The 115,343-nt window shown below is 47.3% G+C and carries 96 protein-coding genes and 1 riboswitch (1 of these 97 only partly in view); of the genes, 50 read left to right on the plus strand and 46 right to left on the minus strand.

Features of this window, described 5'->3' with window-relative positions; translation table 11 throughout:
* From phnX to ACKTT9_RS09410, 8 genes are all read left to right on the plus strand, one after another.
* Positions 1-218, plus strand: the final stretch of a protein-coding gene (phnX, locus tag ACKTT9_RS09375; RefSeq protein WP_407871331.1) for a phosphonoacetaldehyde hydrolase. The gene continues 592 nt to the left of window position 1, outside the view; the window shows 218 of its 810 coding nt (coding positions 593-810); its start codon lies off the left edge, out of view; its stop codon occupies positions 216-218.
* 5 nt (positions 219-223) lie between these two features.
* Positions 224-1,330, plus strand: a complete 1,107-nt coding sequence (gene phnW / locus ACKTT9_RS09380; RefSeq protein ID WP_407872998.1) for a 2-aminoethylphosphonate--pyruvate transaminase — start codon at positions 224-226, stop codon at positions 1,328-1,330.
* Positions 1,331-1,463: 133 nt separating this feature from the next.
* The gene (locus ACKTT9_RS09385; RefSeq protein ID WP_407871332.1) at positions 1,464-2,567 is read left to right on the plus strand and encodes a putative 2-aminoethylphosphonate ABC transporter substrate-binding protein; all 1,104 of its coding nucleotides are present in this window, start codon (positions 1,464-1,466) and stop codon (positions 2,565-2,567) included.
* Positions 2,568-2,698: 131 nt separating this feature from the next.
* A complete protein-coding gene (locus ACKTT9_RS09390) occupies positions 2,699-3,736 on the plus strand; it encodes a putative 2-aminoethylphosphonate ABC transporter ATP-binding protein (RefSeq protein ID WP_407871333.1) in 1,038 nt (345 codons plus the stop codon).
* Positions 3,737-5,458 (plus strand): putative 2-aminoethylphosphonate ABC transporter permease subunit, encoded by a 1,722-nt coding sequence (locus tag ACKTT9_RS09395; protein ID WP_407871334.1) that lies wholly within the window; start codon positions 3,737-3,739, stop codon positions 5,456-5,458.
* A 47-nt stretch (positions 5,459-5,505) separates the two neighbouring features.
* Positions 5,506-6,294, plus strand: coding sequence for a DeoR/GlpR family DNA-binding transcription regulator (locus tag ACKTT9_RS09400; protein ID WP_407871335.1), 789 nt, complete (start codon positions 5,506-5,508; stop codon positions 6,292-6,294).
* A 50-nt stretch (positions 6,295-6,344) separates the two neighbouring features.
* Positions 6,345-7,364, plus strand: a complete 1,020-nt coding sequence (locus ACKTT9_RS09405) for a hypothetical protein (protein ID WP_407871336.1) — start codon at positions 6,345-6,347, stop codon at positions 7,362-7,364.
* The gene (locus ACKTT9_RS09410; RefSeq protein WP_407871337.1) at positions 7,361-8,185 is read left to right on the plus strand and encodes a hypothetical protein; all 825 of its coding nucleotides are present in this window, start codon (positions 7,361-7,363) and stop codon (positions 8,183-8,185) included. The genes ACKTT9_RS09405 and ACKTT9_RS09410 overlap by 4 nt, the downstream gene beginning before the upstream one ends.
* A 540-nt stretch (positions 8,186-8,725) precedes the next feature.
* Here ACKTT9_RS09410 and ACKTT9_RS09415 read toward each other — a convergent pair.
* A complete protein-coding gene (locus ACKTT9_RS09415) occupies positions 8,726-9,271 on the minus strand; it encodes a hypothetical protein (RefSeq protein WP_407871338.1) in 546 nt (181 codons plus the stop codon).
* Between the two features lie 227 nt (positions 9,272-9,498).
* Positions 9,499-11,187, minus strand: coding sequence for a DUF2339 domain-containing protein (locus ACKTT9_RS09420; protein ID WP_407871339.1), 1,689 nt, complete (start codon positions 11,185-11,187; stop codon positions 9,499-9,501).
* Positions 11,188-11,347: 160 nt separating this feature from the next.
* On the opposite strand from ACKTT9_RS09420, the gene ACKTT9_RS09425 reads away from it, so the two are divergent.
* Together ACKTT9_RS09425 and ACKTT9_RS09430 are read left to right on the plus strand one after the other, a co-directional pair.
* A complete protein-coding gene (locus ACKTT9_RS09425) occupies positions 11,348-11,626 on the plus strand; it encodes a hypothetical protein (protein ID WP_157322909.1) in 279 nt (92 codons plus the stop codon).
* A 454-nt stretch (positions 11,627-12,080) separates the two neighbouring features.
* A complete protein-coding gene (locus ACKTT9_RS09430) occupies positions 12,081-13,838 on the plus strand; it encodes a glycoside hydrolase family 2 protein (RefSeq protein ID WP_407871340.1) in 1,758 nt (585 codons plus the stop codon).
* A gap of 35 nt (positions 13,839-13,873) precedes the next feature.
* Here ACKTT9_RS09430 and ACKTT9_RS09435 read toward each other — a convergent pair whose 3' ends face one another.
* From ACKTT9_RS09435 to ACKTT9_RS09470, 8 genes are all read right to left on the minus strand, one after another.
* Positions 13,874-15,556 (minus strand): hypothetical protein, encoded by a 1,683-nt coding sequence (locus ACKTT9_RS09435; protein WP_407871341.1) that lies wholly within the window; start codon positions 15,554-15,556, stop codon positions 13,874-13,876.
* Positions 15,553-22,263 (minus strand): hypothetical protein, encoded by a 6,711-nt coding sequence (locus ACKTT9_RS09440; RefSeq protein WP_407872999.1) that lies wholly within the window; start codon positions 22,261-22,263, stop codon positions 15,553-15,555. The genes ACKTT9_RS09435 and ACKTT9_RS09440 overlap by 4 nt, the downstream gene beginning before the upstream one ends.
* Before the next feature lie 148 nt (positions 22,264-22,411).
* Positions 22,412-23,167: a hypothetical protein gene (locus tag ACKTT9_RS09445; RefSeq protein WP_407871342.1), complete on the minus strand. Its 756-nt coding sequence runs from the start codon at positions 23,165-23,167 to the stop codon at positions 22,412-22,414.
* 159 nt (positions 23,168-23,326) lie between these two features.
* Positions 23,327-24,202, minus strand: a complete 876-nt coding sequence (locus ACKTT9_RS09450) for a carbohydrate ABC transporter permease (protein ID WP_181646707.1) — start codon at positions 24,200-24,202, stop codon at positions 23,327-23,329.
* 16 nt (positions 24,203-24,218) lie between these two features.
* Complete coding sequence (locus tag ACKTT9_RS09455; protein ID WP_127457453.1) at positions 24,219-25,148, minus strand: sugar ABC transporter permease; 930 nt, start codon at positions 25,146-25,148, stop codon at positions 24,219-24,221.
* 70 nt (positions 25,149-25,218) lie between these two features.
* Positions 25,219-26,871 (minus strand): ABC transporter substrate-binding protein, encoded by a 1,653-nt coding sequence (locus ACKTT9_RS09460; protein ID WP_407871343.1) that lies wholly within the window; start codon positions 26,869-26,871, stop codon positions 25,219-25,221.
* Between the two features lie 260 nt (positions 26,872-27,131).
* Positions 27,132-29,501 carry an AraC family transcriptional regulator gene (locus ACKTT9_RS09465; RefSeq protein WP_407871344.1) on the minus strand — a complete coding sequence of 790 codons (2,370 nt, stop codon included), beginning with the start codon at positions 29,499-29,501 and terminating at the stop codon, positions 27,132-27,134.
* Between the two features lie 160 nt (positions 29,502-29,661).
* On the minus strand, positions 29,662-30,927 hold the full coding sequence (locus tag ACKTT9_RS09470) for an MFS transporter (protein ID WP_407871345.1): 1,266 nt from the start codon (positions 30,925-30,927) through the stop codon (positions 29,662-29,664).
* 155 nt (positions 30,928-31,082) lie between these two features.
* Here ACKTT9_RS09470 and ACKTT9_RS09475 point away from each other — a divergent pair, with 155 nt between their 5' ends.
* The 7 genes from ACKTT9_RS09475 to ACKTT9_RS09505 all read left to right on the plus strand — a co-directional run bounded on the left by ACKTT9_RS09475 (position 31,083) and on the right by ACKTT9_RS09505 (position 36,405).
* The gene (locus ACKTT9_RS09475) at positions 31,083-31,316 is read left to right on the plus strand and encodes a cold-inducible protein YdjO-related protein (protein WP_127457457.1); all 234 of its coding nucleotides are present in this window, start codon (positions 31,083-31,085) and stop codon (positions 31,314-31,316) included.
* Positions 31,317-31,437: 121 nt separating this feature from the next.
* On the plus strand, positions 31,438-31,881 hold the full coding sequence (locus tag ACKTT9_RS09480; protein ID WP_407871346.1) for a DUF2663 family protein: 444 nt from the start codon (positions 31,438-31,440) through the stop codon (positions 31,879-31,881).
* Between the two features lie 1,004 nt (positions 31,882-32,885).
* Complete coding sequence (locus ACKTT9_RS09485) at positions 32,886-33,215, plus strand: PadR family transcriptional regulator (protein ID WP_407871347.1); 330 nt, start codon at positions 32,886-32,888, stop codon at positions 33,213-33,215.
* Between the two features lie 13 nt (positions 33,216-33,228).
* Positions 33,229-34,095: a pentapeptide repeat-containing protein gene (locus tag ACKTT9_RS09490; protein ID WP_407871348.1), complete on the plus strand. Its 867-nt coding sequence runs from the start codon at positions 33,229-33,231 to the stop codon at positions 34,093-34,095.
* Positions 34,096-34,113: 18 nt separating this feature from the next.
* Positions 34,114-34,884, plus strand: a complete 771-nt coding sequence (locus ACKTT9_RS09495) for an ABC transporter ATP-binding protein (RefSeq protein ID WP_407871349.1) — start codon at positions 34,114-34,116, stop codon at positions 34,882-34,884.
* Position 34,885: 1 nt separating this feature from the next.
* Positions 34,886-35,653 (plus strand): ABC transporter permease, encoded by a 768-nt coding sequence (locus ACKTT9_RS09500; protein WP_407871350.1) that lies wholly within the window; start codon positions 34,886-34,888, stop codon positions 35,651-35,653.
* Between the two features lie 131 nt (positions 35,654-35,784).
* A complete protein-coding gene (locus tag ACKTT9_RS09505; protein ID WP_407871351.1) occupies positions 35,785-36,405 on the plus strand; it encodes a carbohydrate-binding family 9-like protein in 621 nt (206 codons plus the stop codon).
* 200 nt (positions 36,406-36,605) lie between these two features.
* Here the strand turns inward: ACKTT9_RS09505 and ACKTT9_RS09510 are convergent, their stop codons facing one another.
* Positions 36,606-37,805 carry an ornithine--oxo-acid transaminase gene (locus ACKTT9_RS09510; protein ID WP_407871352.1) on the minus strand — a complete coding sequence of 400 codons (1,200 nt, stop codon included), beginning with the start codon at positions 37,803-37,805 and terminating at the stop codon, positions 36,606-36,608.
* Positions 37,806-38,247: 442 nt separating this feature from the next.
* On the opposite strand from ACKTT9_RS09510, the gene aspA reads away from it, so the two are divergent.
* Positions 38,248-39,666 carry an aspartate ammonia-lyase gene (gene aspA, locus ACKTT9_RS09515; protein WP_379171522.1) on the plus strand — a complete coding sequence of 473 codons (1,419 nt, stop codon included), beginning with the start codon at positions 38,248-38,250 and terminating at the stop codon, positions 39,664-39,666.
* Between the two features lie 62 nt (positions 39,667-39,728).
* Here the strand turns inward: aspA and ACKTT9_RS09520 are convergent, their stop codons facing one another.
* From ACKTT9_RS09520 to ACKTT9_RS09535, 4 genes are all read right to left on the minus strand, one after another.
* The gene (locus ACKTT9_RS09520; protein ID WP_407871353.1) at positions 39,729-40,418 is read right to left on the minus strand and encodes a DUF1361 domain-containing protein; all 690 of its coding nucleotides are present in this window, start codon (positions 40,416-40,418) and stop codon (positions 39,729-39,731) included.
* A 121-nt stretch (positions 40,419-40,539) separates the two neighbouring features.
* On the minus strand, positions 40,540-41,457 hold the full coding sequence (rocF, locus tag ACKTT9_RS09525; RefSeq protein WP_407871354.1) for an arginase: 918 nt from the start codon (positions 41,455-41,457) through the stop codon (positions 40,540-40,542).
* Between the two features lie 157 nt (positions 41,458-41,614).
* Positions 41,615-42,847 carry an aminopeptidase gene (locus ACKTT9_RS09530; protein ID WP_407871355.1) on the minus strand — a complete coding sequence of 411 codons (1,233 nt, stop codon included), beginning with the start codon at positions 42,845-42,847 and terminating at the stop codon, positions 41,615-41,617.
* 68 nt (positions 42,848-42,915) lie between these two features.
* Entirely contained in the window at positions 42,916-43,689 is a 774-nt protein-coding gene (locus ACKTT9_RS09535; RefSeq protein WP_407871356.1) for a helix-turn-helix domain-containing protein, read from the minus strand.
* 163 nt (positions 43,690-43,852) lie between these two features.
* On the opposite strand from ACKTT9_RS09535, the gene ACKTT9_RS09540 reads away from it, so the two are divergent.
* From ACKTT9_RS09540 to uxaC, 3 genes are all read left to right on the plus strand, one after another.
* Entirely contained in the window at positions 43,853-44,662 is an 810-nt protein-coding gene (locus tag ACKTT9_RS09540) for a phytanoyl-CoA dioxygenase family protein (RefSeq protein ID WP_407871357.1), read from the plus strand.
* A gap of 160 nt (positions 44,663-44,822) precedes the next feature.
* Positions 44,823-45,755: a VanW family protein gene (locus ACKTT9_RS09545; protein WP_407871358.1), complete on the plus strand. Its 933-nt coding sequence runs from the start codon at positions 44,823-44,825 to the stop codon at positions 45,753-45,755.
* Between the two features lie 123 nt (positions 45,756-45,878).
* A complete protein-coding gene (uxaC, locus tag ACKTT9_RS09550) occupies positions 45,879-47,279 on the plus strand; it encodes a glucuronate isomerase (RefSeq protein ID WP_157322870.1) in 1,401 nt (466 codons plus the stop codon).
* Between the two features lie 128 nt (positions 47,280-47,407).
* Here the strand turns inward: uxaC and ACKTT9_RS09555 are convergent, their stop codons facing one another.
* Together ACKTT9_RS09555 and ACKTT9_RS09560 are read right to left on the minus strand one after the other, a co-directional pair.
* Entirely contained in the window at positions 47,408-47,650 is a 243-nt protein-coding gene (locus tag ACKTT9_RS09555) for a hypothetical protein (protein WP_407871359.1), read from the minus strand.
* Between the two features lie 250 nt (positions 47,651-47,900).
* Positions 47,901-48,722 (minus strand): AraC family transcriptional regulator, encoded by an 822-nt coding sequence (locus ACKTT9_RS09560; RefSeq protein ID WP_157322868.1) that lies wholly within the window; start codon positions 48,720-48,722, stop codon positions 47,901-47,903.
* Positions 48,723-48,880: 158 nt separating this feature from the next.
* Here ACKTT9_RS09560 and ACKTT9_RS09565 point away from each other — a divergent pair, with 158 nt between their 5' ends.
* Genes ACKTT9_RS09565 through ACKTT9_RS09575 form a run of 3 tightly spaced genes read left to right on the plus strand, consistent with a single transcriptional unit; the run spans position 48,881 to position 51,923 of the window.
* Complete coding sequence (locus ACKTT9_RS09565; RefSeq protein ID WP_157322866.1) at positions 48,881-50,164, plus strand: Gfo/Idh/MocA family protein; 1,284 nt, start codon at positions 48,881-48,883, stop codon at positions 50,162-50,164.
* A gap of 22 nt (positions 50,165-50,186) precedes the next feature.
* Entirely contained in the window at positions 50,187-51,227 is a 1,041-nt protein-coding gene (locus ACKTT9_RS09570; protein ID WP_407871360.1) for a dienelactone hydrolase family protein, read from the plus strand.
* A gap of 36 nt (positions 51,228-51,263) precedes the next feature.
* Positions 51,264-51,923 carry a DUF1273 domain-containing protein gene (locus tag ACKTT9_RS09575; RefSeq protein WP_407871361.1) on the plus strand — a complete coding sequence of 220 codons (660 nt, stop codon included), beginning with the start codon at positions 51,264-51,266 and terminating at the stop codon, positions 51,921-51,923.
* Between the two features lie 5 nt (positions 51,924-51,928).
* Here the strand turns inward: ACKTT9_RS09575 and ACKTT9_RS09580 are convergent, their stop codons facing one another.
* The gene (locus ACKTT9_RS09580) at positions 51,929-52,792 is read right to left on the minus strand and encodes a LysR family transcriptional regulator (RefSeq protein ID WP_407871362.1); all 864 of its coding nucleotides are present in this window, start codon (positions 52,790-52,792) and stop codon (positions 51,929-51,931) included.
* 137 nt (positions 52,793-52,929) lie between these two features.
* On the opposite strand from ACKTT9_RS09580, the gene ACKTT9_RS09585 reads away from it, so the two are divergent.
* The 8 genes from ACKTT9_RS09585 to ACKTT9_RS09620 all read left to right on the plus strand — a co-directional run bounded on the left by ACKTT9_RS09585 (position 52,930) and on the right by ACKTT9_RS09620 (position 63,473).
* Positions 52,930-53,811 carry a DMT family transporter gene (locus ACKTT9_RS09585; RefSeq protein WP_407871363.1) on the plus strand — a complete coding sequence of 294 codons (882 nt, stop codon included), beginning with the start codon at positions 52,930-52,932 and terminating at the stop codon, positions 53,809-53,811.
* Positions 53,812-54,777: 966 nt separating this feature from the next.
* On the plus strand, positions 54,778-56,847 hold the full coding sequence (locus ACKTT9_RS09590) for a bifunctional aldolase/short-chain dehydrogenase (RefSeq protein ID WP_407871364.1): 2,070 nt from the start codon (positions 54,778-54,780) through the stop codon (positions 56,845-56,847).
* Between the two features lie 33 nt (positions 56,848-56,880).
* Positions 56,881-58,101 carry an L-rhamnose isomerase gene (rhaI, locus tag ACKTT9_RS09595; protein ID WP_407871365.1) on the plus strand — a complete coding sequence of 407 codons (1,221 nt, stop codon included), beginning with the start codon at positions 56,881-56,883 and terminating at the stop codon, positions 58,099-58,101.
* Positions 58,095-59,597, plus strand: a complete 1,503-nt coding sequence (gene rhaB, locus ACKTT9_RS09600; protein WP_407873000.1) for a rhamnulokinase — start codon at positions 58,095-58,097, stop codon at positions 59,595-59,597. The genes rhaI and rhaB overlap by 7 nt, the downstream gene beginning before the upstream one ends.
* Positions 59,598-59,606: 9 nt before the next feature.
* Positions 59,607-60,374, plus strand: coding sequence for a DeoR/GlpR family DNA-binding transcription regulator (locus tag ACKTT9_RS09605; protein WP_127457829.1), 768 nt, complete (start codon positions 59,607-59,609; stop codon positions 60,372-60,374).
* 112 nt (positions 60,375-60,486) lie between these two features.
* Positions 60,487-61,230 (plus strand): (Fe-S)-binding protein, encoded by a 744-nt coding sequence (locus ACKTT9_RS09610; protein ID WP_407871366.1) that lies wholly within the window; start codon positions 60,487-60,489, stop codon positions 61,228-61,230.
* A complete protein-coding gene (locus tag ACKTT9_RS09615; protein ID WP_407871367.1) occupies positions 61,217-62,734 on the plus strand; it encodes a LutB/LldF family L-lactate oxidation iron-sulfur protein in 1,518 nt (505 codons plus the stop codon). The genes ACKTT9_RS09610 and ACKTT9_RS09615 overlap by 14 nt, the downstream gene beginning before the upstream one ends.
* Positions 62,727-63,473 (plus strand): lactate utilization protein C, encoded by a 747-nt coding sequence (locus ACKTT9_RS09620; protein WP_407871368.1) that lies wholly within the window; start codon positions 62,727-62,729, stop codon positions 63,471-63,473. The genes ACKTT9_RS09615 and ACKTT9_RS09620 overlap by 8 nt, the downstream gene beginning before the upstream one ends.
* A 191-nt stretch (positions 63,474-63,664) precedes the next feature.
* On the opposite strand, the gene ACKTT9_RS09625 is transcribed toward ACKTT9_RS09620, so the two are convergent.
* Positions 63,665-64,534, minus strand: coding sequence for an aldo/keto reductase (locus ACKTT9_RS09625; protein WP_407871369.1), 870 nt, complete (start codon positions 64,532-64,534; stop codon positions 63,665-63,667).
* A gap of 331 nt (positions 64,535-64,865) precedes the next feature.
* Here ACKTT9_RS09625 and motA point away from each other — a divergent pair, with 331 nt between their 5' ends.
* A complete protein-coding gene (gene motA / locus ACKTT9_RS09630; protein WP_127457824.1) occupies positions 64,866-65,660 on the plus strand; it encodes a flagellar motor stator protein MotA in 795 nt (264 codons plus the stop codon).
* Positions 65,657-66,463, plus strand: coding sequence for a flagellar motor protein MotB (motB, locus tag ACKTT9_RS09635; protein ID WP_407871370.1), 807 nt, complete (start codon positions 65,657-65,659; stop codon positions 66,461-66,463). Before motA ends, motB begins: the two co-directional genes overlap by 4 nt.
* 58 nt (positions 66,464-66,521) lie before the next feature.
* Here motB and ACKTT9_RS09640 read toward each other — a convergent pair whose 3' ends face one another.
* Complete coding sequence (locus ACKTT9_RS09640) at positions 66,522-67,283, minus strand: DUF1836 domain-containing protein (protein ID WP_407871371.1); 762 nt, start codon at positions 67,281-67,283, stop codon at positions 66,522-66,524.
* A 241-nt stretch (positions 67,284-67,524) separates the two neighbouring features.
* On the opposite strand from ACKTT9_RS09640, the gene ACKTT9_RS09645 reads away from it, so the two are divergent.
* Both ACKTT9_RS09645 and ACKTT9_RS09650 read left to right on the plus strand, forming a co-directional pair.
* On the plus strand, positions 67,525-68,820 hold the full coding sequence (locus ACKTT9_RS09645; protein ID WP_407871372.1) for a hemolysin family protein: 1,296 nt from the start codon (positions 67,525-67,527) through the stop codon (positions 68,818-68,820).
* A 118-nt stretch (positions 68,821-68,938) separates the two neighbouring features.
* Positions 68,939-69,778, plus strand: a complete 840-nt coding sequence (locus tag ACKTT9_RS09650) for an MBL fold metallo-hydrolase (protein ID WP_407871373.1) — start codon at positions 68,939-68,941, stop codon at positions 69,776-69,778.
* Between the two features lie 61 nt (positions 69,779-69,839).
* On the opposite strand, the gene ACKTT9_RS09655 is transcribed toward ACKTT9_RS09650, so the two are convergent.
* Positions 69,840-71,837, minus strand: a complete 1,998-nt coding sequence (locus tag ACKTT9_RS09655) for a methyl-accepting chemotaxis protein (protein WP_407871374.1) — start codon at positions 71,835-71,837, stop codon at positions 69,840-69,842.
* 288 nt (positions 71,838-72,125) lie between these two features.
* Here ACKTT9_RS09655 and ACKTT9_RS09660 point away from each other — a divergent pair, with 288 nt between their 5' ends.
* From ACKTT9_RS09660 to phoU, 5 genes are all read left to right on the plus strand, one after another.
* Entirely contained in the window at positions 72,126-73,052 is a 927-nt protein-coding gene (locus tag ACKTT9_RS09660) for a phosphate ABC transporter substrate-binding protein (RefSeq protein ID WP_407871375.1), read from the plus strand.
* Between the two features lie 180 nt (positions 73,053-73,232).
* The gene (gene pstC, locus ACKTT9_RS09665; RefSeq protein ID WP_407871376.1) at positions 73,233-74,171 is read left to right on the plus strand and encodes a phosphate ABC transporter permease subunit PstC; all 939 of its coding nucleotides are present in this window, start codon (positions 73,233-73,235) and stop codon (positions 74,169-74,171) included.
* On the plus strand, positions 74,168-75,025 hold the full coding sequence (gene pstA, locus ACKTT9_RS09670) for a phosphate ABC transporter permease PstA (RefSeq protein ID WP_127457816.1): 858 nt from the start codon (positions 74,168-74,170) through the stop codon (positions 75,023-75,025). The genes pstC and pstA overlap by 4 nt, the downstream gene beginning before the upstream one ends.
* Before the next feature lie 3 nt (positions 75,026-75,028).
* The gene (gene pstB, locus ACKTT9_RS09675; protein WP_157322830.1) at positions 75,029-75,802 is read left to right on the plus strand and encodes a phosphate ABC transporter ATP-binding protein PstB; all 774 of its coding nucleotides are present in this window, start codon (positions 75,029-75,031) and stop codon (positions 75,800-75,802) included.
* 24 nt (positions 75,803-75,826) lie between these two features.
* Entirely contained in the window at positions 75,827-76,486 is a 660-nt protein-coding gene (gene phoU, locus ACKTT9_RS09680; protein ID WP_127457814.1) for a phosphate signaling complex protein PhoU, read from the plus strand.
* A gap of 225 nt (positions 76,487-76,711) precedes the next feature.
* Here the strand turns inward: phoU and ACKTT9_RS09685 are convergent, their stop codons facing one another.
* The 3 genes from ACKTT9_RS09685 to ACKTT9_RS09695 form a co-directional block, all read right to left on the minus strand.
* The gene (locus ACKTT9_RS09685; RefSeq protein ID WP_407871377.1) at positions 76,712-77,263 is read right to left on the minus strand and encodes a hypothetical protein; all 552 of its coding nucleotides are present in this window, start codon (positions 77,261-77,263) and stop codon (positions 76,712-76,714) included.
* A 112-nt stretch (positions 77,264-77,375) separates the two neighbouring features.
* Positions 77,376-77,783, minus strand: coding sequence for a hypothetical protein (locus ACKTT9_RS09690; protein WP_407871378.1), 408 nt, complete (start codon positions 77,781-77,783; stop codon positions 77,376-77,378).
* Positions 77,784-78,131: 348 nt separating this feature from the next.
* The gene (locus ACKTT9_RS09695) at positions 78,132-79,718 is read right to left on the minus strand and encodes a response regulator (protein WP_407871379.1); all 1,587 of its coding nucleotides are present in this window, start codon (positions 79,716-79,718) and stop codon (positions 78,132-78,134) included.
* Positions 79,719-79,910: 192 nt separating this feature from the next.
* On the opposite strand from ACKTT9_RS09695, the gene ACKTT9_RS09700 reads away from it, so the two are divergent.
* Positions 79,911-81,653: a GGDEF domain-containing protein gene (locus tag ACKTT9_RS09700; protein ID WP_407871380.1), complete on the plus strand. Its 1,743-nt coding sequence runs from the start codon at positions 79,911-79,913 to the stop codon at positions 81,651-81,653.
* 4 nt (positions 81,654-81,657) lie between these two features.
* Here the strand turns inward: ACKTT9_RS09700 and ACKTT9_RS09705 are convergent, their stop codons facing one another.
* On the minus strand, positions 81,658-82,407 hold the full coding sequence (locus tag ACKTT9_RS09705) for an HAD family hydrolase (protein ID WP_407871381.1): 750 nt from the start codon (positions 82,405-82,407) through the stop codon (positions 81,658-81,660).
* A gap of 133 nt (positions 82,408-82,540) precedes the next feature.
* On the opposite strand from ACKTT9_RS09705, the gene polA reads away from it, so the two are divergent.
* From polA to ACKTT9_RS09730, 5 genes are all read left to right on the plus strand, one after another.
* Complete coding sequence (gene polA / locus ACKTT9_RS09710) at positions 82,541-85,204, plus strand: DNA polymerase I (RefSeq protein WP_407871382.1); 2,664 nt, start codon at positions 82,541-82,543, stop codon at positions 85,202-85,204.
* 34 nt (positions 85,205-85,238) lie between these two features.
* A complete protein-coding gene (gene mutM / locus ACKTT9_RS09715) occupies positions 85,239-86,099 on the plus strand; it encodes a DNA-formamidopyrimidine glycosylase (RefSeq protein WP_181646699.1) in 861 nt (286 codons plus the stop codon).
* 105 nt (positions 86,100-86,204) lie between these two features.
* Positions 86,205-86,924 (plus strand): MntP/YtaF family protein, encoded by a 720-nt coding sequence (locus ACKTT9_RS09720; protein WP_127458078.1) that lies wholly within the window; start codon positions 86,205-86,207, stop codon positions 86,922-86,924.
* 31 nt (positions 86,925-86,955) lie between these two features.
* Complete coding sequence (coaE, locus tag ACKTT9_RS09725; protein WP_407871383.1) at positions 86,956-87,552, plus strand: dephospho-CoA kinase; 597 nt, start codon at positions 86,956-86,958, stop codon at positions 87,550-87,552.
* Positions 87,549-88,127 carry a lytic transglycosylase domain-containing protein gene (locus tag ACKTT9_RS09730; protein WP_407871384.1) on the plus strand — a complete coding sequence of 193 codons (579 nt, stop codon included), beginning with the start codon at positions 87,549-87,551 and terminating at the stop codon, positions 88,125-88,127. The genes coaE and ACKTT9_RS09730 overlap by 4 nt, the downstream gene beginning before the upstream one ends.
* 99 nt (positions 88,128-88,226) lie before the next feature.
* On the opposite strand, the gene ACKTT9_RS09735 is transcribed toward ACKTT9_RS09730, so the two are convergent.
* Positions 88,227-88,442, minus strand: coding sequence for an alpha/beta-type small acid-soluble spore protein (locus ACKTT9_RS09735; RefSeq protein WP_127458075.1), 216 nt, complete (start codon positions 88,440-88,442; stop codon positions 88,227-88,229).
* A 110-nt stretch (positions 88,443-88,552) separates the two neighbouring features.
* Between ACKTT9_RS09735 and nrdR the strand changes: the two genes are divergently transcribed.
* The gene (gene nrdR, locus ACKTT9_RS09740) at positions 88,553-89,032 is read left to right on the plus strand and encodes a transcriptional regulator NrdR (protein ID WP_127458074.1); all 480 of its coding nucleotides are present in this window, start codon (positions 88,553-88,555) and stop codon (positions 89,030-89,032) included.
* A 54-nt stretch (positions 89,033-89,086) separates the two neighbouring features.
* Here nrdR and ACKTT9_RS09745 read toward each other — a convergent pair whose 3' ends face one another.
* Both ACKTT9_RS09745 and ACKTT9_RS09750 read right to left on the minus strand, forming a co-directional pair.
* Positions 89,087-89,509, minus strand: coding sequence for a DUF4183 domain-containing protein (locus tag ACKTT9_RS09745; RefSeq protein WP_407871385.1), 423 nt, complete (start codon positions 89,507-89,509; stop codon positions 89,087-89,089).
* A gap of 315 nt (positions 89,510-89,824) precedes the next feature.
* Entirely contained in the window at positions 89,825-90,013 is a 189-nt protein-coding gene (locus tag ACKTT9_RS09750; protein ID WP_127458072.1) for a hypothetical protein, read from the minus strand.
* Positions 90,014-90,062: 49 nt separating this feature from the next.
* A riboswitch (cyclic di-GMP riboswitch) is annotated at positions 90,063-90,159 on the minus strand.
* A 74-nt stretch (positions 90,160-90,233) separates the two neighbouring features.
* Here ACKTT9_RS09750 and ACKTT9_RS09755 point away from each other — a divergent pair.
* A complete protein-coding gene (locus tag ACKTT9_RS09755) occupies positions 90,234-90,416 on the plus strand; it encodes a hypothetical protein (RefSeq protein ID WP_407871386.1) in 183 nt (60 codons plus the stop codon).
* A gap of 49 nt (positions 90,417-90,465) precedes the next feature.
* Here ACKTT9_RS09755 and htpG read toward each other — a convergent pair whose 3' ends face one another.
* From htpG to ACKTT9_RS09780, 5 genes are all read right to left on the minus strand, one after another.
* Positions 90,466-92,343, minus strand: a complete 1,878-nt coding sequence (gene htpG, locus ACKTT9_RS09760; protein ID WP_407871387.1) for a molecular chaperone HtpG — start codon at positions 92,341-92,343, stop codon at positions 90,466-90,468.
* 190 nt (positions 92,344-92,533) lie between these two features.
* Positions 92,534-93,739, minus strand: coding sequence for an MFS transporter (locus tag ACKTT9_RS09765; protein ID WP_407871388.1), 1,206 nt, complete (start codon positions 93,737-93,739; stop codon positions 92,534-92,536).
* On the minus strand, positions 93,736-94,185 hold the full coding sequence (locus tag ACKTT9_RS09770; protein ID WP_407871389.1) for a MarR family winged helix-turn-helix transcriptional regulator: 450 nt from the start codon (positions 94,183-94,185) through the stop codon (positions 93,736-93,738). The genes ACKTT9_RS09765 and ACKTT9_RS09770 overlap by 4 nt, the downstream gene beginning before the upstream one ends.
* A 365-nt stretch (positions 94,186-94,550) precedes the next feature.
* Positions 94,551-95,198, minus strand: coding sequence for an NAD-dependent epimerase/dehydratase family protein (locus ACKTT9_RS09775; protein WP_407871390.1), 648 nt, complete (start codon positions 95,196-95,198; stop codon positions 94,551-94,553).
* Positions 95,199-95,246: 48 nt separating this feature from the next.
* Positions 95,247-96,050: a helix-turn-helix domain-containing protein gene (locus tag ACKTT9_RS09780; RefSeq protein ID WP_407871391.1), complete on the minus strand. Its 804-nt coding sequence runs from the start codon at positions 96,048-96,050 to the stop codon at positions 95,247-95,249.
* 175 nt (positions 96,051-96,225) lie between these two features.
* Between ACKTT9_RS09780 and ACKTT9_RS09785 the strand changes: the two genes are divergently transcribed.
* The gene (locus ACKTT9_RS09785; RefSeq protein ID WP_407871392.1) at positions 96,226-98,478 is read left to right on the plus strand and encodes an FAD-dependent oxidoreductase; all 2,253 of its coding nucleotides are present in this window, start codon (positions 96,226-96,228) and stop codon (positions 98,476-98,478) included.
* Between the two features lie 187 nt (positions 98,479-98,665).
* Here the strand turns inward: ACKTT9_RS09785 and ACKTT9_RS09790 are convergent, their stop codons facing one another.
* From ACKTT9_RS09790 to ACKTT9_RS09850, 13 genes are all read right to left on the minus strand, one after another.
* Positions 98,666-98,824: a hypothetical protein gene (locus ACKTT9_RS09790; protein ID WP_407871393.1), complete on the minus strand. Its 159-nt coding sequence runs from the start codon at positions 98,822-98,824 to the stop codon at positions 98,666-98,668.
* A 77-nt stretch (positions 98,825-98,901) separates the two neighbouring features.
* Positions 98,902-99,789, minus strand: coding sequence for a carbohydrate ABC transporter permease (locus tag ACKTT9_RS09795; RefSeq protein ID WP_407871394.1), 888 nt, complete (start codon positions 99,787-99,789; stop codon positions 98,902-98,904).
* A gap of 18 nt (positions 99,790-99,807) precedes the next feature.
* The gene (locus ACKTT9_RS09800; protein WP_407871395.1) at positions 99,808-100,710 is read right to left on the minus strand and encodes a carbohydrate ABC transporter permease; all 903 of its coding nucleotides are present in this window, start codon (positions 100,708-100,710) and stop codon (positions 99,808-99,810) included.
* A 102-nt stretch (positions 100,711-100,812) separates the two neighbouring features.
* Positions 100,813-102,186 (minus strand): ABC transporter substrate-binding protein, encoded by a 1,374-nt coding sequence (locus ACKTT9_RS09805; RefSeq protein ID WP_407871396.1) that lies wholly within the window; start codon positions 102,184-102,186, stop codon positions 100,813-100,815.
* Between the two features lie 89 nt (positions 102,187-102,275).
* The gene (locus ACKTT9_RS09810) at positions 102,276-103,877 is read right to left on the minus strand and encodes a response regulator (RefSeq protein WP_407871397.1); all 1,602 of its coding nucleotides are present in this window, start codon (positions 103,875-103,877) and stop codon (positions 102,276-102,278) included.
* Positions 103,852-105,645 (minus strand): sensor histidine kinase, encoded by a 1,794-nt coding sequence (locus tag ACKTT9_RS09815; protein WP_407871398.1) that lies wholly within the window; start codon positions 105,643-105,645, stop codon positions 103,852-103,854. Before ACKTT9_RS09815 ends, ACKTT9_RS09810 begins: the two co-directional genes overlap by 26 nt.
* Positions 105,646-105,890: 245 nt before the next feature.
* Positions 105,891-106,115 carry a hypothetical protein gene (locus ACKTT9_RS09820; RefSeq protein WP_407871399.1) on the minus strand — a complete coding sequence of 75 codons (225 nt, stop codon included), beginning with the start codon at positions 106,113-106,115 and terminating at the stop codon, positions 105,891-105,893.
* A 100-nt stretch (positions 106,116-106,215) separates the two neighbouring features.
* Positions 106,216-107,190 (minus strand): NAD(P)-dependent alcohol dehydrogenase, encoded by a 975-nt coding sequence (locus tag ACKTT9_RS09825; RefSeq protein ID WP_407871400.1) that lies wholly within the window; start codon positions 107,188-107,190, stop codon positions 106,216-106,218.
* A gap of 122 nt (positions 107,191-107,312) precedes the next feature.
* On the minus strand, positions 107,313-109,976 hold the full coding sequence (locus ACKTT9_RS09830) for a LuxR C-terminal-related transcriptional regulator (protein ID WP_407871401.1): 2,664 nt from the start codon (positions 109,974-109,976) through the stop codon (positions 107,313-107,315).
* Between the two features lie 200 nt (positions 109,977-110,176).
* Positions 110,177-112,012 (minus strand): UbiD family decarboxylase, encoded by a 1,836-nt coding sequence (locus tag ACKTT9_RS09835; protein ID WP_407873001.1) that lies wholly within the window; start codon positions 112,010-112,012, stop codon positions 110,177-110,179.
* 114 nt (positions 112,013-112,126) lie between these two features.
* Positions 112,127-112,648 carry a cupin domain-containing protein gene (locus ACKTT9_RS09840; protein ID WP_407871402.1) on the minus strand — a complete coding sequence of 174 codons (522 nt, stop codon included), beginning with the start codon at positions 112,646-112,648 and terminating at the stop codon, positions 112,127-112,129.
* Between the two features lie 292 nt (positions 112,649-112,940).
* Positions 112,941-114,044, minus strand: coding sequence for an IS4 family transposase (locus ACKTT9_RS09845; RefSeq protein ID WP_407869802.1), 1,104 nt, complete (start codon positions 114,042-114,044; stop codon positions 112,941-112,943).
* Between the two features lie 330 nt (positions 114,045-114,374).
* Positions 114,375-115,028, minus strand: coding sequence for a DUF1796 family putative cysteine peptidase (locus ACKTT9_RS09850; protein WP_407871403.1), 654 nt, complete (start codon positions 115,026-115,028; stop codon positions 114,375-114,377).
* Between the last annotated feature and the right edge of the window lie 315 nt (positions 115,029-115,343).

Raw genomic sequence — 115,343 nt, forward strand, 5'->3', positions numbered from 1 at the left:
TTGGTGTGGTACTAGGAAGCAGTGAACTGGGCATGAGTGAAGCGGAAGTGGAAGCTTGTGATCCTGAAGTTCTAAAGGCGCGCATGGAAGCAGTCACGGCTAAGTTCCAAGAAGAAGGCGCTCATTATGTCATTCAAACCATTGGCGAGCTGGATCAGCTTATTCCGGTTATTAATCAAAAACTTCAAAGAGGTGAACGTCCATGTCAACAACGATGAATCAATTGCCGGACAATCCTTATTTATTGCTTACACCAGGTCCTCTATCGACGAGTAAAAAAGTAAAAGCAGCGATGCTGCGCGATTGGTGCACATGGGACCAAGATTATAATCAACTCGTCCAGTCGATTCGCAGCCGATTAGTGACAATGGCTTCGAGCAAACCGGATGATTACACAACCGTGCTGATGCAGGGAAGCGGAACGTTCAGTGTTGAATCGGTCATTGGATCAGTGATTCCCAAAGACGGTAAGCTGCTTGTTTTGGCTAACGGAGCTTATGGCAAACGAATTGCCCAAATAGCGGATGTCCTCGGCATCTACTCGATCGTTCTGGATGCGGGGGAAACGAAGCCGGTGAATGTTAAGCAGCTAGAGGAAGTGCTGAAGGTGGATTCGCCGATCACGCACGTGGCGGTTGTTCATGTGGAAACAACGACGGGCATGATGAATCCGATCGCTGATGTTGCTCGCATTGCCAAGCAATACGGCAAAACGCTGATTCTCGATGCGATGAGTTCTTTTGGCGGTATCCCGATTGATATCGCGGAACTGGACATCGATTACTTAATTAGCAGTGCCAATAAATGCATCCAAGGCGTGCCAGGTTTTGGTTTTATCATTGCGCGTAAAGAATCACTGCTCAAATGCAAAGGAGTAGCACGTTCCTTATCATTAGATCTCTACGATCAGTGGGAGACTATGGAGCAAGGTAACGGCAAATGGCGTTATACCTCGCCAACGCATACCGTTAGAGCATTTGATCAAGCGCTCCAAGAGTTGGAGGAAGAAGGCGGCGTTGCGCGCAGATTCGAAAGATTCAACCTTAACCAACAAACGTTGGTTGCCGGCATGCAGCGGATGGGGCTGCAACCCTTGCTTCCGATTGAGCTGCAGTCGCCGATCATTACTTCCTTCTTGTATCCGGATTCGCCTGTGTTTTCCTTTGATGAGTTCTATGCACGCATTAAACAAGAGGGCTTTGTTATCTACCCAGGTAAAATAACAGCCGCGGCTACGTTCCGAATCGGCAACATTGGTGATATTCATGGGCCCGACATTGAACGTCTGCTGCAAGGGATCGAAAGACAGTTATTTTGGAAAACAACTTAAAAACAACAAATAAAATATAAATACAAATATTTTACGTGTATTTAATACTGATTTTACAATTCTAAATTATACTAATATTTATCAGGTGATAGATAGTCAAACCGATAATTCGAATGAAGGTGGGAGTAAGAAGATGAAGAAATCATTGGGAAGTGCAGTAGCGTTGTTGACAGTTGCTTTAATGTTAGGGGCTTGCGGCGGGAAAGCGGTTGGTACAGACGGAGCGAAGACAAGTGCTGCTCCAGCAGCAAGCGCAAGCGCAGATGTAACAGTGGATACAAAAAGCAAGGATCTAACGGTTTACACGGCTTTGGAAGATGATCAAATCAAAACTTATCTCACGACTTTCAAAGCGAAATATCCAGATGTAAAAGTCAACATTGTTCGTGATTCCACGGGAATTGTGACAGCGAAATTACTTGCTGAGAAAGACAATACACAAGCAGACGTTGTATGGGGCTTAGCGGCAACAAGCTTGCTTGTTCTTGACCAGAACAGCATGTTAGAGCCTTACGCGCCAAAAGGCGTAGAGCGTATTCTTCCTGATTTTAAAGACAAAAATGCAGTAACGCACTGGGTGGGTATCGATGCTTGGGAAACAGCGTTTATCGTGAACAAAGTTGAGATGGAGAAACGCAAGCTGGCCATTCCTCAGTCTTATGAGGATCTGGTGAAGCCGGAATATAAAGGGCTGATCACTATGCCGAATCCTTCGTCTTCAGGGACTGGTTTCTTAACGGTTTCCGGATTGGTTCAATTGAAAGGCAATGACGCTGCATGGGATTATATGAACAAATTGCATAACAACATTGCGATGTATGTTCACTCCGGTTCCAAACCTGCTAAATTAGCCGGTACTGGCGAATATCCAATTGGTATTTCCTTTGGTTACCGCGGCATTCAAGAGAAAAAAGCCGGTTCACCGGTTGAAGTTGTCTTCCCGAAAGAAGGTTCCGGTTGGGACGTTGAAGCTAATGCTTTAATGAAGAAAAAGGTCGTGAAACAAGTAGCGAAAGACTTCTTGGATTGGGCGATTACGGATGATGTGATGAAAGAATACAACAAAAACTACGCCATCCTTGCGGTTAAAACAGATTCTGCCAAAATCCCTGATGGTTACAGCGTAGATCCGGTCAAACAGCTTATCAAAAACGATCTGAATGACGCTGCGAAAAAACGTGACAGTGTTCTAGCTGAGTGGGACAAGCGCTTCAACGCGAAAAGCGAACCAAAATAATAAACGGCAAACCGAGAAAGAGGCTGACTGCGAACCATGCTTGCAGCAGCCTTTTTTCTATCACCTTTTTACAAAGCGATAACATATCACACTTATACTAGAGCTAATAAGACTAAGGAGGCTGCTTGATCATGACACAAGCTTACTTGTCCATTCAAGGGGTAAATAAAACATTTGGATCTTTCAGCGCTTTGAACAATATTCATATTGATATTCAGAAAAATGAGTTCATTTGTTTATTAGGCCCAAGCGGTTGCGGTAAAACAACATTGCTTCGCATTATTGCAGGATTAGAAAAACCGACACAAGGACGGATTACGGTTGACGGGAAGGACATTACCCAACTGCCGCCAGCGAAAAGAAATTTCGGCATGGTGTTTCAGTCGTATGCGCTTTTTCCGAATCTTACGGCTTATCAGAATATAGCTTATGGCTTGCAAGGAAAGAAATGGAAGAAAAAAGAGATTGATGAGAAGGTAAGGGAAGTTTTGAACTTAGTGGATCTGCTGCACCTCCACGATCGCTACCCGGCACAAATGTCCGGCGGACAGCAGCAGCGTGTGGCATTGGCTCGCGCTATTGTACTGTCTCCAGATTTTTTGCTGCTGGATGAACCTCTTTCCGCGTTAGATGCCAAAGTTCGGGTGAAACTCCGCGAGCAAATTTGCGAGCTGCAGGACAAGCTTGGCATTACAACCGTGATGGTCACGCACGATCAAGAGGAAGCGCTCACGATGGCCGATCGCATTGTGGTGATGAAAAACTCCGAAGTTGTGCAAATGGGAACGCCGGAACAAGTCTATGAAACACCGAATTCAGCATTTGTCGCTGATTTTATCGGATCGATTAATTTCTTGGAAAACGGGGAGCAAGAAAGTCTTGCGCAGCGTAGAAGTCTTGCCATTCGTCCCGAACATATTCGCCTTTCAGCCTCTGGATCAAGCAAAGGAGTGAAGGCGGTTGTCAAGCATGTCGAGTTCCGCGGAGCTTTCTACCGAGTGACGCTTCAGTTAGCAGCAGGTAGCAGCTACCAGAATGTACTGCTTGCCGTAGATGTATCTTCGCAAGCTGCGCATCAACTGAGAATTACCAAACATTCCGAGGTATTCGTAGAATTCCCGCAGGAAAAGATGATCACATTCCCAGCTGATTCTATGGTAGGTGCCTAAATGAACAAGGGAATCGTCAGCATGAATCCGCCGATCCGCCGTCACCTAGGAGCATTTTTTACATTACAAAATGTGTTGATTGTCGTGCTCGTGCTCACTTTAACAACTAGCACTCTGATTCCGTTAATCCTCTTATTTAGCAAATCTTTGCTAAATAAGAATGAGGAGTTTATTGGATTGGCTAACTTCGTCCAATATTTCTCTACGCCTTCCTTGCTTCAATCGTTAACAAACACGATCTGGATTTCAGTTCTATCTACCGTACTTGCCGTTGTTCTCGCATTCGCGTATGCCTATGGCATTAGCCGTACGGCTATTCGGGGCAAAAGTTATTTCCGCTATATTGCGTTATTGCCGCTTTTTCAACCGACGATGATGCATGGGATTGCGCTTACTTATTTGTTTGGGAATCAAGGCATGGTTACGCACGGTTTTTTCGGACTTTTGCCTGGTATAAGGATACCGATCTACGGTCCCATTGGGATCGTCATCTCTGAAGTCATTTACTTATTTCCTCAAGCTTTTCTGATTTTTATCACAGCTTTGTCAATGACCGATCAGCGACTGTATGAGGCCGCGGAATCGCTGGGCGCGAATAAATGGAAGACCTTTTTTACGGTGACTTTACCCTCCGTTAAGTACGGCCTCATCAGCGCCATTTTCGTCTGTTTCACAGCCAGCTTTACGGATTTCGGAGCTCCTCAGGCAATCGGCGGAAAGTTTAACGTGCTTGCCACGGATATTTACAAACAGGTTATCGGCCAGCAAAATTTGTCCATGGGTGCGACAGTGGGGATCCTGCTCACGATTCCAGCTATCATTGCTTTTGCTGTGGACCGATTCGTAGAGCGCAAACAACGTTCGCTGCTCTCTTCCAAGTCAACGCCCTATCGGGTACCGGAAGGACGAGCTCGGGACAGATTTTATCGTACATTTTGTATCATCGTCTCGATTGCTATTTTGGTGCCTTTATTCACGATTGTTTTCGCTTCCTTAGTGAAGGTGTGGCCTTACAATATCAGTTTAAGCTTCAAACATTATGATTTTTCCAGTGTGGCAGGATCAGGTCTGGAACCGTTTTGGAATTCACTGCAAGTCTCACTCATCACAGCAGTGGTGGGGACGATCATGACTTTTGTTTTTGCTTATTTGATTGAAAAAACCAGATCGTTGAAAGGATTGCGTCAAGTGGGTTACTTCTTGTCGATTTTACCGCTTGCGCTTCCAGGTATGGTCATCGGTCTTGCCTACATTTTCTTCTTTAATGATTCCAGCAATCCGCTGAATTGGATTTATGGCACTATGGCGATTATCGTGCTTGCGAACATCACGCATTTCTATGCAGTTCCCTTCATTACCGCTACGACTGCGCTGAAAAAGCTGGACAAGGAATTCGAACTCGTTTCGGAGTCTATGCGTGTTCCTTTCTACCGAACATTTTTACGGGTCACAGTGCCCATGTCCCTTCCGGCTATTATCGAAATCGCCATGTACTTTTTCGTTAATTCCATGGTTACGGTGTCTGCGGTGGTGTTCCTCCGGGCTGCTGATATGAATCTTGCGGCTGTTGCTTTAGTGAATATGGAAGATGCAGGCGACGTAGCTGCCGCAGCGGCAATGTCTACCCTGATCGTTGGAACGAATATTATCGTTCGTTTGTCTTATGAGTTCATTTTAAAAAAGGTAAAAAAGCGCACGGCTGCTTGGCAAATGCCGAAGTAAAGCCCTATCATGCAAAATGTGATGCATAAATTGGAGGGTCTAACCTTATGTCTTTGATTGGTGAAGAGCGAAAGAATTATATTCTCAATCAGTTGAATTTGGATGGCAAAGTGAAGACGAATGAGCTGGTTGAAGCTCTGGATGTTTCATCTGAGACGATACGTCGTTATTTGGAAGAGTTGGAAGATGAAAATAAGCTGAAACGGGTATATGGCGGTGCGGTCAAAATTAATTTGTCCCGAGACGAGCCGTCACATTTGAAGAGAGAGGTGCTGTACGCGGATGAGAAGCGGAAAATCGGACGTGCAGCAGCCACTCTCGTGGAGGATAATGATGTCATTTTCATCGATGACGGCACTACGACCTTGCATATCATCGATTATTTGCTAAACAAGAAAAACCTGACAGTTCTAACGATCTCCATACCTGCCCTGTACCTGTTAATTGACTACAAAAACAAAGGATTGTTCAACGGGGACATCTTTTTAATTGGCGGTAAGGTGAATGCCCTGCACTCCAGAGTCACAGGCTTGCTGGCTGAGAAGATGGTGGAAAATTTCAATGCGGATAAAGCGTTTTTATCTGTGGACGGCATGATGCTGGACAAAGGGATTACAGGTTTCGAAGAAAGTAAAGGCCAACTGACACAGAAAATGATGAAATATGCCAAGCAAAATATCGTGCTCTGCGATCACTCCAAGTTCGGGCTCGTGCAATTCTACAAAATTGCCGATTTAAGAGAGATCGATCTCATTGTCAGCGATGTGGCTGCCCCAAAAGAATGGTTATACGAATTGCAGAAAAAAGGAGTTGTATGGGTCTCATCGGGCGATTAACTGTGTTATGATTGAACGGTAATCATGACAAATGTTGGGAGCTGATTCGTTTGTCGGTACAACTGAAAGTGGCGCGATCCGCGGGTACGGTTGGTATTTTCAAACATGCCGTCACGATGGTGATGGGGATGTGGCTGATTGTCGGCTTGTTTATCGATGGCTTTGCCCATAATCATGGGGCGGTTGAGACTTTTTTTACGCCATGGCATGCTATTTTGTACTCCGGTTATTTGGCCTGTGCGATTTGGATTCTTATTATTACTTATCAAAACAAAATAAAAGCCCATCATGCTACTTGGGCAGCGTCTATTCCTACGGGCTATAAGCTCGGTGTCGCCGGTGTCATCATCTTTTTTATCGGCGGTATCGGCGATATGTTATGGCATACGATATTTGGCATTGAGAAAAATATCGAAGCGCTCTTAAGCCCGACCCATCTGATTTTATTGACCGGGGCGCTGATGATTCTGACCAGCCCGTACCGCGCGATGAGTTATGCGGAGAAGGACATTTCTCCGAGCTTTCGCCGGCTGCTGCCTGCCTTGACTTCCGTGGCGCTGACCTTTGCCGTGATGGCTTTTTTTCTTATGTATGCCTGGTCGTTTCGTCAGAATTTATGGATGGCCAGGGAAGAAGACGCAGTGGCTAAAGCAGTTGTGGATTTCCTGATTACAACGATGCTGCTCGTTTTGCCTATTATGCTAGTGATGAGAAGGTGGAAGCTGCCTTTCGGAACGGTGACCTATTTCTTTGTGTTTGAGGCGGTATTGATGGCGGTGCTGGATGGGTTCTCGCACTATGGTTCTATCGTGATTCTGCTCATTAGCGGGATAATCGGTGATTTGCTTTTGAAATCGATCAAAGAAAAAGAAGCTGGAGCGTGGCAGTATCGCGGCGTTTTCTTCCTGCTGCCGGTTCTTATTTGGAGCCTGTATTTTGCCGATTTGCGCTTGTTTCACACGTTAGATTGGTCTCCTGAGCTGTGGGGTGGCACGATCTTTATTTGCGGCCTCTGTTCGATGGGATTAAGCATGCTGACGGCACCGCTCACGACTGGAAGAAAACAATGAAGCAGCTTGTCATCCTTCTCATGGGTTTGGCTGTTCTCTTAACCGCTTGTGGGAATCAAAGTACGACTATGGATATGTCAGGGATGCAGATGTCTGGGAATATGGAGGCCATGCCGACACATACCCACAGCGATGACGCCATTGCGCATTTCTCGGTTGCCATGGATCGTTACATGCCGGGTGAAGAGGCGACGATCACGATTCTTATCCAGGATAAATGGAATAAACCGATTGATCGTTTTGACCTCATGCATGAGAAGCTGATGCATCTGATCGTGGTGAGCAAGGACCTGTCCTACTTTGATCATCTTCATCCGGAGCATGTCGGTCAAGGCCAATTCACCGTCAAGACGAAATTCCCTGCCAGCGGCTATTATCAGCTGATTGCTGATTTTACTCCGCAAGGAAGCGGAGAGACGGTGCAAACGCACTGGGTCACGATGAAGGGGAAAGAGCCGAAGATGACGGTTCTTCAACCGGATACCTCGTTGACGAAAGAGGTGGGCGGCAAGGAAGTAACGCTTGCTTTCGACCATCTCATGGCGGGGATGGGGCTGGATATGATCTTCACGATCAAGGATGCCCGGACGAAACAGCCGATCACCGATCTGCAGCCCTATCTGGGCAGCTTGGGGCATGTGGTTGCCATCAGCGCCGATGCGAAGGAGTATGTCCATGTCCACCCGAATGAGCAGAAGGGTTCAGGACCTACGGCAGCTTTCACGATTATTTTCCCAAAGAGCGGAGTTTATAAAATCTGGGGCCAATTTCAGCATCAGAATGAAGTATTTATCGTACCTTTTACCATAAAAGTGCCATAAAGGCGTTACGTTTACAATTTGAACTTAATTTTGTAATCAAAAAGAAATATGTTATTCATCTGGCTTTAATGAAGCGGGCTTATAATAGAACTCGACCCCCTTTAAAATATATATATCTTAAGACCCGCAGCCCGTTGCTGTGGGTCTCTTTTTGTAGATGAGGGGTAGCGTGTTGCGCTAAGTAATCATAGCTCGGCGGTTGGCCACCTTGCGCCAAGTAATTCCATTTACTCAGCATGACCGCCTTTTTCTAGGGGTCCTCGCTCACATGTCTATGTATGTTGTACTTTGTACAACATACAACAGCTTTAAACCCCGCTACCTGGCTCTTCATTGCACAAAGTACAATGAATTCAATCAATATAACGTGAAAATCACTCTATTCTGTCTTTTACGTTGCACTTTGTACAGCGTAGAAGGTGGTTTCGGCCATCTTGATGCCGCTAAATTGCAAAAAGTGCAATTTAGGAGAAGGTATCGGCCATTATTGAAGAAAAAGACAGGTCGAATCTCAGATTCGCCTGTCTTATGTCGATATGCTTATTTTTTCGCTACGTCGGAGATAACGAATTTGTCATTTACTTTTTTCGTTGTATAAGTGGCGCCGTCTTTCGTCGTGAATTTGACTTGATCCGCCGTATTTGCCGTGTCAAATGTAACGTCTGCTTTGGTTGTATCTAGCAGGTTCGTCGGGAAAAAGGAAGTCGGGTTCGTTACAATCGCTCCGTCCGCTTGCTGTTCCGTCAAATAGTGGGCTGCCAATTTATCAGCCATTGCGGCATCGAAGTAGCTGGAAAGGAATTTTACAGCTTTCTCTTTGCTATCAGCGGCGATAGGGTTAAGGATCAGCTTGCCATCTTTGGATTTAGCTTCTCCGAAGAGGAAGCCGACCTTCTCTTGAGAAATTCTAGCGCCGATGTAGCCTTTCATGTTAATCGTATCCTGTGTTTCCGCTGTTGCTTGCGGGGAAGCTGCTGCGCTTGGAGACGGGCTAGTCGCTGTATTTTTTGGTGCGGAGGAGCAAGCTGCTCCAGTCACCATCATTGTAAGCAGGATCACGCCTGCGGCTGTTTGTTTCAATGTCATGAACGATACACCTCTTCATCTGTATGAATGTATTTATTTGTAAATAAATACATATTATATTCAATTTAAATAACCACAAGTGTAGAATATACGCTATTTTGAGACGTAATGCAATGAATTCAAGGAAAGTTCACATTCTATTTTGTCCCTGAAAAAGTGAAAAAAACCCTCATTTCCACAAGATAAGTGGAGATGAAGGCGTCTCGATTGCGTCTATGATAGCTTGTTTATTTACGCTTATAAAACAACCTGGAAATCCCAACGCCAATGGCTCCAAGTCCGATAAACAGGATCGCACGAATGGCGGTAGACACATCTGGCAGATCAATGAAAATAATTTTGAGCAGGGTTACAAACAAGAACAGGATGCCGATTAGATTTGCTTTTGCTTTTCGAACAAATAGTCCTGCGACAATCAAGAGCACTGCATAAATCGCCCAAACACCGGAGAGAACGAGATGTTGGTAATCACTATTGAGCGCTTTCGTTAAGGCATTCGTTACTTGTGACACGAAGATGAGGAGCAGTATGAATGCCATCCATAGCAAAAGAAGTGAGATGCGTGACGGCGCAAGGCCTTTCTGGGCAGAAGAGCGATAGAACGCATAAAGGCCGCCGATGGTAGCCACAAGTACAAGCCAAGCAAAAGTTTCATGTGAACCGATATCATGGATCGGATGGGTGAGAACGAATAGCATCCCGATGAAATAGGTAAGAGATCCGCTGATTTGCTGCAGCCTGCTTTGGAAGCGGACACCCAGGTAAAGCGCGATGCCGCCTTCGACTAGCAGCGCTGATCCGGCTTGATCGGCATGGAGGACGAAAATCAGCCATAAAAAGATGCTGAATGTTGCGATGGATACATGGACGGAGAAGGCCCTCTTTTGCAAGTAAAGCCAAGAGGAAGTTCCGATGTATAAAAGCGACCATAGAGCCAGCATCCATTCATAGACGTGCCTATCGCTGGCAGCCGTGCCGTAGAAACCGTATGTCCAGGCTGCGACGAGGCCAAAGCTTAAGAATAACGTAATGCGCTGTCCAATTCGGCTGTCTTCCGAACGCAGGAGTGTTATGCCGAAAAGGAGCAGGTGCTGCAAGATGATAACGGTTAGCACGGCAGGTTTGTCACTCGCTGCATGGCTGAGCAGGTTCGAAATGAGCAAAGGCAGATGGAGTACGCCAAAGGCGGTGAAATAAGCACCTCGGAAGGCGTAGCGCAGCGATAACACCATCATAGCCATGGAGAAGAGACCTTCATAGCCAGCGAAAACCCACATATTCGGATGCGCAGAATCGACCATGAACGGAACAAGATAACCCGCAAGCAAGGTAATAATCATGAGGGCTTGTGAACGATGGCGAATCGCTATGAACACACTAGCTGTAATAGAAGCAATGTAAAGCACAAAAGCAAGCCAGGACGGGATCAGCTCAAACAGCATGTGGGCAGCGAAAAGGGATAAGATCAGAACCCCGCTTGCTCCGCCGAGCAGCACTTGCCCCAATGCTGCGCGTTTACGGCGTATTTGCGTTTCCCCTTGCCAATACATGAGGCCTGCTGCGACAACTCCGAGTATGCAGCGGACAGGCTCAGTAATGAAGCCGGCGCTTACGGCTGCTGTAAATCCCCAGAGCACGCCAAGCAGGAAGACGATGATAAAAATGCGCGGCAGCCAGACGCGGGCAATCAAGTGCTCCCAATCTCTTGGGGGAGCAGGCTCTTTGGCGGGAACGGCGGGAACGGTTTCCTGCTGGAGGAGCGGGCGCGGAGCGTGCTGGGAATGCTCGCTAGCAGGAGCTGATGCCTCTGTGCGTTCAGATCCTGATGCACTTGGTCGGTTAAGTGCATGGTCCAGCAGCAGTTCGAGCTCTTTTACTCTTTTTTCCAATGCGGCTACTCGTAATTCTAGATCCATGATAGCCCCCTTTGTTATGCGTATTTTAGGTATGTTTTTCCATCTCATTCTATGTTAACATGGGCCTGGCAAGACGTGTAGGCTGACGGAAAAAATAAAAGCGGGACAACTATGCTACAATAGTCATAAACACGAATAGGACATTAGGAGATGAACCGTCATGAGTAAGGAATTAAACGAACAAGAGCTTATCCAATTTATCGTAGAAAAATCAAAAGCAGATGCCAAACAAATTCAGCTCGTGCTGAAATATGAGAAAGCGTATATTCTGAAGGCTGAACAAAGTTCCAAAGGGGAAGTGGACATCGACAGCGACGATTTGATCGATCATATTCTGAGCAGACCGGATGTGAAGTTGACGGAGCTCGCGGTGGACACTATTTTGGAAGCGGAAATGGCCTACTTAATGAAACATGGATTAGCCGGTTACATGGATTAAGGAAAGAGGACGATGCAGGGGATTTCCCGGTGTCGTCCTTTTTTCATGCGCTATGATGGCGTGTTAGTAGGGAATTATTGTGGAACCAGGGGCGCTATTTCACCAACTTCACGCAAAAACATCACATGACGGCTGAATAAGGTCCTGTAGTTCCCACACAGTGAGGAAACAGCGTGTTTCTCTTCAAATAGAGGCCTCCAGTTCCCTTGAGCGTACCCTTAGCAGAATCCCCTTGGAAATGCTAGGCTTGCCCACGGTAATCTCGCCGCCCGAATCATATATCACGCGTATGACAAAGGAGGTCGTGGGCACGCCACGCATGCACTTATAATAACTTACAAGTTAATTGAATAACATGTATTGACAGAAAATGAGCTTGGGATGATAATAGTCTTAGTTGCAATGGACTTATTTAATTAACTTATTAATTAACTTTATGGAGGTAGCGTTACCCATGACGAATCAACCCCGAGCAGATTACCCAAGGCCACAATTTGTACGAGACAGCTGGATGAACCTGAATGGCGAATGGGAATTTGAATTTGATGATGACCGCGTAGGCAGCAAAGAGAAGTGGCATTTAGGGAACAAAGCGTTATCCAAAAGGATCCAAGTGCCGTTCGCTTTTCAAAGTAAATTAAGCGGTATTGGCAGCAATGAATTTCATGATGTTGTCTGGTATCGCAGAGATTTGGCGATTCCGGATTCCTTTGCAAATAAGCGGATTTTGCTCCACTTTGGAGCTGTTGATTATGAGGCGTCCGTTTGGGTGAACGGTACTTTGGTTGCTACGCATGAAGGTGGGCATACGCCGTTTCACGCGGACATTACCGATGCTCTTCAGTCAGGTACAAATAAGTTGGTTGTTAAGGCTGTTGATTACAGCACAGACGTGACGCTGCCTAGAGGCAAGCAGTACTGGCTCTCCGATTCAGCGAGCATTTTCTATACGAGAACAACGGGTATTTGGCAAACCGTATGGATGGAAGCGGTAAGCGCCGATGCTTATTTAGATAAAGTGAGAATTACGCCGGACATTGATAATAAGCAGGTGGAATTGCAATTTTTCATTGAAGCCGCCAAAGCGCATGAGAAGCAGCAGGTGAAGGTTGAAATTTCTTTTAAAGGCAAACTTGTTTCTGAGGACACATATTTGTTGAAAGACAGCGTGGGGACAAGAGCGGTTCGTCTGAATGATTTTAATGATCACGGACTTGGCGGTTGGTGGACGCCGGAGCGTCCGAATTTGTACGATGTGACGTTCACACTGTTGGTCGATGAACAACCTGTTGACCAGGTGACGAGCTATTTCGGGATGCGTAAAGTGTCGATCGAGAATGGCAAGCTTTGCCTTAACAACCGTCCTTATTTCCTGAAAATGGTGCTGGACCAAGGTTATTTCCCAGATGGCAACTTGACGCCGCCGAGTGATGAGGCGATCAAACAGGACGTAGAACTGACGAAAGCGATGGGCTTTAACGGAGCGCGTAAGCATCAGAAGCTGGAAGATCCTAGATATCTGTACTGGTGCGATCAGCTCGGACTTGTTGTCTGGAGCGAAGCGGCTAACGCTTATGAGTACACGGAAAAGTATGTAGAACGGTTTACGAAAGAGTGGCAAGCCTCTGTCGATCGCGATTACAACCATCCATCAATTATTGCATGGGTGCCTTTAAATGAGAGCTGGGGAGTTCCTAATATCCAGATTGATAAAAGGCAGCAGCAGCACGCGCTGACGATGTATCATTTGACCAAATCGATTGATTCGATGCGTCCTGTTATTTCGAATGACGGTTGGGAACTGGTGAAAACGGATTTGTTCGCGATTCACGATTATGAGTGGCGGGAAGAGGTCTTGACAGAGCGTTACAGCACCAAAGAGAAAGCCGTTCATGCGATGCCGGCTAATCGCCGCCTGTTTGTCGAAGGTTTCCCTTATGAGAATCAGCCGATTCTGGTTACTGAGTTTGGCGGGATCGCTTATAAGAAAAGCGAGTGGGAAGGCTGGGGTTACTCAGGTGCAGAAAACGATGAAGATTACGAGCAAAAGCTGCGCGCCGTCATTCGTCCGCTTCTGAACTCCGGTGTTGTTCAAGGTTATTGCTATACGCAATTAACGGATGTGGAACAAGAAATTAACGGTTTGCTTACGTATGATCGGAAGCCGAAAATTCCGGTTGAACTGATTAAAGCGATCAATGACCGTAAATAAAAAAAGTCGGGGCACAGTTAGTTGCCCCGGCTTTTTTATTCTTCCGCCTCCTCGATTCGAATAACAACTTCATTGGACAACGCTGTTCCCGTATGAACCGGTTCATTTACTTGATACACATATTTGGCGGATGCTCTTAGCGGAATGCGTTTGGCATTCGGTCTAAGAACAACTGTCGCTGAATATGTGATTTCGGTTGTGGCTTGAGGCGTGATCACTCCAAGCGATAAAGGCTGAGATGAACTCAAGATTTGGTTCATCGGAGTGCCGTTGATTCGCAGGGTACCGGCGTTCAACGTAGTCAAGGGAGAAATCCAATCGTGAAGAAACACGCTGCTGGCAGCAAGATTGCCTGAATTGGTTACTTGGATCCTGTAATGGACCGTGGATTCAGGCTCGGCAATTAAAGGATTTGCAAAGATTACGATGGTTACAATCGGCCGCAGCAATTCGACGCTTACCGTATTGGACAGCACATGATCGGAAACAACACGATCATCCGGCAGGCGGAAATTAAATAACACGTCAGTATGGCTGGTTAGCTCACTCTGTTCCGCGGAAATGGCAACGGCGTTGACCGTAACTTGGAACGTGACGGCCATTTGGTTTTTTGCCGGCAATTGCCCGACATAAACAGAGCTGGATAACAGGGAATTGCCATACGGAGCTCCATTCACCGTCAAGCTTCCCAGTACGTAGGAGCTGCCCTCAGGGATGAAGTCGGACAGCCAAATTTCGGCCGCAATGTTGCCTTTGTTTGTAACGATTAAGGAATAGGTCAAGGTATCGCCCAGAGTAGCCTTTGGCTGCAGGACGGACTCGACAACCGAAATCGCAGGATCGTAAACCTCCAATGAAATTGAGTTGGAGGTCATTTTTTGCTTGTGGTCTCTGAGATGTAAGACAAGCTCCGCGTCATTCACGATGCGTCCGGATGAGGGGGCATGGGTAACGGTGACTTGGAACTGTAGAGATAGGGTCTCATGCGCGGGCAGTTCCTTAAGTGAAATGCCGTCCGCGGGATTTGCTGACGGGTAGGAAGTATGCCCGATTTTTACGCTGCCCGCAACGAAACGAACGCCGGTTGGCAGTCGATCTATAAAAAGCATTTTGTTAATCGGGTAGCTTCCTTCATTTTTGATGGTGAATACAAAGGTGACCGTATCGCCGACAAAAGTATAGGGTTTATCCGCGTGTTTCTTAAAGCTGATTTTCGTTTCCTCGAAAGGAATGATGACGGTATTCGATTTTGAGCTCCCTGTTGCTGATCTACCTCCTGCTGTATGGAAGGTATAGGTTGCCGTAGCTTGATTTTTGAGCTGTGAAGAGGGATGAAGCACGACGACTTGGAAGTTCACTTCGATGTGCTGGCCGATATGAATGGTCCCCACATAGATGCCTTTGTCGGGTTTGGCCATAGGCATGGGGACGCCATCCACGATGACGCTGTTAGGAACTAACGAAGTCCCGTCCGGCATGGTGTCAAAAAGGGTAACTTGTGCATCCAAGTTACCCTTATTGGCTATAGTCAAGGTGTAAGTTACGACTTGACCGAGCACGGCTTCAGAAGTATTCGCCTTTTTTCGAATCGTAATGACGGGACCAACCACTGGGGTATCTACGGTGTTGGAATAGGCGTGGCTGGTCAAATTACCTGAACTGAAACGGACGACAGATTGATTAATTAAATGTTTGGGAGGTTGGGATTCGGCCGTCATACGACCGTCACCTCGAATGTAACGGTAACAGATGCTCCTGCAGCAATGGTGTTGAGCGGAACGCCTGTACTTGGATTCTGGCCAGGTCTAGCGCTGCCATTCACCGTTACACTGTCTGTGACAAATACAGTTCCAGTTGGGATTGGATCCGTTAGAACAACACTGTTGACTGCTTCTATGCCGTTATTGGTGACAATTACTGTGTACGTAATCGTATCGCCAACGATTGCGTCAATCACATCGGAGCTTTTCACTACTGAAACGTTTGGTGAGGATACTGGAATCACGAGCGTGTTGGAAGCAACGGAACCTGACAGTACCCGACCATCTGGCGGCGAGTAGGTGTAGTTGGCGGTTGCTGTGTTCACTAATTGCTGTGGAGACGGCAAGGATTCTACGGTAACAGCCAACGATATTTTGACAGTAATCGTATCGCCCGGAGGGATTGTTCCAGCATTGATACCGGTAGCTGGATTAGCGCCAGGTTGAAGTTGACCGTCTACAATGACGCTATTAGGGACAAATTCGGCTCCTGCCGGAATGGTGTCGAAGACAGTTGCAACCGCAGGCAAATTGCCGGAATTATGAAGCGTAAGCGTGTAAACGACCGTATCGCCGACGGTGGCATTGGTTGTATTGGCGCTTTTGATGAGAGCGATAATCGGTTGATAGACCGGCACGATGACTGTGTTGGAGAAAGCGGATGCGGCAAAGGCGCCGCTCGTAAAGCTGACAGACGATTGATTCGTAAGCAGTCCGGATGTCGGCAAGGTGTTAACGGTGACTTTGAAAGAAACTGCAACGGATATGCCCGGTTGAATGGTGCCAAGCGATATTCCTTTGGTTGGATCAGCGGTGGGTACCGGAGTGCCGTCGATCGTAACGCTGCCTGGAACGAAGCTTGTGGAACCAGGAAGCTGATCAAAGAATTGAACACTATTGATGGCCGCAATGCCGTTATTGCTCACATTAGCGAAATAAGTGATCGTATCGCCGACTACGGCATCGGTAGCCGTTGTCAATTTTCCAACCGTAACATTCGGAGCGGATACCGGGATGGTTACGGTATTGGAATTTGTTGAGCCTGTAATCACCCGGCCATCTGGCGGACTAAAGCTGAAGTTCGCCGTAGCTGTATTCGTTAATACTTGCGGACTTGGCAGCGAAGTAATAACAACTGCAAAGGTTACTGTGTTAGTAACACCGGGTTGTGCAGTGAATGGAATGCCTGTAGTAGGATCTGCACCCGGTTGCGTGATACCGTTTAGAACGACGGAGTTTGCTTGGAAAGTAGCTCCATTAGGAATTGGATCGACTAAGTTGACGCTAGCTGCATAGTTTCCAGTATTACTGACATTTACCGTATAAATAATGAGATCGCCAATTGTGGCATTGGTGGAGTTTGCCGTTTTGGCTGCAGCAAGAATTGGTTGATAAACCGGCGTTGTAATGGTGTTGGAGAATGCAACCGCCGAAAGGGCGCCGGAGGTAAAGCTGACGATACCTTGGTTGCTTAACTGTGCTGGATCAGGCAGGGCAACGACTCTGACATTGAACGTGATGGTAACCGTTCCGCCAGCCGCGATGGTACCAAGCGAAATCCCGGATATTGGATTTGGCGGCACAGGTGGTGTTGGCGCTCCGACAATAACGACGCTGCCTGGAATAAACGCTAAACCGGGTGGGATCGGATCCGAGAAAACAACATTGTTAACAGGTTCAATGCCATTATTCGTAATGACAATCGTATAAGGGAGAATATCACCTACGACGGCATCCGTCACGGTTGTGCTCTTCACAACGCTGACGTTAGGCGAAGACACGGAAATCGTTACGGTATTCGACGTAGCGGAACGGTTGAATGGCCGGCCGTCCGGTAGTGTGAAGGAGTAAGCAGCCGTTCCGGTGTTGGATAGCACTTGCGGATTCGGCAGGGTGTTGATCACGACAGAGAATGAGACAGGAATTGTGGCACCTGGCTGTACAGAACCAATATCAATCCCTGTTGAAGGGTCAGCACCCGGAGCGGGCGTCGTTCCAACGAATACGCTGTTTGGCTGGAAGGAAGTGCCGGCTGGAATGGTATCCGTTAGGATGGCAGAAGCCGCGTAGTTCCCTGTGTTAGAAACATTCAACGTGTATACGATAGTATCCCCGACCGTTGCATTCGAAGTGCTTCCGGCTTTTAGAACACTAATGACAGGTTGATAAACGGGTGTTGTTATCGGATTCGAGAAAGTTGTGCTTGAGAGCGCGCCAGATGTGAAAGTTACGGCAGATTGGTTCGTTAATTGTGCTGGATTCGGCACAGAGGTAATGACTACATTGAAAAGCACGGTGACCGTTGCTCCAACCGCTATCGTGCCTAACTGAACGCCTGTGGCCGGGTTCGGAGGAACAACCGGCGGTGGAGCGCCGATGATGACGACACTGCCAGGAACAAACGTGCCCCCTGCAGGAATTTGATCCGTGAATATGACATTGTTGACGGGGGCTATCCCGCTGTTCATGATGGACGTGCTGTACGTAATGGTATCGCCTACGGTTAAAGCCGTAGAAGTCGTACTTTTCGATACGGTTACGTTTGGCGAAGAAACCGGGAACGTAACGGTATTCGATGTAACCGAACGAGTGATGATACGGCCATCCGGCGGGGTGAACGTGTATGTAGCCGTAGCGATGTTGCTGATCGTTTGCGGGCTGGGCAAGGTTTCAATCAACACGGAAAAGGTGACTGTCTTAAAAGTACCGGGCGCGATGGAACCGGCATTAATCCCTGTTACGGGATCTGAGCCAGGCTGAGGCATCCCGTCGACTTGCGCACTATTCGCTACATAAGTGGTTCCTGCAGGAATCGTGTCTGTGACAATGACATTCCCTGCAAGGTTGCCTGTGTTCGACACAACGATGCTGTATAGAACCGTGTCGCCGACAGTTGCGCTGGTCGTGTTGGCTGTCTTAACGGCCGTGATATTCGGTTGGGTAACGGGAGTTATGACATCATTGGAGGATGATGAGCCTGAGAAGGTTCCCGATGTGAAGCTGACCGAAGATTGGTTAATGATTTGTGGCGTTGGCATTGTGATTTTCACCTCAAAAGTCACGGTAGCCGGGTTGTTAGGAGCCAGGGTACCGATTGGAATACCGGTCGACGGATTGGTATTCGGCAACGAAATGCCGTTTACAATGACGCTTCCGGGAATAAATGAAGTGCTCGGATCGGCAATGCTCGTAAGTATTACATTGTTGACGTTCTCGATGCCTTGATTGGTAACGACGATGGTATAGGTGACGGTATCTCCTTGTACGGCAGAGCTGACATTGCTGGTGGTCATCACTTTCACGTCAGGAGCTGAAACAGGTATGGTTACTGTGTTTGAAAGACCGGAACCAGAGAGCGTTCGGCCATCTGAGAGTGTAAAGGTGTAGGAGGCGCTCGCCTGATCGACCAATTGCTGTGGAGTCGGCAGGGAAGTTACCGTCGCTTCAAATGTAACGGTTTTTTTTGTACCCACATCAAGCGTGCCGAGCGGAATACCGCTCACAGGATCAACGCCTGGCAGAGGGGCGTCATTGATGATAACGCTATTCACGATAAACGTCGTGCCTGCGGGAATGTTATCCGTTAACGTCACATTGGCAGGAGAACTGCCGCTATTGCCCACCTCCAATTTGTAAACGACAATATCACCGAGAACGGCCAACGTTAGGTTTGAGCTCTTGACAATGGATAAGATGGGCTGCTGAATTTGCGTGATGACGCTGTTCGAGAAAGCCGCTCCGGAGAAAACACCGGAGTTAAAGCTTACACTGGCATGATTCTCAGCCTGCGCTGGCGTGGGAACCGAAGTGACAATTGCCCGGAAAATAACCTGTGTGGTGGCGCCGGCCGCAATGTTACCCACCGAGAAGCCGGTATTCGGGTCCGCTGAAGATCTTGGCACACCGTCTATCGTCACGCTTCCGGCTTGGAACGTAACCCCGGCCGGCAGAGAATCCTGCAGGGTGACGCTGCTTACTTGAACAACGCTGCTGTTCGTAATGTTGAGCGTGTAAATCAGTGTTTCACCGAGTGCTGCATACGCTAGATTAACGGATTTGGTTACGGCGACATTGGGGGCGGATACGGGAATATCCGTCGTATTTGACACGGCACTGCCATTTAGCGTGCGTCCGTCCGGCGGTTGGTACGTGTAATTTGCCGTTGCTTGATTTTGAAGTCTTGGCGGAGACGGCAGGTTCTGCACGACGACTTGAAACTTGATTTCACTTGTGCCGGAAGGCGGAATAGATCCTACCGGAATGCCAAGCGCAGGATTACCGCTTGGACTGGAAACGCCATTTATTGTAACACTGCCTATCACAAACGTCGTGGATGGCGAGATGGTATCCACGACCGTTGGTTGAACAGCGATATTACCTTGATTGCGAACCAGAAGCGTGTAGGTCAGCGTTGCCCCAACGGTGACATTTGTGCTATTCACACTCTTGGTCACAGAGACAACAGCTTGAAACACGGGTGTCGTAATCGTGTTCGTTAAGGTTGTTCCGGTAAAAGTGCCGGAGCTGTAAGAGATAGATGCCTGGTTGCTCAATTGACCGGAAGCAGGTAAAGAAACAACATTGACCTGGAAGGTGACGGTTACCGAGTTGCCAGCGGTTATGGTACCTACGGCGATGCCGCCGCCAGGGACTGCGCTTGGCCTCGAACTCCCCCCAACGACGACGGTGCCGGGTACAAAAGTCGCACCTTGAGGGATTGTATCCGTCAGAATGACATTCGTCACACTTTCTACGCCTGAATTCGTGATCACCGTGCTGTATGTAAAGGTATCTCCGACAACCGCATCGACAACATTAACGCTTTTGACAGCCCCGACGCTTGGCAAACGGACGGGTATGGTCACGGTATTGGAGCCGGCGGTTCCCGAGATCGTGCGACCGTCAGGCGGTTGAAACGTGTATGTACTATTCGCTGTATTCACGAGCTGCGGCGGAGACGGGAGGGAATTAATCAGTACATCAAAGGTGACCGTTGATGTGCCGCCGGCTGCTACAGTGCCAATGTTTACACCTGTGACCGGATTGGCGCCAGGAACCGTGACACCGTTAACTTTGAAGCTGTTCGTAACGAAAGATGTTCCTGCAGGGATGTTATCGGTTACGGTCATTAAGGCATCCCTATTCCCCGTGTTAGCAATTTGCAGCGTATAGGTTACCGTGCTCCCGACAGAACCGTTCGCTGTGCTTGCGGATTTCACAATCGCAATCTTTGGCGAATAAACCGTCGTCGTCACCGTATTCGAGGGAATGACACCTGAAATAATGGAACCACCTGCAACGCTTTGAAATGTGAAGGCGGCATTTGCCGTATTCGCCAGCGATTGCGGATTCGGAAGACTTGTGACCGTAGCTTTATAAGAAACAGTGATAGATGAGCCAAAGGCAAGGGAGCCAAGAGGCGCACCTGTTGTAATATCGTAGGTCGGCCGTGATACGCCTGCTACGATGACACTGCCAGCTACGAAGGTTGAACCGGCAGGCAAGGGATCGGACAACACGATGCTGGCGGCGCTGGCCGTCCCTGAGTTGGTGGTCGTTACCGTATAAGTGACGGTATCGCCCACGACCGCTCCGGTGACATTGGCGCTTTTGGTCACAGTAATTTTTGGAGCGTTAATATCAACTTGAATGGCATTGGCATTGACAGCATAAGCATCACCGGAAGTGGTCAATTGCAGGATGGCAGAGGATTGATTGTTCGTTAATCGTGCGGAGACATCAATGTTCGTAATGTCCCAGCCTTGACGGCCTCCGCTAATGTTCGATCCGGGAGCTCCGTTGGTTTGGTTGAGTGAGCCGAACGTCCCTGTGGTGTTAAGCTGCCCTGCATCGTTATTGATCTGGGAAGCAAAAAAGTTAGCGGCAAAGTTATTGGGGCCGGATAATGCGACAAGCGAGGCAGTTGTAGGCCCAAATAGCGCCTGATCGCCCGTACGGTTAGCATCACCTTCCTGGGCGCTGAAAAGCGCTCTACCGCCTAGTGTGCCTGTTACCGGCGTAGCGAATCCAGTAATGGTCGTGTTCACAGGAGGAGAGGTAGACTGGACGAGTACGGCACCGACGCGCAATGACATGTTCCGGAAAGGCAGGCTCGTGTTCTGGTAAATAACGGCCAGCGTCCAACCGCAATGGTTGGCTGTCGGATCACCCGCAACGACAATCGTACCAGGCACGTTTCCTACGGTGTAAGTACCGGCCATCCCTTGCTGCACCTGAGTCGTAACATTGGCTGTGCGTACATAGCCGGACGCACCATTGCCCAAGTTAAACTCATTTTTCGTTGCATCATCAGGCGTGACGCTGAACGTTGCTGCTGGTGTCGTAAACGAAACCGGATTGTTGATTACAGCGCTCAAGTCAACAGTGCCGTTGATATAAGATCCGCCCCAGATCAGCTCTGCATAAAGCACGGTACTTCCTGCAGGGAATGTGAGTATGGCGGCTGAGCTGTTGGAGGTGTAGAGACTGGTGGTTCCTGCGGGATACGTCCCGAATTTCAGTGCAGTATTCACGGTTGTGAAAGCACCGATGCTGTCTTGTGTTCCCGGTTGGCCTACCGTATCGGAGCGACTTAAGCCAAGTGTATTTCCGGTGAACGTGATCGCGCCAGTCGCGTTGAGTGTGGACCTGACGACGAGAGCTATGATCGTCACCCCCTAGATTTTGAGCGTTCGTTAGATAACTGAAGGAAGTTCGCTGTGATGGCTGGTGAATTTAGGCCGATGGTTACATGGTATGATGCGAAATAGAAAACATGATCAGAAAATATAAAGTTTTATTATGATGTCAAATTTAGAGGGGCTTCTTTTTGGGGCTGCGGGGGATTGTTTTGGTTGATTTAACAGGCTTATGGTTATAAAAGTCCATAGCTGGAGGGGGAAACGGCATAGGTGTATCCGGTACGGCGGATTCCACAACTATGGTCGGGGCAGGCTGTCTTAACGCTTCGGCCCACTGAGGTTCACGGTATTGTTGATTGCACATCCATAACCATTCGTCGGCAGAGAGCTCTTTTTTGACAACAACGAATTGATACATAATCTCACTCACGACATTCGGCTGAAGCTGGAGCAACAAGTCCAATTCATCCTGATCATACAGCGGGGGGCTAAAGGGAGATTCATAGAAAAACTCCATCTTCAGCAGCCGGAAATCAAATGGCACAGAGCTGCCTGTATAGCTGGGGACATTGGGGCTGAGGGGACTGCCTGGGGGCTGTTGGAATTGATTGGTGAAATAACGGGGCGTATATTCATCAAATTTTTGCTTAAGATGGGGATTGGACATATGGCGAAAATGATGGGCGTACGGAGATAAGATACAGACGATCGCTTTGTGGACACAAATCCGGTACAGCTCGGACATGACAGCCAGGAGATCGTTTACATAAGGCAGACTGCGGCTGGCCATGACAAATTCAACGGAATGATCGGGCAGCGGAATGCCGTCATTGATATCGCAAACCATGTCCACTTCCGGGCCGCCAACACGATCAATTCCAAAAAAATGCCTATGTTTATGCTCGCCGCATCCCAGATCAACTTTCATGTAGGCCTCTCCTCTCAAATGAGCAATGCATGCTGTCCTATAGTGTATGGCCAAGTTTCACACAAGAAACTGCTGTTGCCTAAAGCATTCAAAAGTAGACGAAAAAAACAAAAACGCCGCACCTAGGAAGTAGGTGAACGGCGTTTTAATGCTGTGATTTTACCCTTTGACAGCGCCGATCATGACGCCTTTGACGAAATACTTTTGCACGAATGGATACAGTATAAGAATGGGCACGGAAGCTACCATGATCGTTGCATATTTGATCGTTTCCCCAATTTGAAATTGATCGGCTGCATTGGCACCGGTTGACATGGAGTCGGTGTTATTCGAAATGAGAATTTCCCTTAACGTGAGCTGAAGCGGATACAGGTCTCGATCCTTCAGGAAGATGGAGGCATAGAACCAGCCATTCCATTTCTCAACGGCATAATAGAGAATCATAACAGCAATAACCGGCATGGAGAGCGGGATAATAATGCGGAATAAAATGACGAAGTGATTGGCCCCGTCCATTTTCGCAGATTCCTCAAGGCTTTCAGGTACGGCCATGAAGGCTGTACGCATGATAATTAAATTGAAAGTGTTAACGGCAAAAGGTAGAATCGTAGCCCATAAGGAGTCGATTAAGCCCACGCCTTTCACCACTAAGTAGAGCGGAATAAGACCGCCACTGAAAAACATCGTAACGACAACGATGAAGATAAACACATTGTTCCACATCACATTTTTACGCGAAAGCACATACGCCCCTAAGGATGTAACGATGAGGTTGGTAATGACCCCGAATACGAGGATAAAAAGTGTGTTTTGGTAACCTTTGAGAATAGCAGGGTTTTTAAATACGCTTTTGTAAGCTTCAATGCTGAAACCTAAAGGCTTGAACAAAAACCCTTTGTGGGTAATCAACTGCCCTGCATCACTGATGGAAGCGAAGGTGACGTAGAGAAGTGGATACAACGTAATGACAACGAGTAAAAGCAATACAATGTGGTTGACCGTAGTAAATACTTTGTCTGAGTAGCTGGTTTTCACTTCAGTCCCTCCTTCCTCACCATAAGCTGCTTTGACTTACTTTTTTACTGATTTTATTTGCTGCAATGAGTAAGGCCAGATTGATGACGGAATTGAACAAACCGACCGCGGAGCTGTAGCTCCAGCCGAATTCAATTAATCCTTTTCGATAAACGAAGGAGGAAATGACATCAGCCGTATCGTACGTGCTGGGGTTATACAGCAAAATAATTTTCTCGAAACCAACGTTTAGTAGATTCCCCATGCGCAGAATGAACATGATCGCGATGGTCGGTAGAATACCCGGGAGGGTAATATGCCAAATCTGCTTGATTTTGTTGGCCCCGTCCATTTTCGCCGCTTCATATTGCTCCTGATCAATTCCCATGAGAGCCGCTAAATAAATGATAGACTCCCATCCGATTTTCTGCCAAATTTCCGATAAAATATAGATCGTCCGAAACATCTCAGGCTTCTGCAGCATCGCCGTATCACTGGCGCCAAAGTGCGTCAGAAAGTTATTAATTAAGCCGCCATTATTCGTAAAATCTTTGATCATCCCGGCGATTACGATGAGGGAGATGAAATAAGGCATGTACGTTACGGTTTGTACGAAACGCTGAAACCTTTTATTCGTCAACTCATTGATCAGAATCGCCAAAATAATAGGTGCAGGAAACTCAAAACATAAAGAGTAAAGCGAGATAATAACCGTGTTTTTGAGAATTCGCCAGAAATAATAGGAACTGAAGAAATCATTGAAGTGCTGGAAGCCGACCCATGAGCTGCCCAAAATACCTTTAATCGGGGTGTACTCTTTAAAAGCGATCAGAGCTCCATACATCGGCGCATAATGGAAGACAATGTAGTAGGCCAGCACGGGAACCATCATCAGGTACAAATATTTGTTGAGCAAAAAATCACGCTTGAAACGTACTTGGAACGTTGCTTGTCCTGCTTTGCGCATGAAATCTCTCCTTTCGCCGCGAAGTTCTAGTAAAGCAGGGAGGGCGATTGCCCTCCCCCTGGCCTGTTATCTATCTTTTGTTGAAACGATCCAAGGATGCTTTCTTGATTTCAAGCGCACGGCTCAGTTTAACAGACTTGAATTTCTCTTGGTATTTGTCAAAGGAATCGACAGGCTCAGTGCCCAAAATGATTTTAAGCGTCATTTCATCAACTAACGTGTTGACGTCAGTCATGATTTTGGCCAACTCTGTACTTTCTTCCGGTGTAGCCGTGACTGGCGGCAGTTTGTGTTTATCTACGTCTGTTTTTTGCCAAGTTGTAACGGCATCACGTTGCGTTTGCAATGCCAAATATTGCTCGATGTAACGTTTATCTTGAACGAATGGACCATTGTAGTTACCGCGTACATACAAGGACAGAGCCTGTGCCGGTGCTAATTTATCCGGATTTTTCATGAGCAGATCCGTATATTTCGGGTATCCGTTTTCCATTTTGTAGGAAACGCCTTCGGTGCCGAAGTTGAAGTAATTATGACCTTCTTCGGAGTAACCATAGTCAAGAAGCTTAGCAGCTGTCTCAATATTTTTGGAAGAAGCTGTGATCGCAACCATGCCGCCTGGCGAGAAGGATGGATCTTTCTGGCCGTACATCGCGATATCGCCTTTTTTGAGTACCGGATATGGCGCTGCAACGAGCACGCCTTTCGGATCTTTCGCCGTAATCAGCGGCTGCCATTTACCGATACCGCCGCCTGCATTATTGACGGTAACGCCTGTTGCGCCGGAAGCCATATTCGCATCCAAAGCTTTGCCGTCCGCTGTTGCGAAGTTCTTATCGATCAAACCTTCTTCATACCATTTGTGCATGGTTGCCAGGAAGTCTTTGTAGCCTTTTTCAGCCGGACCAAATTTAATCGTGCCATTGTCGATATAGAAATCACGCGTCACGCCATAAGCACCTGCGAAAGCACCGTTTCCTAATTCATTGAACGGTCTAGGCACACTGACAACGGAGAAGGCGGCTGTAGCGCCTTTTTTCTCTTTGAAGGCTTTCAATGTCGTATACCAATCGTCAATCGTCTCTGGAATCGGCAGACCTAGCTCATCGAGCCAGTCTTTGCGGATAATTGGACCTTGATAGACACGCAAGTAATCGTCGCCGCGAATGAACGGGAAGGAATAGTAGCTGCCGTTATCGGTTTTTACTTGTTTGTCGATCTCAGGATGTTCTTTAAGATATTTCTTCAAGTTAGGTGCAAATTTATCAATCGTATCATTCAATTTCAAAATGTAGCCGTCTTTAATCGCTTTTTCAGGACCGCCAGGGAACGCCCCTTGCCAGTCAAACTCGATCATATCTGGAAGATCGCCTGATGCTAACAAAACGTTCAAGGCTTGCGAAGCTTGGTTGGTAGGAGGTGCAAGGAACTTCAATGGGACACCGGTCTTTTTCTGCCATTCTTGGAAGAAAGGAATGTCGGCGTGAGCCGCTTTAACCCCTGTCACGTTGCCGGGCAGTTCGCCCCAATACGTTAGGCTCTTATCTGTTTTGAGCGGGTACGAAGCAGGGGCGGCAGCCGCTGGAGCGGTTGTTCCTCCGGCAGTCGCTTTCGGACTAGCGTCTGTACTCGGCGTGTTCGATGAGGAACAAGCGACAGTCAAGCTTCCCATTAACGTTGTTGCAACAAGCACGGTGAACATTTTTTTTCTGTTTTTTTGCATAGATTGACCTCCTAAGAGTAACTAAGTTTTTCGCCAGACAACCTGGCTTCGCAGATGCTACTTCATTTTGTGCAAATGTACGAGGTGCTCTCTGTCACACCTTTACTATATGATAACGCTTACAATACAGCCATCTGCAAATTGTCCAATTGCTTCTCGAATTGTTGTAGCATGCTCTACAAAATATCCAATCGGGTCTTCAAAATAGCCAAAATAGGCCTATAAAAAGGAGCGGACAGCCCATTGGCTGCCCAAAGTATCTATTTTTCAATCAGTTCTTTGTATTTTCCCGGCGTGATGCCCTCGACTTTTTTGAATACACGGATAAAGGCATTAATATCGTTGAACCCCACCCCGTTCGCGGCATCGCCGACCGATTGCTCCTGGCTCTTCAGAAGCTGCTTGGATTTGTCGATCCTGACTTTATTGATGCGATCCAGGAGACCTTCTCCCACATAATCTTTGAAGAGCTTCGACAAGTAAGTGGCTTTGCGGTCAAAATGGCTGCCGATCATGGTCACATTCAAGTTGGCATCGGAGTAATTATTTTCAATATAAACAGAAATCTCTTCAACCAGCTCCTGCAAGGCTTTTTGCCGCGTTTGCGAGATGGCTACCTGCCGTTTGGCCGCTGTGTATGTGCAGATTTGCTCTAACATTTCGTTCAAATACAGATTCATTTCCGGTACGGTTATACTGTTTAAAAGCCGGTCGACCAGCTTGGGATTACGGATGAAGAAGCTTTCCTGAATGTCTCCGGTTTCACTAATGCTCTTCATCATGGTCGTAATCAAGCCTAACATTAAGCATTTGGTTAAGGAGACGGAAATCCCGCGGATTTCAAAATTTTTGTTCATAATCTCGGCAAGAATGCTCTTCGCTTCTTCCAATTCACCCGATTTCACGGCGTACAGGAACTGTTGTTCAATTTGCGGTGGGTAATAGTAGCCGGAAACCGGCTCACAGGCACGGTTAGCTTGCAAATCATCATAAGCGAGAATTTCATGTCCGCCCATGACCAGCTTGTAGGCCATAGAATCTAGCGCTTCTAAGAAAGCTTGAGGCACATTTGAAATTTTCTCATGTATGCTGCTGATCGATATCGTCAAATGAATGTTATAGGTCGTTGAGAGAAAAAGTTGGGTTTCTTTGGCGATGCGCAGCAGCTCCTCCTTGCCGATCGCATCTGCTTCCGACGTTAAATTGACCAAACAAGCGATCGAATCGTCAATCTCCGTTGCATAGCCGCGGTGCCGCTTCGATGTCAGCTCTTCCACAACATTCATAATGATGAAATGCAGCAACTTCCACTTATCCTCATCGGACGTATGGGTAATCCGTTCGAAGAACGGCGCGCTTTGATCAACAACAAACAGCATAACGGCGAAGTCTTTGCGATCTAGCTTCATATCAAAAGTCGTCAAGGCTTCGGCAATCGGCATGTGCCGGTCCAGCTTTCCTTTCAATAACTTTTCGAGGAAATGGGAGCGGACCATGTGCCGCTGCTGTTCCATTTTGCTTTTGAAATCAGCCATCTCAAGCAAGGTGCTGTCGACCGCTTCCTGGATGAAGTGAAACTCGTTGTAGCGCTGGCCTGAGGCAAGAGTCATTTTCTTGGAAAATGCATGGACAAGACGCCTGACGGGATTATAATTGCGCCGTAAAAAGAAGAAAGTTAGAATGCCGCCGCCAAGCAGCGAAATCACCATGCTCATATACGTCAAATTGCGGATGTGAGCAGCCTTTTGCCAATAAATCGTACTCGGCATGATGGACACATATTTGAGTTTGGAAATAGGCGACTGAATGTTAAAAACCTCATATTTCTCATGATCAGAGCCGGAGAAATAGAAGTTTGGCGTGTTTATTAATTTGTCGTACGGGAAATCGCTAGGAAGCGCATGGGCCGAATTGGAAGCCAGAATCTGATTCTCATTATTCAATATAAAGACGTGGCCTTTATTGAAAATCTCCATATTTTGAATAGCGCCAAGAATGCGAGACTGATCGACCATGATGACGTTCGTAGCAAGAGGCTGATTGTGTTCCATCGGGTAGGTGCTGATATAGGCCACCGTTTTGCGCAGCATGTTATCGTCACCGATCCGGGTCATCGGAATAAAACCTTTGAAGTTGGGACGAGTCATAATTTCTTGCCAAGATGCAAAAGAAAACTCATCGCTCATATGCAAGGTTTGATAGGCAAAAGCGCTCGGTCTGACTGTAGTAGGGAGAATTACGGATTGATCCTTATACAAATAGATATAAAAAGAGTCAATCAGCGGATATGAGGTTTTGTACATCGATAGATTACGTGCGATTTGAGAAATATCATAGCGATATTCTTTGGGAAAGGCTTCATATTTATTCGAGTAGAGCAGCTCCTGCATGTTCACATTCCAAGTAATCTCAAAATTGAGCTGTTCCATCGCTTTGAATTGGTTATCCATGACTTCGCGAACCTGCTTCAATAGGGAATCATTGGCTTGTTGAATTTCATCCTTCAACGTTTTATTGGATTCCACATACACAAGTAAACCGATGACGACAGGTAAAAGGAGAATAACGATATAGGAGATCATCCACGTTAAGACAATACTTTGTCCATTAAAGATGATTTTATTCTTCATACTAGCAATCTCCTCACAATCAAAATCGGAATAGAAAACGAGTTCAATGCGACTCTATGAATGCGCTCTCATTTCATTGTATTTCCTTTCCATCGTCGAAGTCAACGATAGAAAAGAACCAATTTTTATCCGTGATCTAGGCGAGACTCTTCCTCTTCCATTACTGAGACTCTTCAACCGGTTTGAACCGATTTTTCCCGAAAAAGAAATAAAAGAAATAAGAGATCACCACGTAAACGACGGCTGTAATACAGAATGCATAAGCGTAGCCGTAATAGGCGCCATGGCGGAATACCAAGCCAGTACTAATCGGAGCCGCCAAGAACCAGCCTAAGTTAAAAACCGCTTCTCCGGAAGATGAGGCTAGTCCGCGCAGCGAGCGGTCGACGTAGCTCATTTTGACCGAGTTGTAAAAAGGGTTCGCCGCGTTCATCAAGGCCTGCCGGAACAAATAACCGCCGGAGGATAAGTAGAAATTAGCGGAGAAGGCCGTCAGGAGGAGAAAAGGGATGGAACAGAGCTGCAAATACACAACGGACCTGACTTCCCCGAATCGCTTCACAATCATAGGACCAATAAGAAAGGCTATTGCCGTTGCTCCTTGTCCTAATGCGACAACAATACCGATTGCAGACTTGGAAGCTTCAAATCGATCCTCGAAATACACATTCAAGTACGGAACAATCATTCCCCCGCCGATCGCTGACAGCAAGCCGAGAACGCAGAAGATGCCGATGACTTGAAGAGAAGATTTGTGTGAGTGCCACGAACGCTTCCAATTGAGCGGTTCCCTCCGCGGCTGAATTTCCTGCTCGCTTTTTTCGAACAAAGCCACAGGGATGATGCCAAGCGCAGCGAACACAACGCCAAGTAATAATGTGAAACGTAAACTTAAAATTTCCTCTAACCCGATGACGAATTGAAAAAAGTCGCATAACAGGCCACCGAGCGCGATACCCACAACATTGGCAATCATCACAAGCGCCATATTGAAACTGAACAAATGCACCCGCTGCTGTGGAGTGGAATTGTTAGCCATAAAAGGCAGAATGGTCGCCGAGACGACGGCAAGTGCCATGCCTCCGAAGAAGGATGAAACGAGCATGCCTGCTTCAACCTCGAATAAAGAGCGCACCGTCAATGCGACAATAGTGAAAACAAGACCAAACGTAATGACGCGCTTCGGTCCGAATCGGTCATTCATAATACCTGCGGGAATAAGAATGATGGCTGCTGCCAGTGAAGTCATGCCCACGATGCTGCCGACAGTCGTTTGCTCATAGCCAAGACTTTTGACATACAGGTTATAAACGAGTCCGAACATACCCAAACCTAAATTCCAAACAAAGTTGAAGCAAAAGAACAGCAAAATATTTCGGCTGTATCCCTGAAACTGAGATTTCCATTCTTGTAGTAAATTCGTCATGCGAGATTCCTGCCTTCATTGTGTGTCTAATTTGTAGCCGCTTTTCCCATTCTACCATCGGTAAATAATTTTGAACACGGGAAAGACTTGATATTAAATGGGATCTGTATAATAATAAGTAGTCTAATCTACGAAACAGGGAGAACATGCTGAAAATGTCTACATCAACGAGTACCGTTACGGAAGAACAGAAACCAGAAGTCGAACAGATTGAAATTTGGAAATGTAAAGAGGCAGATTGTAAAGCATGGGTTCGCAAAGAATTCGTTACGGAAGCTTTACCAAGCTGCCCGCTCTGCAAAAATCCGATGATCCGCAGCTATAAGCACGTGCCTGTAACTGCAAAAAAAGGAAACAAAAAATTCCTGGTAGGGAAAAAACGTTTCTAAAACACGAATATTCAAAGACCAAAGCATCTTCGACAACGCTCTTAGAGTGATGCTTTCGGTCTTTTTTTCTTGCAAGAATAACGGTGAACAAGCATACGATGGTTAGTGAGGGGGAATGCGGATGAAGCAGCCTGATCTAAATCTAAGTAATGATACCTTAGTGTTGATAGAAAAACTGAAAAAGAGAAAGAAAGAATGGGACAGACTGAAGAAGACGCAATGGATATTCCTCATTGTAACTGCCGCGTTGCTGTTATATTTCATAATATCCTTCTATCATAAGGTTTTATTAGTTTCGGGTGGTAATGCTATGGTCATCCTTGATTTGCTTGTTTCGGACAAAAGATTATCGGCTTCCCTTCTGGCTTTGATAAGCTTTTTTATGTTTACTCGGAACCTGGTGAAGCAAAAAGAGAAAGCCAAAACGAAGTACGAGAACATTCGAATGGAAACCGTAGATCGGCTTGATGCTGATTGGTTGGTTGACGTTAAGTCAGAAGCGCGTGATCAGATTTCTAGTTATCTGGATAAAGAATATGATATAAACATTGCTTATAAAAGTTGATTTGGCCTTGAAAGGGAGCAGTATTCTCGAGAAATTGAGAATGCTGCTTTTTTGGGTTATTAAAGGACTACCATGAGTGATAAGCGCTTGCCCTTATTGATGTTCGTTGGCGGAGAAGCTGGAATTTCTACGGTTAACATGGCGCGGAGGATGAGGTGATGTCGAGACGGACGGCTGTGCAGCAAAGTCAAAGACATGTGGTTGATGACCGTCATGCGACGCGACACCGCGCGCTGGGAGCTGAGTGCTACGTTGCATTAAATACAACGTAATGGTGTGGTCAGACCGCGATTGCGGCCTCTCGTTGCACATCATACAACCATTTGTTGCGAAATATGCGATGTAAGCGGTTTAAATGCAACAATCGTTGTATTAAGTGCAATATAGGAGGCGAAGTGAGGCCCTATACGGCCAAATGATTGTAGAAAATACAACATAGGTTGTCACAGCCGCAATTCGGACTCCACCCCATGAAATTTGCTGCTATCGCTTGGACCGTTCCTCCCTGGAGGAGAACTACAGGGCGCTATTTCATCGAAATAGGCTCTTCTTCGCACGGAGGGGAACTGACGTCCTCTATTTGTCCGTTTTCTTAAAGAAAACGGGATTAGGCGGTCAAATAAGGCCCGGTAGTTCCGCTTGAACGCTGAAACGGCTTAATTTGTTAGAATAGTGCCCTGTAGTTCCTCAAGGTGGCCTGCCAGCCAACTTACTTCTCGTATGAGGATGCCCCCTCCGCCAAATGTCTCAGTGGTACTCTCCACCCCCAACGTTCGCTCCTACTGGGCTCTTAACAAGCTAAACTACGGAGGGGAATTAACTCCTCCAACGATTCCTTTCTCCCGAACGAGGAACTACAAGGCCTATTTCATCGAAATAGGCCTTTTTCATGAGCTGTGTTTTGCATGTTTGCATGAAATTATCCTAGGCAAAGTAATTAATTTAAAATAGTACATTGACAGTCATAGTAGTATGCTTTATTATGCAGATATGGAGGTGATGACATGAGCGAGAACAAGATCACATCCGACCTGCTTCGCGGACATACGGATACGATGATTTTACGGCTCTTGTCTGAAGCTGATCGCTACGGTTATGAGGTTGTCAAACTAATCGCCGAGCGCTCAGGGGGCGAATACGAACTTAAGGAAGCGACGATGTACTCCAGTTTTCGGCGGCTCGAGGCCGAATTGGATATCGAGTGGTATTGGGGCGATGAAACGCAAGGTGGACGTCGAAAGTACTTCAGGATTACGGAAAAGGGCAAAGCAACTTATGTCCGCAACTTCAACAATTGGGAATATGCCAAACGCGTGTTAGAAAATTTATTATAAGGAGATTGATACGATGAATACGAAATTGACGAACTATTTGAACGGTGTTTTCACGCCATACGATGGGGTAAAAAGCGTTAATGAATTAAAGGCGGACCTGCACTCCGATTTGCAGGAGCGGTACAGAGAACTCAAAGCCGCGGGCAAGGATGATGAAACCGCATTAAAGATGACCATCGAAAGTATCGGAGATATCGAGGAAACGATCTTGGAAGTCGCCAATCTCTCTCGTTCGTTGGAACGGCAAGTGCTGATTAACTTCAGTGCAAGCAACTTGGCGAATAGTGATTTTGCAGGCGTTACGGCCCACAAAGGACAGTTTAAAGGCAGCGCGTTACGCGGTTCTGACTTTGCAGGGGCCGATTTGACAGGCAGCACGTTTAAAAGCAGCGACGTAAGAGAAGCCAATTTTGACCGCGCAAACCTGACGGACTGCAGCTTATCCACACTTGACCTGACAAATGCAAGCTTCCGTAACGCAATCCTTGTTCGAACCAACTTCAGCAAGTCGGGGCTTGAAGGAGCCCATTTTACAGGATCAAGATTGACCGACGTGACGTTAACGATGACCGATCTTAGAAAAACCGTTTTTGAAGGTTGTTCATTTGATGGGGTTGATTTCAAGTACACGGATCTGACTGGACAATGTTTTGATGGGCAGGCGTTTATCGGCGTTAAATTTGACAAAGCAGCCTTAAACGGTGTTTCGTTCAGAAACGCAACACTCAAAAATGTGTCTTTCTTATCGGGATTTACCTTGTCTAAGAAGTATTACAGGGCTATCCAAAGTATCATCTTTGACGGCGCTACGATGGATAAACTGACGTATGCCGCGCTTAAAGGGATGGAAGCCAATTTGTCAAAAGTGACAGTCATTTAAAGGAAGGGAGGGATTCGGATGCAAGCTGTGCATACCAAACCTATTCAAGTAAAAGGATTGACGAAATCCTACAAGGAGCATCAAGTGCTGAAGGGTGTAGATTTTGAGGTGGAAAAGGGCAGCATATTCGCCCTCCTTGGCTCCAACGGCGCCGGCAAAACAACGGTTGTCAAAATCCTCACGACACTGCTCAAGCCGGATGGCGGATCCGTCGCCGTTGGCGGACTCGATGTCGCCTCAAAACCTGATCATGTACGGCAGGTGATCAGTTTGACCGGGCAGTTTGCCGCGGTGGATGAAATTTTGACGGGCCGTGAAAATTTGATCATGATTGCGAAGCTGCGATATCTCAAGGATCCGCGACAGGTTGCGGATGACTTGCTCAGGAGCTTCGGCCTGACCGACGCGGCCGACCGCAGGGTGGCTACTTATTCCGGGGGGATGCGCCGCAGGCTCGATATCGCCTTAAGCCTTGTGGGAAAACCCCAGATCATTTTCCTGGATGAACCGACCACAGGGCTTGATCCCGAAGCGCGCATCGAAGTTTGGAAAATCGTTAAGGAGCTTGCGGATGGTGGTACGACAGTACTCCTCACCACGCAGTATTTGGAGGAGGCTGAGCAGCTGGCTGACCGAATTGCCATTCTGCATGAGGGCAAGATTATCGCCAGTGGGACACTCACGGATCTGAAGAAGCTGTTCCCATCCGCTAAGGTGGAATATGTGGAGAAGCAACCGACACTTGAGGAGATTTTCCTGGCTATCGTCGGCAAAAAGGAGGAGAAGTAAAATGGAGACGGTAAAAAATCATTTTTTCAGCGATATCAGCGTCATGCTGGGACGCTCCATGCGCCATATTTTCCGCAGCATGGACACGATCATCACGGTGACCATTATGCCGATCGCGATGATGCTGCTGTTTGTCTATGTGTTAGGCGGTGCCATTCAAACTGGAACAGATAACTATGTGAATTACCTTTTGCCCGGTATATTATTAATTGCAATTGCCAGTGGAGTGTCCTACACGGCTTACCGATTATTTATCGATGTGCAGCGGGGCATCTTCGAACGGTTTCACACCATGCCGATTGCTCGCTCGACCTTACTGTGGGGGCATGTCATAACTTCGCTGGTATCCAACGCGATCTCCGTTGTTGTCATCCTTCTCGTCTCGCTGCTTATGGGCTTTCGTTCCTCCGCCGGCTTCCTGCCGTGGCTTGCCGTTGCCGGGATACTTGCCCTGTTTACATTGGCCTTAACTTGGGTCGCAGCAATAGCTGGCCTGTCCGCAAAAAGCGTCGATGGCGCCAGCGCCTTCTCCTATCCGATTATCTTCCTGCCGTTCATCAGCTCGGCTTTTGTACCAACCGAGTCCATGCCGACCATCGTTCGTATCTTCGCAGAAAATCAACCCGTGACCTCGATTGTAGAAGCTATCCGCGCTTTGTTGTCAGGCCAGCCTTTGAATAATGATATATGGATTGCGCTTGCGTGGTGCGTCGGAATTATGCTAGTGGCCTATATTTTTGCTATGAGGGTTTATAAAAAGAGGATATGAACAATTTTACCGCCGATAGGCGGTTTTATTTTGTTAATGGCACACTCTCACACTTTTACCTATTGGCATCGATGGAAGAAGATATTAATATTGGTTACAAAGATAAATAGCAAAGTGAGGAACAAGCCGGAATGAGATACGAATGCCAATACATAGCTGATGAAAAAATACGTATTCCTTGGGATGAAATCCCTTCGGAGAGGCTGTACGATGTTGTAACTGGAGCCGCTCCTCGTTTGGAAACGCAGTTTCGGGCATGCTGGACTGAGAATGCCTTGCATGTCCGGTTTGAGTGTGAGGACGATCATATTGTGGCAACGATGGAACACCGTGATGATCCGATCTATGAGGAGGACGTCGTGGAAGTGTTCCTTGACCCCATGGGTACAGGCAAAGTTTACTACGAATTCGAACTGAGCCCGCGGGGCGTTGAATTCGACGCGCTGATTCACAACAGCCTTGACGGGAATAAAAAAGTGGATGTAGCTTGGGACGCTAAGGGCTTATGTACGTCTGTCTCCGATGGGGCAGAGGGCAGGAAGCATTACGAGCTGCGAATTCCTTTTGCCGATTTAAGGGAGGGGCAGGAGCAAGCGCAAGTTCCGCGACATGGTGCTGAGTGGGGCTGGAACGTATACCGGATCGATGACGATACGGAAGGCAAGCGGCATTACTGGGCCTGGTCTCCGACCGGTGCAGTCAATTTCCATATTCCGCAGCGTTTTGGGACGCTGGTGTTTGTGAAAAAATAACAAAAGCTCCGACTTCCTCTTACGGGAAGCGGAGCTTTTTATTTAGCGGAACTACTGGCCGCTATGCGGGAACTGTGGTCCGTTATTCCAGCATCATGGGCTGTAAAGAGGCCAATTCGAGTCAATTAAGACCCTGTAGTTCCGCTTCACACGAAAAATTGGCTAAATTCGCTCCAATAACGCCCTGTAGTTCCCCTAGCTTAAGCGCCAGTCAGCACATCATGCACATGCTGCCAAGCCCAATCCAGCTCCTCCCGCGTAATGGTTAACGGAGGAGCAAAACGAATAATGTGCTCGTGCGTCTCCTTGCACAACAGTCCCTTTTCCTTCAGCTGTTCGCAGAAGGGGCGGGCCGGGACCTTAAGGTCAATACCAATGAACAGCCCGCGTCCGCGAATCTCCGCGATCAGCGGCGACTGAATTTCCTGAAGCCGCTTCAGGAAATAAGCCCCAAGCTCATCCGAGCGCTCTGCGAGCCGCTCGTCTTCGATCACTTCCAGCGCCGCGATCGCGACGGCGCAGCCGAGCGGGTTCCCACCGAAGGTGGAGCCGTGGGACCCAGGCTCGAACACCTCAAGGACCTCGCGATCTCCGGCTACGGCCGAGATCGGAAAGACACCGCCGCCGAGGGCTTTGCCCATGATGTACAGGTTCGGCGTGACGCCTTCCCAGTCCGTGGCGAAGCGGCGGCCCGTACGGCCGAATCCGGTTTGGATTTCGTCCGCGACGAAAAGCACCCGATTCGCTTGGCATAGCTCATAACATTCCCGCAGGTAACCGTCCTGCGGGATCACGATGCCGGCTTCGCCCTGAATCGGCTCGAACAAAAACCCGGCTGTATGCGGTCCGATGGCCGCCCGAAGGGCCTCCACATCCCCGTAAGGGATGATGCGGAAGCCCGGCGTGAAGGGCCCGAAGCCGCGCTTGTATTCCGGGGATGACGAGAAGGAAGTGACCGTCACCGTGCGCCCATGGAAATTCCCTTCACAGACGATAATTTCCGCTTGATCTTCCGGAATCCCTTTGACGTCGTAGCCCCAGCGGCGGATTGCTTTGACCGCCGTTTCGACCGCTTCGGCACCGGTGTTCATCGGCAAAACCATCGGTTTATTGGTGTAATTCGCTAATTTTTCATAGAAAGCTCCGAGTGTTTCGCTATGAAAAGCTCTTGAAGTCAAGGTGACCTTCTCAGCTTGTTCATGGAGCGCTTTCAAGATATGGGGATGACGATGCCCTTGATTCAAAGCCGAGTATGCGCTAAGCATATCCATGAAGCGGTTGCCGGCTGGATCCTCGACCCACACGCCTTCCGCTTTGGAGATGACGATAGGCAGCGGGTGGTAATTATGGGCTCCGTACTTTTCTGTTTGTTCAATAATCAAAGAACTTTTTGTGTCCATGAGTATTCCTCCTTGGAGTGCAACCTGGCCAAACGTGTTTGATACTTGTATTGTCGCACAATGCGAGCTTGTAATCTATTGTATTCTTCTGGTTATAACGTTGCTCATGTACGGGCATAAGTCGAAGATGGTTCAATATTCGGGCAGCGTATTTTACGGGAATGTCCTTGCATCGGCTGCCTGCGAGCATATATTAGTAGAGAAAGGTAATATTATTTGAAGAATACTAAAACATTTCGAATTATGAAAATGCTTTCATTTTCGCATAAATTTATTACAAGGCGTGTCAGATATTGCAGGAATATGGGCAGGAAAGCGCGAATAGTTCTGATAACCACTGTACATTACGGTGGTCAATTAAAATTCATCCCTGAAGGATGCTGTTAGAACACCTACTTCGCGACCGAGCAGTTACTTTAATGAAAAAGGAACGGTGTGTACGATGAGTATTCGCATTGAAAAAGATTTTTTAGGTGAAAAGCAAGTTCCAGCCGAGGCTTATTACGGCATTCAAACGATGCGTGCCCTTGAAAATTTTCCAATTACAGGCGTAAAAATTCATGCAGAACTTATAACGGCGTTAGCAGAAGTAAAACGAGCGGCAGCGCTGGCGAATATGGAAACGCATATGCTGCCTAAGAAGATTGCAGAGCACCTGGTAAAAGCAGCTGAAGAAGTCAGGGAAGGCAAACTTCTGGATCAGTTCATCGTAGACTCTATCCAAGGGGGAGCTGGAACTTCAATTAATATGAATATGAATGAAGTACTGGCCAATCGGACGCTGGAGCTGATGGGTGAGGAGAAAGGCAGTTACTTTCATTGTAATCCAAACAATCATGTGAATATGTCACAGTCGACGAATGACGTCATTCCTACTGCGATCAAAATCGCTGCATACCGCTTATCCCAACAGTTAATCGAGACGATGATCTCACTGCAGAGCGCTTTTGCCAAGAAAGAAAAGGAATTTGATGATGTGATAAAAATGGGGAGAACGCATCTTCAGGATGCTGTTCCGATTCGTCTTGGACAAGAATTCGGCGCCTACGCACGTGTCTTGCAGCGTGATATTAATCGGATTCGCCAAGCTTCAACGGGTCTTTTGACGGTGAACATGGGTGCAACTGCCGTAGGGACGGGGCTGAATGCGAAGACGGAGTATGTCAATCGCGTCATGTTTCATTTGAAAGATGAGTGTGGAATCCCGGTTGAGAATGCCGAGCATTTGGTTGACGGCACGCAAAACATGGATGCTTACACAGAACTCTCTGCGTCTTTGAAGGTTTGCGCCGTGAATCTGTCTAAAATATGCAACGATATTCGTCTGATGGCTTCAGGTCCGCGGGCAGGTCTAGGGGAGCTGAAATTGCCGCCAAGACAACCAGGGTCCTCGATCATGCCGGGCAAGGTGAACCCTGTTATGCCGGAGGTTGTAAACCAGGTGGCCTTCCAGGTGATCGGGAACGACCATACGATTTGCTTGGCGTGTGAAGCTGGCCAGTTCGAGCTTAACGTCATGGGCCCGGTACTTGCGTTTAACTTGCTGCAATCGCTCAAGATCTTGCGCAACGCAGCGGATGTTTTCGAGCGCTTCGCGATCGAAGGTCTGGAAGCGGACCGCGACCGGTGCCGCACCTATGTCGAGCAAAGCTTCGGCATCGTTACGGCTCTGAATCCGCATCTGGGCTATGAGGTAGCCGCGCAGCTGGTTAAAGAGGCCGTGCGCACAGGCATGACGCTGAAAGAGCTGATTCTGGAGCGCGGATTGCTGACTACGGAGGAGATTGAAGAAATCCTCAATCCGATTCAGATGACGACGCCGGGCATTGCCGGCGAAAGACTGCTGCATCCTGCCGACTAAGTCAGACTGGAACGAATAAAACACCCTCAACTCATCGATATGATGGGCTGGGGGCGTTTTCGTTATCTTTTATATACAGCAGCCTTGGAGCTGCCTATGCCATTGATAAGCAAATAGAAAGTTGTGTACATGGCAAGGATGACAAAGCCGACTAGCGCGCAGAAAATAATAGCTTCTTTGTGTATGCTCTTTTGCAGGGTGTCCACGATATCCAGACTCAACAGAGCATCCCAACTGTTCAATCGATATTCTCTGCCTAAAAGAATGCCATAGCCGCTTAACAGCGAGGTGAGGATCATGAGGAACCAAGAGAGGATGTGACCCCAATATTTCATCAAAATGAGATGGATCATATACATGGAGCTGCAGCCAAGCAATAAGCCATTCCACGCATATAAAAAAATGGTGAAAAAATCATTCCAAAAGCTCATGCTCCAGGCTTTTTTGGTTATGTATAAGTCCTTCAATAGTGTCAAATGGATGAAATCGGTGATGATATACGGGGCATTCGGCAGGAATAAAAGCCAGGCTAGTCCAAAGATGAAGGTGAATAGATGGACGACAACCGAAGGTCGCCGCGAATGTAACAAATAAGCCAACAAGGCGAAGATATTGGGGATCCAGGCAAGGAATAGATTCCAATTCAGGAATTCAAAATACGTTTGGTTTTTGAAGATCAGATAGATGCCAATCGTAGATAAGGAAAGCAGGGCGAGTAAAAGCTGCAAAACCCAATGATTTATCGTTTTCATGCAATCTCCAATCCTGTGTCCGTCTTGTAAGTCATCTATATTTTACCAATTAAACCTGTTTGCAACAAGCACAAAAACCCGCATTCCTTGTGAAGGATACGGGTTTCAGATGGGGGTTTGGCTATAAAATTTGTTTCCCCAGCAATGAACTAATGAGGCCGACCGCCAGGTGCGAAGTTTTGTTGTTATCGTCGAGCAGCGGATTGACTTCAACGAATTCCGCAGATGTGACGATGCCTGCTTCATGCAGCATCTCGACGGCGAGATGGGCTTCGCGGAATTGGAGCCCGCCTTTGACCGCTGTGCCGGTTCCCGGCGCTTCAAGCGGGTCTAAGGAATCAACATCAAAACTGACATGAACGCCATCTGTTTTACCGCTTATATAAGCAATGGCATCCTGCATCACAGCAGCCATCCCTTTGCGATCGATATCATGCATGGTATAACATTTGATGCCGAGTGAACGGATCAGCTTTTTCTCGCCTTCATCCAGGGAACGGGAACCGATAAGGACGATATTTTCCGGTTTCACCTTGGCTTGATCCCCTTGAATGCCGGTTAACAGAGGGTGCCCCATCCCAAGGCTAATCGCGAGCGACATGCCGTGAATATTGCCGGACGGACTAGTGACCGCCGTATTTAAATCCGAATGAGCATCAATCCATATGACACCTAAATTCGTATAATGCCCGGATAAACCTGCCAATGTCCCAATAGCGATGCTGTGGTCGCCGCCGATCACGAGGGGGAACTGACCTTGTTCAGCGGCTTTGGAAACTTGTTCAGCCAAGCGAGTGTTTATGTCGATGACTTCAGCTAAATATTTTAAATTTTTTTTATCCACTTCAGGCGGAAGAGGAGCTGCCGTATCGTTCGGGAGGCGTATGTCCGCCACATGTTGAATCGTCATATTCATTTGCTGCAAGCCCCGCAACAAACCTGCCTGGAAAATAGCTTTAGGTCCTTTACTAGCCCCGCGTCGGCCTGCTCCAAGATCAAATGGCACGCTAATCGCAGCAATCGTCGGTTTGGTACTCATACGATCAACTCCTCTTGTTTGGATGGGGTGCAAGAAATTCCGTCTACCTTCTGACTAACATTCCCAATTTGGTAAAAACCAATGCTCCTATACTATATGAAAAAAGAACCTTCCGTTCCACACCTATTGTGGGATTAGAAGGTCTCTTTTGTCTAAGTTAAAATGCCCAGTTGCCCTTGCGGAAAATAGGCTCCACTCGGCCGTCCGCATGCTCGCCGTCAATATCCATGTCGGCCGAACCGACCATGAAATCAACATGAATCAGGCTGACGTTAAGCCCTGCTGCCAACTGCTCATCCTTGGACATGGCAGGTCCGCCCTCCACACAGGTAGGAAAAGCTCTTCCCAAGGCCAAATGATTTGAAGCATTTTCATCAAAAAGGGTATTGAAAAAAATCAGATTCGAATTGGAAATCGGTGAATCATGAGGCACAAGTGCGATTTCACCTAAATAATGCGCGCCTTCATCCATTTCGATCATTGCTTTCAGGGACTCAAACCCTACCTCGGCTTTGTAATCGACAACACGTCCGTTATCGAAGGTGATTGTAAAGTTGTCGATCAAATTCCCTTGATAACTTAACGGCTTCGAACTGCGTACCGTACCTTGTGTCCCTAGGCGATTCGGTGAAATAAACACCTCTTCCGTCGGGATATTCGGGTTGAAATCGAAACCACCCGTTCCGTTCGTAGCCGATCCACCGCGCCAAATGTGGTTTTTCGGCAGTTCGACCGTCAGCTCTGTGCCTGGGGCACGGTAATGAATTTTATGGAACTGCTTTTCGTTGAGCTGTTCTCTTTTGCTGCGCAGCGTAGCGTTATGCTCGTGCCAAGTCTGAACAGGATTGTCTTGATCGACACGCGTCGCTTTGAAGATCGCCTCCCATAGGGCAGCCATGGCCGATTCTTCATCCAAGTTCGGGAATACCTTGGAGGCCCAGGCTGGAGTAGGGGCTGCGGCAATCGACCAGGTCATGAGATAGGAGGACATACTTTCTCTCCATTTTATCAACATAGGCCCAGCCGCTTTGGAAAATGCGGAAATGCGTGCTGGATCGACGTCCTTCAGCAGCTCGGGATCTGCGGCATCAATTAATAGATAAGCGCCGTTATTTTCCGCTAAATCGTTAAGTGCTTGGGCGCGCCAAGCGGGATACTCGTCAAAAGCTTCTTCTGGTGCATGCATATATTTAATTTGAGTGCTGATTTCATCTTGCCATTCTATATGTACGTGTTTGGCTCCTGCTTCATAAGCTTTCCGAGAAATGAGGCGTACAAGAGCCGGATGGAGAATGGGAGCATTAATCCACAGCGTTTGACCGGATTGGATGTTTACACCCACGCGGACGATCAGTTCTGCATATTTATCAAGATTACGTTCAAAGGTCATAGAAATCCTCCTTTTTTCTATAGCTTGCTAGCAGTTTATCGTGGAGTTTATGAACTGTCAAATAATTTTTACCGTCGTTCTTTCATAAAGGTGCTAGGGTTCATGCCATGCCATTTGCGGAATTGATTGGTGAAGTGATTATAGTTCTGAAAACCGACGTCATAACAAACGTCTGAAGCGCTTCGCTGTGTATGCTCAAGCAGGAGAGCGGCCTGCTGAATCCGCATGCGGTTCACGGAATCAATGATGGAATACCCTGTGCTGGCTTTAAAAAGATGGGCGAGCCGCGATGGAGAGAGTCCGACGCGCTGAGCTAATTCTTCGATGCGGACGGGTTCGCGCATTTGTTGGGACAAGAGATGGAGGACCTCTTCAATGCGAGGGTCCATTGTACGGCTTGTTTTCTGCGCCATGATGAGCAGGATTTCCCGCAAGGAGGAAAGGATCAGCTCAAACCAGTATTCCCCGCGTTCTCTGGAATCCTGCAGAATACGCGCGAAAGCTTGGTAGATGCGTTCCCGGAGCGACTCACTTTCAATGGTGAGGAAAAGCTGCTCTTCCTTAGGCAGCAGATTCGTCTCTGCGAGGATAGATGGGAAATGGGCCCAAACAAACTCCCAATGCTGATTTTTCCTCGTCCCGTAATGCTGCGGAGTTCCTGGAGCAAGCAGCGTGAGATCCCCCGCCCGGCAGCGTCTTTCATTTCCGTCAAGTTTGAAGTAACCTTCGCCGCCTAGCGTGAAGCAGAGAAGCCAATCGTTGCGCCCTTCAGGGCGGATGGTGAAGTAGGAATCCGATTCATTGAAGTGCCCTGCCAAAAATGTGTTTGCTTCCGCATTCATGAACATCGTTCCTTCCTGGGCACTGATGACTGCTATTAAACTGAGTATATCAGAAAATAGCAGGATTGTAGGATTTATTAGCAGCATTCTTACTTCTGTGGGAGCGCATTATTCGATATGCTGAAAACATGAAGAATAACAGATAACTTGGAGGGAAGACAAGATGGCGAACACATTGCTTAAGCTGACGAAAGAGCAAAAAGAGCATTTTGAACGGGAAGGGTATTTGATCGTAAAAGGCTTATTTTCTGCTGATCATTTGGCGGAAATTGATGCTACATTTGAAGAGATTTCGATGCAGGCGGTACCGGGACATTTCGAACCTGAGTTGCAGGGAGATGGATCGGACCCTCTGAAGCGTTATCCGCGGGTTATGCATCCGCACCGTTTTAACGAGACCGCTAAGAAGTATATGCTTCACCAGCCGGTGATGGAAGTGTTAGCTGATTTGTATGAAGAGGAAGCACTGGCTGCACAGAGCATGTTCTATTACAAACCGCCGGGCTCCCGCGGCCAAGCGCTGCACCAGGATAACTTCTACCTGCAAGTTGAGCCAGGTAACTGTATTGCCGCTTGGACAGCGATAGATGCTGCTGATGAGGAAAACGGCGGTCTGCTCGTCGTTCCCAAGACGAATACGCTGGATCTTTCTTGCCCGGATCTTGCCGATGCCAAAGAATCGTTTACCACGCATTATGTAAAACCGCCAAAAGACGAAAAGGCGATGCCTGTCGTCATGGAACGAGGCGACGTGCTGTTTTTTAACGGCAATCTGATCCATGGATCGTACCGGAACAAAACGAAGGATCGCTTCCGCAGGGCGTTCATCTGCCATTATGCCAACGAATCCGCTACGCACATTAGTCATTATTATTGCCCTTTGTATCGCCAAAACGGTGAAACCGTCGATCTGGAAAATAACCCAAGCGGAGGACCCTGCGGGAGTGAATTCGAAGCCGCTTATCCGCATTAAGGCGATGCTATAAGCTTACAAGGAAGGGACTGTTCCTTAGGCCAATCATTTGGTCGGGGAGGTCCTTTTTTGCATTTCTTTTTACATTCCAGTCAGGAATTGCGTTATTTGGTATGGAAAATTTTCAATTGTTTACAATAGGGGAGGGGTGATTGATTAGATGATGCAGGGATGGCTTGCAGGTCTCATGCTTTTTATGCAAATGAATGAAATGTCGGATCAGACAACCAAGGATGGAAGCTCTCAAATTCAAGCGAATGTACAGCGTGAGGCTTACCGACTTGATTATGTTGACGTGCCGTTGGTGAATAATGAGCGATTAGACCGTCTCATGACTGAAATGGAGAAGAAAGCGTACCGGAAACCCGTGAATGCGACAATTAGCGATGCGGGAGGGATAGTGAAGGAAATTCCAGGAGCACAGTTGAATCGGCGTGCTTTTGTGGAACAATTTTACAAGCAGTTTTACAGTGAGGGGCCTATGAAATTTGATGTTCCCACGCTGCCTATATATCCGAAAGTAGATAGTGAACTGCTGGCTAGCATCCGCGTACATCCAATCGGCTATTATGTGACGTATTTTAATTCGAATAATAAGCACCGCTTCACGAATATTAAGCTCGCTACTCAGGCGATTAACAACTACGTGGTTCTCCCGAATGAAACGTTCTCTTTTAACCGGGTGGTTGGCGTTCGTACGCGTGGAAGAGGTTATATGCCGGCGAAAGTCATTGTGAGGGGAGAATTTTCTGAAGGGATTGGCGGTGGCATTTGCCAAACCTCCTCAACCCTTTTTAATGCGGTGGACCGGGCTGGCCTTACAATTGTCGAAAGATACTCGCACAGTAGATCTGTGCCCTACGTACCTTCAGGAAGAGACGCGACGGTGAACTGGGGGGGACCGGATTTTAGCTTCAAAAACAACTATAATCAGCCGATTCTGATCAGAGCACAGGCTTTGCCCGGCCGGGTCTATGTCAGCATTTACTCGTCGGAATTGATTAATCATAAACCGCGGCACGTTCCAGGCGCTTCCAAGACGATACCGGAAGAAATAACGGTGGGTGCAGATGCCGAGAATTCGAATCCATAGACTTTGAGAGGTCAATATATGCATATTTCGCGAAATTAAAGCAAAAAATCACAAGACTTCGCTTCCACCTTCGGCTAAAATAAGGGCAGATCATTCAGGTCGAGAAAGGTGGAAATTTGCTTTATGAAAACGTTTTTAGATGAAAACTTCCTACTTACGAATCAAACCGCTGTTCATTTGTTCCACGAATACGCCAAAGATCTGCCGATTATTGACTATCACTGCCACTTGAGCCCTAAAGAGATTTATGAAAATAAACAATTCAATAACATTACGGAAGCGTGGCTTTACGGTGACCACTATAAGTGGAGAATGATGCGCGCTAACGGCGTTGAAGAGAATAAAGTGACTGGAGAAGCTAGCGATTATGACCGTTTCGTTGCTTGGGCAGGTACGCTGCCAATGGCGATCGGTAACCCGCTGTATCACTGGTCTCACATGGAGCTTCGCACATTTTTTGGTGTGAATGACTTGATTAACGAGCAGAACGCACCTGCTATTTGGGAAAAAGTGAACGCGAAGCTGGCAGAAGGCGGTTCACGCGCCAGAGACCTGATCACGAATTCCAAAGTAACGGTCATCTGCACGACGGACGATCCGGTTGATTCCTTGGAGTATCATATCAAAATCAAAGAAATCAAAGATTTCAACACGCAAGTACTGCCGTCTTACCGTCCTGACAAAGCGCTCGAAATTAACCGAGCTACGTTCCTTCCTTGGATCGCTCAATTGGAAAAAGCGGCAGGCATCACAATCTCGTCTTACGACGATCTGCTTGCGGGACTTGAGAGCAGAGCGGAATTCTTTAATTCCGTGGGCTGTAAAGTGTCTGACCATGCTTTGGATTACGTGCCTTTTGGGGTGGCGACCAAAGAAGAAGTTGAACAAATTTTCAAATCGGCCTTGGCTGGCAATGCAGTTAGCTTGGAAGATGAGAAAAAATATAAAGCTTTCACTTTGCTGTTCCTCGGCGGCGTTTATAAAAAGCTCGACTGGGCGATGCAGTACCATATCAACGCATCCCGTAACAATAATGGACAAGCTTTTGCCAAACTTGGGCCGGATACAGGTTTCGACTCCATTAACGATAGCCCTGTAGCGAGCGCGCTTACTGGTTTGCTGTCCTCCCTGGCTGTTGCAGATTCACTGCCAAGAACTATTCTTTACTCATTGAACGCGCGTGACAATGAAATCCTTGCTTCGCTGATGGGCAGCTTCCAGGGCGACGGAATCCCGGGCAAAATTCAGCTTGGCGCCGCTTGGTGGTTCAACGATACGAAAGACGGCATGGTTTCACAGATGAAATCGCTGGGCAATTTTGGATTGCTTGGCCGTTTCGTCGGCATGCTAACCGACTCCAGAAGCTTCTTGTCGTACACGAGACATGATTATTTCCGCAGAATCCTGTGCAACATGATTGGCGAATGGGTTGAAGACGGCGAGTTCCCGAATGACGAGCAGCTGCTCAAGCAGTTGGTTCAAGGTATTTCCTACGATAACGCGAAGCAATATTTCGGATTTTAAATGAGAAAGGCCTCCACTTGTTAATACTTGTGGGGGCCTTGTTTTTGTTTGGTCGCGCTGCGGGGTGACCGGTGGTGACCGCGGGTAATCGAAAATTAAACATTACACTCAATACTTGTCACCTGCCATCAGCCGCTATAGCCATAACCAGCAATATTACCGTCACCAGTCATCAGTAGCCATAACCAAGTAACATCACCGCGATCAGTCATCAGTAGCCATAACCAAGTAACATCACCGCGATCAGTCATCAGTAGCCATAACCAAGTAACATCACCGCGATCAGTCATCAGTAGCCATAACCAAGTAACATCACCGCGATCAGTCACCAATAACCATAACCAAGTAACATCACCGTCACCAGTAGCCAATACCTCCCCGGCTCCCTTCATTAAGAGGAAAGGGAACTATGAGCCCCTATTTTGCAGAAACGGGCTGTTTTCGGAGGCGTGTGGGAACTACAGGGTCTTATTTCTGGTCTTTGAGGTGAATTTCGGCAGAAACTATTGAAATAGAGGCTCATAGTTCCCTTTGATCTGCCAATTGGCGACTATTGGTAAATTAGAGGCTCATAGTTCCCTTAAAGTTGTCAGCTGCCTCAAACATCCGCCCCACCACCAACTACTGGCTCAACCGCATCAGCTTCCGGCACTCAAGCGGCGTCTGCGAGGTGACCTGCTTAAACACGCGGCCAAAATGGGCAACGCTATCGAAGCCCGATTGCTCCGCAATGTGAATCACCTTCAGCTTGGTTTCTCTAAGCAGCCGCTGTGCTTCTCGAATCCGCACATTGTTCAAATACTCAACGAACGAGAAACCCGTCGTTTCTTTAAAAGAGCGGCAAAAATAGCTGGGACTAATATAAAAGGTCTCCGAGATCGAAGCCAGCGTCAACCGATTCCGGTAATGCTCGTTGATATAAGCCACAATCTCAAATATTTTGGGATTGTGCGCTTGCGCGTGACTTTGAGCTGTGCTGATCCTGTCCGTCATGCGCGAGCAGAAGATCAACAGCTGCGTAAACAGCGCGCGGCTGTTTAATTGCCAACCGCCGAGCGCCTGCTGCTGCTCCCGGAGCAGTTGAAACAGCAGATTCTCAACTAGGGTACGATTCGTACCACTCAGAGAGAATACATGCTGTTTCTGCACAAAAGGCACAAGCAGATGCTCGGAAGCATCTTCCCCAATGGAGCGAATCCATCGATCATCGAAGCTGAGCAAGATACGCTCATGAGCCTCCGCATCGGCATTTCGTGTTTTGTGCAGTTGATTTTTATCAATGAGAACGAGGTCGCCCTCTTGAATGAGATACGAACGGTCTTGTATAAAGTAGTAGCGCTTGCCACTCAGCAAATAGTAGATTTCATAATGATCATGGAAATGATTCACCTGCATGGAGTAGGGCCGATCTCTGCGCAGTCTTTCGATTTCATATTGGATCACAACGGACACCTCTTCAATCAAATCAAACTAAATGTACTGTTATTATAGCAAAATATGCAAGGATTGAAAGACATTAGATAAGATTTGATTAGAAACACAGCAAATATTGTATTAATCTTGAGGTAAGAAAACTTATTCTCGAGAGGGGCTTACCGGTTATGAAAAAACGTTATGCAGTTGTTGGCACCGGAGGACGTGCTGAATTTTTCTATGGCGCTATTGTAAGGGATTTCCAAGATACATCTGAACTTGTTGCAATCTGTGATATCAATCAAACGAGAATGGACTTTACAAACGGTTTGCTGCAAAAAAAATACGAATACAAAGCTGTGCCTACTTATAAAGCTCATGAATTCGAAGAGATGATCCGCAGAGAAAAGCCGGATTATGTGATTGTAACTTCCGTTGATCGCACGCATCACACCTACATTATTAAAGCGATGGAGATGGGTTGCGATGTCATTTCGGAGAAACCGATGACGGTGGATGAAGAGAAATGTCAAGAGATTCTAGATGCTATCAAGCGGACAGGACGCCAGCTTCGCGTAACTTTCAACTACCGTTATGCCCCGCACAATACGAAAATCCGCGAGCTGATCATGGATGGAACAATTGGCGATGTGCATTCCGTGCATTTCGAGTGGCTGCTTAACACCCAGCATGGAGCGGACTATTTCCGCAGATGGCACCGGGATAAACGCAATGGCGGCGGTTTGCTTGTGCACAAATCGACGCATCATTTCGATCTCGTGAATTTCTGGTTGGGGACACGTCCTGAAACTGTATATGCAATGGGCGGATTGATGTTCTATGGTAGAGAAAATGCTGAGAAACGCGGCGAAACCAAGTTCTACCAACGCGCGACAGGCAACGAAAATGCGAAAGACGATCCTTTTGCACTGCATTTGGACAAAAACGAGCACCTCAAAGGCTTATATTTGAATGCGGAGCATGAAGACGGCTATCAGCGCGATCAAAGCGTTTTCGGCGACGGTATCAGCATCGAAGACACAATGGGCGTTATGGTCCGCTACAAAAATAAAGCGATTCTGACATACTCTTTGAACGCTTATATGCCATGGGAAGGCTTCAATGTGCATATTAACGGCAGCAAAGGCCGTATTGAAATGAGAGTTGTTGAGCAATCCTACGTGAATTCCGGCGGCAAAAAGGAAGACGAAGGTGCTTTGAAGGAGAAAACAATCAAAGTATTCCCTATGTTCGCGGCGCCTTACCAGGTTCAAATCGAAGAAGGCGTTGGCGGTCACGGCGGCGGAGACCCTGTGTTGCTGCGGGATATTTTCGAAAAAGCATCTGACGATCGCTTCCAAAGAGCTGCTTCGCATGTAGATGGCGCAATGTCCATCCTTACTGGTATCGCAGGTAACATTTCCCTACGCACAGGACAACCTGTGGCTGTAGATAAACTGGTCACTTTTTAACAAATGAGGGTGAGGTGACTGTATGTGGAATCCAGATGCTATCATGGAGAATCTCTATCTCTCCTACGAGCAGAAACGTCTGGCGCAGATGAGGGAAGAGAGTGCTGAACAGACCCGGGAAAGGCTTAAGCAAGGGCTGGCCAGTTCTTTGGACATAGGGCTGATGACGAAGGATGAGCTTCGCCCTGTTCTTCTCGAGCGTATCGAACGGGATCATCATATTCAGGAACGAATCGAATTTGGAACGGTGGCGGGATTCCGTGTCCCTGCTTACGTGCTAATTCCCAAGGGTAAAAAAGAGCGTTCAACCGCCGTCATTGCCCTGCATGGGCATGGCTACGGCAGCAGGCAGATTTCCGGTATGAACGCAGATGGCAGCGAAAATACCGGGGAACCGGATTCTCACGGCAATTATGCCCTTGAATTAGTGAAACTCGGCTTTATCGTGATGGTGCCGGAAATTATCGGTTTCGGCGATCGCCGCTTGGCCGAGGAGCTGAAGGACGGCAAAGTCGGCAACTCCTCTTGTCAAGCGCTCGCTTCTCATCTGCTGCTGTACGGCATATCGCTGGCGGGGCTGCGTGTGCATGAAGCGCAGCGGGCCATCGACTATCTGCTGACACGCGAAGATGTTGAAGGTGACAGCGTAGGCTGCTTTGGCTTCTCGGGTGGCGCCTTAGTTGCTTCTTACCTGGCTGCGCTGGATGAACGCGTCAAGGCTACGGTGTTATGCGCTTTTGGGAATACGTTTAAGGGTAGTATTATGCATCTTCGGCACTGTATCGACAACTACTTGCCAGGTGCATTGGCTTATGCGGAGCTGCCTGACTTAATGGGGCTGATTGCGCCACGATCGTTATTCATTGCTTCTGGCCGGCAGGATCGGATTTTCCCGATAGCTACAACGGAAGTGGCGATCGAGCAATTGAAGGCCGAGTACACGAAAGCCGGTGCGGCTGAGCGGTTGGGATTCCATTTGTACGAAGGCAAGCACGAAGTGAATGGGAGCCAAGCCTATCCTTGGCTTGTTGAAGCTATGAGCAGAGAGCTGTCCGGTTGTTAACCGGCGGCTCTTTTTGCTTTCTATTGTTATCTTTCTATGCTACCCTGTAGGAAGAGTTATCAAGGTGGTGTGCTTCTTTTGAAAAGAATATTAGTGACAGGATATAAAGCATCAGAGCTAGGCATTTTTTCATTAAAACATCCAGGTATTTCGATTATTAAAAAAGCGATCCAAAAGCGGCTCACTCCGCTGATCGAAGAAGGACTTGAATGGGTTGTAGTTAGCGGCGGGTGGGGCGTTGAGCTGTGGGCAGCGGAGGCTGTTCTTGACCTTAGAGCAAGCACCTACCCAGAGCTCAAATTGGCTGTTATCACGCCTTTTTTGGAGCAAGAAGAGAAGTGGAGCGACGAGAAAAAGAATAGCTATACGAGCGTTATAACTCGGGCTAATTACGTCAATAGCATCACAAAAACGAAATATGAGGGCCCTTGGCAGTTTAAGGAGCGGGACAAGTTCTTGCTGCGCAATTCGGACGGTATTCTTCTTGTTTATGATGAGGATACGGAAGGGTCTCCGAAGTTCATGAAACAGCAAGCGGCGCAGGTGGCGGCTCATCACGATTATCCCATCATCACAATTAACGCCAGCGATCTCCAAAATGTCGCCGAAGATGAACAGGATATGGAGCATGGCGATCCGTGGGGAGATATGGACACCTTGCCTCCAAATGAGCCTGCAGATTATGAAGAAATTTGAGCGGCTTACGCCTCCACGGCTCCCGGCAGCATACCGACAAAAGCGCTTAATGAGCTGCTTATAAAAGCATCCTTGCGCATAATAAATTCCGTCTTGATAAAACGGTAATGCTGAGGAATCGCAAAAGTGCGGATTAACCCTTCCGCTTCATGCTTCTGTATGACGGCCTTTGGCATAAGCGAGATGCCTAATCCTGCGGAAATACCGCCAATAATGGCTTCCAGCATACCGAATTCCATCATGATCGGTTGGGTGATGCCAATGGACTGCAACCACTGATCCAGAACGTCACGATAGGAGCAGCCTGTGGTGAAAACAAGAACTGGCTTCGTCAAAGCTTCCTGAAGGCTGGCAACGCCCGGACCCGCTGCGACGACCAATTCTTCTTCATACGCCTGAATGGACTGCAGATCAGGGTGCGTACAGGAACAACCGATGAATGCGCCGTCCAGCTCATAGTGGAGAACTTTTTCAACCAGAAATTGCGTGTGTCCTGTTGTTAACGAGAGCTGCACATTCGAATGCTGCGCATAATAAGAGGCAAAAAGTTTGGGAAGACGGACCGCTGCAGCAGTCTGTGTGGAACCAATCAAAAGCGGACCGCTGGGCTCGCCTGATGAAGAAAGTGCCACGACCGCCTCATCGAGCAGACCGATGATTTTATCCGCATAGGTTAGCAAAGTTTTACCGCTAGAAGTTAAGGACATGCCTCGATTATGCCGGGCAAAGAGGACCGTTTGCAGCTCAGATTCCAATTGTTGAATCCGGGCCGTAATGTTGGATTGTACATAACCGAGTCGTCCTGCTGCTTTGGTAACGGAGCCTTCTCGGGCCACCATTTGGAACACTCGCAAATCTGAGCTTTCCATCGTTGTGAACCTCCTGTGTGTTTTTGAATGTTTTTGCTATCATTATTTATGATTTCAAGTATCTATAGTAATCATTATACATAATCCCGAGCCTCCTATACAATGAGATCATCTTGTTGATATGGAGGTTTTTGAGGATGAGCAAAATGAAATATATCACACTTATTATAGTCACGACTTTTGTTATGGGAGTGGCATTTCCAGTAGGCAAAGTCGGGCTGGATTATTCGACGCCTTTCTTTTTAATGGGTCTTCGCTTTGTTCTGGCGGGAGGCATACTAGCGCTCATTGTAAGGAAGAAGCCTCAGCCTACAAGTTTGAAAATGTGGGGAAAAGCGGGCTTGATCGGCTTATTGCAATCAGCAGGTGTGATGGGCTGTGCCTACTACAGCATGCACTGGATTAGCTCAGGCGAGTCTTCCATCATTACTTGTACGAACCCACTGCTGGTGATCGTGTTAGGCACTTTCCTCACGGGAGCCAAATATCGAGGGCGGCAATGGCTCGGTGTAGCCCTTGGTTTTATCGGAGTCGTCGTTACCTTCGGATTACAACTGAACTTTCAGGCAGGCATGTTAATCGGTTTCCTCGGCGCCATATTTTTTGCCGCCTCTACGCTGCTTATTAAACAGTGGGGAGCCGGGTTCGATATGACGGTGCTGGCTGCGTATCAAATGCTTGCGGGAGGCATTGCGCTTCTACTTCTGGGAGCGCTGACGGAGCATCCGCATTTTACCTTCACGCCTATGTCCGTGGTCGTGCTGCTCTGGCTTATCATCATGGGATCGATTGTCCAATTTTGCCTATGGTTTTATTTGCTTCGCAGCGGAGATCCCGCCAAAACAAGCGCGTTCCTGTTCCTGGTGCCTGTGTTTGGGCTGCTCTCCAGCTGGCTGCTGCTTGGTGAGAAGGTCGCTTGGTATGTCGGTTTGGGTGGAGCTTTTATTTGTGTGGGTATCTTTTTGGTGAATTGGGAAGGGAAGGCCCGATCGGGAGGGCGATTGGTGCGAGCACAGTGATGGAGACTGTGCGGAGCATGCAGAAGAGTGGTTTCTATTGGATGAAATCCAATCAAATGGTGTATTTGTTGGTCGAAATGGGGCTCTAGTTGGATGAATTCCAATGAGAGCATTCGTAAAGTCCAGAAAACAGTGGCGAGGTGGCAGCCTCACTGGATTTTGTCCAATGAGATTACCGATTCTGCGGTAAAAAGTGAATGCTCATTGGAGTTCGTCCAACGAAAATTCAGGTGGATTTGCACTGGGGGAACTACAGGGTGCTATTTCGCAGAAATCTTGCATTTTTCATCTCTGAGGGGAACTACTGTCCTCTATATTGCCGCTTTCTCCGAGAATAGTGACATGGAAGCTGCATAAGACCCTGTAGTTCCCGATCAGGGAGAAAAAGCTTGTTTTTCTCCAAATAAGAGACTGGAGTTCCCTTAAGATAAAGTGGCAGATAGCTGTGTGGAGATAGTGTGATGCGATGGTGGCAGGTTAGTATAGTAGCTAATACCTAAGTCTGGCGGAGGGTGACCGCCAGGCTTTTTTTGATTTGTTATTGGCAGATGAGCTAGCAGGTGGCAGTATGGAGATATCGTGATGCGAAGGTGGCAGGTTAGAAAAGTAGCTAATACCTAAGTCTGGCGGAGGGTGACCGCCAGGCTTTTTTTTGATTTGTTTTTGGCAGATAAAGTGGCAGGTGGCAGTATGGAAATAGCGTGATGCAATGGTGGCAGGTTAGAAAAGCAGCTAATACGAAAGCCTAGCGGAGCATGCCGCCAGGCTTTTTATGATGCTTTTCAAGCTAGCGCCAGCCATCCCACAAGGCTCTCGGGTGCAAAGAAAAACAAAAATAAAAATAATGATTCAAAAATAAACAAAGATGTGATACGATGAATCCATCAAAAACAAAACACATCATGGGATGTGAAGAGGAGAGACTTTGGGCGGCGCTCAGAGATCCCTATACTTAGGAGGGTACTTATGGTTGCGAATTTGTGGGAAGCAGACAAGGCGAGTAACGTTTCAAAAGGTGTGGAGGAATTGGTTTACCGCTCCAATTTACTAGGAACAGATCGTGCTGTTGCGAACTGGGGCGGGGGCAACACTTCGTACAAAACCATCGAGAAGGATTTCCGCGGCCGTGATGTTGAAGTGATGTGGGTCAAAGGAAGCGGTTCCGACCTTGCGACAATGAAAGCAAAGAATTTCACAGGTCTTCGGATGGAAGACATCCGTCCTTTGTACGAAAGAGACGAAATGTCCGACGAGGAAATGGTTGCGTACTTGGTGAACTGTATGATCGACAGCAAGCATCCGCGTGCTTCCATTGAAACGCTTTTGCATGCGTTCTTACCGTTCAAACATGTGGATCACACGCATCCGGATGCGATTATCTCGTTATGCTGCGCGCACAATGGCCGTGAGCTGGCGAAAGAAATCTACGGTGACCGCTTCGTATGGGTACCTTATGTCCGTCCTGGCTTTACATTGTCCAAAATGATCGCAGAAGGCGTAAGAAACAATCCAAAAGCTGAGTTAGTGTTGATGGAGAAGCACGGTCTGGTTACTTGGGGCGAAACTTCTGAGGAGAGTTACCTCAAAACACTTGCCATCATCAATGAAGCTGCAAGCTTTATCGAAGCGCGAGTACAAGAGGACAACTTGTACGGCGGCTCCAAATACGAGTCCTTGTCCGATTCCGAGCGCAACGACATTTTGGCGCAAGTGCTGCCAACGGTTCGCGGTGCAGTAAGCAAAGAGAAGAAAATGATCCTGACAGTTGACAGCGCGGCCGATGTCTTGAAATTCGTTAACAGCAAAGATGCAGCTGTCTTGTCTCAAGTAGGAGCAGCTTGTCCGGACCACTTGGTTCATACAAAAATGAAGCCGCTGTACATCGACTGGAATCCGAATTCCCGTGATGCCGCTTCCCTGACGGAAGCTTTGCAAGCCGGCATTGCTGCTTACAAAGAAGAGTACAAAGCGTACTTCGAACGCAACAAAAATGAAGGCGACGTTATTTTCGAAACGGCTCCTCGCGTTATTTTGATCCCAGGCATCGGGATGATTAACACAGGCAAAAGCTGGGCTATGGCGCAAGTCAGCGGCGCGCTTTACCACCGTGCAATCTCCGTAATGAGAGGCGCAACAGCACTTGGAACTTTCGTTTCCTTGAGCGAAAATGAGTCTTACAACGTGGAATACTGGCCGCTTGAATTATACAAATTGACACTTGCACCTGCTGAAGCGGAATTCTCCCGCAAAATTGCTTTCATCACTGGCGGCGCAGGCGGAATCGGGAGCGTAACGGCTCGTCAATTCCTCAAAGAAGGCGCGCATGTTGTGCTGGCTGACTTGAATTTAGAAGGCGCACAAAAATTAGCGGCCGAGCTGAACGAGCAATACGGCGAGAACAGAGCCATTGCAGTGAAAATGGATGTAACGAAAGAAGAAGAGGTAGAAGCGGCTTACCGCGATTCGATCCTTAGCTACGGCGGTATCGATGTTATCGTGAATAACGCGGGTCTTGCGACATCGAGTCCTTTTGATGAAACATCCCTCAAAGAGTGGAACTTGAACATGAACGTGCTCAGCACAGGATATTTCCTGGTAGCTAGAGAAGCTTTTAAAATTATGAAAAAACAAAATGTTGGCGGCAGCATGGTATTCGTCGGCTCCAAAAACTCGGTATTTGCAGGTAAAAATGCTTCTGCTTATTCAACGGCAAAAGCCGCTGAAATTCACTTGGCGCGTTGCATCGCAGCAGAGGGTGGCGAATACGGTATTCGCGTGAACTCGGTATTGCCGGATGCGATTCTGCAAGGTTCCGCGATCTGGAATTCCAACTGGCGCAATGAGCGCGCTGCGGCTTACGGCATCGATCCAGACCAACTGGAAGAGCACTACCGCAAAAGAACGACTTTGCTTGTTAACATTTTCCCGAAAGACGTTGCAGAAGCCATCGTGTACTTCTCATCTTCCAAAGCTGAGAAAACGACAGGCTGCATGATAACCGTTGACGGCGGCGTTCCAGCTGCTTTCACCCGCTAATCCGTTCCATACCCAAAAGGAGGCTATTATCCGATGAGTGATAAAGCATATGCACTGTTTGAAGAGCAGCAAGCAAGTAGAGGTATTGATCTGGCTACTGTAAAAGCCAAGCTGAAGGCCCTCAAAGTAGAAACTCCATCTTGGGGTTACGGGGATTCTGGAACTCGCTTCAAAGTGTACAAGCAAAATGGTGTGCCGCGTAATCCTTTTGAGAAATTTGAAGATGCTGCGCAGGTTCATAAACTGACGGGTGCTTGCCCGTCGGTGGCGATCCACATTCCTTGGGACAAAGTGGACGATTACGCGAAATTGAAGCAGCATGCCGCTGATTTGGGCGTTTCCATAGGCGCGGTGAACCCTAATCTTTTCCAAGAAGATGATTATATCTTCGGAAGCGTGACGAATTCGAACGCAGCGATTCGCCGCAAAGCGACGGATCACTTGCTGGAGTGCGTGGACATCGCCAAAACCGTCGGTTCTGATGTCCTGAGCCTCTGGTTCGCAGACGGTTCCAACTACCCTGGCCAAGTTGACATTCGCGCTCGCAAAACCTGGATGTATGAATCGCTCAAAGAGATGTACAACGCAATGACGCCAAACATGCGCATGCTGATTGAATACAAATTCTATGAGCCTGCCTTCTACCACACGGATTTGGCGGATTGGGGCATGGCGTTCAACATGGCGAACAAGTTGGGTCCTCAAGCAGAAGTGCTTGTAGACACAGGCCATCACCCGCAGGGTACCAACATTGAGCACATCGTGACTTATTTGTTAGATGAAAATAAACTCGGCGGCTTCCACTTCAATTCCCGCAAATATGGGGATGACGATTTGATCGTAGGCTCCGTGAATCCATACGAATTGTTCCTAATTTTCTACCAAATTATTGATGCGGCGAATGATAAAAACCCGCAAATCCGCCAGGCTGCAAACAACATTGCGTATATGATCGATCAAAGCCACAATATCGAGCGTAAAATTCCTGCGATGCTGCGTTCTGTGCTGAACGTTCAAACGCAATACGCAAAAGCGCTTCTCATTAACCTGGACGAAGTGAAAGACGCTCAAGAGAGTCAAGACGTTCTTGGTGCTGAAGACGCGGTTCGTAAAGCGTTCGAATTCGACGTCACTCCGCTGCTGCAAGCGGTTCGCGAAGAAATCGGCGTACCGGTTGATCCGATGAAAGCTTACCTGGAAAGCGGCTACGACGAAAGCATTAATGTGCGCGGCAAAGGCGGTGCGAGCTGGTGAGTAAACCCTCAAGCGTTCTGGCCTTTGATTTGGGAGCAAGCAGCGGCAGAGCGATCGTCGGACGCCTTGATTCTGAAGCGGGCCAAGTGACGATCGAGGAAGTTCACCGCTTTCCAAATGATCCAGTGAAGGTGGGCGACCATCTTCACTGGGACATATTGCGCTTGTTTCATGAACTGAAACAAGGCATTTTACAGACGAAGCAGCTAGGTTATACGGATATTGAAAGTTTAGCGATTGATTCCTGGGCGGTAGATTTCGGTCTGCTTTCCAAAAACGGCGAGTTGCTGGGCAATCCTTATCATTACCGTGACCACCAGACGGACCATGCGATGGAAAAGGTGTTTGCAAAAGTTGGACGCGAAAAGCTTTATGCCAAAACGGGGCTCCAATTTCTGCAATTTAATTCGATTTTTCAACTTGCTGCAATCAAGGAAAGAAATCCGGAACTGCTGGAACGCGCTGAAACGTTGTTGATGATTCCAGATTTGCTCCGTTATTTCTTAACTGGGGAAAAGCATAGTGAATTCACGAACGCTACGACGACACAGCTCTTGAATGCCACAACGAAGGCGTGGGATGCGGAGCTTCTTGATCAGCTTGATCTTCCGGCTGGCATCTTGCTGGATCCAGTACCTTCGGGTACGCGAGTAGGTGCCTTAACTGAAGATATCTGCGCGGATCTTGACGTTGCTTCGATTCCTGTCATTGCCGTAGGCGAGCATGACACGGCTTCCGCCGTTGTTGCGGTTCCTGCTCTGGACGATCATTTTGCCTTCCTAAGCTGCGGTACTTGGTCTCTGTTGGGAACAGAAACGATGGAACCAGTCTTAACGGAGCAAGCTTTGGCTTGGAACTTCACGAACGAAGGCGGCGTGTATGGCACGAACCGTTTGCTGAAGAACATTATGGGCTTGTGGCTGATCCAAGAGTGTAAACGGACGTGGGATAAAGAAGGCAAAAACCTCAGCTTTGCCGCTCTCGTCAAGCTTGCTGAGCAAGCGAAACCTTTTCAATCCTTCATTGATCCTGATGACGACATGTTTCTTAATCCGCAGCATATGCCGAAGCAAATTCAGCAATATTGCCGGGATACGCAGCAGGTTGTTCCGCAATCCGAAGGCGAAATCGCGCGCTGCATTTTAGAAAGCCTGGCATTCAAATATCGGTTTGTTCTGGAATGGACCGAGCAGCTTACGGGTGTTACGTACCCTGGACTTCACATTGTTGGCGGCGGCATTCAGAATGAGCTGCTTTGCCAATTCACTGCGAGCGCTACAGGGCGCGAGGTTTGGGCAGGTCCTGTCGAGGGTAGTGCCTTAGGAAACCTTGTAGTACAATGGATAGCATTAGGGTATATCGCGAATTTGCGCGAAGCCAGGAAGCTGATTCGGAATTCGTTCCCGGTCAAAACGTACATCCCCGAGGATGCTGCGGGTTGGCAGGCGGCGTATGCAACATTTTGTCAGGTGGCGTCCCGATCGAGGATGAAATGAGGGAAGACGATGCTGGTAGCGGAAAGATGGCAGAGAATCGTTCAGTTGGTGAATGAAAGAGGAAGCATTCGCGTGACGGAGCTCAGCGAGCTGTGTCAAGTGACGGAAGAGACGATTCGAAGAGATTTGGATCGATTGGAAAGCGAAGGCAAGCTGATGCGCAGCCATGGCGGCGCTGTGAGTGTAAAGGAAGCGCAGTCGGAAGTGCCTTTCCTGGAAAGGGAAACGGAGCACGCCGATTTCAAGAACGCTATCGCGAAGGAAGCGGTATCGCATATTCGCGAAGGTGACCGGATCATTTTGGATGCAAGCACAACGGCTTGGTATATGGCCAAATTGATTCCGGATATGCAGCTGACCATCCTTACGAATTCGATGAAAGTCGCGCTCGAGGTTAGCGGCAAGGAGAAGATCCAAGTGATTTCTACGGGAGGACTTCTCTCGCCCAAATCGTTGTCCTATGTAGGACCACTAGCGGAGAGATCCCTGGACATGTACCACGTCCATAAGCTATTCCTTTCTTGCAAAGGGGTTCATATTCAACGCGGCATCAGCGAATCGAATGAGCTACAAGCGCTAATTAAGCGCAAAATGATCTCGATTGCCGATGAAACATATCTGCTAGCCGATCACAGTAAATTCGGGATGCAGTCTTTGACACAAGTCGCGGCGTGGCCTGAAATCAAGCATGTGATCACAGACGGACAAACCAATAAGGAGGATGTGGACCGTATTCGGGAGAAAGGGGTTCACGTCATCCAATTAGATAAAGAGTAAAAGACATTGTTCCTTCCATCTCCAGTATGTTCGCTTTCGTACTGAGGATGGTTTTTTGTATAACCACCTGCCTCTGTGGGGGGAACGATGCAGGAAGGGAGTCAGCTGCAACATGAAAGTATCGATGTTCATAACGTGCCTCAGCGATCTTGTCTATCCCAAGGTTGGCGAGTCTATCGTTCATTTACTTGCAAAATACGGAGTCAAGCTAGACTTCCCGGCGAAGCAAACCTGCTGCGGCCAACCCGCGTTCAACAGCGGTTATTGGGATGAGGCGCGAGGCTCCGCCATGACCCTGCTGGAGGCTTTTGAAGACAGCGATTTTGTCATATCGCCTTCGGGTTCCTGTACGAGCATGATTCACCATTATTATCCGAAGCTTTTTGAAAATGACCCTGTTAATCTAGCACGCGCGAATCGGCTCGTTGAGAAAACCTATGAGTTCACGCAGTTCCTCGTGCAAGTGTTAGGGGTTACGGACGTGGGAGCCGTATTCCCGCACAAAGTGACCTACCATCCTTCCTGCCATGGCAGCCGGTTGCTGGGGGTTAAGGCTGAACCGATGCAGCTGATGCAGCATGTTCGCGGCATAGAACTGCTGCCGCTTCCTCATGCCGAGGATTGCTGCGGGTTTGGCGGTACTTTTGCGGTGAAAATGTGTGATATATCCGGGGCAATGGTGTCCGAGAAATCCGACCACGTCCTGGAGACGGAAGCCGAAGTGCTCGTTGGGCTCGATATGGGCTGTTTAATGAATATTGCCGGTAATTTATCGTTTCGAGGAAAACCTGTCAAGGTGATGCATCTGGCGGAATTATTGGCTGAGGGAGTGAAACTTGCCCATGAGCGAGCATAAACCTGGCGGGACGGTGAAGGAAAGATCCAAAATTGCGCTGAACAACGATTTTTTGCGCAATGCGGTGAAATTCACGACAGAACGATTGAAGAATGGGAAGCTGGCTGCGGCAGCCGAGCATGGCAATTGGGAAGAGTGGCGTGAACGCGGACGAGAAATTCGGCTGCATACGATTGCACATCTCGACTACTATCTTGGCAAATTTGTTGAAAATGCAAGGGCCCAAGGGGTGCATGTCCATTTCGCTGCCGATGCGGCGGACGCAGTTAAGCTAACGATGCAGATTGCTGAGCACAAGAAGGCGAAAAGCGCGGTGAAATCTAAGTCGATGGTTTCCGAGGAGCTGCATATCAACCGTGCGCTGGAGCAAATCGGCGTAGAAGCTATTGAGACGGACCTTGGTGAATATATCATTCAGCTGGCTGGCGAAACACCGTCGCATATCATTATCCCGGCGATTCACAAAAACCGGTACCAGATCGCTGATCTGCTGTCTGAAGACGCAGGAGAGAAGCTTGAGCCCGATACGGGAATTTTGGCCGGATACGTACGCAGAAAACTGAGGGAGAAATTTCTCGAAGCCGACATCGGGATGACGGGCTGTAATTTTGCCATTGCCGAAACAGGTTCGATGGTGCTCTTTGAAAATGAAGGCAATGCGCGGATGGTCAGCACGATTCCGAAGACACAGATCACCTACATGGGGATGGAACGCATCATTCCTACGCTGGACGATCTCGAGGTCATGGCGACACTGCTGCCTCGCTCTGCAACCGGCCAGAAACTGACGGTGTATATGTCCGTTATTTCCGGGCCGCAGCGCAAGCAGGACGGCGATGGCCCCGAGGAGATGCATATCATCATCCTCGATAATGGCCGCTCTCTGCAGCTTGGTGATCCGCAATTCCAGGAATTGCTGAATTGCATTCGCTGCGGCGCTTGCTTGAACGCCTGCCCAGTGTACCGCCATATCGGCGGTCATGCCTATGGTGGCGTTTACAGCGGTCCTATCGGCGCGGTGCTTACGCCGGCTCTGAACAAAAATGTCGACCAGTGGGACGACATTGCCAACGCCTCCAGCCTCTGCGGGGCGTGTTATGAGGCTTGTCCGGTCAAAATCCCGCTGCACGATATGCTCGTCTATCTCCGCCAACGCAAAGTAGAGCGGGGCTCGACGGATTTAGCGGAGAAAGTGGGGATGAAGGGCTTTAACTTCCTCATGTCCGACGCCAAGCGGGTGAAAGCGCTGATTAAACTCGGTCGAGTTGGTCAAAAGCTGCTCGTTCGGGATGGCCATATCAAAGCGCGGATTGGTCCGCTCAAAGGCTGGAACTCCTATCGTTATGCGCCTAGTATGGCGAGCAAGACATTCCGCGAGTCGTGGAAAGACATCGAGCAAGAGCTGGAAGGAACGTTCCCTGAGCTGGACGCGGTCATGAAAGCACGTATGGAGAAACTGGTGGCTGATCGCAAAAACGGCGGAGGAGGACATCATCATGGCTAAATCAGATCCGGCATTTCTGCAGCAGTTGCACGAAGAAGCTCTCAAGAAGCAGGAATCCTTCTTTGCTAATATTTCGACGCGTCTGGGCCGGGCAAAGCCGCTCCAGAGCGCTCCGGCACATCCGATGAAAGGGGCACCAGCTTTTTGGGAGGAGGTAAACCTCCCGCTGGAGGAGCGTATTCAGCTCTTCATGGCGAACTGGCAAAAAGCAGGCGGACACACCTTCCGGTTGTCGGGCATGGCAGAAGCGCAAGCTTTTATCACGGATTTTATCGCTAAAACGCAGGCCAAAAATCTGATCATGCAGGATCAGCCGGAGCTGGAAACGCTGCGCGCTAGCCTCTCGGCCGGCACGGAAACGAACATCACCGTGTGGAACGCGCAGGACGCTACCCCTGAGGCCAAAGATGAGCTGGTCGCCAAGGCCGCCGGCGCAGATATCGGGATCGTGGCTGTCGAGCATGCAGTCGCATACACGGGCTCGTTAGTCGTCACGTCCGACGCTACGCGAGGCCGAAGCGTTAGTCTGCTCCCGACGACGTTCATCGCGATCATCCCTGTGGAGCGTCTGCGGACGAAGCTTGGCGAGGTTCTGCGGCCTTTCGACGAGCTTGCCTTAGGCGAGCGGCCGGCCGGCATCCATTTCATATCAGGCCCGAGCCGGTCAGCAGATATCGAGAACGATTTGACCATTGGCGTACATGGTCCAGGCATCGTTTATGCACTCATTATTGAATGAGGTATCGTGAACCTCTTCCGGCAGGTGGATATTGTGCGGGCGGGGGCTTTCACTTTCATAACGATTGACGCAAAAAGCAAAGGAGCTAAGCGCATTCAAGCCGCTTAGCTCCTTTACTTTTGCTGCGTATCTACCTTGACAAGCACGATCGTCCTAGAAGGACGACGAAGGTGTTTATCCTTGTGCGCCTTCTAACGAACGTACCATTCCCCCGACACCCAGTCGGTTGATTTCCAACGCAGGACATCCGGATTGGCCAGATGCATGATCTCTTTCAGGAAGGACAACTGCTCAAGGTCCGTCATAGGTTTGAAGCTCTTGGCGATAGCCAGGTTCTGCTCCAGCTGCTCCATCGATTCCATGCCGACGATGGACGTGGAAATCGGTAGAGAGAACGTGTATTGCAACGCCTTTTCGTACCACGGAGCAAGCTTGCCAAGCGCCATCACTTTCATGCCGATCACGGCAATGCCTTTCTCATTCGCTTTCGGCAGGAATTCATGCGCGAAGCTGTATACGAGGTGGTCGGCGGCAGAGAGAGCCACAAGAGCGCTATCGAACGGGTACCGGTCGATGGCTTCGAGCTGTACACGGGGATTCGTGTGTCCGCTGATCGAGATATGCTTGATCAAGCCTTGGTCTTTTGCTTCAATCAGCGCTTCCAACGCACCGCCTTTGGCAAAGCATTTGTCCAGTTCTTCCATTGTCATGATATTGTGCAAGCGCCATTCTTCCACATGGTCGGTTTGCAGTCTTTTCAGGCTCTCTTCGAGCAGCTTCAAAGAACCGTCTCTCGTGCGGTCGTTTGTTTTGGTCGCAATCCAGACATCGTTTCTGCGGCCATGGAGTGCCAAAGCTATGCCTAGTCTTTCTTCCGATTGGCCTTTCGAATAACTCGGCGCCGTATCGAAATAAGTGATACCTTCGTCAATCGCGCGATTCACGATCGCAATAGCCTCGTCTTCCGTACAGTTATGCTCGTCTACGATGCGTTGTGCGCCAAAGCTGAGCAGCGGAAATTGCTGCCCCGTCCGGCCGAACATTCGTTTCTCCACGTTCATCTCTCCTTATGTATGAAGATTGCTTGTTTCTTTTCTATCGTTTCCACAAAGGCTGCCAGATCATACCAACTTCCTTCAGATTTTGCTGATATCGATTTTAGCAGGAGTTATCTCTCCTTAAGTATAAATTAGGTAAGAGAGAGACGCCAGATTTCGTCATTCCCCTTTGAACTTCACAAAAAATACATGACTATAGTCCTAGTTTTCTCTCGAAAACGATTGTAATTTATAGCAAATAAACCTATCATTATGTACAAAGACAGTATTTTTGTCGAATTATGGAATGCATGCTACATGGCTTTTATGACTAGAGAAAAGAGGGTGTCGGCATATGGAGAAATCATCTTTAATTGGAATTGTTTTAGCGCTTATATCAATTGGTGTGGGCATGGTGTTAAAAGGGGCAAGTTTGGTGGCGCTTTTAAACCCCGCGGCTGCGCTTATTATTTTCGGAGGAACCGCTTCAGCCTTGTTTATCGCGTTTTCTTTAGAGGAAATAAAAAAGATTCCGACTTTATTGAAAATTATTTTTACCGAACAAAAATTAATGCCTAAAAAAGAACTGATCAATACATTTATCGAATGGGTATCCATCACACGCCGTGAGGGTCTTCTTTCCCTGGAAAAGCAAGCGGAAGAGCTGTCGGATCCTTTTATGAAAAGCGGAATGCGTCTCATTATTGACGGGAATGATCCTGATTTCGTACGCGATGTCCTGCTTGAGGATATTGCCGAAATGGAAGCAAGACATAAGAAATATGCGGGAATTTTTACGCAAGCCGGTACATATGCACCAACACTTGGCGTTCTTGGCGCCGTTGTAGGTTTGATTGCTGCCCTTGGGAACTTAAGCGAAGTAGAGAAACTAGGGCATTTGATTTCCGCTGCGTTCGTTGCCACGATGTTTGGGATTTTCCTTGGTTATGTTATTTTTCACCCCTTCGCGAACAAGCTGAAACAGAAGTCGAAGAAGGAAGTTGAAATCAAACTCATGATCGTCGAAGGTTTACTATCCATTCAGTCCGGTGTATCCGCCAACTCTGTGAAGCAAAAAATGATGATCTTCGTAGCGAACAGCGACCGTGCATCGTATGACGAAGAGGCGAAAGGGGAAGCCGCTCAGTGAGTAAAAAGAAGAAGCATGAGGACCATGAAGAACACGTTGATGAATCCTGGCTTATTCCCTATGCGGATTTGCTTACTTTGCTTCTAGCTCTTTTTATCATTCTATTTGCATCCAGCCAGTTGGATTCGAAGAAGTATAACTCGATTATGAGGTCCTTGAATAATGCGTTTACGGGGGGAGAAGCGCCATTCGCGGTATCTAATTTGATCCCGATTGACGACGCGGCGAGCTCTACCCGGAACAATAACAAGAATCAGAACCCGCCGCCGAAGGAGCCGAGTCATACGGACAGTCAACTGGCCGCGAAGCTACAAAAGGAAGAAAAGGATCTGGAAGAACTGAAGAAAAGCATGGATGCTTTCATCAAAGAAAATCAGTTGAACGAGCAGCTAACGACGAAGCTGGATAACGAGAAACTGACGATTACCATTAGTGATCGCGCGCTGTTCGACTCGGGTTCTGCGACCATGAAGCAAGATTCTCAGAAGCTGGCTGTTTCCATCGCAGGCATGCTGGCGAATTACCCGGGCTATCAGGTTGAGGTGGGCGGGCACACGGATAATATCCCGATTCACCGCGCGGATTTTGAAACAAACTGGGATCTAAGTGCTAAACGGTCCGTTAATTTTATGAAAATCTTATTGAATAATGGTAAAATCGACCCTTCCTCGTACTCTTCAGTCGGATATGGGGAGTATCGCCCCATTGCCTCGAATGATACAACAGAAGGCCGCTCCCAAAATCGCAGGGTTGAAGTCAGTATTCTGCGCAACATTAAGGCAACGGATGAGATTGCGAAATAACGTTTTACAGAGAAAGGCCAAGAACCGGTGAATGGTTCTTGGCCTTTTTTGTCTATTATTATTTAAAACTGTGCAGAAATACCATGCCGTTCACATATCGTCTTGCCAAAGAGTTAAAACTGGACGAATGGACGGAAATGATAGCGACATGAATGGCATTTTTGAGCATCTCCTGCTCCTTGGCATTCGCATGCGGGCAATGTGAAACGGCGTACTCATGTGCCGCCTCATCCAACATTTGATCCCACTTGGAGATAAAATCCTGACTATTTCCCACGTAATTTCTGTAACGAGCATCCAATACTTCGTACAGCTCCGAATAGATCGAATAAAACTTAAGAGGAGTAATGGTTTGTTCTGCGCAGCTATAGGATGTGGAACTAAATAATATATGGAACAATTTGCGGATGGAGTCATAGTCCAACGAAGAGCGCAGGTCCTCGATGATGAAAAACAAAGCTACTTGTTTAAGGGAATATTTCTTCCCATCCTCCGGAAGTCCGATCAGTTCTTTGAAATCACGTTTCACCCAGTTCTGAATAGAGGTAACACTAAATTGTGTAAACTCTACTTGAGTACCAAGTGCAACGATGTCGCTTAAGGAGAAAGCCGGCTTAATCTCTGACTTGATCATTTTCTCAATGAGGGGAGGAAGCGTCGTCGATAGAAAGGCAGACATGGATTTTCCCTGCTCCAAATCATTCTCATGCTGGATTCGCCATGTGTCTTGCAGGATAGCCAGAGGTGATTTCTCTAGATGACCACTCAAAGACAACATTAAATCAGCCATATCTTTGCGTCTAAAAGTTAATGTTTCCATTTTGACATCACCTCGTCTGTAATTGAACAGTTCATATGAACTTATAATAAAATACGGTTTAGGCCATGTCAAAAGGAAAGATTTCATGAGAAGGCCGGTATCTGCCAACGATTTCCCCCAATAAAGTAAAAAATAATCGATTATGGCTTAAAACGAACTTTGTTTGTTTCATCATATTATATTAGAATAGTTCATAAGAACTGTTTATAAGAATAATTCATTTCGTAAAGGATGAGTTGCCATGGTGTTGAATCTATTTTTAATTGCTTTGCTCATATTATTAACCGCTTTTTTCGTGGCTACCGAATTTGCAATCATTAAGCTCCGTCCCAGCCGTGTTGAACAGATGGTACTTGAAGGTAGCAAGAATGCGCTTGCCGTGCAGAAGGTAACTACAAATCTCGATGCTTACTTGTCCGCCTGCCAACTGGGGATTACAATCACAGCTCTCGGTCTTGGTTGGTTAGGGGAGCCGACCGTAGAGAAATTGCTGCACCCCTTATTCCAACTATTAACCATAAGTGACAGCTTGTCACACATCTTATCCTTCGGTATCGCTTTTGTTTTAATGACATATCTTCATGTTGTTCTTGGTGAACTTGCGCCAAAGTCGCTTGCTATTCAAAAAGCTGAGCAAATCGCAGTGCTAACAGCACCTATTATTGTTATTTTCCACAAAATCATGTACCCATTTATTTGGCTGCTTAATGGGTCTGCGAATGGCATGATCAAATTGCTCGGTATGAAGCCAGCCAGCGAACATGAAGAAGCCCACTCCGAGGAAGAGATTCGCCTAATTCTTCAGGAAAGTTACCAAAGCGGCAAAATTAATAAAACAGAATACGGCTACACAGATCGAATTTTTACATTCGATGAGTTGTTAGCTCGTGAAATCATGGTTCCGCGGACCGACATGGTCTGCTTATACGCTAACAAATCGTTGAAAGAGAATTTGGAGATCATTAAGCGAGAACAATATACCCGTTTTCCTGTGGCCAAAGAGAATAAGGATGATATTATTGGTTTCGTGAATACCAAACAGTTTTTCTTGAGTTATGATAACAATCCTAATTGTGATTTTACCGCGTTACTGCAGCCCGTCATGACTGTGCCTGATGTCATGCCCATCAAGCAGCTATTGAAGAAAATGCAGCAAGAACAGGTGCATATCGCGTTGTTACTGGATGAGTACGGTGGTACGGCCGGCTTAATCACCATTGAGGACATCCTTGAGGAGATCGTCGGTGAGATTCGGGACGAATTTGATAAGGATGAGAAGCGGGATATTGAAACGCTGGATGGCAACCGATTTTTGATCAAAGGAACTGCGCTAGTAGATGAAGTCAATCATTATCTTGAAACGAAACTGGATCATGAGGAAGTCGATTCAATAGGCGGGTGGCTGTATAGTAAGCAACCTGAGCTGGAAAAAGGCAAGCCATGGGATTATGAGGATTTGACCTTTATCGTTCGGGAGAGGGATGCCAACCGCATTCGGAAGATAGAAATTATTAGAAAACTTCCACAAAAAATTTAAGCCAAAAGACCAACCTGCGCGAAACGCGAAGCAGGTTGGTCTTTCTTATGATTGTTCAGATAATCCGAATCGGTAAAGGAGATGATAATAGAAATCCATCTGAAAAGGGGCAAGACAATTGGAGTCCACCTACGAGCATACACATATCCCGTTAACGACGGTATCAAGCGGGGAAGGCCACGAAGTGAGTATTGATATGTATTGCTACTGCATTCAGTTCGTTAATATATGTTTGATCGGCAATCCAACCAGTAAATCGAAGACATGGTTTCTGGTCGACGCTGGGATGCCGCATTCCGCGGACAACATCATTCAATTGGCGGAGGATCGTTTTGGGACAATGACGAAGCCGCAGGGCATTATTTTGACTCACGGACATTTTGATCATGTCGGAGCGCTTGCAGAGCTGCTTGAACATTGGGATGTACCTGTATTCGCGCATGAGCAGGAAATCCCTTATTTAACAGGAAAAGCGAATTACCCCGAAGGGGACTCGACGGTGAACGGGGGACTTATGAGTGAGCTTTCTCCGTTGTTCCCGAATCATGGCATCAACCTCGGGGATCATGTGAAGGCGTTACAGGAGGGGGGCTCCATTCCTGGTCTGCCTGATTGGCAATGGATACATACACCGGGACATACGCCAGGCCATATTTCGCTTTTCCGGGAAAAAGACCGCTCATTAATCGCTGGCGATGCTTTTGTCACTGTAAAACAGGAGTCACTTTACCGTGTGTTTCTCCAGACACAGGAAATCAGCGGTCCGCCGAAGTTTTTTACGAGCGATTGGGAAGCTGCAGCAGCCTCCGTCAAGAAATTGAATCAACTTCGCCCGAGCTTGGCAGTGACCGGACATGGCACACCGATGCGCGGGGAGGAACTGACGAGTCAATTGGCGAACTTGGCTGACCATTTTAACGAAGTTGCAATGCCGGAAGAAGGGCGTTTCGTACATTAAAAAAGGCTCTCCCACAAGTCATCGAGTGACCGAGGGAGAGCCTCTTTTTTCAACTTTTAGGTTATCCAATAAGTACAGGCTCTTTTTTATCCTTCGAGTTTGCTTCCGCTTTCTTTGTATCGGCTTCAGCTTCTTTAACTTCTATAGCTTCCTTCGCATGAGCGGCATCGTCCAAAATCGTGGTTACGTCCTCTTTAGTCACTGTAAAGATTGCCTCAATTTGTTCTGGACTGTGTCCGTCACCGTCAATATCACTATGACCTTCTGTATCTTCATCGTCAGGAGTATGATCCTTATCAGCGCTATCCTGACCATTCGCCATTTCCTCATCGGTTTCAATGATCTGGAACTTGCTAATCTCTGCGAATAATCGGTCAGCCAACGCGAGAATGTCATCGGACTCTTCGGCAATGCGGCGGATGGACGCATCCTGCTGGATGGAAGTGGAGTTGACTTCCTCTACACCAGCCGCGGTTTCTTGGGCAATCGCCGCCACGAACTGAACGGAGCCAACAAGCTGATCGTTCTTGGAACGCGCCTGCTCGATTTTCAAATGAATGTGCTCAATCTGCTCCTTGATCCCGGTCATGGAATGCTCGATGCTCTCGAAAGAGCTGAGCGTGTCCGCAACACGATGATTCTGGGTAACCGCAGAATCTTTTGCTTCCAAGAGCGAGCTTTGCAGCTCTTGGATTTGTTTCTGCAGCGCCTGCGTAATGCCGCTGATCGTCTTGGACGAATCGTTCGTCTGCTGCGACAGCTGACGAACCTCATCCGCGATCACGGAGAAGCCGCGGCCGTGCACGCCGGCCCTAGCCGCTTCAATCGCGGCGTTCAGGGCCAGGACGTTCGTTTGCGTCGATATCTCCGTAATCGAACGTGTGATGGCGCCAATCTGCTTCGAGCTGGCGGCCAAGGTCTGCATAGCTGCATCAACTTTATGCAGCACCTCTTGCGACTGTTCGGACGAAACCTTCAGCGCACGAACATAACCTGTGCCTTGCAGTGTACCGGCTGCGGCCTCATCACTTGTTTTTATCATTTCATAGGTATAGGCGGTAATGTCCCGAATCTCCGCTTCCAGCTCTGTAATAATTAATGAGCTGGACTCGGTTTGAATGGCCTGCTCATCGGCCCCGTGTGAAATTTCATTGATCGCTTTCAAGATGTCCGTATTAGCGGAAGCCGTAAGCTGGGAGAAACGATGAAATTCATGCGAGTGATCGCTTAAAGAAGAGGCGATTTGCTTCGTAGCGTAAAGCATATGCCGCACTTGGCGAATCATATGGTCGAAGCTTTGGCTGAGTTGACCCAGCTCATCTTTGGATGTGGCATTGATCGTATGTGTTAAATCTCCTGCCGCGATAAGCGAAACGGCTTTTTGCAGCTTTTGAATCGGCCGGATGAAAGAACGAATCAAGAAGAAAGCAATCAAAACTGTAATCACAAGTACAATGATAGATGCGTACATCATAACCAGACTCGTGCTGTCCAAAGCTTTGGTGGAGGACACGATGGCTTGATCAGCCGACTCCGCATAGGTCAAATAGAACTTATCGACTAGATCAAAAATCACATTTTTCAGATCCTGAGACTCATTATAGAGATACATCAGGTTGATTTCTAAATCCTTAGTGCTCGTACCATTATTAACTTGTATCATTTTGGCGGCAGAATCAAAGTTATTAATGTAGTCAACGGAGGCTTGGATTAATTGGCTGCGCCATTTTAGCTGATCAGGCGTAGAGGCGGTATCTCCTATTTTTTTAATATAATCATTGAATGGCTGGCGTTTGGCATTGTACTTAAATATGTATTCTGGTTTCTTCGAAATCTCCAATCCTGACGCAATAATGTTCATGTCTTGGACCATTTCCTTTAGTTCCAATGCCATTACTTTGAGTTCGACCTTGTCATTCTGATCATTCATATGTTGTTTGATTTGACTAACTTGATGAAGATTGAAATAAGCAACAGCCAGAAAAATCAAGAGCACCCCACTGAAACTGACGATTAATTTGGCACGCATGGTCATGTTGAAGAAAAATAATCGGCTCACATTCATCCCCCCATAAATAGACAAGATATGACGCGTTTCTTGTTTCTACTTATAAATATAGGATGCTTCTATTAACTAAAGCGTCGAACTGTGTAAATAAGATGTAAAATTAACCATACAAGTCTATCAAAAGTCCTATGAAAAAGTTTTACATTACGTTTACGTTTCATGGGTTTGGATTTTACATTCGATTGTTACGATGTATTTGTAAGTTAGTTGCGAGGGACAAACAAGGAAATCGAAACTAACAAGAGAAGCAACATAAAATAAAAGGAGGACATGCTGACTATGTTCAAGTTCATGTCGAAAAAAGGAATTACATTAACACTATCCGCGGTATTAATGATGGGGTCATTGGTTGGATGCGGAGCAAAAACAGAAACAAAAACAAATGGCGCTTCCGCTACACCTGCTGCAACAACAGCTGCTACAGCGTCTGCAAAGCCTTCTGATACACCTAAAACAGAACTTAGCGGTACAATCACGGCTTCCGGTTCAAGCGCATTGCTTCCATTAGTTAAGCAAGCGGCTCAGGAATTTATGGATAAGAACCCTAAAGTAACGATTCAAGTTACAGCTGGTGGTTCAGGCACAGGAATTAAAAACGTAGCTGATGGTACTTCCGATATCGGTAACTCCGACGTAGAAGCATCTGCAGAATATAAAGATAAAGATCTTAAACCAAATAAAGTAGCGATTGCTCCATTCGCATTCATCGTTAACAAAGATGTAAAAGTAGACAACGTAACAAAACAACAAGCTGCTGACATCTACATGGGTAAAATCACAAACTGGAAAGAAGTTGGCGGTAACGATGCGAAAATCGTTCTTGTACACCGTCCAGACAGCTCCGGTTCCCGTACACTTGTGAAAAACATCATCCTTGATGGCAAAGATTTTACAAAAGACGGTATTACACAAGAAAATAGCGGTGCTATGAAAACTGCTGTTGTTGGTCAATCCGGTTCCATCGGTTATGTAGATACTCCTTATATCGATGATACAGTTAAAGCTTTGAAAATCGATGGCGTAGCATTCTCCGAAGATAACATCAAAAACGGCACTTACAAACTGTTTGGTGTTGAACTTATGTATACAAAAGGCGAAGCAAAAGATCCGGCAAAAGCTTTCATCGCATATATCATGAGCAAAGAATTCCAAGGTAAACAAGTTCGTGATTTGAAATTCTTACCTGCTGATTTACTTTCTAAATAATTGGATTTCTCATCTAGGGCGTTCGCATCATGCGGGCGCTCTTTTTGGCGTACGAGACGATAATTCAACAAACTTTTACATTGCCTTTACAATTCATTAACGATGCAATGACATTCATGTCCTATCATAACAGTATGACATGTTAGGGCATGTGGTATTAAATAAAGGGGGATTAACCCAGTGAATTCCGTAGCAGACAAACTATCAAATGCGAGTTCAGAGAGCAAAAGCCGTCCAATTGTTTCCAAGTGGACCCGAGGACAACATAGACAAGACAGTCTCATGCGTTGGGTGTTTGTCCTTAGTGCTGCTCTTGTATCGGCGATTATTTTTTCAATCATCATTTTCGTAGGGATGCAAGGGATCAAGACGTTTCAGGGAGTAAGTCCTTTGGAGTTTTTCTTCTCTACGGACTGGACACCAGGCTCAAATAAATTCGGAGCGTTTCCATTTCTATACAGCACCTTGCTGATGACGCTTGTTTCCGTCGTCATTTCAGTACCGCTGGCTTTGTCCGGTGCATTATTCATGGCCAAAATTGCTCCGAAATGGATGCGGGAAATTATGCGCCCAGCGACTGATTTATTCGTAGGTATTCCTTCGGTTGTCTACGGTTTGATCGGGATGACAGTCATTGTTCCTGCCATAGGCAAAATAACCGGCGATGTCGCTTACGGCATTCTGCCTGCTTCTATCATATTAGCAATTATGATTCTACCAACAATTCTCTCCATCTCTGAGGACGCGATCCGAGCGCTTCCCAGCCGTCTGGAGGAAGCATCTCTTGCGCTTGGAGCAACACGCTGGCAAACGATGTGGCGCGTACTGCTGCCAGCAGCTAGACCGGGTATTTTAACAGCAATTATCCTTGGGATGGGCCGCGCAATTGGAGAAACCATGGCTGTATTTATGGTTATTGGTAACTCACCTCAAATGCCTAAATCGTTGTTGGATTCTACAACGGTATTAACAACAGCAATCGTGAAAGACATGGGGAATACAAATTACGGATCAACTTGGAACAATGCGTTGTACATGATGGCGCTGCTTTTACTTGTGATCTCCTTATCCTTAATTATCATCATTCGTATTGTTGCAAAAAGGAGTGAAGTGAAATGACAAGTAAATCAACGGACCGGATTGCGACGGTATATTTTTGGGCGTCAGGCATACTTATCATAGGAATTTTGGCTTGGTTTCTCTTTCGGATTTTGGGGGATGGCATTCCTCATCTGTCCTGGCATTTCATTTTCGGGAAGCCGGAAGAAATTAAAGCTGGCGGGGGCGTTGGGCCTCAATTGTTCAACTCTTTCTATGTCTTGATCTTATCTCTCCTGATCTCCATTCCAATCGGATTGTTCTCAGGCATTTACTTAGCGATTTATGCACAAAAGAATTGGTTTACGGATCTTGTTCGTATATCCGTTGAGGCTTTGTCTTCTGTACCTTCCATCGTTTTTGGATTGTTTGGATTCTTGCTTTTTGCCAATTTGCTCGGGCTGAAGTTTTCCATTCTCGGCGGCGCGGCGACGGTAGCCCTGTTGAATTTGCCTGTTATGGTCAGGGTTACGGAAGAATCGATCCGCACGGTTCCGGAGTCCTATTGGGAAGCAAGCTTAGCGCTGGGTTCAACCAAGTGGCAAGCTATCCGCAAAGTACTTATTCCAGCAGCTCTGCCTAGTTTGATCACAGGAATCACGCTGATTGCAGGCCGTGCATTAGGTGAATCCGCCATTCTTATTTACACAGCCGGGTTATCGGTCTCCCGTTTCTTCCCGGATTTCAACCCTCTGAACATGGGTGAGACGTTATCCGTTCATCTATGGTATGTAGGTGCTGAAGCGCTTGTGCCAGATGCGAAAGACATTGCCAAAGGAAGTGCCGCGCTGCTTCTGATCGTTGTACTTATCTTTAACCTGTTGGTCAGCATACCAAGCCGAATCTTACAAAAAAGACTTTCCGGGGGGAAATAAACAATGTCGACTTCAACGATGACGAAAACAAAGATTAAAGCAGATAAATTGAACTTATTTTACGGAGAAAATCACGCGCTCCACGATATTGACCTAACGATTGAAAAAGGAAGTATTGCGGCATTGATTGGACCTTCAGGTTGTGGGAAATCAACGTTCCTGCGTACTTTGAACCGAATGAATGACTTGATTGACAGTGTTCGTATTACGGGAAATGTCGCAGTAGACGGCCATAACATTTATGGTTCTGATTCAGATGTCGTTTCTTTGCGTAAACGTGTAGGCATGGTGTTTCAACGCCCGAATCCGTTCCCGATGAGTATTTATGACAATATTGCTTATGGCCCACGCATTCATGGCATCAAGAAAAAAGCCTTGCTTGATGAAATCGTAGAACGCAGCCTCGTACAAGCCGCATTATGGGATGAAGTTAAGGATCGCTTGAACAAATCCGCACTTGGATTGTCCGGTGGACAACAGCAGCGATTATGTATCGCTCGTTTGCTTGCCGTAGAGCCGGATGTTCTCTTGATGGATGAGCCTACATCTGCCTTAGACCCAATTTCAACGTTGAAGGTTGAAGAGCTTACACAAACCCTGAAAGACAAATATACGATCATTATCGTAACTCACAACATGCAGCAAGCAGCCAGAATTTCCGATATGACCTCCTTTTTCTTGAACGGGTATTTAGTCGAAACTGACAAAACCGATAAAATCTTTACAAATCCGAACGATCAACGTACCGAAGATTACATCACAGGAAGATTCGGCTAACAATTACTGGAAGGGGCAACGTACATGGATGCAAGACCCGGGTTTCATCAATCATTAACTTTGCTGCAAAAAGAACTGCTTGAGATGGGGGAAAGTGTTAAGGAATTGATTCTTACTTCCGTTAATTCTCTGGCAACGCTCAATGAGAAAGCTGCGCAGCAAGTAATTAACAATGACGATCAAATCGATGATTATTTAACAAGGATTGATGAACTGTCACTGCGTCTCATTGCTTTGCAGCAGCCTATGGCGAGTGACCTGCGCATTATCGGCACAGCACTCAAAATCGCCATTGATTTGGAGCGTATTGCTGATCATGCCGTAGACATCGCCAAAATTACAATCCGCTTCGCTGGAGAGGAACTTGTGAAGCCTCTCGAGACGATTCCGCAAATGGCGAATATCGCCATCGAGATGCTGCAGGAAAGCCTTCTGTCCTACACTGAGCGTGATGTACATCGTGCTGCGGCACTGGCTGAGAAGGATGATCGTGTTGATAAAATGTACAGCACAGTCATGACAGAGCTGATGGGAATGATGAATTCCGATTACAACCGCAATCGCCAGCTGACGCATTTGCTGCTGGTTGCCCACTTCCTGGAGCGGGTAGCAGATCACACGACCAATATTGGTGAAGGCGTCATTTATATGGTAACCGGCAAGCGTAAAGATTTGAACGTGTAGTTAAAATATTTGCAAAGAAGCATATGTATTTAAAACAGTTGGTGGAAAACTGTTTTAGGTTACATATGCTTTTTTATAGCATGTTATAAAAGATGAAAACTGATTAGTTTAATATTTAATTCTTATCTAACCTATAACAGCTCAATATCATTGATAAATAAAATCAACAAATGGTATGAATATTTTTAAGTGATAATTTGTTTTTATTTAAAAAGAAAGAGTTAATCAATGGTCTTTTTGGCTATTATAGTTCTTAGCAAATTCCTCAATACTCAGAGTTTGAAGTTTTAGCGGAGGTTCCCCAACTTTTGATTCAATATTAGTAATACTCCATATATTTTGTTTATCTTTATTAAATTTTATCATATGGTTTAATTTGTCATCTGTTGAGACATATACAAAACAAACTTCGGCTATAGGCAGTTCTTTTTTTATGAAAACTCCGATAGCAGTATCTCCAGATTTTGCTAAACCAGATTTATTATAATTTTGATATAATAAGTATAAAAGATCATTATTGTCTCGTTCGGACAGTTCAGCAAATTTTTTATCATTTAAAAGATTGTAATAATAGTAATCATTTTTATTTAATTCGTAAGTATTAAGTACATCTGCATGTAGTTTCGATAACCACAATTTAACTTGATCTTTTTGATATTCTTCAAAAGCAATATTTAATAGCTTTTTTTCTTTGGTTTGAGAATAATAATTAGCCCCTAATAGTAATGTGCTTGAAGCTACTATAAATATTAGTATATAAATACGAAATTTGAACATAACTATTTCCCTCACACACTTTTGATGTTTGCATAAGAAATAACTTCTGGATCAACAATAGAGAAAAAGTACCCTTTTGGAGTTCCAGAAGAGTACTTTTTTTATTGGAAAATTAAAGAGCTAAAGAATCTGAGTCACTAGTATAATAGACGGCACTAAAGTTTTCTAAAATCCAACCAGTAAGATTTGCTTGAACTGTTTGACCTACAGAAGCACTAAAAGTTGAGTTTAGTAGACCTGGGTTATCTATTCCATTACGTAGTTGAACTGTAGTCTTTAGTACTCCTCCCACGTATACAGACATATTTCCTTCGATTTTTTGACTTGATGTTAATGAACCACCAGTACCTTGGACTGACCCACTAACGTTTACAATTTTAACTCCGCCAGTTGGACCAGTAGCAGAAATACTTACATTTGAACTTGTGCCTGTGGAGGCAAAAGCAGGTACTGCTAATACTAGTGCTGCACAGGATACAATCAGAATTGTCGTGGCTTTTTTTGTAATTTTCTTCATCATAATAACTCATCTCCCTAAATTTGGTATGTGGTACAGTTTTTATAATAAAGATAGAGTGTTAATTCTGTGTTAAATGAAAGTGAATAATTTGTAAACACTTTCCTTTAATTCTATTTTATTAGATTTTAAAGGCATTGACGTAATAATCTAATCTAGCGTATATCTAGGCTCTAATTTATTTTGCTTGCAGACGACGAAAGCTATAATTAATTTAAAAGAACGCAAATTGCTATAAAGAAAAGTCGCATTTTTTGGATGATAATATATGTGACAGGACCTTGGTTGTTAGTTAACTACGTTCTTTTAAAGTAATGTATGTGATGTAGTTCTTCAACAAAAAAAACGATCCTAGTTAGGATCGTTTTTAGGTTCAGGAATAGGGAAGCGAATAAGAAAGGTCGTCCCCTCCGAGCTGGATTGGACTTCAATCGAGGCACGGTGCCTGGCGGCGATACTGTAGCAGATGGCTAAACCAAGACCTGTGCCTTCATCCTTCGTGGTGAAGAAAGGGCGTCCAAGCTTCTCCAGATGCTTCTCATCAATGCCTGTCCCCTCGTCCGAAATGAGCAAGACAACATATCCGTTTTCTTCGAAAGTTTGGATCGTAAGCGTTCCGCCAATCGTCATGGCTTCAAGCCCATTCATGCACATATTGAGAATAAGCTGCCGCATCTCTTTATCATCAAGGTGAATAACCGGGCAATCGACAAATTGGAACTGAACGTGCTTGCCTGACATGACAGCTTCAGCTTGGATGAGTGGAAGGAGCATTTCGATGATCCGGTTGATTTGATCAGGCTGCTGATGGGATTGTTTGTTTTTGGCCAGCGACAAATATTCGGTAATAATTTCGTTGGCGCGATCCAACTCCTCGAGCATAATCGGGATATACTCTTTTTGCATATTGCGATCGTTTTCACGAAACAATTGCAGAAAGCCGCGAATCGTCGTCATCGGATTGCGAATTTCATGGGCGATGCCAGCCGCCATTTCCCCAACCAGATTCAGCTGAGCAAGACGAGCCATTTCCGTCTCAAAGCGCAAGCTTTCCGTAATGTCGACGGCCACCTGAAGCAAGCAGCTCTCATTTTCAATATCGATGATCTCCGTAGAGAGAAGTGCCGTTCGAGTCTCCTTGGATTTGGTTTCATACTTCACTTTGCAGTTATGAATCACTTCATCGCAGCTGATAGATTCCCCGGAATCCGATCGTAATAAATCCATATTGGTCCCGATGATCTCGTCGCCATATCCCGTATATTGCTTCCAGCTTTCATTTATTTCGATATAAGTAAGATCCGGCAGACGGCGAATGGCCATCAAGGAAGGGGAGAGCATGAACATTTTCTGAAAATGGTCCTGAGACTTCAGCAGCTTCTCATGGGCATCTACTAGTTCCGTAGTCCGTTCTTCGACCCATTGTTCTAAAAGTGAATTCTGCTGCTTCAGTTTCTCCTCAGCTTCCGCCAGCTTACGGTTCGTCTCTTCGAGATCAAGCGTCCGTTTGTGCAGGAGCTCGCTTTGAAATTTGATTTTCTGATGTCCCAAATGCATATTGACGAAAGCATCGACTTTCATGCGCAGCATTTCGGGATGAACAGGCTTGAACAAGTAATCAATGGAGCCCACATGATATCCTTTTAGAACATGCTCAATGGATGTGCTGAGGGCGGTTAAGAAGATGATCGGAATATCCTGACAGGCTTTGCGCTGCTTGATCAGCTCAACCGTTTCAAAGCCGCTGAGTCCAGGCATTTGAACATCCATGAGAATGACAGCAATATGATCGGCGGGTTCCTTTAATAAATATCGAAGAACTTCCTCACCCGATTGCAGCGAAATCACGTCATAGTGGGAAGAGGCCAGAATGCTATTGAGAGCCAGCAAGTTCTCGTAGCGGTCATCTACCGCCAAGATTTTGACTTGTTGTTCCATTTCAAATCCTTTCCGTGCTTGTACAAGCCTTTGTACGCACCTAGCAATCGTCATTCTATTTTTTCGTGGCAAAAAGGCAATTCCCTCTTTTTTATTTGAACTCTTTACACACATTTTACATATTGATAATAAAGCCTGCCATTTGGTTTGATAGACTGATAATAAACTTAAATGATGCAAGGGATGATGGACATGGGTATTCAGTCAGAAGAGCTCCTCCAATTTTACGATATCATTGAAAAAGGTTCCATTTATTCTGTCTATCAGCCTATTGTTTCTATGCAAGATGGTCTAGTAATGGGGTACGAAGCACTAATTCGTGGTCCCAAAGATAGTAACTTTCACTCGCCGCTAACCATGTTTCAATTCGCAGAGCAGCACGGTGAGCTGTACAAGCTGGAACAGTTGGCACGGGAGAAAGCCATTCAGGGGTCTATTTTGGAACATCCGCAGCAATTGCTTTTTATTAATATTTCTTCGCATGTGTTGTATGATCCTGGGTTCGTTCCGGGCAAAACGCTGGAAATTTTACAGAAATACGGGCTTCGTCCAAACAACGTTGTTTTTGAAATAACAGAAAGAACCTCCATTGAAGATTTCTCTTTGGCTCAAAAAATATTGGCGCATTACCGGAAACAAGGTTATCGGATTGCGATCGATGATGCCGGGGCCGGATATTCGTCCATGCAAGCCATTGCCGAGCTTCAACCGGATTTCATCAAGATCGACCGGTCGCTCATCCAGGATATTCATATCAATAAAGTCAAAGAGTACATATTGGAAACATTCGTTACTTTTGCGCAAAAAATGAACATCTCTTTGATCGCTGAGGGCATTGAACATGTTGATGAACTGACCAAATTGGCGAGGCTTGGGGTGCACTATGCCCAAGGTTTTTTGCTGGGCAGACCTCAGGCGGATCCTGCAACGATTCAGGACAGCTTGAAGATGTTGATTTGGCAGCAGCGCAAAGTACAAGGAGGACATATGACCTGGGCCATTGGCGATCTCAAAACACCGGTGAAAGTGTTCGATAAGAAAGCGCCTATTTCGGAAGTGGCGGACTATTTCAAAAAAAACCAGGAGTCAGTGGGAGCTGTCATCGTTAGTGAAGAAGAACCGGTTGGCCTTATGATGAGAGATCGCTTGTTCCAGCAATTGGCGGGACAATATGCGTTCTCTTTGTTTTGGAACCGGACGATTGACAATATTATGGACGACTCGCCGCTCATTGTGGACGAGTTTATTTCCGTCGAGCAGGTGTCCCAGATGGCGACTTCGCGGTCGATTCATCATTTATATGACCTCGTCATCATTACAAGCAGCGGAAAAATGGCGGGTATTGCTTCGATCAGAGCCATTCTGGAGAGTATCACCAATGTCCGGATGGAGTCCGCTCGAGTGGCGAATCCATTAACGGGCTTGCCGGGGAATTTGCAAATTAATAGGGAATTGAATAAACGGATTCATGAAAGTAAGCCATTCCATGTTGTCTATGCGGATCTGGACTATTTCAAATGGTTTAATGACCGGTTCGGTTTTCAAAAAGGGGATCAACTGATTCAATATACCGCTGACATTATGCAGCAGGCGATTTCGGTTTGCGGGACCCCGCTTGATTTCGTGGGGCATGTGGGAGGCGATGATTTTATCGCGATTTCTTCTACGGATGAGCCAGAGCTTCTGTGCCAGGAAATGATTCGCAGGTTCGAAATGGGCGTGCAGATGTTCTATGAAGATGAGGAATGGGAGTATGTATGGGACCGGAGCGGCAATAAGGTTAAAAGCGAGGGAGTCACACTGTCGTTGTCATTAGTCGTTTGCATCTGTGAATCTCCCATTTCACTTGAACATATTTCACAAACCGCGGCTGCTCTCAAGAAGAAAGCCAAAGCGTATCCAGGCAGTATTTATTATTTCCAGAATATAGGGTGAAACATTAGAAGGTGTAGATCAACTGTTTAAATGAACGGATGATAACAACCTTCTGTTTGCCGATTCGCCGTTCGGAAATTTTCTTCATATTCCCGGGATGGATCCAGATAGCGTCCAGACCGCTGGACGCGGCTCCTACCACGTCATTGCGCCACGAGTTGCCAACCATCACACTTTGGTTTGAAGCCGCGTTCATGGTCTTCAGAGCCCTCTCAAATATAGCGGGGTGCGGTTTACGCGGACCGTCCTTCTCCGAGCTAAATAAGCGATCCTCGGTAATCCATCGGGTCAGCTTCAATTTATCCAAATTACTCTGCAATCTTCTGCGGTTTCCGTTGCTGATGATGGCCAGCTTATAATTCTGGGATAACGCTTCGAGCGTGTCCTCTACGCCGGGAAAAAGCGCAACAAAATGATCCTCTTGCTCCTCGACCTGTTCGAAAAAAGCTCGGGTAAACGCCGTGCTCACATTTACTGGCAGAGGATGCAGCGCTTTGCGCAAACAAATGTGCCGAAGCTCATCCGGCGATAGAGGGCTGCGCACCGGTGCTTTGCGGTGCCGGCTCCATTCCATTTTATAACTCTGAAGAACGTCTTGGGCTGTGAAGAGAGTTTCGTCCGGCTCCCACCTCGCCGTGTAGTCATTCATGACCTCAAGGAATGCAGAGTCAAAGCATTGTCTGCGATCCAGAATCGTATTGTTCATATCGAAAAATATAACCTTTTTACGTGTTGGTGAGAAAAAAGGGCTCATTCGGAGAACCTCCTTTTGAAGACCGGAACATCGATTAATGGATTCCTTACATGTTTATGTGCGCTAGCGTTTTTTTATTTTAATTTCGTATGCTATGATGAAGGAAGTATGTCTAAAAACGGGGTGTGAACTTATGGATAAGCTTATTATTATTGATGGAAATTCGATTGCAAACAGAGCTTTCTATGCTTTACCGCTTCTCAGCAATTCTAGCGGATTGCACACGAATGCCGTTTATGGTTTTACAACGATGCTGCTTAAATTAATAGAAGAAGAAAAGCCGACGCATTTTCTTGTTGCTTTTGATGCCGGGAAGATTACGTTTCGACATAAAGAATATACGGAATACAAGGGCGGACGGGCCAAAACGCCGTCAGAGCTTTCCGAACAATTTCCGCTGATCAAAGAACTGCTGAAAGCGTTCAAAATTCCGCAGTTTGAGCTATCCGGCTATGAAGCGGACGACATCATCGGCACGCTGACCAAAGCCGCAGACGCCAAAGGCGAGAAAGTGCTTCTTGTCTCTGGAGACAAGGATATGCTGCAGCTAGCTTCCGATCACGTCACTGTTGCGATCACGCGCAAAGGAATTACGGAAGTTGAGTTATATAATCCGGCTGAGATCAAGGAGAAGTACGGTCTTACACCTGCGCAGATTATTGATCTAAAGGGACTCATGGGCGATACGTCAGATAACATCCCTGGCATTCCCGGAGTTGGAGAGAAGACTGCGCTCAAGATGCTTCATGAATTCGGCACCGTGGAAGAAGTGCTTGCGAATACAGCCAGCCTGAAGGGCAAGATGAAAGAAAAAGTCGAGGAGCACGCGAAAGACGCGATTATGAGTAAAGAGCTTGCGACGATCTTCCGTGAAGTGCCGATGGAAACCGAGTGGGATACGTTCCGTTACGATGGATTTGACGGACAAGCCTTGGCTGGCATGTTCCGTAAGCTGGAATTTAAATCCTTGCTGGAGAAAATGGATTTCGGCGCTGTGGACTTGGAAGCGGAAGGACAAGTTGTTGAAAGCATGGAAGCGGTTGTCGTTACGGAAGCCAATGTAGGTGAGCTAGTTGGCAAATTAAGCGACAGCGGAGTGATCCATGTGGAAGCTGTCGGTGAAAATCCACATCAAGCCGTCAATGTCGGCGTAGTCTGGTTTACGCATGATGAGGACGTGAATACGTCCTATTACGTGCCATTCCAGCTGCTCAAAGGAGAAGCTGGCGAGCCGCTGCGGGCATGGCTGGCGGATGATTCGAAGAAGAAGCAGCTCTTCGATCTGCATCGCTCGATTCTCGCTTTGGCTTGGCAGGGCATCGTGCTCAAAGGCGTGGATTTCGACGTCTTGCTCGCCGCTTACCTGCTCGACCCAACGGAGTCGAATCTGACGTTGAGCGGCTTATCGGCGAAATACAGCCTGCCGGGTCTGAAGGCAGACGAAGACGTGTTCGGCAAAGGCGCGAAATTCCGCCTGCCGGAGCTAACGGCGCTTAGCGACCACTTGGGACGCAAAGCAATGGCAACCGCGCGCCTGGTACCGGTGCTCGCGGAAGAGCTGGAGAAGGGCGAGATGCATCAGCTCTTCTATGAACTGGAGCAGCCGCTGGCCAGCGTGCTGGCGGAGATGGAGCTGCGCGGCATCGCCGTAGATGCCGAAGGGCTTAAAGCGCTCGGCGTGGAGCTCGTCAATAAACTGGACACGATTATGTCCAGTATTTACAAGCTCGCCGGCGTCGAGTTCAACATCAACTCGCCGAAGCAGCTTGGCGAGATTCTGTTCGAGAAGCTGGGACTGCCAGCTTGGAAGAAGACCAAAACCGGCTACTCGACCGATGCCGAGGTGCTGGAGCGCCTCGCGCCCTACAACGAAGTGGTCGGGCAGATCTTGAACTACCGTCAGCTGGCGAAGCTGCAATCGACGTACGTCGAAGGGCTGCTGAAAGAGGTGCGGCCTGAGACCGGTAAGGTGCATACCTATTACCGGCAGACCATTGCCGCCACAGGACGGCTCAGCAGCCAGTTCCCGAACCTCCAGAACATTCCGATTCGTCTGGAGGAGGGCCGGAAGATCCGCAAAGTGTTCGTGCCATCCGAGCCTGGATGGTACATTCTCGCTGCGGATTACTCGCAGATCGAGCTGCGCGTGCTGGCGCACATCTCGCAGGATGAGAAGCTGAAGGAAGCTTTCCTTCAGAATATGGACATCCACACGAAGACGGCGATGGACGTCTTCGGGGTGGAAGAGAGCGCCGTCGATGCGAATATGCGCCGTCAGGCCAAAGCCGTTAACTTCGGGATCGTTTACGGGATCAGCGACTATGGCTTGTCTCAGAACTTGGACATTACTCGCCGGGATGCAGCACAGTTCATAGAACAATATTTTGCTGTCTTCCAAGGCGTACGCAAATATATGGACGATATCGTGAAGGATGCGCGCAGAGACGGCTATGTGACGACGCTGCTGCAGCGCCGCCGGTATTTGCCGGAAATTACGCACTCGAACTTCAACCTCCGCTCGTTTGCGGAGCGTACGGCGATGAACACGCCGATTCAGGGCACGGCAGCAGACATCATTAAGCTTGCAATGGTGCAGATGGATGCCCGCTTGAAGAAAGAGGGCTTGAAGAGCCGCATGCTGCTTCAAGTACACGATGAGCTCGTCTTCGAGGTCCCGGAAGAGGAGCTCGAGACGATGCGCCGCCTGGTGCCGGAAGTCATGGCAGGGGCATTGAAACTGGACGTGCCGCTTAGCGCGGACGTCGATTATGGCCTTACTTGGTATGACGCCAAGTAAGGAAGCTGAACAAATTCAAAAGAGGTGAACATCCGTGCCTGAACTACCCGAAGTCGAGACGGTCAAGCGCACACTGAACAATCTGATCACCGGTAAAACGATCGAGCAGGTTCAGGTCAGACTGCCCCGCATTATACAGAAACCTGATGATATTCAGATGTTTGAAGTGCTGCTGCAAGGGCAGCAGATCGAAACGATTGAGCGCAGAGGCAAGTTTTTACGATTTGTTTTAACGGATTACGTCATGGTCTCTCATCTGCGGATGGAAGGCCGCTATGGCCTGTACAGCACGGAAGATCCGCTTGAGTCTCATACGCATGTGCTATTTCGTTTTACCGACGGCAGCGAGCTGCGGTACAAGGATGTAAGACAATTCGGCACGATGCATTTGTTCCCGAGAGGGGAAGAGCTTACACAGCCGCCGCTGCATAAACTTGGTTTGGAGCCGCTGGATGAGGCCTTCACATTGGAAGCTTTCCGGGACCGGATCGCCCACAAAAAGACGAAGATTAAGCCGCTGCTCCTGAATCAAGAATATATTGTCGGCATCGGTAATATTTATGTAGACGAGTCCCTTTTCCTTGCCGGTATCCATCCGGAACGCGAGGCGTCGTCCCTCAGCAAGAAGGAGCTCATGCTGTTGCATGAGGCGATTATTCGTACGTTGAGCGATTCCGTTGAGGTGGGGGGATCTTCCATCAAATCGTATGTCAACGGCCAAGGTGAAATCGGCTTATTCCAGCATCAGCTGAACATTTATGGCAGACAGTCGCAAAGCTGCAAAACATGCGGCAGCGAAATCTACAAAACCGTGGTGGGCGGTCGCGGAACGCACATTTGTCCAACCTGTCAACCGTTAAAGCGAAAGAGAATCATAAAGAAGTCTGAGAAATAGGCACGTGAAGCGCGCCCTTCCCATATGATATGGAGTACTTAGCCCAGATGATGTGCTGCTATTCAGCTTATTGTCGTCAGTGGTAAAACTCTTAGGAGGGGTATTATGCTTCCGGTGCTTTCTTTGCTGGTTCTGGCTTTCGCAGTTTCATTGGACGGTTTCGGCGTTGGCGTCATGTACGGATTACGCAAAATTCGAATCCCATTTCTGTCTATTGGTATTATATCCCTTTGGTCTGGTATCATTATTTATAGTTCGATGCAAATTGGTGTCCTGATGTCTTCTTTTATGTCTCCCGAGTTTGCCAAACGGATCGGTGCACTCATTCTGATTGGGATTGGCATTTGGGCGCTTTACCAACAGAGACAACAGAAGTCGCAGGATCTCCAAGAGACAGCCAAGTCATCTGACGACCAGATATCTCTGAGCAGTATTCCCCCTTCCGGCAATGAGCCTGCCACACTCGATACGCTGCAAAGGACGAAGGAAATCCTGAATATTGAACTCAAGCGTTTTGGTTTGGTTATTCAAATTTTGCGTACACCCTCCATCGCTGATGTGGATAAATCGGGTAATATTTCAGCTTCCGAGGCTACTTTGCTAGGGCTAGCCCTTTCATTGGACGCATTTGGAGCGGGGATTGGCGCTGCATTAATTGGTTTTGTTCCTTTGTTAACGGCATCCGTAATTTCTATTTCGAGTGGTTCGTTTATTGCACTAGGCTTGCGCATTGGCTTTCGTTATGCGGAAATGACATGGATGAAGAAGTTATCGATTCTTCCGGGATGTGTACTTATTCTTATGGGTTTATTGAAAATGCTGTAGTAACAGGAATACATTTAGGAGAGATTTGCCTATGAATATCGGGTTAACAGGAGGAATCGCTTGCGGCAAAAGCACAGTTAGCGCCATGCTGGTTAGCCGCGGCGCTCTATTAGTAGATGCAGATCAAATCGCGCGCGATGTTGTCCAGCCCGGCAGCCCTGTTCTCGAACAGGTTGCTGCGCATTTTGGACAAGCGGTCATTCAGGAAGACGGCTCACTGCACCGTAAAAAGCTGGGTGAGATCGTTTTTGGAAATACGGATGCCCGTAAACAACTAGAACACATCTTGCATCCACCTATCCGCAAGATGATCAGAGAACAGATGGAAGCGTATGAGAAGCAATTTCCTGACAAACTGGTTGTCGTCGATATTCCTTTATTGTTTGAATCGGATCTATCTTTTATGTTCGAAGAGGTTCTGGTTGTGTATGTGCCTCCTCACATTCAGGTGGAACGTTTAATGAGAAGAGACAACTTAACGGAAAGCGCGGCCAACAACCGAATCAACGCACAAATGTCGATAGAAGAAAAACGCAAATTAGCGGATATCGTGATCGACAACAGCGGGACCTGGGAAGACACCTTAGCTTCGGTCGAACGGTTTTGGCTAGGGAAGGGGCTTTCATGAAGTTCTTGCGCAAAAAACGAGTGTTTGCCCTTTTACTCGTTTGTTTCGTTCTAGTCCTCTTTATGAACAGCGATTTTATAGGAAGAAAGTTGTATCCCATTTATTTTGAGCAGGAAATCAAGCAAAGTGCGGCGAAGCACAATATAGACCCTTTTCTCATTGCGGCCATCATCAGGGTGGAGACGAACTATAAGCATCATTTGGAATCAAAAAAAGGTGCTTTGGGGCTTATGCAGTTGATGCCAGACACGGCAGATTGGATTGTAGAGTCCACCAATTTGGGACCACACACCCAGGAAGATTTGTTAAAAGCGGATGTGAACATTAATCTCGGTTCTTGGTATTTAAGCTGGCTGAACAAACATTACAATGGAAATTTAATTTATGCGATTGCAGCTTATAATGCCGGACAAGGGAATGTGAATAAATGGAAGCAAACGAACGTATGGGACGGTTCACAGGAACGCATTGACCAAATTCCATTCGGCGAAACGCGTCATTATGTTCAACGAGTTATTTATTATTATGAGAAATACACCAAGCTTTACTCCGAACAATGGAAGAGTGTGCAATGATATCTCTACATAACAAAGAAGCATTGGACTAGCTCCTTTGTGGGGGCTTAAAGTCCAATGCTTCCCGTTTGCAGATTCAGCGGCTACTTCTACTCAAGATTACTTGAATTGACCAGCCAAAGATTGTTCTGCGATTTGCACCAGGCGACGAGTAATGTGACCACCGATGGCACCAGTGTCACGAGTAGCCATGTTACCGTAGTATCCATCTTGTGGGATAGAGATACCAAGTTCTTGGGCTACTTCGTATTTCAACTGATCCAACGCTGCGTTAGCTTGAGGAACAACTAGTGTGTTGCTGTTTCCTGCGCTCATGTCTGTTCACCTCCTTGTCGGTTGGTACTAGTATTGTGCGCACTTCTTCCTTGTTCATGACATGTAACATATGGTAATCCATCAGATAGAAGAGAAAGGAGAGATAGCGAATGAAGTGTCCGTTCTGTGATTATTCCGGTACGAAAGTGCTTGACTCACGTTCAGCTAATGAAAACAAATCGATCCGCCGTCGCCGGGAATGTGAGAAATGCGCCCGAAGATTCACCACCTTTGAGATGGTGGAAGAAACTCCGCTTATTGTGATTAAAAAAGATGGCAGCAGGGAAGAATTTAGTCGTGAGAAAATTTTAAGAGGCTTAATACGCGCTTGTGAGAAACGTCCGGTGTCCATGGAGAGACTCGAGATGCTCGTATCCGAAGTTGAGATGCAGCTTCGCACGACGGCTCATGCGGAAGTAGACAGTTTAGGCATTGGCGAAATCGTCATGGAGCAATTGTACCCAGTCGATGAAGTGGCTTACATTCGCTTCGCCTCCGTTTACCGGCAATTCAAGGACATTAACATGTTCCTCAAAGAGTTAACGCAAATATTGGGAAAGCATGATCCCGGCCTACTCCGGGACAAATAAAGAAAGCCGGTTCTGATTCGTTCGCTTGAACGTCTTCAGATCGGCTTTTATTTGTTAGATAGAATGAATAACGGTAGTGACTACTAAATTATTTGTTGTAGAAGTAGAAGACGAGATGGCTGTAAAAGAGAGCGTCTCTAAGACGACCGTAACGCCAATCGTAAGGGCATTGTTAATAGCCAGACTGGCCGTTGTTAGAGTCGTAAGCCCTCCAGCGATGAGAGTGCCATTCACGAATACATTGTAGTATCCATTGCTGCCTGGAACGGTAAGACCGTTAGCAGGCAAAGTCGTGCCAGAGTCATCCTTGAAGCTGGTGGAGGGAATGGTGGTTACACCTGAGAGAATGTTGCCTATGACGACAGTGGTTGTGAAGCGTTTGACCAGCGGCGTAATGGTCGTGGTGGTCGTTGTAGTAATGGTCCCCGAAACCGTGCTGGTTGCAGTCAAATGCAAGGTAATCAAACCTGAACTCATCGTCATTCTCCCTTTCTATCCACAATTCAAGGACTAATCTAGTATTCTGGTAATCTAGTATAGTATATGTCGTATATTTGGAAATTCTTGGATGATAGCATATAGAAAGAGCATGTACAAAAAAATGTTTCAATCCACTAAACTTTAAACCTTAAATGTGACAAAAAATAAGAAAAAGACAGCGGGATTCCCGTTGTCTTTTTGCTATGTTTATTCATAAAAAGCTATCATGACGCGATTTCCTTCGATTTTAAAAAAAATAATTCTATAGACACCAACCGACTGCATTTTTGTGGGCGTTCGTGCATAATTCTGTTATTGGGTACGTTTGTCCAGTTCACTCCTAAGAAATTGAATAAATCGAATTGATTCCTCGGGGGTAAGCAGGTTGTTATTAAACTTAAAGGAGAACATGTTCAAAATATCACTTTCCGGTAGATGCAGGTTAGCAATCAAGTTTTCCACATCCAAGCTCATGTTCCCATTCAACACAATCTTCTCCATCCTTATCAGCTCCTCCTAGTCATTTCTACATTAATCGGACGGAGGCGGTCTTGGCAGCTGGCTGACATTTTGGACATGTAAATCAAGCCAAATTAGTCCCTATAGCTTTGCGTCACCACTTTTCAGTGGTTTTGCCTTTGTCGTGCCGATTAATGCTTGTAAGAAAACTATATCACATTATTTCCAATTATTACATCTATTCGAAGGATGGTTGAAGCATATGTCCGTCAAATCCAATCAAATTCCAGGCTTTTCTTATGAATTAGATATTGTGAAGGTAGCCAACTCGTTAGGAATTGATCAAGATCGATTATTGGCTTATGTATATTCGAATATGGAGGCCAATAATCGGAGTGAGGATAGAGCCGCGCAGCCGATGATTAGGCTTGATGAGCATTCGTGATGACAAGAAAGAGCACTGCAGCCATAGCGGCGGCAGTGCTCTAATGGATTTACACCATGATTTTACAGATATCATTCGTGAATTCAACCGGATCTTGAAGCGGCAAGCCTTCGATGAGGAGAGCTTGGTTGTACAAGAGGGCTGTGTAAAGGTTCAGCTTCTCTTTGTCTTTTTCGAAAGCGTCCTTCAACGAGCCGAATACTTCATGGTTCATGTTGATTTCAAGCACTTTTTCGGCTTTCACATTCGGATTGTTCGGCATGGCATTCAGGATTTTTTCCATCTCAATCGTCACGTCACCGTCTGTAGACAGGCAAACCGGATGCTTTTTAAGACGTTTGGAGGCCTTGACATTCGTAACTTTACCGGACAATAAGCTGGTCATGTAGTCGAAAAGCTCTTTGTTATCGTTTGTTTCCGCTTCGGTTTCGGATTTATCATCCGCTTCAATGCCGAGATCGCCGCTGGAAACCGATTTGAATTCTTTTTCCTTGTAAGTCATGATCATTTTGATTGCGAATTCGTCGATATCGTCAGTGAAATACAAGATTTCATAGCCTTTATCCGTAACAAGCTCCGTTTGTGGAAGCTTATCGATGCGCTCCATGGATTCGCCGGATGCATAGTAAATGTACTTCTGATCTTCTGGCATTCTCGCGATGTATTCGTCGAGTGTAACGAGCTTTTTCTCCTTGGAGGAGTGGAACATCAACAGGTCCTGCAGAACGTCTTTATGTGTGCCGTAGTCGCTGTAGACGCCGAATTTGAGCTGACGGCCAAACGCTTTGTAGAAGGTTTCGTATTTCTCTCTCTCATCCTTCAGCATGGATTGAAGTTGGCCTTTGATTTTGCTCTGAATGTTTTTGGCAATCAGCTTTAATTGGCGATCATGCTGCAGCATCTCTCTGGAAATGTTCAGAGACAAGCTTTCGGAATCGACCATCCCTTTCACGAAGCTGAAATAGTCAGGCAGCAGGTCCGCGCATTTGTTCATAATCAAAACGCCGTTGGCGTATAGCTCCAAACCTTTTTCATATTCCTTGGAATAGTAGTCGAAAGGCATGCTTTCCGGAACAAAAAGGATCGCTTGGTAGACAACAGCCCCGTCCGCGCTAACATGAATATGCTTAAGCGGCTTATCGAAGCCGTAATGCTTCTCATGATAGAACTTCTCATAATCCTCAGGCGTTAGTTCGCTTTTGTTTTTTCTCCAGATAGGCACCATGCTGTTAAGCTGCTGCTCTTCTTGATAATCTTCGAATTCATTGTCCGTGCCTTCTTTGGGTCTTTTGCCGGCAACGTCCATTTTGATCGGATAACGAATGAAGTCAGAATATTTTTTGATGATCGCTTTCAGACGGTACTCGTCCAAATATTCGTCATAGTTGTCATCTTCGGTATTCGCTTTGATTTGCAGTACGATTTCTGTACCAATGGAATCTTTCTCGGCTGTTTCGATGGTATACCCATCAGCGCCGGTGGACTCCCATTTGTAAGCTGTGTCGCTGTCAAGCGCTTTACTTGTCACCGTAACAACATCCGCTACCATGAACGCGGAATAGAAGCCTACGCCGAATTGGCCGATGATATTGTGGCCGTCTTTGGCTTCGTTTTCTTTTTTGAACGCAAGAGAACCGCTTTTCGCAATGATCCCTAAATTGTTCTCCAAATCTTCTTTCGTCATCCCGATACCCGTATCGCGGATCGTTAACGTTCTGTTCGTTTTGTCTGCAATGACTTTAATAAAATAACTGTCTTTGTCAAATACCAATGAGTCGTCTGTGAGTGCTTTGTAGTAAATTTTATCAATGGCATCGCTGGAATTGGAGATGAGCTCTCTCAAGAAGATTTCTCTTTGCGTGTAAATGGAGTTAATCATCATTTCTAATAGTCTTTTGGACTCAGCCTGAAACTGTTTCTTTTCCACGGATAAATCTCCTTTCGATATGTAACAATAGTTCAATATTAGCACTCTCTCTACTTGAGTGCTACACATACTTTTTATATCATTCCGTTAATTCAATGTCAATTGCTATTCCCTGTTAAATTCCTGTTAAAATGATAAAAACGCCGTCTCTCTCTACCACTCAGAAGTGTTAGTGAGAAACGGCGTTTGTTTATTTCATAGAAGCCGCTGTACCGGACTTCAGGGCGATACTCGATTTCCGGTGATGCAGGCCATAATACAGCAGTGAAGAACATGCAACAACGATGCCTGCCACGAAGTACATCGTATGATAGTCGGTTTTGGATGCGACGAGGCCAAGCACAAGCGAGCCGATCCCATAGCCGGTATCGAAGAGCAAGAAATACGTGCCAGTGGCAAGTCCTCTGCGGTGAGCGGGCGCCGCCTGAATCGCGATGGTCTGAAAGCTCGGAAGCATGGCGCCGAAGCCAAGTCCCAGCAGTCCGCCGGCCACTAAAAAGGGCACGGGGGACGATGTCAGGCTGAGGCCAATCATGCCCAGCGTGAACAAAACAACGCCTGGGTAAACCAAGCCGTTAGGTCCTGAACGATCGAACCATTTGCCGGTAAACGGCCTGGAAATGACAATCATCAAAGCGAAGACCATGAAGAAGTAGCTGGCGTATTTCTCCAATCCGTTCGCTTTGGCATAAACGGACAGAAACGTTGTGATGGCGCCATAGGAGAAAGCGAGCACGCTGCCTGTCAGGGAAATCGGGATTGCCCGCGGCTCGATGAATTTTCTCCAGCCCTTTTCCGGTTTCATGGATGCCTGCACAACGCGCTGCGGAATGCGGAGGGATAACCCGAATAGAAGGGATAGAACGGCGAACACGATACAGACGCCAAACAGCAGCGCATTATTGTTAGATTGCATAATGGTTAAACCAAGAAACGGTCCGACAACCATTGCCAAGCTCATGAAAAGGCTGAAATAGCCGATGCCTTCACCCTTGCGGCGATCCGGCACAAGATCAATGGCTACAGCGCCCGCGGCTGTGGTAGCCATCCCAAAGCCGATGCCGTGCAAGAACCGTACGCCTAGCAAGACACCGTATTGGTGGATAAAAGGATACATCGCGGTGCAGATCATAAACAAGGCAAGGGCGAAGGAGATGATCTTCTTCCGATTCCACTCATCCATCCACTTGCCGGTTAACGGACGTAAAATAACGGTTGAGATAATAAAGATTGTCATCACCAGACCAATTTGCTGCTGCCCGGCATGCAACGTATCGGTGACAAAGATAGGCAAAGTTACGGCTAGAATATAAAACGTCATGAATAAAAAAAAGCTGCTGAGACATACAGCAACAAAATCGCGATTCCACAATTTCTGATCGGTCTCGGTACTCACTGTGATTCCTCCACTTCCTTAATGCGTGCATTGGCTTCTTGGGTGATTTGAATGAGCAGCGACTTGAGCAGGGAAGCCTGTTCCTCCGTAAAGCCGCTAAGCAGTGAAGCGATGACCTTCTGCTCAATCGGGGTGAGAATGTCATTCATCGCTCTGCCCTGATCGGTAATGAACGTCAGAAAGGAACGGCGATCCTGTTCATTAGCGCGGCGTTCAATCATTCCTTTACGCTCCAATTGGTCGAGGATTCGGGTAATATTCGTTTGATCCTTCTCCGCTCGATTTGCGAGCAGTTTCTGGGTAATCCCGTCCTCGCACGCCAGACGATGAAGCACGACCCACTGTTCCGTCGTCATATCGTAGGGCTGAAATTGAGAGCCCAAAAGCTGTGTCATTCGGCGCCCAGCATGATTCAGAATAAACCCGAAGGAATGATCCATCTGCATAACACAAACCTCCTCTGAAAATTAGTTGCTATAGCAATTATATTCTTGGCAAATATATTCGTCAATCATTTTAAGCTGCTTTGTATAAGAAAGTGGAGACCGGACATACTAATTTCAGACGGTGATTCAGAGAGGTGTTGTGTCGCATACAATGTAGACGAAATACCAGGGAAGTTGTTGTTGAATCTACCGTAAAGCGAGGAGATGTGCCGCAGGCCATTAATGTAGCTAAAAACTGCAGGAATGTGATGAGGTAGTTACCGAGCGAAGTAGGTTTCAAGGCAAAAGTACCATCAATTTGTCACCGTCGAAAAGGACTCCGCGAGGAGTCCTTTTTCTTTTATGCGTTATCAGTTAGAAACGATTCAAATCACTGCTCTCAATAATCGGCTTGGGATAACGTTAATAGCGGCTTCTATCATGGCGCGGCCAACCTTTTCCGAGGTCGTGACCGAATTCGGGAACCATTTTTCCAACAGCGGGTAAAAAGGTTTCATGATCGTATATACAGCCTGATACAGCTTCGTCTTGGATCTGACGCCGTGCAGGGGCAGGATGCCTCCAGGTCTGAACATGTACGCCGCTTTAAAAGGCAGCTTGAGCAGGTCATTTTCTGTTTTGCCTTTGACCCGCGCCCACATGCTGCGCCCTCGCTCAGAGCTATCCGTGCCGGCTCCGGTCACATAGGTGAACGTCATGGCGGGGTTCAACCTTACTAACGTTTGTGCCACACTCATCGTTAAATCGTACGTTATCGCTGTATATTTCTCCTCGCTCATACCCGCAGAAGAGACGCCCAGGCAGAAGAAGCAAGCATCAAACCCGGAAAGCTCTCCCTCCAAGGCTGATAAATCCAGTAAATTCGCATGCACGAGCTCGCTGAGTTTCGGGTGCTGCTGGCCAGTTGCATTTCGCCCGATTGTTACTACTCTCTTGATCCGAGGATCCTGGAGACATTCACGCAGTACAGATTGCCCTACCATGCCGGTTGCTCCGAATAGAAGAACGTTCAATAAGTTCACACCTTTCTCTTTACATCCATTGTTTCCGCTAAAAAGGGTTCATAACCGATGCAGCTTGCGGTAATGCGAAGGGGTGATACGCATGCGCTTTTTAAACACACGGCTCAAGTAGAATTCATTCTCGAACCCGCATAGTCCCGCAATTTGCTGCAGCGTCAGGTCGCTATCGAGCAAAAGTTTCTGTACCTTCTGCAATCGCAAAGAAGTGAGGTAATCCAGCGGCGCCATGCCGGTCGTTCTTTTGAATCTCCGCGTGAACTGCACCTGTGTCAGCCCCAACTCCATGGCGAGCCGTTTCAAATTGAACGAGGACGCTGCATGCTCCAGCATGTAGTCAATGGCTTTCTGTACAATGAAATCCTCACCCGAATGTGTGCGCGAGTCTGACTGCCACTCGTCCACAACCTGCATCCAGACATCCGTCACAAAGTGATGACGTAATGCAGTGGAGGCATCTGTATGAAGCTCCGTCCACTTTCGCAAATACGTATAAGTAGATGTCAGCCGATGCAGATCCAGGACGGTTACTTTGCCGGCAGGGATGTTGTCCTCCGTAACCAAAACCCCGTTCTCTTCATGGACCCATCGCAGTAAAAAAACGTGAAAAGACGAGGGATGGACCATTTCTCTCTGAAAAGCAACACCAGGCGGACAAAACACGAGATCACCGAAAGAAGCAGTGCCTTCGTGCGGACCGATGTTATAAGTGAAACTGCCATCTTCCACGCCAAATACCACCCAGAAGTCGTTGATGTCCACATGAACTTGAAAGGCGACTTTCTCCTTCCAGTAAACATGGCTGATCACTTCCGGTTTCGTGCTTGTTATCTCGCGTATGCGCACGATTTGTCCCTCGCTTCTGCCAATTTGTCCCACATGATTAGCATATACGAAACCGTAGAAGCAAGATAGATAGGGATGAAATTTTGTATATGTTTATGTTGTTTGCGTGCATGGAGTAAAGCGTTTACTATGCATTAAAATGAGGATATAAGCTAGCGTTGAGGGGGAAAGGTGAATGAAAGAGGAACTCGTAAAAACGGATATCTCCGTCATTGGCGGCGGGTTATCCGGTGTGTGTGCTGCCATTGCTGCGGCAAGGCTTGGGCAAACGGTAGCGCTCGTTCAGAATCGCCCTGTATTAGGCGGAAATTCCTCCAGCGAGGTGCGTGTTTGGGTCTGCGGCGCGACAGGGCACGGAGTCAACCGATATGCGCGGGAAACAGGCATTATGGGGGAGCTGTTCGTCGAAAACCAGTTTCAGAATATGGACGGCAATCCGTATTTATGGGATTTGACGGTGCTCGAAGCGGTGCGCGCCGAGAGTCGTATTCAGCTTTTTCTCAACACGGACGTTCATGAGGTGGAAGCTGATGGTGATGAGAATCATCGGATGATCCGCAGTGTTACGGGCTGGATGATGGGTTCTGAGCGAAAAATTCGTTTCGAAAGCGAAGTGTTCCTGGATTGCACAGGAGATGGGCTGATCGGGTTTCTGGCTGGTGCAAAGTACCGGATTGGACGCGAAGCGAGAGCGGAGCATGGCGAGGATTGGGCGCCCGAGGTGGCGGATGGGATTACGCTCGGCAGCACGATTTTATTTTACACGAAAGATGCGGGCCATCCTGTTAAATTCCATCCTCCGAGCTTTGCCCAAGATATTACGAAGACATCGATACCGATCAAAAGAGTTATACGCAGCGGAGATTCGGGCTGTCATTATTGGTGGATTGAGTGGGGCGGCGAGCTGGACACTGTGCATGAAAATGAAAAGATTCGTGATGAGCTATGGTCGGTCATCTATGGAATTTGGGATTATATTAAAAACTCCGGCAACTTCGAAGCGCAGCAGATGACGCTTGAGTGGGTCGGTGCTTTGCCGGGAAAAAGGGAGTACCGGCGATTTGTCGGCGATTATGTGCTGACTCAAAACGACATTATGGCGCAGACGCCTTTTGAGGACCGCATCGCCTTCGGCGGGTGGTCGATTGATCTGCATCCTCCGCAGGGCATGTACGCTGCGGAAAGCGGTTCTAAGCACTTGCATGCCGATGGCGTCTACCATATCCCGTTTCGTTCGCTGTACTCGGTGAATGTCAGCAACCTGTTGATGGCGGGACGCAATATCAGCGCTTCGCATGTTGCATTCGGGACGACACGGGTCATGGCCACGTGCGCCGTCCTTGGAGAGGCGGCAGGGACGGGGGCGGCCCTGTGCGTGCAAAAGCAAGTGATGCCGCGCGAGCTGCATCAGAAGCATCTGAAGGAGCTGCAGATGACGTTGCTGCGTCAGGATGCTTCGATTATCGGCCTGCGCAGCGAAGATGAAGCGGATCTGGCCCGCCGGGCCCAGGTAACGGCGTCGAGTACGTTACGCCAGGTGGGCGTGGAGCGGGCTGTGGAGCCCAGGCGCTTGCATACGGACGTGGCTGTGCTATTCCCAGTAGCTCCGGCGCTGCGGGGCTTTGAGCTTCTGGCGGATGTCTCGGAGGCTACGACGATGACTGTAGAGCTGTGGGATACGGGGCGCGCTGAGAACTACGTGCCGAAGAGCTTGATTGCGGCGGCATCAGCACGTGTTGCGGCCGGTGAGCGCCAGTGGGTGGCTTTTGATCTGCGCTGGCAGCCGGAGGTGGAGCAGAACGCGTTCGTCATTGTCAAAGCGAACGAGCACGTTACTGTTTACCATGCGGATGAGCCGGTAACAGGGACGATCACATTCGTAAAGGGCGCGAAGCCGATTGTTGATCCGAAGCTGGAGGATCATCAGCCGGAGCAGCCGGTTGTACTGTGGAGCATGAAGGGCGGCTTGGACCGCAAGCCGATCTGTTTCCGAGCACCGGAAGCGACAAGCGCTTTTTCGGCGGAGCGTGTGACGGATGGCTACCTGCGTCCTTACGGCGGACCGCATCTGTGGATGTCGGAGAGGGTGGCAGCAGGCCGGGAAGAGTGGATTGAGCTGACATGGGAGGCGCCGAAGGAGATTAGGCGGCTGCAGGTGACTTTCAACGACAATGTGAATCAGGATTTGATCAATTTGCATGCGTTCAGGACGTCCTTTGACGTCATGCCGGAATTGGTGAAAGACTACCGGATTGAGGCTTGCGTGGAAGGGACGTGGGTCGTTCTGCTGCGTGAGACGAACAATCGGAGGAGGACGCGGAGACATGAGTTGGCAAGCTGCGTTACTGCTGCGCGATTGCGGCTGATCGTCGAGTCGACGAACGGGAGTCCGAGTGCGGAAGTGGTGGAGATAAGGGTGTATGGGTAAAAAAGAGCGGAGTCGCCTGATAGCGCGTTTGAATTGGCACGTTCATTGGACGTATTCCAATGGAGGAGTGGATTTGGCTGCTGAAACGGCAAACTCATTGGATGAAATCCAAGACAGAGATAGAATTGAAGGCAGTAATGGGGGCTTTGCGCGGAGTTAGCTGGATTTCGTCCAACGGAAGATAGGTTTAGCCTGCAAATATAGCTAGTTCATTGGAAATCATCCAATGAGGACAAAAGGCCCCCTTGTTTGGCCACACCCATCCAAGTAGCTTCAGGATAGAATGGCCAAGGGGGAGCTTTTCTGGCAGTTGTCCTTTCGGCAGTTGCCCTTCAGGTAGTTGCATTCCAGCAGTTGCCTCCCGATCCGCTACCTTCAAGCCCGTCGGCCTTCCAGCTCGTCGACTCACCGAAAAGCTGTCTGCTAACCCTTCAACCCTGAGCTGGCGAAGCCCTCAACGAACCATTTCTGACAGACGATGACGACGATGAGAAGCGGCAGCAGAGCGGATACCGAAGCGGCCATGGTAAGGACATAATTGGTCCCGAACTCTTCGACGTAGCTGGTTAACCCCAGTGGAATCGTAAAGAGATGTTTGTCTCTGAGGTAAATAAGCGGACCTTCGTATTCATTCCAGTGTGAAGTGAAGGAGAGAATGAGCAGAGTGACGATGGCAGGTTTGATCAGCGGCAATGAAATTTGCCAGAAGGTGCGCCAGTACCCAGCTCCGTCTACACGTGCTGCCTCGAGCAGTTCATTGGGAAGCGTGCTGAAGAACTGCCTCATCAAAAATGTACCAAATACCGTAAACAAACCCGGCAAAATAAGCGAATAATGCGTGTTGATCAGTTTCATCGAATCGAACAGGATGAAGCGCGGGAGGAGAAGCACTTGGCTGGGAATCATCATCGTTGATAGATAGAGCAGGAACAGGAAGTTACGGCCTTTGAAGCGGATTTTGGCGAAGGCATAGCCGGCCATTGCACTCGTGAGTAAGTTGCCTGCAACCGTAATCCCGGTAATTTTAATAGAGTTCAAATAAAACAGGTAAAAAGGGTTAGGACCCGTCCACACTTGCTTGTAATTTTCAAAATGCCAGGTCTTTGGAATCCAATCAATCGGATACTTGAAAACTTCGCCATTGATTTTAAAAGAGGTAGAGATCATCCAAATATAGGGCAGTATCATGATTAGCGCGAAGGCTGCCAACACGATGGTAATGATGGCTTTGATAACCCAAGGCAGCTGCTTGTTTTTAGCGCGCGTTTTTTGTTGGGTGGATTGCACCGGATAGGTAGTTTCCATTTCCATAATGGTTCTCCTTTCTTCCTAGAAGTGATCCTGCCAACGCTTTTGGCTTTGCCACTGGATGAGCGTAATGATGAAGATAATGATGAACAGGACCCACGAGACCGCAGCGGCATACCCCATTTTATAGAAACGGAAAGCAAGCAGATAAATGTGATAAGACAGCACCATCGTTGAGTCAATCGGACCTCCTTGCGTCATAACGGCGACTGGACCGAATACTTGGAAGGACCAAATGATGAGTGTAATGGCAATGAGAAATGTTGTCGGTGTTAGCATGGGAACAGTGATTTGGAAAAACTGACGCATCCTGGAGGCGCCGTCAATCTCAGCTGCTTCATACAAATCTTTAGAAATGCTCTGCAGGCCGGCCAAGTAAATGACCATGGCATACCCGATGGTGACCCATACGGACATAATAATAATGGCAAAAAGGGCGGATTTGGGACTGGATAGCCAGCCTGGCGGATGTTCGATGCCGATTGATAACAGGAACTGGTTGATGGGTCCGTTCGTTGCACGGTACATGATGCTCCAAATGACGGAGACGGCAACCAGGGAAGAGACGTAAGGTAAAAAAATCAGTAGCCGCAGCGTATTTTTGAAAAACACATATTTGTTTAGAATAACGGCCATGAACAAGCCAATTACGATGGAGGCCGGTACGCTGACTAAGGTAAACACGGTATTATTTTGCAGCGATTTAAGAAATTTCGGATCACTTGGCAGCGCTTTGAAATTATCGAAGCCAACCCATGTGATGCCGGCAAATCCTTTGAGGTACTCCCAGTCAACGAAGACCAGATAAAGACTGAATAGAATGGGCAATAAAATAAATGCGAGATACCCGGTAAGATTCGGTAAAATGAACAGGTAACCGGCGAGATTTTCCCTGAATTTTGCGGTTTGCCAGAATGGTCTCATGGCGAGTCATCCTTTCGTTTCATGGGTTAAGCTTCCTTTATGAAAAAGCTATCCCCAGGTCACTGAATGACTTGTGGGGACAGCTTCCTTGGCAGCGTGAACTTATTTTTTGGCGCCTTTGATCGTTGTATCGGAGCGGGTTTTCATCGTTTCGAGCGTTTTATCAATCGGTTGGACGCCGAGTAAATATTTCTCCATCTCGTCCTTGTAGATGGCTTTCAGTTCTGTAGGGACAGGTACATTGTAAGCTGTCGGGAATGTGTAGCTTCCAGCGAGCAATGCTTTCAAGGAATCTTCATCGATTAAATCTTTGGCGTCGCCAATCAGAATAGAAGCGATTTTGCCGGCATCGGCTTTTTTATTCGTCGGGATACGACCGCCGGGAACCATCGACATGTTGCCTTCTTGCAGGTACCAGGAAATGAATTTCATGGCGGCTTCTTTGTTTTTACTGTTTTTGTTAATGGACATATAGTCGCCCATACCGCCGCCGGGGTTCACGTTGCCGCCAGCTGTGAATTGCGGATACGGAGCGAAAGCTACTTTGAAATCGTGAGGGAAGCTTTTCGTATCTTTGATATAACGGATGATATAGATTTGAGAAGGCGTCATAGCCGCTTTACCTGTCAGCAGCTCGTTCTGCACTGTAATTTTGCCGGCGACGGCTTCGGAATATTTCATCATAATGCCTTTGCTTTCCAAGCTTTGCTGCAGTTCCAAACCTTTCTTCAGAGCAGGGCTGTTGAAGTTGGACGTACCGTCATCCGCGATGAAGGAGTCTTTGGCTTTGCCGGTTTGCAGGACAATTTCCCCGAAGGTGGACAAGGCGGGATCAAGCATCGTGCCTTTGCGCTCGCCTTTGTTGAGCTTTGCTGCAAGGGCGCTGAAGTCATCCCAGGTCCAGGCGGTGGGAAGCTTCTCGCCGGCTTCGTCTAGTGCCTTTTTATTGAAAAGTACGGCACCGACGTTCTTGTTGGCAGGCAGATAATAATATTTGCCGTCAGCAAATTTCTTGATATTGGCGCTGCCGATAACCCCTTCCACGTCAAAGCCTGCTTTGGCAATCAGATCATCGAGAGGCTCTGCCATGCCGGCGGCTTGGCGCTTCGTCATTTTATCATCGCCGTAGTTCATATAGATGTCAGGTGCGTCTGTATTGGAGAGCAGAGCAGTCTCAAGCTTCAAGTTACCGGGATCGTCATTCACATAACGGATATATTCAACCTTAATGTTCGGGTTTGCTTTATTCCAATTGTCGACGGCTTCTTGCGGACCGCTTTCGGGCGGGACGCCTCCCCAGAACTTCAGTGAAACCGGCTTCTGGGCTTCCGGCGTAGGAGCTGCGGCAGCTGTTGTTGCTGCTGATGGTGCTACAGTGGCGGAAGCTGTGGGTGCAACATCGGTTTTAGCGCAGCCAGCTACGAAAACGCTTACAGCCAGAGCGAGCGATGCACTTACTCCAAAAAGTTTCTTCATGTGTTCATCCCCTTTTCTTTTGGTAATTCAATCGTATTGGAATCCTCCAGAAAAAGACACGCACGATTCTTTTCAAGTTAAGCATTATTCTATGATGTTCGCCCGCCGAAATACAATTTGCGGAATTCAGTAGGATACATACCTTCGAGTTGTTTAAAGCTGCGGCTAAAATGATTCGGGTCGGCGTAGCCGATTTTTTCCGAGATTTCGAATATTTTGTAATCGGGATTTTTGAGCAGCTCTCTAGCCGTTTTCATCCGAACGTTGGTGATGTAATCCGTGATCGTTTTGCCGGTTTCCTTTTTAAATAAAATACTCAAGTAATTTTCGGTGTAACCGACTTTGCACGCCAAATCGGCCACTTTCATCGGCAAATTATACTGATCCGTAATGATGCGCATGACGGCTTGAATCTCGGGACGCAGCTTTTCTTTGCCATGCTGCCGCTTGTAATCCATGAAGACGGGAATCCAGCCGACGAACCAATCTGCCAATTCCTGAAGCGTTTCCGCGTTCCGGATCACATGATACGGGTATTGATTCTCGTGAAGCGTCACGGAATAAATATCGTTGCCATCCGCTTTAAGACTGCGAGAAAACATATGCAGCAGACTGAGCCACGTCTCGCGCAGCATAAGCGGAGGCACGTCTTTTTTAGCTAGCAGCTCTTGCGTCCAGTCCTTCAGCCGCTGCCTAAGTCCAGACGTATCCTGTTCGTCAATCCGTTTGCGTAAGTCCTCTTCGTCCCAAGGATCCGACTGCCGGTGCGCAGCAGAGGGAATCTGGTGGTAGGAAACGATGCACGAGCGTCCGAAATAAAACCGATAGCTAAGCGAATAATCCGCCTTCTCATAAGCTTGTTGAAGCAGATAAGGATCCTCAAGTGGCGGAGAAACACCGCAGGAGATGGAAATTTTCAAGAAAGTGTGCACCGCGTTTTGCATTTCCTGCAGAACAGCAGGGTTCAATTGGCCGATGAGCACGCAAAATTTGCCGCCACCGATCTCGAGCAATTCCCCATTGCCATATTTTTTTAAAATCTCGCTGAGCACATTCTTGACTGTATATGTCAGAAGTCTATCGCTTTGAAACCGGTTATTATGCGTTAGTTCCTCATAAGATTCGATCTGAATCGCAATCGCGGACAGAGGAGCAGGGAAAGGTTCCAGTTGGAATTCAATGAATTCCTGCTCAATTTCTCTGCGGGAGGAATGGCCCAGTACGAGCTCGCGCAGCCGCTTTTCCTTTACTTCGCTGCTGTATTGATTCACTTTTTGCTCCAGCTTTGTATAAGCGGTTTGGCCTTGCTTCTCAATCTGAAGTTGTTCCTTAATAGCACGAAGCTTTTGCATAAGCTCGGAAGGTTGGATTTCCAGTTTCGTTATGTATTCTGTAGCTCCAAGCCGCAGGGCCTTCTGCACATACGCAAAATCGCTATGATTTGATAGAATGAGGCATTTCATGGCCGGCCAGCGTTCTCGGATGATTTGGAGCAGCTCCAGGCCATCCATGTCCGGCATGCGGATATCCGTAAGCACGATTTCGCAAGGATGATTTTCCAGAATCGCCAAAGCTTCGAGGCCGCTCGCTGCTTCGCCGATCACTTGGAATTCCTCGTTATTCATAGGAATAATCGTTTTTAACCCAATACGTACCAAAATTTCATCATCTACGATCAGAATGCGCATCATGAGGCTCCCTCCTGTTAAGTGGCAGTATCAATGTCAATCGAACACCTTCGTTCGGAGAGCTGGCGATGTGTATGCCGTATTGTGCGCCGAAATGCAGCTTGATTCGTTCATTCACATTCCGAATGCCGATGCCGCTGAACTTGACGTGGGGTTGATGAAGTTCGTTCTCCACTTGCTGGATTTTCTCCAAGCTCATGCCGACACCATTATCCTGCAGAAGGATGTGCAGCTTACCGGCGACTTCCATCGCTTGGAGCTCGATGATTAGCGGAAAGTGGTTGCCGTGTATAATACTATTCTCGACAGCCGGCTGAAGCGTAAATTTCAACATTTCACAGTCGAGCAGCGATTCCGGAATATCGAATAAGAACTTGATTTGGTCATGGTAACGAATTTCCTGCAAGGAGAGGTAGACCTGAATGTAGTCCAGTTCTTCACGGAGCGTCACGAATTCCTGTTCGTTGCGCATCGTGAAGCCCAGCAGCTTGCCGAGCTTCGTAATCATTTCGCTGACGTGCTCTGCGCCCGAAAGAATGGCCATCCACTTAATGGAATTAAGCGTATTCAGCAGAAAATGAGGATTGATTTGTGCTTGAAGCGCTTGAAACTGCGCCTTCTGCTTGCGCTGCTCCTCATCGTATAAGTTCGCAATCAAATGCTGCAGATGGCTGACCATTTTGTTGAAATTACTGCCCAAGACGGCGATTTCATCTTCGCCTTTTATCGTGACCATCGTATTAAATTCGCCTTTTCCGACCTTGTTCATCGACTTGGCGAGCTGCTTGAAAGGACTTGTCACGCGAAGCATTAGTATGATGAAAGCGATCGCAAATAAGAGAAACCAAGCGATGATCCAACTGATGGACTTATCTTTCTCACGGCTTAGTTGTGTGGCAAAATCCTTTTGATTCATCAGTTGGACCAGCCGCCAGCCAAGCTGGGGGACATAGGCGTCATTTACGAGGTAATCCTGGCCGTCCAACGTTATTTTTTGAATGCCGCTTGCGTTCTTGTGCATGTCTTGGAGTGACTCTGATGCTTTAAAATGACTCGATGAACTGTCGCCGAGCAAAAGCTTTTGGTCCTGGTCTAACAGAAAAGAGATGACGCCGGATTCCTGCTGCTGGCGCAGCTCCTGTGCGTTATAGAAAAATATCGGGATCGGCACCCCAATCATGAAAATACCGTAATTGCTCGTATATTCGCCATTAACTTGTCTAGTCATGACAACGAGGTCTTGGCTGCTGGCCGCTGTGCGCAGCGTGTAGGGCACTGACCAGTAGGGAGAGCCGCCAAGCTGCAGGGTGGGTTGATACCAGCTTTCCTTGCGATAGGAGGCAATATCCGTCTTGGTGACCGCTGACCAGGTGGTGTGTGTATAACCCCGGTTGTCATAGAGACCTAAGTAAGCATCGCTGTCGAGGAGCAGGTCTTTCACGTTAGACAGTTTTTTTTGCAAGCTGGTTAGTTTAATGAAAGAGCTGTAGCTATCGGACCAATCAGCAGGCTCTCGAAGGAATTTTTCAGTTTCCGGATCGTTGATAATCAGGCTGGAGGCTTTAATAATACGAACGGCCAGATCGTTCATCCTATCTGCTTTTTGGGCAACCGCGGCTTGGTTAGATTGATTGAGCTGCATTTGGACAATAAGCTCAGAGGAATTGTAGAAACGGTAAAGAATGATAACGACGGGTAAAATGATGAGAACAAATAAGGAAATAAGTATTTTCCCGCGCAGTGTTTTGAAGGGACTTCGCAGTAGATTCATGGCCGTCACCATTCCTGTATTTTCCTAGTAGGGAGAACTATCTCTATCATACAACGGATGATTCCGATCATGCCACAGAACTTGAAAGCGTTTCAAAAGATCAAAGAATTTGCCGTAAACGAAAAAGAATTGTGCTAGTTCGGGTAGATGGATGTTAAATTAAAAAAATCCCTCGAGGTATAACCTCAAGGGAAGGAATTTTGCAGCTGAACTTTTTCGTGCCGCGGTGAAAAGTGAATCCGAGTTTACAAATCTACCTTGGATTGCACGATATTTTTAAGTACGTCACAGGAAAGATCCGATTTAAAATCTTGTATGGAATACAAAGCTTGCTGCTCATCAATTCCTAGCACGCTTGTGAAGTAATAAAGCATATGATCATAGATTGAACCATAATCTTTAAGCTCACTGGGGTTATCAGACAAATAGTGTTGATGCTGCTTGATGAGCTTCTCGGTGACTGCTTTCAAAGTGAAGTACCTCCAACGGATGATACAATCAATCTACCATATTTATTGAAGGGAGAACAGGGATAATTTTATGTTTTCATCGTTTTTATTTATGGTTAATTCAGGATTCGCTTAATCCCACGGTAATGACAACATTGCCTTTTTTATGCCCGGTATCCACGTATCGGTGCGCCTCGGCTATTTGTTCCAGGGAATAGCGCCTGTCTATGACGGATTTTATGTTTCCAGCTTCGGCAAGCTCATTGAGGAAGGTGAGGTTTTCTTTCTTTTGTTTGAGCCCTGTTGCCGCAAAGTATGCTCTTTTCCCGCCAAACGTTGATGTCCACGCCATCTGAAGCAAAATAGCGAGCGAAGGGACAGCTGAAAGGTAGATGCCATTTTGCTTAAGCGAGCTTTTGCAACGTGCAAATGAACTTTTTCCCACAGCGTCAAAAATAATATCGTAGGTATGGCCGGTTTTAGAAAAGTCCATTTTGGTATAATCAATGACATGGTCGGCACCTAGCGATTTGACTAAACTCACATTCACTTGACTGCACACTCCAGTAACTTCCGCCCCGTAGTATTTGGCAAGCTGTACCCCATAGGCACCAACCGCTCCAGAAGCGCCATTGATAAGGATTTGTTGTCCGCGCTGAATTTTGCCAATATCTCTAAGGAAAGACAAGGCCGTTAAGCCTCCATCACAGACAGCAACGGCGTCTGCATAGGTCGTGTTTGCCGGTTTAGTGGCTACCACGCCGGTTTCCGGCAAGCATTTGTATTCAGCGTGAGCGCCGAAACCAGTGCCGGCGGTTCCAACTACCTGATCCCCTTTTTTAAAAAGAGTTACCCCGCTGCCGACTTCCTCAATTTCCCCGGCCAGCTCAAATCCTGGTATCCAGGTGGGTTTCATCAGACCGCTGAACAGCCTTGTCATGAAAGGGTCGGCCCTTCGAAAAGCGCAGTCTGCTGGCGTGACGACGGTCGCATGGATTTTGATCAATATTTCATGGTCCTTCGGAATAGGTTTATCCACCTCTCGAAGCTGAAGGACGTCGGGTGATCCATATTTCGTAGTTATGATTGCTTTCATAAGCACTCCTCCGAGATCTCGCAGCTTCGGCTGGTCTTGAACAAGCCGGATATGCCGCTTGCTTAATCTACTAACAATATAGCTACAAGTAGGTATCACTGTGTAGATACTAAAGTATTGTTTTATCGGAAAAGACCTAGCTCGCGGGCGCGGGCAATCGCTTCGGTACGACTTTTGACTTGGAGCTTGTCAAAGATGCGTTGATTGTGCCCTTTTACCGTGCTCAAAGCGACGAAAAGCCGCTCGCTAATCTCACGGTTGGAGAGTCCCATGGCAATAAGCTCGAGCACTTTTAACTCGCGTTCGCTTAATGGTTCAATTAAGTTCAGGACAGGCGGAGATGAAGGATGCAAACAAGAGTTGTCAGCGTGAAAATGTTCCACAACTTCGGATGAAGCTAGCAGTTTGCTCAGATAGTCCGGATTGATCCCACGCGATTCTGCTTGGGAAACCAGCTCCGCGATTGGAATGCCTTCGTCAACAAAAAGCCGAATGTAACCGCCAGGCTCTGCCAGCTTTAGTCCTTCAACAAGCAGTTTAGAAGCTTTTGGCTTGTCCCCGTTAGCATAGAGCACAGCCACTTGCAGCGCCATTCCTTTAAGCTGTTCATCTATTGATCTGCTTTTAATGGCGTGCTGTCGTAGCGGCTCCAACAAGGCCAGTGCGGCTGGCGCATCGCCTTGGGCTAAATGTACTCGAGCCTGGCTGAAGGGGAGCTCCTGAGAATGGGCCAGCCTAGCAGCTCCCGTCAGATCGCCCTGATGGAGCAGTAAAAGCACTTGCATAGCAGCAACATCGGGTTCCCGCGATACCAAGTTTATCTTACGGATGTGCTGAGCTGCTTTGGTTAAACAAGCGGAGGCACCGGCGACATCCCCCTGGGCAAGCCTGAGCCGCGTGAAAAACAGTTCACAGAGAGCGTAGGTGTCTACGCTTTCTACTTGCCTCGCTAATTGGAGGCTCTGTTGTCCGTGCCGTTCAGCGGCATCCAACTCATTCCATTCGTAGTGTATACGAGCTAGTCCCAAATGTGCTTCGCAAGCCGCCGGGAGAGGAGGGACGCCTGCTAACTCGATCACGCGCTCATAAGACTCCACAGCCAGATGAAGCTGGCTGTCTGTTTCTTGTATGCTGCCAAGGCCTGTTGTTGCTGCAATAGTAATCATGATCGATGAAGTCGCTTGTCCGAAAGAGACGACTGCTCTATAGGCCCGGCTTGCTGCGGTGCGGTCTCCTAGAAGCTGATAGGCAAAACCGAGCGTCCAAGTGGCAGCAGCACGAACGGGCAAGTTATCAGGGTGCAGCAACTCTAAAGCGCGGAGTGACTGGGTGAGGATGATGTCACTTTGATATTGAGGGATTGCCAACATAGCTCTTATGGAGGCAATTTGTCCTGCAAGGTCACGCGCTTTGTCGTCTGGCTTGATTTTTTTTAGTGCTTTTTCCGCTGTGAGCAATTTGTGTGCCACGCTGCTGTTTTGTCCCGTAAAGACTAAAGCCGAGGCATATATCACTAACAAAGAAGGTCTGGCTTCCAGAACATTTGTGGGCAGCGAGGCCAGCCAATGTAATACGGGGGTCATCATACCGCGATAATGCAGCGGCATCCCGTTGCCTTCCACTAGACGAGCAGCACGATCTATCTGCTTCGCGGCGGCAGCATGGTGAAAAGCTTCAAGCTCGAGAGCATTTTCCTCGTACCAGCTGCTCGCACGAAGGTGCAATTCAGCTTCGGTATCTTCACCGGATGATGCAGTGAATGCGGCGTTTTGCTGCAGCCGCTTCCGCAGTAACTGAGCAAAGAGATGGTGATAACGGAACCAACGGCGCTCGTTATCCAGTGGGATGATAAAAAGGTTGGCCTGCTCAAGCCTTTTCAACGTTTCTTCACTGGAGGACGAGGGAGCGAGGCGCATTACGGCATCACACAGAGGAGCGCAGAAGCGGTCGAGTATCGATGTGTGCAGCAAGAAGGTCTGAACGTTTTCCGATTGTTTGTGCAGAACCTCTTCAACCAAATAGTCAAGAACGAAGCGGTGGCTGCCGGTAAAAGACTTGATGAAGGCAGTGGGGTCATGAAGCCCTTCCATGGAAATGGCGGCTAATTGCAGGCCAGTAACCCAGCCTTCCGTGCGCGATTCCAGCAGGGCGATATTACCCGATGACAGATTCAGCCCCATCGTCTGGTTGAGGAAAGCAGCCGTTTCCGAGAGAGTGAAACGCATGTCGGCGGCGCGCAGCTCTGTCAATTGTCCGCGTGCACGCAGCCGGGCCAGCGGAAGGGGCGGATCTTCACGCGTAGTGATAACCAGATGCATCTGCGGCGGCAGGTGCTCAAGCAGAAAGATGAGAGCATGGTGGACCGGGTCGGCCTCAATAAGATGGTAGTCGTCAAGCACGAGGACGAATTGGTGTGGAAGGCTGCTGACTTCATTAAACAGCAGAGTTAGAACCGACGCTACGGGCGGAGGATGAGGAGATTGGAGGGAACGAAACAAGCCTTCTCCAATATTCGCTCCAATGTTCTGAAGGGCTGCCGCTAGGTAAGATAGGAAACGTGAAGAATCGTTATCACCTTCATCGATGGACACCCATGCGGCAGGCCGTTTGCAAGTTGTAAGCCAATCGCTGACTAATTGGGTTTTCCCAAACCCCGCCGAGGCCGAGAGGAGGGTCAGTTTGCGGTGCAGGCCTCCATTCAGCTTTTCAATCAGGGAGGTGCGAAGAACCATGTTAGGCCGCGGAGGGGGGATATGCAGTTTAGTGGATAAAAGTGTCGTAGACATTGCTTGGTAACCACCGTTCTACGCCATCATGGCAGCGTTTTGATAGAGTTTTGTTAAATGCGCTCGTCCTTAAAGGACGACGAAGTCGTTTATCCATGGTATGTTCGACGGTGTTCATGCTTTTCCTTTGCCGCTCAGCTCCAAATGAAAACAGCACCACAACCGGATTGGTCGTGATGCTGCTTAATGCTGTGACAGTCTTACTTCTGTAAGCCGTTTAAACTGGCGCCATCGGCGAAGAATCGCATAATGTTCGTCTCAACGGTCGGGTCCGGTATTAAAGGAGGCGCTTGGTGCGGTTTGATTCGGGCATCAATGACGATATTATCGCAAGCCCAATGTTTATTCTCATAATAACTGTTCACGCCATGAATATCATGGGACGGGTTGCTGCGTGTAAAAGTTCCCCAAACGAAATTGTCAATGGACTCGCTTATAAATTGGCTGTCATCGCAGACGATGAGGAGCGGACAAGTGGGGAGCGGGCCTTTTGCCGCGATAGCCTCGCATAATTCGTTCATTTCCTTTTGCGTATCGTCATAACTTTTAAATTCAGAAACCTGAATCGCGACGATTCCCGGCATGACCAGATGAGCGTGCTCAATTCCCTTGATGTCATTGAAAACCTCAGGCACCTGGGTGCACAATTCTCTTTTTACATCCCCAACGGCCGCAAAAACAACCTTACTTCCGCTATTGAGCCCAGTACCCGAGTAATCGAGCGTATCGATGGTCGTATTTGTATGAAAATGAAGGTCGCGATGAAGATCCATTCTAGCTAAAATGTACGTTAAAAAATGCTCGACATCATGCGAATCCAGAGGCTGGCTCTCTTCTGCCGTAATGAATAAATATTTGGCCAAGCTCACTTGCCCCGTTCCTAGAATGCGATTGGCAATTGTGAGCAGCTCCGCCGGTTGTTTGACTTGTTGATAAGGGGTGTACCTTTCACTTCCGATTGCAAAAAGCAATGGATGCACACCCGCAGCATCGACGGCATGGACTTCTTTGACACCAGGAATTTCTTGCTTGATCGCATCCCCAGTTAGTTCATGAATCAAGGCGCCGAACGCCGTATCCTCTTGAGGCGGCCTGCCTACGACGGTGAATGGAAAGACCGCATTTTTCTTGGCATATACTTTATGCACTCTCATGAGTGGAAAAGGATGCGTGAGGCTGTAATAGCCCAAATGATCGCCGAAAGGGCCCTCCGGCTTCGTTTCACCAGGATATATTTCGCCTGTGATAACAAAATCAGCATCATGGCTAATGCAATATCCATCGATATAGCTATAGCGGAAGCGGCGCCCCGAAAGCAAGCCTGCAAAAGTGATCTCACTCATGCCTTCCGGCAAAGGCATCACGGCTGACAACGTATGTGCCGGAGGCCCCCCGATAAAAATACTTACTTTCAAAGGAAGTCCCTTCTTGGTTGCTTTATCCTGGTGCACGCCGATACCGCGATGAATCTGATAATGCAAGCCAATCTCCTTATTCAATTCGTACTCGTTTCCGCTCAGTTGAATCCGATACATCCCCAGATTGGAATTCATAATGCCCGGTTTATCCGGATCTTCCGAATAGACCTGAGGCAATGTGACGAAGGCGCCGCCATCCTCCGGCCAGTGTCGAATCAGAGGGAGATCAGCGATGCTGACCTCTTCGAAAGAAGCAGGCAGTCCGCCGGATACTTGGAGCGGTAGTGCTTTCCAAGCGGCGAGCCCTGTTCCGAAATGTTGCAAAGGGCTTTTCATGGCCTTCATAGGATCGCTCCGCAAAGAAATAACCTTTTGTACGCCTTCCCACGTATGGCGAAAAATATATTTGCTGCGCTCAACCGTGCCAAAAAGGTTGGAAACCGCGCGGAACTTCGATCCTTTTACATTCTCGAACAATAAGGCCGGGCCGCCGGCAGCATGAACTTTCATATGAATGGCAGCCATCTCAAGCTCAGGATCGACTTCTTCATGAATGCGAACCAAATGTCCGTTGTTCTCTAAATCCATGAGGCATTCTTCTAAATTTTGATAGATCATCATTTTCTCCAATCAGATAGCATCCCCAAAGGTCTTATTTGATACTGTCATTTTACAACAAATATCGCTAAAAATAAAAAACACGTCAAATCGACGTGTTGTTCGCGCCTCCTTTTAAACAGGAAGCAGTTCATAGGCTAACCTTTTGATAACATCCTTGTGTTGCGGGTACAGCTTAAGCAGCTCTTCCTGGGAAAATAGTTCAAAATCCTGAAAATCAAATCCAGGCGCTACCATGCATCCGACAAGTGAAAACGTATTTTTTTCCATGACCGAAGATCCGAAAATACAGTTTTTTGGCACCAAATATTGTGGGGTTTCGCCATTATCCAAATGAAGGCCTAGCTTGACTTCCTCATACGTGCCATCCTCGTGAATGACATGAATCGTAAGCGGGCTTCCGGCGTGAAAGTACCATAACTCATCGGACTTCAAGCGATGGAAATGCGAGACATCATGAGATTGCAGGAGAAAGTAGATGCTCGTATAAAGCAGTCGTGAACCGTTGAATTCGACGGACAACTCTTGATCCGTAATTTTTTCTTCCGCTTGAAAAGTACGTTTATAATAACCGCCCTCGGGGTGAGCTTCGAGTTCAAGTTTAGAAATCCAATATTCAGGGCTATTTGTAAGCATGTCATCAATTCCTTTAGTTTAGTGTAACATTCCAAGCTTGTATTATAATCTAGCAGGTCTGTGAGATCAATCATAGCTTGCTAGATAGAGAGTTTCAGTTGGCGATTTGCACGGCACGGACGTGCTGTGGATGTATGTAGCATTGGATTTCGATTTCATCCAATGTCAGATGGGAGCAATGGCCGCTGCCATCTCTATGTTGCATTTTATGCAATATTAAGGCCTCGGATCGGCTGCTGCCGCCATCTACGTTGTAAGAAGTACAGGCCTGTTGATTTACCAATAAGTGGGTTCATGAGAAAGTAAAATTACTCGTCAAATAGACCAACCATTCTGCTTGCAAATCGTTCATACCAAATAACCGATCGAATTCGGCAAAAGATAACTGGGCACTTGGATGTACTTTGGAATTTCCTTGTTCAAATACAAATTTAAGCAAGACATATACCAATAAAGCTGTGTACAACTGGCCATAAACGGCATTTGGCGTTGTTCCAAATATCATCGGTACATTCAAATGCTGCTTAATCCAACGAAAAAAAACCTCGATTTGCCACCGCTTCTTATACATCTCAGCAATTTTTTCGACAGAGGGCCTATGTAGATTGGTTGCCAGAATAACAGGATTGCCATGCGGATCCTTTAGAATAACGACACGAAACCTATTTTTTGAAAGCGTCGACTTCGCTCCTAACTGACAGGTTAAATCTTGTTCAATTGTGCCAGCAAATGGACGTTTTCGTGTCCTCCGTTTAGGTTCATGAAAATGTGTGTTATCCCTGAGGCGAATCACGAAATATTGGTTTTGTTCCTGATAATCATCAAATTGTTTATGCTTACCATAAGCGCGGTCAGCTACTAGTATGAAACGGTCGTCGCGTACGTCATTACAGCTTAATAGATCTGGGCGATTCCCCGTTGTTTCTGTAACTTTATGTAGCTGACCTGCATCTGCAATGATTGAAACGTGGAGTTTAATTCCTGCTTTTTCACCTTTTAGCGGCGCCCATGGCCATCGTTCTTTACCAACCGTAATCTTAGTGGAATCCACTACAAGCAATTCCTTAGGGATACCTAAACGACGACGCGTTGGGCGATTACATTTCTGAATCATCAGACGCAACAGCTGCTTGAACACCTCAAATGGGACATCTTTGGCTTTTTTTGAAATCGTGGAGTGATCAGCTTTTACAAGTCCACAAGAAGACATGCGTTTTTCACCATCTCGGTAGCCGTCCCATTGCTGGAGTGCGGCTTGCGATAAAAAAAGAAAGAGATCATAAACAGTAAATTTCCGCGCAGAATCAACGTAGGACTCTTCTTTGATAAGAGGAAGCACTTCTTCTTTCGGTATAATTGTTTGCAGAATATTCGAGAACATAGTAGACTTTTTCATGAGGTCGCCTTCTTTCGGATGTTTGTAGGGGTACAAACAGTTTACCGAATGGGCGGCCTTTTTACCTGCCATTTTGTGGATAATCAACAGGCCTGTAAGAAGTACAACGTGTAAGGCTGAATAGCGCGGTTTTCATGCTATTTTGATTGAATTCATTGTAGTTTGTGCAATGAAGAGCGAGGTAGTGGGGCGTAAAGCTGTTTTATGTTGTACGGAGTACAACATAGGCATGGGAGCGAGGGACGTGGCGTGGCGTGGCGCAAGGTGGTCATGCAGAGTAATCAAAAAAACCGCGATCCGAAAGGGACGCGGGTTAGCAAGTACGCCAGCTTACAGTTTTATTTTAAGTCCATTTAAAATGTAATCCCATTCTTTCAAGTTGTTCGTGCTTGGAATTTGGACCACACAGACATGATCCAATCCCCAATCTAACTCGGTAACTCTCTCTAAATTCGCAATAGGATTAACGATAAGTATTTTGAAATCACCATTGGTAATTTTGCGCAAAACAGTTTGCAATTCGGCCGTTTGGTCATAGGTGGCAAGGAGTCTAACAAATAATGAGGAGTTGGATGCTGCCGATTCTTCTAAAAACCGTCGAATGCGCAAATTCAATTTCGCTTTATAAACATGATAAGTGTAGTACCAACTTTCATTTGGAATAATAGGAAAGTCATGAACGGAGGTCACATTATAGTGCGTGTCTTTGATGAAATAGGAGGGGGCTTTCTGAACAACGGCTGCAAATTCATCGACATACTGTGAACTGCCTTCTATTACTCGCAAGTTGGAGAGGTCCATAAATCCTTCGAATTTATTGACTAATAACCTATTTACATCGGTAAGCGATGTAGAAATAACCCAATCCAAAGGCATCGAAAATTTCCTTAACTTGTGTCTCCTAAGGTGACCTGCCGGATCACAGTTCTGACCCAAGCTTGCAACTAAATCATACGTTGTTCGGCTGAGCTCTTGTAAGTTCATCCTATATCCTCCACCTTTCCACTATATATTAGATTCAAATCTAGTTGGAAAAGGTTGGATAGATGAACCAGTGCGAATGCCACTATTTTTACAAATTATCCCATATTAGCCTTGCGGGCATTAGTGCCGATATTAGGGCGGAAATTTCGCTACATGTCTAAGAAAGCGAAAAGCCAATTGAAGTGGAGAACTAGGCCGGTTGAGGAAACCGTTCAATGCAGTTATTTGCGACTTTTGCATGCAATTAGGTCTTTTATTGGTCTATTAATGGCTCTCGTGTCCGTTATTTTTTGAAAAAGGTTGTAAATCGAAAAT

Source organism: Paenibacillus sp. P36 (assembly GCF_045866505.1).
GTDB lineage: Bacteria > Bacillota > Bacilli > Paenibacillales > NBRC-103111 > Paenibacillus_E > Paenibacillus_E chondroitinus.

Bases quoted from the DNA above. Each gene is read 5' to 3' on its own strand.
- ACKTT9_RS09810 (WP_407871397.1), bottom strand. From the start codon at position 103,877: ATGATGCGCATTCTGATCGTAGATGATGAAATTTTGGTACGTATTGGG.
- ACKTT9_RS09620 (WP_407871368.1), top strand. From the start codon at position 62,727: ATGGCTAAATCAGATCCGGCATTTCTGCAGCAGTTGCACGAAGAAGCT.
- aspA (WP_379171522.1), top strand. From the start codon at position 38,248: ATGAGTATTCGCATTGAAAAAGATTTTTTAGGTGAAAAGCAAGTTCCA.
- ACKTT9_RS09625 (WP_407871369.1), bottom strand. From the start codon at position 64,534: ATGAACGTGGAGAAACGAATGTTCGGCCGGACGGGGCAGCAATTTCCG.
- ACKTT9_RS09815 (WP_407871398.1), bottom strand. From the start codon at position 105,645: ATGAATCTACTGCGAAGTCCCTTCAAAACACTGCGCGGGAAAATACTT.
- ACKTT9_RS09755 (WP_407871386.1), top strand. From the start codon at position 90,234: ATGTCCGTCAAATCCAATCAAATTCCAGGCTTTTCTTATGAATTAGAT.
- ACKTT9_RS09485 (WP_407871347.1), top strand. From the start codon at position 32,886: ATGAGCGAGAACAAGATCACATCCGACCTGCTTCGCGGACATACGGAT.
- ACKTT9_RS09845 (WP_407869802.1), bottom strand. From the start codon at position 114,044: ATGAAAAAGTCTACTATGTTCTCGAATATTCTGCAAACAATTATACCG.
- ACKTT9_RS09510 (WP_407871352.1), bottom strand. From the start codon at position 37,805: ATGGACACAAAAAGTTCTTTGATTATTGAACAAACAGAAAAGTACGGA.
- ACKTT9_RS09720 (WP_127458078.1), top strand. From the start codon at position 86,205: ATGCTTCCGGTGCTTTCTTTGCTGGTTCTGGCTTTCGCAGTTTCATTG.
- phoU (WP_127457814.1), top strand. From the start codon at position 75,827: ATGGATGCAAGACCCGGGTTTCATCAATCATTAACTTTGCTGCAAAAA.
- ACKTT9_RS09520 (WP_407871353.1), bottom strand. From the start codon at position 40,418: ATGAAAACGATAAATCATTGGGTTTTGCAGCTTTTACTCGCCCTGCTT.
- ACKTT9_RS09805 (WP_407871396.1), bottom strand. From the start codon at position 102,186: ATGAAGAAACTTTTTGGAGTAAGTGCATCGCTCGCTCTGGCTGTAAGC.
- ACKTT9_RS09435 (WP_407871341.1), bottom strand. From the start codon at position 15,556: ATGACGGCCGAATCCCAACCTCCCAAACATTTAATTAATCAATCTGTC.
- ACKTT9_RS09395 (WP_407871334.1), top strand. From the start codon at position 3,737: ATGAACAAGGGAATCGTCAGCATGAATCCGCCGATCCGCCGTCACCTA.
- ACKTT9_RS09590 (WP_407871364.1), top strand. From the start codon at position 54,778: ATGGTTGCGAATTTGTGGGAAGCAGACAAGGCGAGTAACGTTTCAAAA.
- ACKTT9_RS09730 (WP_407871384.1), top strand. From the start codon at position 87,549: ATGAAGTTCTTGCGCAAAAAACGAGTGTTTGCCCTTTTACTCGTTTGT.
- ACKTT9_RS09390 (WP_407871333.1), top strand. From the start codon at position 2,699: ATGACACAAGCTTACTTGTCCATTCAAGGGGTAAATAAAACATTTGGA.
- ACKTT9_RS09500 (WP_407871350.1), top strand. From the start codon at position 34,886: ATGGAGACGGTAAAAAATCATTTTTTCAGCGATATCAGCGTCATGCTG.
- ACKTT9_RS09505 (WP_407871351.1), top strand. From the start codon at position 35,785: ATGAGATACGAATGCCAATACATAGCTGATGAAAAAATACGTATTCCT.
- rhaI (WP_407871365.1), top strand. From the start codon at position 56,881: ATGAGTGATAAAGCATATGCACTGTTTGAAGAGCAGCAAGCAAGTAGA.
- ACKTT9_RS09480 (WP_407871346.1), top strand. From the start codon at position 31,438: ATGAAGCAGCCTGATCTAAATCTAAGTAATGATACCTTAGTGTTGATA.
- pstB (WP_157322830.1), top strand. From the start codon at position 75,029: ATGTCGACTTCAACGATGACGAAAACAAAGATTAAAGCAGATAAATTG.
- ACKTT9_RS09640 (WP_407871371.1), bottom strand. From the start codon at position 67,283: ATGGAAACATTAACTTTTAGACGCAAAGATATGGCTGATTTAATGTTG.
- ACKTT9_RS09385 (WP_407871332.1), top strand. From the start codon at position 1,464: ATGAAGAAATCATTGGGAAGTGCAGTAGCGTTGTTGACAGTTGCTTTA.
- ACKTT9_RS09430 (WP_407871340.1), top strand. From the start codon at position 12,081: ATGACGAATCAACCCCGAGCAGATTACCCAAGGCCACAATTTGTACGA.
- ACKTT9_RS09785 (WP_407871392.1), top strand. From the start codon at position 96,226: ATGAAAGAGGAACTCGTAAAAACGGATATCTCCGTCATTGGCGGCGGG.
- ACKTT9_RS09415 (WP_407871338.1), bottom strand. From the start codon at position 9,271: ATGACATTGAAACAAACAGCCGCAGGCGTGATCCTGCTTACAATGATG.
- pstA (WP_127457816.1), top strand. From the start codon at position 74,168: ATGACAAGTAAATCAACGGACCGGATTGCGACGGTATATTTTTGGGCG.
- ACKTT9_RS09835 (WP_407873001.1), bottom strand. From the start codon at position 112,012: ATGATCTATCAAAATTTAGAAGAATGCCTCATGGATTTAGAGAACAAC.
- ACKTT9_RS09400 (WP_407871335.1), top strand. From the start codon at position 5,506: ATGTCTTTGATTGGTGAAGAGCGAAAGAATTATATTCTCAATCAGTTG.
- ACKTT9_RS09705 (WP_407871381.1), bottom strand. From the start codon at position 82,407: ATGAGCCCTTTTTTCTCACCAACACGTAAAAAGGTTATATTTTTCGAT.
- ACKTT9_RS09460 (WP_407871343.1), bottom strand. From the start codon at position 26,871: ATGCAAAAAAACAGAAAAAAAATGTTCACCGTGCTTGTTGCAACAACG.
- ACKTT9_RS09645 (WP_407871372.1), top strand. From the start codon at position 67,525: ATGGTGTTGAATCTATTTTTAATTGCTTTGCTCATATTATTAACCGCT.
- ACKTT9_RS09455 (WP_127457453.1), bottom strand. From the start codon at position 25,148: ATGCGCAAAGCAGGACAAGCAACGTTCCAAGTACGTTTCAAGCGTGAT.
- ACKTT9_RS09840 (WP_407871402.1), bottom strand. From the start codon at position 112,648: ATGCTTACAAATAGCCCTGAATATTGGATTTCTAAACTTGAACTCGAA.
- ACKTT9_RS09540 (WP_407871357.1), top strand. From the start codon at position 43,853: ATGGCGAACACATTGCTTAAGCTGACGAAAGAGCAAAAAGAGCATTTT.
- ACKTT9_RS09800 (WP_407871395.1), bottom strand. From the start codon at position 100,710: ATGAGACCATTCTGGCAAACCGCAAAATTCAGGGAAAATCTCGCCGGT.
- ACKTT9_RS09685 (WP_407871377.1), bottom strand. From the start codon at position 77,263: ATGTTCAAATTTCGTATTTATATACTAATATTTATAGTAGCTTCAAGC.
- ACKTT9_RS09770 (WP_407871389.1), bottom strand. From the start codon at position 94,185: ATGCAGATGGATCATTCCTTCGGGTTTATTCTGAATCATGCTGGGCGC.
- ACKTT9_RS09700 (WP_407871380.1), top strand. From the start codon at position 79,911: ATGGGTATTCAGTCAGAAGAGCTCCTCCAATTTTACGATATCATTGAA.
- ACKTT9_RS09425 (WP_157322909.1), top strand. From the start codon at position 11,348: ATGAGTAAGGAATTAAACGAACAAGAGCTTATCCAATTTATCGTAGAA.
- ACKTT9_RS09410 (WP_407871337.1), top strand. From the start codon at position 7,361: ATGAAGCAGCTTGTCATCCTTCTCATGGGTTTGGCTGTTCTCTTAACC.
- ACKTT9_RS09615 (WP_407871367.1), top strand. From the start codon at position 61,217: ATGAGCGAGCATAAACCTGGCGGGACGGTGAAGGAAAGATCCAAAATT.
- ACKTT9_RS09605 (WP_127457829.1), top strand. From the start codon at position 59,607: ATGCTGGTAGCGGAAAGATGGCAGAGAATCGTTCAGTTGGTGAATGAA.
- ACKTT9_RS09490 (WP_407871348.1), top strand. From the start codon at position 33,229: ATGAATACGAAATTGACGAACTATTTGAACGGTGTTTTCACGCCATAC.
- ACKTT9_RS09795 (WP_407871394.1), bottom strand. From the start codon at position 99,789: ATGGAAATGGAAACTACCTATCCGGTGCAATCCACCCAACAAAAAACG.
- ACKTT9_RS09570 (WP_407871360.1), top strand. From the start codon at position 50,187: ATGTGGAATCCAGATGCTATCATGGAGAATCTCTATCTCTCCTACGAG.
- ACKTT9_RS09585 (WP_407871363.1), top strand. From the start codon at position 52,930: ATGAGCAAAATGAAATATATCACACTTATTATAGTCACGACTTTTGTT.
- ACKTT9_RS09470 (WP_407871345.1), bottom strand. From the start codon at position 30,927: ATGACGAATTTACTACAAGAATGGAAATCTCAGTTTCAGGGATACAGC.
- ACKTT9_RS09790 (WP_407871393.1), bottom strand. From the start codon at position 98,824: ATGCAACTACCTGAAGGGCAACTGCCGAAAGGACAACTGCCAGAAAAG.
- ACKTT9_RS09660 (WP_407871375.1), top strand. From the start codon at position 72,126: ATGTTCAAGTTCATGTCGAAAAAAGGAATTACATTAACACTATCCGCG.
- ACKTT9_RS09825 (WP_407871400.1), bottom strand. From the start codon at position 107,190: ATGAAAGCAATCATAACTACGAAATATGGATCACCCGACGTCCTTCAG.
- ACKTT9_RS09445 (WP_407871342.1), bottom strand. From the start codon at position 23,167: ATGAAAGTTGATCTGGGATGCGGCGAGCATAAACATAGGCATTTTTTT.
- coaE (WP_407871383.1), top strand. From the start codon at position 86,956: ATGAATATCGGGTTAACAGGAGGAATCGCTTGCGGCAAAAGCACAGTT.
- ACKTT9_RS09495 (WP_407871349.1), top strand. From the start codon at position 34,114: ATGCAAGCTGTGCATACCAAACCTATTCAAGTAAAAGGATTGACGAAA.
- ACKTT9_RS09745 (WP_407871385.1), bottom strand. From the start codon at position 89,509: ATGAGTTCAGGTTTGATTACCTTGCATTTGACTGCAACCAGCACGGTT.
- ACKTT9_RS09695 (WP_407871379.1), bottom strand. From the start codon at position 79,718: ATGGAACAACAAGTCAAAATCTTGGCGGTAGATGACCGCTACGAGAAC.
- ACKTT9_RS09850 (WP_407871403.1), bottom strand. From the start codon at position 115,028: ATGAACTTACAAGAGCTCAGCCGAACAACGTATGATTTAGTTGCAAGC.
- ACKTT9_RS09545 (WP_407871358.1), top strand. From the start codon at position 44,823: ATGATGCAGGGATGGCTTGCAGGTCTCATGCTTTTTATGCAAATGAAT.
- uxaC (WP_157322870.1), top strand. From the start codon at position 45,879: ATGAAAACGTTTTTAGATGAAAACTTCCTACTTACGAATCAAACCGCT.
- ACKTT9_RS09690 (WP_407871378.1), bottom strand. From the start codon at position 77,783: ATGATGAAGAAAATTACAAAAAAAGCCACGACAATTCTGATTGTATCC.
- ACKTT9_RS09420 (WP_407871339.1), bottom strand. From the start codon at position 11,187: ATGGATCTAGAATTACGAGTAGCCGCATTGGAAAAAAGAGTAAAAGAG.
- ACKTT9_RS09530 (WP_407871355.1), bottom strand. From the start codon at position 42,847: ATGACCTTTGAACGTAATCTTGATAAATATGCAGAACTGATCGTCCGC.
- nrdR (WP_127458074.1), top strand. From the start codon at position 88,553: ATGAAGTGTCCGTTCTGTGATTATTCCGGTACGAAAGTGCTTGACTCA.
- polA (WP_407871382.1), top strand. From the start codon at position 82,541: ATGGATAAGCTTATTATTATTGATGGAAATTCGATTGCAAACAGAGCT.
- ACKTT9_RS09580 (WP_407871362.1), bottom strand. From the start codon at position 52,792: ATGGAAAGCTCAGATTTGCGAGTGTTCCAAATGGTGGCCCGAGAAGGC.
- ACKTT9_RS09735 (WP_127458075.1), bottom strand. From the start codon at position 88,442: ATGAGCGCAGGAAACAGCAACACACTAGTTGTTCCTCAAGCTAACGCA.
- ACKTT9_RS09750 (WP_127458072.1), bottom strand. From the start codon at position 90,013: ATGGAGAAGATTGTGTTGAATGGGAACATGAGCTTGGATGTGGAAAAC.
- motA (WP_127457824.1), top strand. From the start codon at position 64,866: ATGGAGAAATCATCTTTAATTGGAATTGTTTTAGCGCTTATATCAATT.
- ACKTT9_RS09475 (WP_127457457.1), top strand. From the start codon at position 31,083: ATGTCTACATCAACGAGTACCGTTACGGAAGAACAGAAACCAGAAGTC.
- ACKTT9_RS09535 (WP_407871356.1), bottom strand. From the start codon at position 43,689: ATGAATGCGGAAGCAAACACATTTTTGGCAGGGCACTTCAATGAATCG.
- ACKTT9_RS09465 (WP_407871344.1), bottom strand. From the start codon at position 29,501: ATGAAGAATAAAATCATCTTTAATGGACAAAGTATTGTCTTAACGTGG.
- ACKTT9_RS09830 (WP_407871401.1), bottom strand. From the start codon at position 109,976: ATGTCTACGACACTTTTATCCACTAAACTGCATATCCCCCCTCCGCGG.
- rocF (WP_407871354.1), bottom strand. From the start codon at position 41,457: ATGAGTACCAAACCGACGATTGCTGCGATTAGCGTGCCATTTGATCTT.
- ACKTT9_RS09610 (WP_407871366.1), top strand. From the start codon at position 60,487: ATGAAAGTATCGATGTTCATAACGTGCCTCAGCGATCTTGTCTATCCC.
- ACKTT9_RS09565 (WP_157322866.1), top strand. From the start codon at position 48,881: ATGAAAAAACGTTATGCAGTTGTTGGCACCGGAGGACGTGCTGAATTT.
- ACKTT9_RS09575 (WP_407871361.1), top strand. From the start codon at position 51,264: ATGCTACCCTGTAGGAAGAGTTATCAAGGTGGTGTGCTTCTTTTGAAA.